Source organism: Acuticoccus sp. I52.16.1 (genome assembly GCF_022865125.1).
Lineage (GTDB): Bacteria > Pseudomonadota > Alphaproteobacteria > Rhizobiales > Amorphaceae > Acuticoccus.
In genome coordinates this window covers 3015690-3128135 of the sequence record NZ_CP094828.1, presented here as the reverse complement: position 1 = coordinate 3128135, position 112446 = coordinate 3015690, and the positions used below count along the sequence as shown (strand labels likewise).

Here is a 112446-nt window from a genome sequence, read left to right as displayed (position 1 = left end):
ACCGCGTGTTCATGCTCGCCGTGTCGCTGACGATGCTGGTCTCCCTCTTCGTCCTGCTGAAGAAGACCCGCGCCGGCCTCATCATCCAGGCGGCGCTGACCCACCCGGCGATGGTCGGCCACCTCGGTCACAACGTGCCGAAGATCTTCATGACCGTGTTCGGCATCGGCTGCGGGCTCGCCGGCCTCGCGGGCGTCATCGGCGGCAACTACCTCGTCACCGACCCGGCGATGGCCTTCTCCATGGGGCCGATCGTCTTCGTCGTGGTCGTCATCGGCGGCATGGGCTCGCTCGCCGGCGCCTTCGTCGCATCGCTGCTGATCGGCCTGATCCAGACCTTCGCCGTCGCCGTCGACGCCACCTTCTACGACATGTTCGGCTGGGCCGGCCTCGGCCAATGGACGGAGGTCGGGCGCATCTCGGTCTCCTCGCTGGCGCCGATGCTGCCCTTCCTGCTCCTGGTGCTGATCCTGATGATCCGTCCGCGTGGCCTGATGGGAGACCGCGAGTTTTGACCGATACCGCCGTCCCCGTCGCCCTCGGGCCGACGCGCCGCGCCCAGTTTCAGGGTCGCGTGCTGCCCTTCCTGGTGTTTGCCGCGGTGCTGGTGACGATCCCCGCGCTGGGCCCGTCACGCACCTGGTACACGCTGCTCAACTCCATGGGCATCAACATCGTCTTCGCGCTCTCCTACAACATGCTCCTGGGGCGCGCGGGGCTCCTGTCGTTCGGGCACGCCGTCTACTTCGGCCTCGGCGGCTACCTCGCCATGCACGCGATGAGCTGGATCCCCGAGGGCGTGTGGGGCGTGGCGGGCGTCGTCGGACTGCCGATCATCGGCTTCGTCGGCGGTGCGCTGGCGGGCGCGATCATCGGCTGGCCCTCGTGCCGGCGGGCGGGCATCCCGTTCGCGATGATCTCGCTCGGGATCGCCGAGCTGGTCGCCTCGGCCGCGTTCATCTTCGTCTCCGTCTTCGGGGGCGAGGAGGGGATCTCCGGCGACCGGATGAAGTGGTTCGACCCGATCTCTTTCCTCGGCCTCGAGGTCGACTTCACGATGGGACCGATCGGCGACGTCTACTGGTTCATCGCCTTCTGGACGCTGGCGGCCACCATCGCGATGTACGCCTTCACCCGCACGCCGCTCGGCCGCATGTCCGAGGCGGTGCGCGACAACCCGGAGCGCGCCGCGTTCGTCGGCTACAACCCGCAGCAGGTGCGCTACCTCGTCTTCATCGCGTCGGGCGGGTTCGCGGGCGTGGGCGGCGGCATGGCGGCGGTCAACTTCGAGATCTTCACGCCCGAGAACCTGTCGCTGCTGCCGTCCGGCTTCGTGCTGTTGATGGCCTATATCGGCGGCATCCGCTATTTCGCCGGCCCGATCCTCGGCGCGGTCCTCCTGACCTTCATGCAGTCGAGCTTCTCCGGCTACACCGAGGCGTGGCTGCTCTATCTCGGCCTTCTCTTCATCACCATCGTCATGTTCGCGCCGAACGGGCTCGCCGGCATCGTCGTCGCCCTGTGGAACGGCGTGCGTGAGCCGGGGGCCGGCCCGCGACTGGCCCGCTGGGCGCAGATGGCGGCCGCGGCGCTGATCGCCCTCGCCGGGCTCGTGGTGGTGATCGAGGTGGCCGTGCGCTGGTCGAGCGGCTACGGCGAGACCTACCACCCCTTCGGCATCCCGCTGCCGCACGACGCGCTCATCACCTACGTCGTCGCGCTGGTGCCGATCGCGCTGGGGCTCACCCTCATGCACCTCGTCGCGAAGGAGGCCGCCGAATGACCGCCGCGCTCGAGATCGTCGCCCTGAAGAAGAACTTCGGCCCGGCGGAGATCATCCGCGGCGTGACGCTGACCATCGAACAGGGCGAGAGGCACGCCATCATCGGCCCCAACGGCGCCGGCAAGTCGACCCTCTTCAACCTCGTCTCGGGCATGTTCAAGCCGACGTCGGGCGAGGTGCGGCTCAATGGGGAGCGCATCTCCGGCCTGGCGCCGCACGCGGTGAACCGGCGCGGCCTGTCGCGCTCGTTCCAGGTCTCCTCGGTCTTCACCAACATGACGGTGCGCGAGAACGTGCGCTGCGCGGTGCTGTGGTCGATGGGCCAGCGCTACGCGTTCTGGAAGAGCGTGCGCGCCTCCAAGCCGGTGCAGGAGAAGACGGCCGCGATCCTCGCCCAGGTCGGCCTGACGGACAAGGCCAACCTCCCCGCCGCCCTCCTCCCCTACGCCGACCAGCGCACGCTGGAGATCGCCATCACCATCGCCGGCGGCGCCGACGTCATCATGCTGGACGAGCCGACCGCGGGGATGAGCCACTCGGAGACCGAGCGCGCCGTCGCCCTGATCGAGAAGGCGACGCGCGGCAAGACCCTCCTCATCGTCGAGCATGACATGGGCGTCGTCTTCGGCCTCGCCGACCGCATCTCGGTGCTGTGCTACGGGGAGATCATCGCCACCGGCCGCCCGGACGAGATCCGCGGCGATCCCAGGGTGCGCGAGGCCTATCTCGGCGACGAGAGCGACCTGGAGGCCGCCCAATGAGCGCCGCCGACGTCCTCGACCGCCCCGAGGCGGCCACCACCGCCCCGATCCTCACCGTACGCGGCCTCAATGCCTACTACGGCAAGAGCCACGTGTTGCAGGGCGTCGACCTCGACGTCTATCCCGGGGAAGTGGTGGCGCTGCTGGGCCGCAACGGGGTGGGACGCTCCACCACGGTCAAGGCGATCATGGGCGAGGTCGCCCCGGTCGGCGAGGTGCGCTTCAAAGGCGAGGTCATCTCCGGCCGGCCCAGTCATGAGATCGCCCGCGCCGGCCTCGGCTACGTGCCGGAAAACCGCGACATCTTCCCGATGATGACGGTGCGCCAGAACCTCCTCCTCGGCATCAAGAACGTGCGCCGCCCCGGCCGCTGGCGCGTGGAGCAGATGCTCGACATGTTCCCCAACCTCGCCGCGCGGGCCGATACCGCGGCCGGCGTCCTCTCCGGCGGCGAGAAGCAGATGCTCACCATCTGCCGCACCTTGATGGGCGATCCGCAGCTCATCATGATCGACGAGCCGACCGAGGGGCTGGCCCCGAAGATCGTGCAGCAGGTGGGCGGCCTGATCGCCGAGATCGCCAAGGCCGGCGTCGCGATCCTCCTGGTGGAGCAGAAGCTGTCGATCGCGCTTAAGATCGCGGCCCGGGTCTACGTCATGGGTCACGGCGAGATCGTCTACTCCGGCACTCCGACCGACTTCGCCGGCCGTGACGACGTGCGGCGCGAGTGGCTGGAGGTCTGAGGCGCGCCCGCACGGCGCCACCGCTGGACGCCGCCCGCTCCGCTTGGCACAGCTGGAGCCGTACCGCTCGCGACAGGATCGACCCCCATGCAGACTTGGCTCCTCATACACGGTGCGTGGCACGGTAGCTGGTGCTGGGAAACGGTGCGCCACCTGCTGGAGGCCGAGGGCGACACCGTCTGGACCCCGACGTTGACGGGGCTGGGCGACCGGGCCGGGCTGATGTCGACCGAGATCACGCTTCGGTCGTGGGTCGACGAGGTGGAGCGGTTCATGATCGAGAACGCCGTCGCCGAGGCGGTCGTGGTGGGTCACAGCTTCGCCGGGTCGGTGGTGTCCGGGCTGGCGGAGGCCGCGCCGGGCCGGATCGACCGGCTGATCTACCTCGACGCGATGCTGCTGGAGGGGGGAGAGACGGTGTTCGGCTCGATCGACCCGAAAATCGTCGCCGAGCGGCGCGCCAAGTCGGAGGCGTTCAGCGGCGGACTGTCGATGCCGCCGCCGCCGGCCGCCGCCTTCGGCATCCGCGATCCGGAAGCGGCCGCCTATCTGGAGGCGCGGCTGACCCCGCACCCCTATTCCACCTACGTGTCGCCGCTGGCGCTGGAGCGACCGCCCGGCGACGGCTTCGCCTGCACCTACGTCGCCTGCACCGATCCGCCGTACGGCCCCCTCTCCGGATCGCGCGAGCGGGCCCGCGCCTACGGCTGGGACTATCGCGAGATGGCGACCGGGCACGACATGATGTTGACGGACCCGGCCGGTACGGTGCGTCTGCTGAAGGAGATCGCCGGGCGATGACGCGGCGCGAACCGGGCCGGTGTCGCTGACGCGGCGGCACCTGATGGCGGCGCTGCCGCGTGTCGCCGCCGTCGCGGGCACGGCGTCCCGCCTGCGCTTCGCACCGCGCGGCTTCGCCCTGGCGGCGGCGCCCGCCGGCGCGGCGTCGGCACGAACGGAAGCGGAGAACGGCATGGAGACGCTCGGGGACCGGATCGACCACGCCCACACCTCCGGTGTTCTGGCGGATGTGCACGCCATCCTGGTGCGGCGCGGCGCGCGGACGGTGGCGCGCTACTTCAGCGGGGCGGACAACGCCTGGGGCCGCGATCTCGGCACGGTGACGTTCGGCCCGCAGGTCCTGCACGACCTGCGCTCGATCACCAAGAGCGTCGTGTCGCTGCTCTATGCGGTCGCGCTGGAGCGGGGCGAGGTGCCGCCGCCGGACGCCCCGCTGCTGGCGCAGTTCCCCGCCTATGCCGACCTCGCCGCCGAGCCGCCGCGCGCGGCCTGGACCGTCGCCCACGCACTCGACATGACGATGGGCACGCACTGGAACGAGGATCTTCCATATTCCGACCCGAACAACAGCGAAATCGCGATGGAGCGGGCGCCGGACCGGTTTCGCTTCGTCCTCGACCGACCGCTCGCCGCAGCTCCGGGGACCGAGTGGCGCTACAACGGCGGTGCCACGGCGCTGATCGGCCACCTGATCGAGCGCGGCATGGAGATGGACCTGCCGAGCGCGGCGCGGCGGCACCTGTTCGACCCGTTGGGGATCGAGACCACCGAATGGGTCCGCGGGGCGGACGGAACGGCGTCGGCTGCATCGGGCCTGCGGATGACGGCGCCGGACCTGGCGAAGATCGGCCGACTGGTGCTGGACGGCGGCGTGTGGGACGGTCGCCGGGTGGTGCCGGCCGACTGGATCGCCTCGCTGGCGACCCCGGCGGCACACACCCCGTTCGGCCTCGGCTACGCGCGGCAGTGGTACACCTCCGAGCAGCCGGTCGACGGCGGCGCCGCGGTCGCGCCCATGCTCTCCGGCATGGGCAACGGCGGCCAGCGTCTCTTCGTGTTGCCCGGCCTGGACCTGGTGGCGGTGCTGTTCTGCGGCCGCTACGACCAGCCCGACCAATGGCTGAACCCGGTGATCGTCCTCCAACGCCTGATCCTGGCGGACGTTTAGACCGCCTCCGCTCAGCTCGCCGCGGCCTTCTCGCCCGGCAGCTCATAGTCCTTGAAGTTCTGACGCAATGTCAGCTTGGAGACCTTGCCGGTCGCCGTCAGCGGCAACTCGGTCACGAAGACCACGTCGTCCGGGAGCTGCCACTTGGCGAGGTGCTGCGACAGCAAGTCGATCAGTTCGGCCTTGGTCGGCGGGTCGCCGGCGGGGGTCACCACCAGCAGCGGCCGCTCGTCCCACTTGGGGTGCGGCACGGCCACGACCGCGCAATTGGCGACCTTCGGGTGACCCATGACGATGTTCTCGAGGTCCAGCGAGGAGATCCACTCGCCGCCGGACTTGATGAGATCCTTGGCGCGGTCGGTGATCGTCAACACGCCGTCGGGCGAGATGTGGGCGACGTCGCCGGTGCCGAACCATCCCTCCGCGTCCATCGCCTTGGCGGTGGCGTCCGCGTTCTTGTAGTAGCCGGCGACGACGGTGTTGCCGCGCACGTGAAGCTCGCCGACCGTCTTGCCGTCGTGCGGCAGGCGCTTGCCGTCCTCGTCGACGATCTTGAAGTCCACGCCGTAGACGCGGCGGCCCTGACGCGACTTCCAGTCGAGCAACTTGTCCTTCGGCCAATCGTCCATCGAGGCGATCTGCGTTCCGGTGGTCCCGATCGGGCTCATCTCGGTCATGCCCCAGGCGTGGCACACGTCGACGCCGAGGTTCTCGAACTTCTCCACCATGGGCCGCGGCGCCGCCGACCCGCCGACGACGAGGTGGCCGAACCCCTCCGGCTTCCTGCCTCGCTTGTCGATCTCGTTCAGCAAGCCGAGCCATACGGTCGGCACGCCCCAGGCGGAGCGGACCTTCTCGGCGTCCATCAGCTCGTAGACGCTGGGCCCGTCGAGCTTCGGGCCCGGGAAGATCAGCGAGCAGCCGGTGATCGGCGCGGTATAGGGCGTCCCCCAGGCATTGACGTGGAAGAGCGGCACGACCGGCATCAGCCGATGTCCCGGCGCGAAGACGCCCGGCATGGAGATCGGCACGATCAGGGTGTGCATCACCATGGACCGGTGGGTATAGAGCGCACCCTTGGGGTCGCCCGTGGTGCCGGAGGTGTAGCACAGGCCCGCGGCGGTGTTCTCGTCGAACTCGGGCCAGTCGATGCTGGTCGGCTGCCCCTCCAGCAGTTCCTCGTAGCATAGCGCGCCGAGGGAATTCTCGGGCATGTGCGCCCGGTCGGTCATGATGACGTAGGTGAGGCTCGCCGGCAGCTGGTTCTTCAGCTTCTCCAGGATCGGCACGAAGGTGAGGTCGACGAAGAGCACCTTATCCTGCGCGTGGTCGACGATGTACGTCATCTGCTCGGCGGGCAGGCGCGGGTTGATGGTGTGGCAGATCGATCCGATGCCGGAGATGGCGTAGTAAAGCTCGAAATGGCGGTAGCCGTTCCAGGCGAGGGTGGCGACGCGATCGCCGAACTCCACGCCCAGGCCCTGGAGCGCGTGCGCCAGCTGGGCGACGCGGCCGGTCGTCTGCGCGTAGGTCGTGCGGTGGACGTCCCCCTCGCAACGGACCGAGACGATCTCGCTGTCCGGATAGACCTCGGCGGCGAAGGTCAGAATGTCCGCGATCCGGAGCGGACGGTTCATCATCATACCCTTCATCGGGTGCTCTCCCTACAATTCTTGTTGCCGGCGGCCCGCCGGGTCCGAACCTGTCTGTGCTTGATAGCACATTGAACGCAAAGGTCCTTCCGTCCAACCTTCGTCCGCCGACACAGGCGTCGGCCGACTTGTCGCACGTGGTGGCGTGGCCTACCCATTCTGCCGCGCCGGCGCGAGGCGAGCCATGCACATCGGACTGATCGGCGGCGTCGGCGTCGCGGCGACGGTGGTCTATTATCAGCGACGGACGGCCGCGGTCGACGCCAGCGGCCGGCGGCATCGGCTGAGCGCGTGATGCCGCTTGCCGGCACCCGAGGCGAAACTTAGTTTCGCATGCAATGAAACAGAAACGCCTGGAGGCTCCTGTGCCCACACCCATGGAGCGGATCGTGCTCGCCGGCCGACCGCAGGGCTCGCCGACCGAAGCCGACTTCCGCCACGAACACACCGAGCTGCGCGACCCGGCCGAGAAGGAAGTCGCGGTCGAAACGCTGTATCTCTCGCTCGACCCCTACATGCGCGGGCGGATGGACGACGCGAAGTCCTACGCCAAGCCGGTCGACATCGGCGCGACGATGGAGGGCGGCACCGTCGGCCGGGTGATCGCCACCGGCTCGGACCGGTTCGCGGTGGGCGACCTCGTCGTCGGCCAGTTCGGCTGGGCGACGCACGGCGTGTTGCCGGCCAACCAGGTCCGCAAGGCGGCGACCGACTATGCGCCGCCGTCCGCCTCGCTCGGTGTCCTCGGCATGCCGGGCTTCACCGGCTGGTACGGCCTCACCGAGCTGGGCCGGCCGAAGAAGGGCGAGACGCTGGTCGTCGGCGCGGCGACGGGCCCGGTGGGGCAGATGGTCGGCCAACTCGGCAAGGCGCTCGGGATGTACGTCGTCGGCGTCGCCGGCGGGGCCGACAAGTGCCGCTTCGCGGTCGAGGAGCTGGGGTTCGACATGTGCGTCGACCACCGCGCGCAGGCCGATACGCAAGCGATGCGCGTCGCCCTCGCCGAGGCCTGCCCGGACGGGATCGACGTCTACTACGAGAACGTCGGCGGCAAGGTGCTGGAGGCGGTGATGGGGCTGATGAACCCCTTCGGCCGCATCCCGGTGTGCGGCATGGTCGCCTACTACAATCTCGGCGGGCTCGGCATGGGCGACGCGCCCGGACCCAACCTGTTGCCGCGCATGTGGCGCACCATCCTCGTCAACAAGCTGAACGTGCACGGCTTCATCATCATGGATCACTGGGAGCGCTACGGCGACTTCCTGGCCGAGGTCGGGCCGATGGTGAAGGACGGGCGCATCAAGTACCGCGAGGACATCACCGAGGGTCTCGCCAACGCGCCGGCCGCGTTCATGGCGATGCTGAAGGGCGAGAACTTCGGCAAGACGGTCGTCCAGGTAGCGGAGGACGCCGCATGAGGCTGTTCGACCTCTCGGGCAAGACCGCCCTGATCACGGGGTCCACCAAGGGGATCGGCAAGGCGATCGCGGTGGCGATGGCCGAGGCGGGCGCCAGGGTCGTCGTCTCCAGCCGCAAGGCGGACGCTTGCGAGCGGGTGGCGGGCGAGATCCGCGCCGCCGGCGGCACCGCGGTGCCGATTCCGGCCAACGTCTCCAACGACGACGAGATCGACGCGCTGGTGGAGAAGACCACCGCGGAGCTGGGCGCGCCGGACATCCTCGTGTGCAACGCGGCGGTGAACCCCTACTACGGCCCCTTCCTCGACACCCCCGACGACGCGTTCGAGAAGACGATTCGCGTCAACGTCCGCTCCAACATGCGGCTGTGCAAGCTGTGCGTACCGGCGATGCAGGCGAAGAAGGACGGGGCGATCGTCGTCGTCTCGTCGATCGCCGCGTTCAAGGGCTCGGACTATCTCGGCATCTATGCGCTGACGAAGGCGGCCGACGCGCAGCTGGTGCGCAACCTCGCCGTCACCTACGGCAAGGACAACATCCGCGCCAACGGCATCGCACCGGCGCTGGTGAAGACCGACTTCGCGCGGGCGCTCTGGGAAGACCCGGCGCGGGCGCAGAAGGTGGCCGAGAGCTATGCGATGCAGCGACTGGGCGAGCCGGACGACATCGCGGGCGCGGCGGTCTTCTTCGCCTCTCCGGCCGGCGCGTGGACCACGGGCCAGATTCTGCTCGTCGACGGTGGCCGCTCGGTGATGGACTGACGCGCGGCGCGTACGTGACGGGCTCGTGGCGGGCGCGCTATGAGCCGGGGTGCGGGGCGGGCGCTTGTCGCCCGGTCCGCGATCGGCCAAGCGTAGGGCCGCCGCCCGCGCGCCGCACCTTAGCCACGAAGGACACAACCATGCCTCCCCGCCTCGGCCCCTTCCCCGTCAGCGTCCGCCCGGCGGGGCCCGCGTGAGCGCGCCCTCGGTCCTGCCGCACGAGGTGTGGCAGACGCTCTACCCTCCGGGGACGTTCGCCGTCGGCGCCGGCGTGGAGTTCGACACGGTCTACCCCGCGACGCTGCCGGACGGGCGGCAGATCGCGCTGCCCATCCGCGCCCTGCCGGACAGCGGCGGCAGCCGGGCCGTCGCCTCGCTGATCATCCACCAGGCCGCCTTCGCGGTGGAGGACGCGCTCGCCGACGTGATGGCCGAGCGGCTCGCCCCTTTCGCGCCGGACGTCGTCGTCTCGGTCCCGTCGCTGGGGCTGACGCTGGGGCAGGCGGTGGCACGGCGGCTCGGCCACTCGCGCCTGGTCGCGCTCGGGACCACGCGCAAGTTCTGGTACGACATGGAGCTGTCCGAGCCCTCGTCGTCGATCTCCAGCGCCCGCGCGCCCAAGATGCTCTACCTCGACCCGCGCATGCGCCCGCTGCTGGAAGGCCGCCGGATCGCGCTGGTGGACGACGTGGTGAGCACCGGATCGTCGCTCGGCTCGGTGCTGCGGCTCCTGGCCAAGGCGGAGGTGACACCCTGCGCCCTGGCCGTGGCGATGACCCAGACGGACCGCTGGCGCGCCCTGCCGGAGCTGGCGGCGGCCGGACTGGGCGATCGCGTCGTCTCCGCCTTCGCGACGCCGCCGCTGGTGCGCACCCCCTCCGGTCTCTGGCGCGCCGAGACGTCCGTGCACGGGCAGGACGCCCTCCCCGCGGCGCCGGCGGGCTAGCTCAGCCGGCGGCGCGGCGCGTGCGGTAACCGGGCACTCCGCCGAGGTCGTCCGCCGCATATACGCCGCGCGCGGCCGCGCGCGTCACCGTATCGGCCGCCATTGCGCCCAGGCGCAGCAGCGTGACCAGGCGATCCGTCTCCGGGATCGCGACCTTCCCGGTGGAGACGACGAAGATCGTGTCCCCGTCGACGTGGGAGTGGATCGGACGCAGCGCACGGGCGAGGCCGTCCTGGGCCATGATGGCGATGCGCCGTGCCTCCGACGCGGTGAGGACGAGATTGGTGGCGAGGATGCCGAGCGTGGTGTTGGCGCCGGCCGCCGTCCCCTCGACGCCCGGCCGGCAACCGGCGAACGGGCTCTGCGCGGCGGCACCGTTCGCCGGCAGCGCGTCCTGATGGCCCAGTTCGTCCGCCAGCTCGTAGGGTGCGGCCCACAATGTGGTGGTGCCGGGCGCGACGGCCGAGCCGAAGGCGTTCACCGCCACCATCGCGCCGACCTGCATCTCGCCGAAGATCGCGCTCGCCGAGCCGAGGCCGCCTTTGAGGTCGCCCACCAGCGCGCCCATGCCGGCGCCGACGTTGCCGAGTGCGAAGTCCGCCGCCGCGTTCTCGCACGCTTCGATACCCCAGGCGCGATAGGGCGGGATTTCCCCCCACGCCTTGTCGCCGCCGTTGGCGAGATCGAACAGCACCGCGCCCGGCACGATGGGCGACACGCGCGGCGTCGCGCCCAGGCGGAAGCCGCGGTCCCGCGCGCCGAGCCACGCCACGGCACCCGACGCCGCGTCGAGCCCGTAGGACGAGCCGCCGCTGAGGACGACGGCGTCGATGGTGTCGACGAGGCAGGAGGGATCGAGAAGGTCGGTTTCGCGGGTGCCGGGGGCGCCGCCGCGCACGTCCGCCGCCGCGACGGCGCGCGTGTCGGTCAGGAGTACGGTGGTGCCGCTGCGGACCGCGGTGCTGCCGGCGTGGCCGACGGTGATACCGTCGACGTCGGTGATCAGGTTGCGGGGGCCGGGGGCGATCACGGGCGCGGGTCCCGGATCGTGCGGCATGGGCCTCGCCGAGAATGGATCATGGCTCGGCCTCCCCGCCGCTCATATCGTCGTCGCGGCAATATGAGCGGGCCGGTCGGGCGCTGTAAAGCGGCCGCGCCGGGGGCCGGCGGCGGTGGGTCAGGCCGCGAAGGTGAGGTGCACCTTGACCGCCTGCGTGCGGTCGCCGGCCTTGGCGAAGGCGGCGGTGGCCTCCTCCAGCGGAACGCTGGGGGAGATCATCGGCGTCAGGTCGATCCGGCGGGAGGAGATCATCACCACCGCCTGGGCGAACTCGGCGTGGAAGCGCTGCGTGCCCTGGTAGCGGATTTCCTTGCTCACAAGGAGGTTGATCGGCACCGGAAGATCGCCGGTCACGCCGACCTGCACGATGGTCCCGCGCGGGCGGACCGAGGCGATGGCGGTGCGAATCGCGGGCGCGGCGGCCGAGCACTCGAACGCGGTGTCGAAGTACCCCTTGTCGGCGGCGTAGGCCTCCATCGCGGCGGCGTCGCGCGCGACGTTGACGGTACGCGTCGCGCCCATCCCGGCGGCGGCGGCGAGCGGCACGTCCTGAAGGTCGGTGACGACGACCTCGGCCGCGCCGCCTTCCAGCGCCACCGCAGCGCACAGGACGCCGATCGGCCCGGCGCCGGTCACCAGCACGCGCTTGCCGGCGACGTCGCCGGCCTGGTTGCGGGCGTGCAGACAGACGGCGAGCGGCTCGGAGCAGGCCGCTTCTTTCATGGTCACGTCGCCGGCCACCGGGACGCACTGCGCGGCGTCCACCACGATGCGGTCGCGAAAGAGGCCTTGCTCGTGCGGCAAACGCATCGCCGAGCCGCTGAAGCGCATGGCGAGGCAGTGCGTCGGCATCCCCTCGGCGCAGTAGGCGCAGCGGCCGCAGGGCCGGCTGGGGTTGATGGCGACCCGGTCACCGGCGGCGAGCCCCGTAACACCGGGGCCGACGTCGACGACGACGCCCGACGCCTCGTGGCCGAGGATGATCGGCTCGCGCACCCGGACCGGCCCGAAGCCGCCGTCCTGGAAGTAGTGCAGGTCCGAGCCGCAGATGCCGCCGGCGGCGATCGCCACCAGCGCCCCGCCGGCGCCGGGTGCGGCGACGCTCTCGGTCTCGATGCGGATGTCGTTCCGCCCGTAGAGCCGGCACACGCGCGTTTCCATGACAGCCGCTCCTATGGCGTGAGGACGGACGGCAGCCAGGTCGCCAGCGGCGCGAAGTAGGACACCGCGAAGAGGACCAGGATGTTCGTCACCAGGAAGGGTACGATCGCCACCACCACCGGCGCCAGGGGCAGCCGCGCGATTCCGGCGCAAACGAAGAGGCACACGCCCACCGGCGGGGTGGTGAGGCCGATCATCAGGTTGAGGACCGCGAAGGTGGCGAAGTGCAGCGGGTCGATGCCGACGGCGGTCGCCAGCGACAGGAGCGGCACGAAGAGGATGATGAGCGCCGCGATGGTCTCCATGAACATGCCCACGAAGAGGAGAAGCAGGTTGATGAGGAGGATCACGACGAACTTGTTGTCGGTGATCGACAGCACCCCGTCGGCGATCATCTGCGGGATGCGCTCGGAGACGAGGATCCAGCCGAAGACGTTGGCGAACCCGACCAGCGCCAGGATGCCGGCGGCGGACACCGCGCTGTCGACCAGGATCTTCGGCAGTTCGCGCAACGGCAGCTCGCGGTAGATGAAGGCGCCGACGACGAAGGCGTAGACCGAGGCGATGATGGCGGTCTCGGTCGGCGTCGAGAGGCCGGAGAGGAGGCCGTAGATGATGAGGAAGGTCATCGCCAGCGCCCACACCGCGCCGCCGAAGGAGCGCACCACCTCGCCCCCGCCCTGCCAGGGCTGGTGCGGGAACTTCTTGCGCACGGAGATGATGTAGCACGTCACCATCATGGCGAGGCCCATGAGGATGCCCGGCACGGCGCCCGCCAGGAACATCTTGCCGACCGAGATGCCCGACAGCGCGCCGACGATGATCATCGGCACCGAGGGCGGAATGATCGGCCCGACGGTGGACGACGCGGCGGTGACGGCGGCGGAGAAGTCGCCCGGGTAGCCGGCTTTCTTCATGCCGGGGATCATCACGCCGCCGATGGAGGCCGCGTCCGCGACCGCGGTGCCGGTGATGCCGCCGAACAGCATCGAGGCGGCGATGTTGGTGAGGCCGAGGCCGCCGCGGATCCACCCGACCAGCGCGTTGGCGAAGCGGATGATGCGCTGCGTGATGCCGCCGCGGTTCATCAGATTGCCGGCGAGGATGAAGCCGGGGATCGACAGGAGGACGAAAACGTCCATCCCCGCATACATCTTCTGCGGCATCACCACCGGCGGGATCCCGGCGACGAGGAGGTAGGCGAGCGAGGACAGACCCAGCGTGATCGCCACCGGGATGCCCGCGATCAGGCCGCCGATGAAGACCAGGAAGAGGATGGCGACGTCCATCAGGAGAGGTCCTCGGAGGCGTTGCGGGGGGCGCCGTCCTCGGTGCCGGCGAGCATGCCGACGATGCGCAGCACCGCGAAGAGGGCGAGCAGCGCCAGGAGCAGCCAGACGGTGAAGTGGACGTAGTGCATGCGGATGCCGAGGGCGGGCGAGGTCTGCATGCTGCCGATCGACGTGAAGCGCCATGCGCCGGCGAGGAGGTAGAGGGCGAGGCCCGCCGTCGCGACGGCGGCGACCAGGCGCAGCACCCAGGGAATCCTGCCCGGCAGCGACTCGCAGACGACGTCGACGTTGACGAGGTCGCCGGAGCGGAAGGCGAGGCCGGCGCCGAACGCGACGAGGTAGAGGAGCGCGTAACGCGTCAGCTCCTCGGTCCACACCGGGCCGGCACCGGTGAAGCGGCCGACCACCTGGATCATCACCGTGGCGATCAGGACCGCGAACGCGAGACCGACGCCGATGCGGGCCAGCACGACGAACGCGCCGATGATATGGCCGATGACCTTCATGTCCCCTCCCCGAGCGGGCCGGCCGGAGCCGACCCGTCGTTGTTGCCTCATGCCGCGCCGCTTACTGCGCGAACAGCTCCTCGACGATCGGCTTGATCTCGTCGTTGACGTTGGCGAGCACGGCGTCCTTGGCCGCCGCCTGGAAGGCCGGACCGTCGACCTCGACGAAGGTCATGCCGTTCTCTTCCAGGTACTCGCGGTCGGCCGCCAGCGACTCCTCGAAGAGACCGCGCTCGTACTCCTGCGCGCGGGCGGCCGCTTCCATCACCGCGTCCTTGTCCGCGTCGGAGAGCTGGCTCCAGGTCAGCTCGGAGATGGTGAGGTAGATCCACGAGCGGACGTGCTCGGTCATGTTCACGTGGCTCTGCACCTCGTTGAAGGAGGCCGAGCGGATGAGGGCGAGCGGGTTCTCCTGCGCCTCGATGGTGCCGTTCTGCAGCGAGGTGAAGACCTCGGAGAAGGCCATCGGGCCGGGCTGCGCGCCGAGGGCCGACCACACGTCGACGAAGAGCGGCACGTTGGGGACGCGCATCTTCAGGCCGTCGAGGTCGGCCGGGGTCTTGATCGGGCGGTTGGAGGTGAGGTCGCGCGGGCCGCGGGCGAAGTAGGCGATCGGGCGGATCTGCGCCTTCTCGACGATCTGCGCCTCGATCTGGTCGCCGATCTCGCCGCTCGCCACTTCGTCCATGTGCTCGATGGACTTGTAGGCGTAGGGGACCGCCAGGAGGGCCGCCATCGGCGCCCAGTTCTGCAGGCTCTCACCGGTGATCGTCATGTCGACGGTGCCGAGCTGCATGCCGTTGATGAGGTCGATTTCCTTGCCGAGCGACTCGTTGGGGAACACCTCGACGGTGATGCGCCCGTCGGTCAGCGCCTCGAGCTCCTCGGCGAACTTCACCGAGGCCTTGTGCCAGGGGTTGTCCTCGTTGGCGAGGTGGCCAAGCTTGAGCGTCTTGTCCTGGGCCATGGCGGGCGCCGCCAGGATGCCGGCGGCGACGAGCGCCGCGGCGAAGCCTTTCAGTCGGTTGCTGAAGGTCATGAGTTTCCTCCTCCGTGGAATGGTGCGTTGACCGGTTCGGGGAGATCCCCCTCCGGCATCTGGTCGAACAGCTCCGGATGGCTGCGCAGGATCTGCGGCAGGTCGCGGAGAACTTCGCGCAGGTGGACGCGGATCGCGCCCTCCGCGCCGCCGACGTCGCCGGCCTCGATCCGGTCGACGACGGCGATGTGCTGGGTCAGCAGGCGGTTGAGCGGGAACTGGCCGAGCGCGAGGTAGCGCACCCGGTCCATCTGCGCCTTGAGGCCCTGGATGACGCGCCAGGCGCCGGCCTTCCCCGCCCCCTCGGCGAGGGTGCGATGAAACGTCTCGTCGAGGTGGATGAAGCCGGCGGGATTGGTCGAGGCGACGTCGCGTTGCAGCGCGATCTGCCGGCGCAGCTCGCGCACCAGCGCAGGGTCGGCGAGCGAGGCGACCAGGCGCACGATGTCGGACTCCACCGCTTCGCGCAGGAAGCGGGCGTCGTGCACGGCGTTGTAGGCGATCTTGGTGACGATCGAGCCGCGCTGCGGGCGGATCGCCATCAGCCCTTCCTCGGCGAGCTTGATGAAGGCCTCGCGGACCGGCTGACGGCTGATGTCGTAGCTGAGCGCGATCTCGGTCTCGGAGATCTTATGTCCGGGCGTGAGGTCGCCGAGGATCACCCGCTCGCGCAGGATCCGGTGGATCTGCGGGGCGATCGGCTGGGAGGGATCCAGCGCCCATTGGGGTTGCACGTCCGCGAACATCGCCTCTCCTGAAGACGGGCGCTGCGTTACCATACTTCCATACTAGTCAGCAACGCGGCAAAATGCTGATACAAGGCGCGACGTGCCGAAAGGGGATCTCACGATGCAGCAGACATGGCGCTGGTTCGGGCCGCGCGACCGCGTGTCCATCGACGACGTACTTCAGGCCGGCGTCGAGGGCGTCGTGTCGGCCCTCCATCACGTGCCGACCGGCGCCGTCTGGACCCCCGAGGAGATCGCCCAGCGCCAGCGCGAGATCGGCACCATGGCCGACGGCGCCCCATCGGGCCTCGCGTGGGCCGTGGTGGAGAGCCTGCCCGTCTCGGAGGACATCAAGAAGCAGCAGGGCGACTGGCGGGCGCATCTGGACGCCTACCGGCAGTCGCTGCGGCACCTCGCGGCCGCGGGTATCGAGGTCGTCTGCTACAACTTCATGCCGGTGCTGGACTGGACCCGGACCGACCTCGCCTTCCGGCTGCCGACCGGCGCCACCTGCATGCGGTTCGACCTGATCGACTTCGCCGCGTTCGACCTCCACATCCTTCAGCGCCCCGGCGCCAAGGAGGACTTCGACGATGCGCTCCAGGCCGCCGCCGCGAAACGCTTCGCCGGTATGAACGAGGCGGCGCGCGAGGCTCTGACGGGCAATGTCGTCTTCGGCCTGCCCGGCGCGGCGGAGACGATGTCACTGGAGGACGTGCGCGGCCACCTCGCGCAGTACGCGACGATGCCGGAGGAGACGCTGCGCGCCCACCTCGTCGACTTCCTGGCCGAGGTGGTGCCGACGGCCGAAGAGCTGGGCCTGCGTCTGTGCTGCCACCCCGACGATCCGCCCTTCCCGTTGCTCGGCCTGCCGCGGGTGATGTCGACCGAGGCACACTACGAGACGGTGATGGACGCGGTGCCGAGTGCGGCGAACGGGATCACGCTGTGCTCCGGCTCGCTGGGCGCGCGGCCGGACAACGATCTGCCGGGCATGATGGAGCGGCTCGGAGACCGGGTGCACTTCCTGCACCTGCGCAACGTCACGCGCGAGACGGCCGACATCCGCGGCTCGTTCTACGAGGCCGAGCACCTCGGCGGCGACACCGACATGGTCGCCCTCGTGGAGGCGGTGCTGAAGGAGGAGGCGCGCCGGCGGGCGGCCGGGCGGGCGGACGCTTCCATCCCCTTCCGCCCCGACCACGGACAGGACATCCTCGACGATCTCGGCCGCCGGGCACAGCCGGGCTATCCGTCGATCGGCCGCCTCAAGGGTCTGGCGGAGCTGCGCGGCGTGATGCGCGCGCTCGAGCCGCGGATCACCGCGTGAGCCCGCGCCTCACCGCCACCGACGACCTGCCGAGCGCCGTCGCGCGGCCCGCCTACCGGCGAGAGGCGCACGGGGTCGGCATCGTGCACCTCGGCCTCGGCGCGTTCCACAAGGCGCACCAGGCGGTGGCGACGGACGACGCGCTGGCGGCGGCGGGCGGCGACTGGCGCATCGCCGGCGTCAGCCTGCGCAGCACCGCCCCGTCCGAGGAGCTGACGCCGCAGGGCGGGCTCTACACGCTGATCGAGCGTGACGCGGACGGCACGCGCGCCCGCGTCGTGGGCGCGATCGCCGAGGCGCTGGCGCTCACGACCGACCGGCAACGGGTGCTGGACGTCCTGTGCGCACCGCAGACGCGGATCGTGACGCTCACCGTGACCGAGAAGGGCTACGGGGTCGACCGCGAGGCGGGGGGCGTCGACCTCTCCCATCCGGCGATCGCCGCCGACCTCGCCGGCCCGGACGCGCCGGTCGGCGTTGCGGGTCTCCTGGTGTGGGCGCTCGGCCGGCGGCGCGCTGCAGGGGTGGCGCCGTTCACGGTGCTGACGTGCGACAATCTTCCGGAGAATGGCCGTGTGGTGCGCGGGCTCCTGGTGGACTTCGCCCGCCGCACCGCGCCGGACCTCGCGGACTACATCGCCGCCGAGGTCGCCTTCCCCGCCACCATGGTCGACCGGATCACCCCCGCCCGCGGCCCAGAGACGCTGGCGCTCGCCGAGACGCTGACCGGCCACGAGGACGCCGCTGCGGTGGAGACCGAGGCGTTCACGCAGTGGGTGATCGAAGATCGCTTCCCCTCCGGGCGCCCGGCGTGGGAGGCGAGCGGCGCGATCTTCGTCGACGACGTGCGCCCCTACGAGGACATGAAGCTGCGCATGCTCAACGGCGCGCATTCGATGCTCGCCTATGCCGGCTTCGTCGCCGGCCACGCCCATGTGCGCGACGTGATGCAGGATGCACCGCTGGTCGCACTCATCCGCCGCCATCTCACCGCCGCGGCCGCGACGCTGGAGCCGGTGCCTGGGGTCGACCTGGAGCGCTACGCGGACGACCTCCTGGCGCGCTTCGCCAACCCGCACCTCGCACATCAGACCTACCAGATCGCGATGGACGGCTCGCAGAAGATGCCGCAACGCATCTTCGCGCCGGCGCTGGAGGCGATGCGGCGCAACCAGTCGCTCGCCCCGTTCGCCTTCGCCGCCGCGGCGTGGCTGCGCTACACGCGCGGTCGCGGCGAGGACGGCACGCGCTACGCCCTGCGCGACCCGCGTGAAGCGGCGCTCGCCACCGACGCGGCCGACGCGGAGGCGATCGTCGCCCACGTCGAGGCGATCGCCGGCCTCGTCCCGCCGGCGCTGGCGGCGAGCGCGGCGTGGCACGGCGCTGTCGTCGAGCGGCTCGGGCGCATGCTGGCACAGGGCATGACGGCGGCGATCCGGCACGAGGCGGACGGCGCGGCGGCCCGCTGAGCGCCAGTGTCAAAAATCGCACACCGGGCGGCGGGGCGCGCCGCGTCATTGCGCGCCGCCGACACAGGGTGAATACTGCGCCGCGACGGTTCCTCAGCGAGGATCAAAAGGGAACGCAGTGACGGCTCCGGCCCGAAGCTGCGGCTGCCCCCGCAACTGTGAGCGGTGACGTCGGCGTCGATCATGCCACTGGGCCAGTCCGGCCTGGGAAGGCGACGCCGGACGGACGACCCGTGAGCCAGGAGACCTGCCGTCACATCGCGGTCACACGCGGGATCGTCGGACGGGGTGTGTCGACGGGAGATGATCGAATCGAACGTGCCCGAGGTGGTGCGCGCGGGTCGGCCTTCGTTCGCGGTGACGTTCCGATACGTGCCGCATGAGGTCCCAATGCGCGATCCGTCCCTCGGCTCCACGAGCCGAATTGCCTTCTTTTGCGCCGCTGCGCTCCTGCCTCTCTCCCGCCCCGCGACGGCGCAGACCGCCCCGCCCATCCAGCTCGACGAGGTCGTCGTCACGCCCAACCTGACACCGACCGAGACCCGCGCCGTCGGCAGCGCCGTCACCGTGATCGACAGCACCGAGCTGGACGAACGGCAGGTCCGTGTCGTCTCGGACGTGTTGCGCACGGTGCCCGGCGTCACCGTCGGCCGCAGCGGTCCGACCGGCGGGTTGACGCAACTGCGCCTGCGCGGCGCCGAGGCCAACCAGACGCTTGTCCTCATCGACGGCATCGAGGTCAACGACCCGGCGAGCGGCTCGGAGTTCGACTTCGCGCACCTCCTCGCCCAAGGCGTCGAGCGGATCGAGGTGCTGCGTGGGCCGCAGAGCGCGCTCTACGGGTCGGACGCGATCGGCGGCGTGGTCAACATCGTCACCAAGCGGGGGACGGGCGCGCCGACGGTGGCCGGCTTCGCCGAGGGGGGCTCGCAGGGGTTCGCCTCGGGGGCGATGTCGGCCGGCGGCGCGGTCGGCAAGTTCGACTACTATGCGAGCGCCGGCGGACTGCGGACCGACGGCGTCTCCAGCGCCGCGGCGTGGAACGGGAACGACGAGGCGGATGGCTACCGCAACCTCACGGCGTTCGGCAAACTGGGTTTCCAGCCGCTCGACATCCTGCGCTTGGACGCGGTCGGCCGGGTGACCGACTACCGCGCCGAGAGCGACGACTTCCTCGGCGGGGTCGGTCCGGTGGACGGGGACGGCGGGTCGGAGGGGCTTCAGCTCTTCGGCCGGGTCGACGGGCGGCTGGCGCTGTTCGACGGCCGCTGGCGCCAGCGCGTCGGGATCGCCCGCTCCCACTTCGACAACGACTATCTCGCCGGCGACGTCGTCACCAGCACCAGCATCGGCGACCGCACCAAGATCGACTACCAGTCGGACCTGGGGCTGACGTCCGCGTTCCTGGTCCCCGCGCGCCACGACCTCACGCTTCTCGTGGAGCACCAGCGCGATGCGGCGGACACCGCGTCGAGCTATTCGGCGTTCGATCGCTCGGTCGAGCAGACGAGCCTCGCCGGCCAATACCGGCTCGGCCTGTGGGACGACCTCTTCCTCACCGGCAGCGTCCGGCACGACTGGAACGACCGCTTCGCCGACGACACCACCTTCCGCCTCACCGCCGCCTACACGTTCGACGCGACCGGCACGAAGCTGCGCGCCAGCTACGGCACAGGGGTGAAGAACCCCACTCTCTTCGAGCTGTACGGCTATACCGACACCTACCGCGGCAACCCGGATCTGACGCCGGAGTCGGCGCAGGGCTGGGACGTCGGCGTCGATCAATGGGTCTGGCGCGAGCGACTGCTGCTGCAGGCGACCTACTTCAACCAACGCATCAGCGATCTGATCCAGGGGACCGGGCAGACGTCGATCAACGTCGCCGGCACCTCGACGATCCAGGGTGTGGAGCTGGGGTTGATGGCGACCCCGCTCGCCGACCTCACCCTGCGCGGCAGCTACACCTACACCCCTGGCGAGGATGCCACGGGCCGGCGCCTGGTGCGCCAGCCGGCGCATCAGGCGAGCCTCGACGTCGACTATCGCTTCTGGCACGACCGGGCGTCCATCAACCTGGGCGTGACCTATACCGGCGAGCAACAGGACCTTTTCTACAATGCCGACTACACGACCCGGCGCGTGACCTTGGACGATTTCGTGCTGATCGACGTGGCCGCCACCTACGACATCGGCCCGAACGCGCAAGTCTATGGCCGCGTGGAGAACCTCCTCGACACACGCTACGAGGAGGTCGCCGGCTACGGCAGCAAGGGGATCGGCATCGTGGCCGGCCTGAAGCTCGCCTTCTGATGCGCGGGCGGGGGCCGTCCCCTCGGCGGGGCGAGCGGCTGGGCGCGGTGCTCGCGGCGTCGTTCGTGCTCGCGGGAGCGGCCGCCGCCCAAGCGCCGCAACGGATCGTCTCGATGAACCTGTGCGCCGACGAGTTGCTGCTGCGCCTCGCGCCGGAGCGGGTCGTCTCGGTGACGTGGCTGTCGCAGGATCCGGCGGTGTCGACCCTCGCGGCGGCGGCGCGGCGGCGCGTCGCCAACCACGGTCAGGCCGAAGAGGTCGTCGCACTGGCGCCGGACCTCGTGGTCGCGGGCCGGTACACCACGGCGACCGCCACCGCCTTCCTGCGGCGCCTCGGCGTGGAGGTCGCGCTCGTCGACCCGCCGGCCACGCTCGCGGCGGCGCGCGCCACGATCACGCGCCTCGCCGACCGGATCGGCGCATCGGAGCGGGGGGCGGCCCTGGTCGCGCAGTTGGATCGCGGCGTGGCGGCGGTGGCGGCCGACGGTGCGCCGCCGCGCGCGATCGTCCTCGACCCCAACGGCTTCACGGTCGGCGCCGGGTCGCTGGTGGCGGAGCTGATGGCACGGGCCGGCCTCGCCAACGTCGCGCCGGAACTGGGGATCGAGAATTATGGCCGGCTCCCCCTGGAGGCGATCGTGACGGCAGGGATCGAGGTGCTGATCGTCGACGCGGAGGCCGGCGAGGTCCCCGCGCTCGCGACCGAACTCCTGGCGCACCCGGCGCTGCGGCGATTGGGGCGGCGGATCGTGACCGCATCGGTGCCCTCGCGGCTGTGGACCTGCGCGGGCCCGCAACTGGGCGAGGCGGTGCGGATCCTGGCCGATGCCGCGCATGCCGCGCGTGTCGCGCGCCGCGGCGAGGCCGGGCGGTGAGCGCGGCGCCCGGCCGTCTGCGCGCCCTCACCGCGGGCCTCGCGGCGCTGACCATCGCGCTCTTCGCCGCCTCCACCGCCATCGGCTATGCCCCGCTCGACCTCGTCGCGGCGTTCGGCGACTGGGCGGCCGGGCGGGAGAGCGTGGCACGGATCGTCCTCGTCGAGCTGCGGCTGCCACGGGCGCTCGTGGGGGCTCTGGTGGGGTTCAGCCTCGGCATCGTCGGCGCGGCGATGCAGGGGCTCCTGCGCAATCCGCTGGCGGACCCCGGCATCATCGGCATCTCCGCAGCTGCCGCGCTCGGCGCGGTTCTGTCGTTCTACTCCGGCCTCGCGGGCGCCTTCGCGCTGGCCCTGCCGCTGGGGGGGATCGGCGGCGCCTTCCTCGCCACGTTCGCCGTCTACGCGCTCGCCGGACGCGGGACGGGGACGATGGGGCTGATCCTCGCCGGGGTCGCGCTGTCGAGCCTGTGCGGAGCGCTGACGGCGCTGGCCCTCAACCTCGCCCCCAACCCCTACGCCGCGCTCGAGATCGTCTTCTGGCTGATGGGCTCGCTGGCGGACCGGAGTTGGGAGCACGTCGCGCTCGCCGCGCCGCTGATGGCGCTCGGATGGGCTGTCACCCTCGGCGCCGCACCGGCGCTCGACGCGCTGACGCTGGGCGAAGAGACCGCCGAGAGCCTCGGCTTCCGCCTCTCCGCGTTGCGGCTGAAGATCGTCGCCGGAGCGGCGCTGGCGGTCGGGAGCGCGGTGGCGGTCTCCGGTTCGATCGGCTTCGTCGGCCTCGTCGCGCCGCACCTGATGCGCCCGCTGGTGGGGCACCGTCCGGGGCGGCTCCTGGTGGTGAGCGGCCTCGCCGGCGCGGCGCTGGTGCTGGCGGCCGACACCGCGGTCCGCCTCCTCCCAATACGGCCGGAGCTGAAACTCGGCGTCGTCACCGCGCTGCTCGGCGCGCCGTTCCTGTTGCTCTTGATCCTGCGACTGAGGCGCTCGGCATGACGCGGCTGATGGCGAGCGCGGTGAGCGTGGCGCGGGGCGGGCGGACGGTCCTCTCCGGCGTGGACCTCGCGCTGGCGCCGGGCGAGATCGTCGGCCTGATCGGGCCGAACGGCGCCGGTAAATCGAGCCTCCTGCGGGTGCTGGCGGGCCTCGCGCGGCCGGCGGGCGGGACGGTGCTGGCCGGCGACCGGCCGGTGGCGACGCTCGCCCCGCGGATCCGGGCCCGCACCATCGCCTACCTCGCCCAGGGCGCCTCGATCGACTGGCCGATCCGGGTCGACGAAGTCGTCGCGCTCGGGCGCCTGCCCTATGCCTCGCGCTTCGGTGCCGGTGCCGATGCGGCGCACGCGGTCGCCGCGGCGATGGACGCCGCCGGGGTCGCCGCGCTGGCCGGGCGGCGGGCGGACACGCTGTCGGGCGGTGAGCGGATGCGCGTCCTGCTGGCACGGGCGTTGGCGGTGGGCGCGCCGTTCCTACTGGCGGACGAACCCCTGACGGCGCTCGACCCGCACCACCAGTTGCAGGCGATGGAGCTGCTGCGCCGGACCGCCCGCGCCGGCACCGCCGTCACCATCGTGCTCCACGACCTGACGCTCGCCTCCCGCTTCTGCGACCGGTTGGTGCTGCTCGCGGAGGGCCGGGCACTGTGCGCCGGTTCCCCGGAGCAGGTGCTGACCGACGCACGGATCGCCCGCGCGTTCGGCGTGTCGCTGGTCCGCGGCGAGGTGGCGGGCGAGCGGTACGTCCTGCCGTGGGAGAGAACCCCGGCCACGCCCTGACCGTGTCGGCGCGCCCGGGCGATCGCTTGCGCCACCGACCGTCGACTTCTAATGTTATATTATAACACATGGAGGTCGCGATGATCGCAGAGGCAATGGACTTGGGAACGAGGCGCGGAGCGGGCGGGCGGCTGCCGGTGACCGTGCTGTCCGGCTTCCTCGGCGCGGGGAAGACGACGCTCCTCAATCACATCCTGAACACCCGCGACGGGCGACGAATCGCGGTCATCGTCAACGACATGAGCGAGGTGAACATCGACGCCGACCTCGTGCGCGCGGGCGGCGGCGACCTGTCGCGGACGGACGAGACCCTCGTGGAGCTGACCAACGGCTGCATCTGCTGCACCCTGCGCGACGACCTGCTGGCCGAGGTTCGCCGCCTTGCCGAGGCCGGCCGGTTCGACCATCTCGTCATCGAGGGGACCGGCATCGCCGAGCCGCTCCCGGTCGCAACGACCTTCGAGTACCGCGACGAGCACGGCGCCTCTCTCTCCGACGTCGCACGGCTCGACACGATGGTGACCGTCGTCGACGCCGCGAACCTCCTGCGCGACTATGCCAGCCACGACTTCCTCCGGGACCGGGGCGAGGTCGCCGGTGCCCTCGACGCGCGCACGCTGGTCGACCTCCTCGTCGACCAGATCGAGTTCGCCGACGTCATCGTCCTCAACAAGATCGGCATGGTGGATGCGGAGGCTCGCGCGGCAGTCCGCGCGGTGATCGGCGCGCTCAACGCCGACGCGCACGTGATCGAGACCGACTTCGGCCACGTCGCCCTCGGCGACGTCCTCGACACGCACGCCTTCGATTTCGCGCGCGCCCGGGCACACCCGCGCTGGTACAAGGAGCTGCACGACTTCGCCGACCATGTGCCGGAAAGCGAGGAATATGGCGTGTCGAGTTTCGTCTACCGTGCGCGGCGGCCGTTCCATCCGCAGAAATTCGCCGCCTTCACCGCGCGCGCCTTCCCCGGCCTGATCCGCGCGAAGGGGCTCTTCTGGCTGGCGACGCGACCGGCCTGGGTCGCCGAGTTCAGCCTCGCGGGGGCCATGTGCCGGACCGGGGCGATGGGCCTGTGGTGGGCGTCGGTCCCGCGCGAGCGCTGGCCGGAGAGTTCCGAATGGCGAGCGATGATGCGGCGGCATTGGGCGCTCGGCTGGGGCGACCGGCGCCAGGAGCTGGTCTTCATCGGCCGCGCGATGGACGAGGCCGCGATCCGCGCCGCGCTGGACGACTGCCTCCATGGCGCCACGGACGGGACCGAGTTCGATCCCGACGCCTATCGCCACCTGCCCGACCCCTTCCCCCGCTGGGGCCGAGCCGATGTGGCCTGACGCGCGCCGTCCTCCAACCTTGTGACATCGCCGTGCCCTCCCTCCACCGGAGCGACCGGGCGGGACGCGCTACGCCGGAGGAGGAGGCGAGAGCGCTGTTGCTCGGCGATGCCGGGAGGCGACATTATATGGTCCTCGTGGCTGCGGCCGTGTGTGTGGAGGATTGGGTATGAAACGCTCTCGCCCGGCGGGACGGAACGTCGAGCAGATCTACGCGGCGCTGCGCACCTGCGGCCGGCCGATGAGCGCCTATCAGGTGCTCGACAGCGTGCGCCCGCACGGGATTTCCGCCCCGCCGACGGTGTATCGGGCGCTGGAGCAACTGGTCGACAAGGGGCAGGTGCACCGGCTCGAATCGATGAACGCCTACATCGCCTGCACCGACCCGCACCACCAGCACGACGTTCCGGTCTTCGCCATCTGCACCGAGTGCAAGGGCACCGAGGAGTTGAACGGCGCCGTGGTGCGCGCGGTGCTCGCCGACCAGGCGGAGCGGGCCGGCTTCACGATGGAGCATGCGACGGTCGAGCTGAAGGGCCGGTGCGCCAACTGCGCCACGACCGAGGGGGACACGGTCACAGTGTCATGAATGTTATATTGTACAACCGAACGGAGTGCGTTAGGAGTCACCGCGAGCACACGGCCACACGTGCCCTTGCGACCGGAGACCCTCCCATGCCGACCAAGTCCCTCATCGCCGCCGCCGCGCTCGCCGGCCTGACCGTCACCGCCGCCGCGCAGGAGCATCGCGAGCTGGGGGCCCACGTCCACGGCGTCAGCACGCTCGACGTCGCCCTGGAAGACGGGACCCTCACCCTCGACCTGCACGCCCCCGGTATGGACATCGTCGGCTTCGAGCACGCGGCGAGCAGCGCGGCCGACAAGGACGCCGTCGCGAGCGCGATCGGCCAGTTCACGCGGCCGGGCGAGCTCTTCCTCCTCGACGATGCCGCGCATTGCCGCCTCGCCGAAGTGGTCGCCCATCTCCACACCGGCGAGCACGACGACGACCACAACCACGCGGGCGAGGAGCACCACGACCACGCCGCGGAGGACCACGCCGAAGACCACGAGGCGCATGCCGAGGACGAGCCTGCGCAGGGCAAGGATGCCCACGCGTCTCGGGAGCACGGCGGTCACAGCGAGTTCCACGCCCGCTACGCCTTCGCCTGCGACGCCCCGGACCACCTCGCGGCCGTCGGCCTCCTCTTCTTCGACGTCTTCGCCAATGCCCAGGAGGTGGAGGCGACGGTCGTGACCGACGCCGGCGCCGCGAAGGCCGAAGTCCGCCGCGACGATCCCACCCTGCCGCTGCGCTGACCCGTGGCCGACCTCGCGCTCGCGCTGCGGGACGTCGTCTTCGCCTATCCGGGCCGGGACGGGTTCGCGCTCACCTGCCCGGCGCTGACCGTCGAGGCGGGCGAGCGGGTCCTCCTCCTCGGCCCGTCCGGCGCCGGCAAGTCGACGCTTCTGGGCCTTATCTGCGGCATCCTCGCCCCGTCCGCCGGGCAGGTCGAGGTGGCCGGCACCGACCTCTCCCGCCTCTCCGCCGGCGCGCGCGATCGCTTCCGCGCCGAGCGCATCGGCATCGTCTTCCAGATGTTCAACCTCCTCCCCTACGCCACCGCACTGGACAATATCCGCCTCGCGCTCGCCTTCGCGCCCGAGCGGCGCAGGCGGGTCGAGGGGCGCGACCGTGCCGAGGCGTTGCGCCTCGCCGCCGCGCTGGGGCTCGACGAGGCGGTCGTCGCGGCGCCGGCCGGCCGGCTCAGCGTCGGCCAGCAGCAGCGCGTCGCGGTCGCCCGCGCGTTGATCGGCTCGCCCCGCCTCGTCGTCGCCGACGAGCCGACCTCCGCCCTCGACGCCTCCGCTCAGGCCGCCTTCCTCGACGTTCTCGCCGCACAGACCAGCGCCGCGCACGCCGGCCTCCTCATGGTCAGCCACGACGCGCGCCTCGCCCCCCAATTCGACCGGGTCGTCGCCCTGACCGACATCGTGCGGACGGAGCGGGCAGGGGCGCGGGCGGCATGATGCTCCTGCGCCTCGCGGCCGCCTCGCTTCTCAATCGCCGGCTGACCGCGCTGCTCACGATCTTCGCCGTGGCGCTCTCGGTCGCCCTCTTCCTCGGCACCGAGAAGATCCGCACCAGCGCAAGAGCCAGCTTCGCCGACACCATCTCCGGCACCGACCTCGTCATGGGTGCGCGCTCGGGCGGGGTGCAGCTCCTGCTCTACGCCGTCTTCCGCATCGGCAACGCCACCAACAACGTCACCTGGGAGAGCTTCGAGGAGATCGCCTCGCGACCCGAGGTCGACTGGGCGGTGCCTCTCTCGCTGGGGGACAGCCATCGCGGCTTCCGTGTCCTGGGCACCACCGACGGCTATTTCGAGCACTACCGCACCCGCGGCGACCGCGCGCTGGAACTCGCCGCCGGCACCCGCTTCGACGACCTGTTCGACACGGTGCTGGGCGCCGACGTCGCCGCCGAGCTCGGCTACGCCGTGGGCGACGAGATCGTCGTCGCCCACGGTCTCGCCTCCTTCACCGCGCATGACGACAAGCCGTTCCGCGTCGCCGGCATCCTGAAGAAGACCGGCACCCCGGTGGACCGCACCGTGCACGTCGGTCTCGCCGCGATCGAGGCGATCCACGTCGACTGGCAGAGCGGGGCGCGGATGCCGGGCGCGGCCGTCTCGGCCGACGCCGTTCGCGGGATGGACCTGCGACCGCGGGCGATCACCGCGGCGCTGATCGGCGTGAAGTCCCGCCTTCAGATCTTCACCCTGCAACGCGCGATCAACGAATATCGCGCGGAGCCGCTGCTGGCCGTCCTCCCCGGCATCGCGCTGCAGGAGCTTTGGGGCATCGTCGGCGTCGCGGAGACGGCACTGACGGTGGTGTCGGCGATGGTGGTGGCGACCGCGCTCCTCGGCCTCGCGACGATGATCCTCGCCTCGCTCAACGAGCGGCGGCGCGAGATGGCGATCCTGCGCGCGCTCGGCGCCCGCCCCCGCACGATCCTCACGCTGCTGGTGACCGAGGCAGGGTTGATCTGCCTCGCCGGCGTCGCGGCGGGCGCTGGGCTCCTCTATGCCGGCCTCTTCGCGCTGCGGCCGATGATCGACAGCGCGTTCGGCCTCTACCTCGCCATTGCCCCGCCGACCGGTGCCGAATGGCTGATGCTCGCGGCCGTCGTCGGCGCCGGCGTCCTGATCAGCCTCGTTCCGGCGGTGCGGGCTTACCGCATGTCGCTGGCCGATGGCATGAGCGTCAAAACCTGAGGGAGCCACCGATGCGCACCATCCTCGCCACCGTCCTCGCCGCATTCGTCGGCCTCGCCGGGCCTGGGGCCGCCGGCGCCGAGCCGATCGCGATCGATTGGGGCGACCTCATCCCGCCGGCGGCCGCCGCCGCGCCGGATCCCGTCGACGAGATGGAGCGGCGGCTCGGCCTCACGCCGCAGGACCGCCGGTTGACGACGCCGCGCGGCCTCGTCCAGCACGGCCAGCTCGGCGACGTGCCGGGCGGCGTCGACGTGGTGCACACCTATGACGGTCGGACGGTCAGCCTCTCCGGCTTCGTCATCCCGCTCGACTATACCGCCGAGGGGGTCACGAGTTTCATGCTGGTCCCGTTCGTGGGCGCCTGCATCCATGTGCCGCCCCCGCCGCCCAACCAGCTGGTGTTCGTCACCAGCGACCGGCCGGTCGGCATCCGCGGCCTCTTCTCGGCCTACACCGTCACCGGAACCTTCGGCACGATGACGACCGAGACCGACCTCGCGCGCGTCGGCTACGTCATGACGGCCGACGCGGTGACGCCCTACGACTGACCCCGTTCCTCGCGGATCAGGTCGACGAACGCGCGCAGCGGGCTCGGCATGAAGCGGCTCGGATAATAGAGCTTCGGCCCGTCGAAGGCAGGCCACCAGGACTGGAGCACCGGGACGAGCCGACCGTCCGCGAAACTCGGCTCCAACCAGTTGCGGAAGGTGCCGATCAGTCCGGCCCCGGCGATCGCGTGGCCGATCCCGGCCGCGACGGCGGTGGTGCTGAGGATCAGCCGCGCGCGGGGCTGCGCCTCGAACACCCGGTCTCCCTGCTCCAGCTCCCAGCGCGTCAGCGCGCCGCTGCCGAATCGGAAGAGAATGCCGTCGTGCGCCGGCAGCTCGCACGGGTGCCGTGGCACGCCGCGCCGCTCCAGGTAGCCCGGCGCCGCGGCCACCGCGAACTGCTGCCGCCGCGGGCCGAACGGCACGGCGATCATGTCCTGCTCCAGCGCCTCGTCGTAGCGCACGCCCGCGTGACAGCCCGCGGCGATCGCATCGACGAAACGGTCGTCGACGACCAGCTCCACCTCGACATCCGGGTGACGGGCGAGGAAGCGGTCGACGACGGGCGGCAGGATGTCGATCATGACGGCGCCGGGCACGTTGAGGCGGAGCGGCCCGCGCACGACCGTCCCGTCGGTCCGCGCCATCTCCAGCGCCTGCCGGGCCTCCGAGACCAGCGGCCGCACCCGCTCCTCGAGTGCCAACCCCACCTCGGTCGGCCGGACGCTGCGGGTGGTGCGGGCGAACAGCGGCGAGCCGATCTGCGCCTCCAGCCGGGTCACGGTGGCGCTGACGGTCGAGGGGGCGCGGCCCAGCCGCTTGGCGGCGGCGCGAAAGCCGCCATGCTCGGCGACGGCGAGGAACACCGTGAGGTCGTCCAGCGGGAAGGCGTCATTGTTCGCCATACCGAACAACCTATTCGGTTGCGCCTCGATACTCCAGCCAGACCGATCGCCTACCTGCATCGTCATCCAACGAGGTGACCATGAGCGACCAGATCCAAGCATCCGCCGCCGGGCGGTTTCAGTTCCCCGGCACCGACATCGTCGTCAACCGCATGGGCTACGGGGCGATGCAGCTCGCCGGCCCGCACGTCTTCGGCCCGCCCGCGGATCCGGACGAGGCCCGCGCCGTGCTGCGCGAGGCGATCGCCCTCGGCGTCGACCATATCGACACCAGCGACTTCTACGGCCCGCACGTCACCAACACGCTGATCCGCGAGGCGCTCGCCCCCTACCCGGACGACCTCACGCTCGTCACCAAAGTCGGCGCCTGGCGCGACGATGCCGGCAACTGGAACCTCAGGCGCGACGCGGATTTCCTGCGCCGGTCCGTGGAGGACAACCTGCGGCGGCTGGGCCTGGCGGCGATGGACGTCGTCAACCTGCGCATGGGCGGCCCCGAGGACGACATCGCCGCGCCGATGCGGGCGATGAAGGCGTTGCAGGACGACGGACTGGTGCGCCACATCGGCGTGAGCACGGTGACGGCGGACCAGCTGCGGGCGGCGCGCGACATCGCGCCCATCGTGTGCGTGCAGAACCACTACAACCTGGTTCAGCGCGAGGACGACGCACTGATCGACACGCTGGCCGAGGCCGGCATCGCCTATGTCCCCTACTTCCCGCTCGGCGGCTTCTGGCCGATCCAGATGGAAGGCCTGACGCGCATCGCCGAACGGCTCGGCCGATCCAAGCAGCAGGTCGCCCTCGCCTGGCTGCTGCAACGCAGCCCCAACATCCTCGTCATCCCCGGCACGTCGACGCGCGCGCACCTGCGCGACAACGTCGCCGCCGCGGCCCTGACGCTGGACGACGCGACGATGGCGGAGCTGAACGGCCTTCACGCGGCGCGCTGACGGCGCCCTCTCGCCTCCCGCGGGGCCGTCGGCGCCCCCGCGGGAGGACCCCGCACCACGGCCTCGGAGAACGACGCCGTGCGATGCGCGAAGCCCCGCGTGATTCCCGGCGGGGCCCAAACGCAGCTTTTTCCTGCGCGCTGATATGAAATTTCCTTCTTTCCTCATCGCGCCGCTGCACGCAATTTGTGCGGGCCTAAAGAAACGCCACATCCGCCCTGGCAAGGCTCCCCGTCGGCGCTGCGCCGGAGGGAGGTCCGACCATGCGGGGCCGTGCGGCGATCTCAATCCGGGAAGTGAATATGACCGCCGAAAAAACGGACACGCTCATCGTCGGAGGAGGTCAGTCCGGAATTGCGATGAGCGAGCACCTGACGGCGATGGGGATCCCGCACATCGTCCTCGAGCGGGGCCGGGTCGCCGAGCGCTGGCGCTCCCAGCGGTGGGACTCTCTCGTCGCCAACGGCCCTGCCTGGCACGACCGCTTCCCGAATCTCGAGTTCGACGACGTCGGTCCCGACGTCTTCCCGCCGAAGGAGCGCATGGCGCGGTACTTCGACGACTACGCCCGGATGATCGACGCACCGATCCGCACCGAGGTCGAGGTCACGCGGGTGACACGGTGCCCGGGGCGGCCGGGCTTCATCGCCGAGACCTCGCAGGGTGCCATCGAGGCGCAGCGCGTCGTCGCCGCCACCGGGCCGTTCCAGGTGCCCGCCTTCCCGAAGATCGTCCCCGAGGGCGCGGGCGTGGCGCAGATCCACTCGTCGGACTATCGCAACCCCGACCAGCTGGCGCCGGGCGCGGTGCTCGTCGTCGGCGGCGGCGCGTCGGGTTGCCAGATCGCCGAGGAGCTGCGGCGCGCGGGCCGCGAGGTGTACCTGTCGATCGGCGAGCACTATCGCCCGCCCCGGTCGTACCGCAACCGCGACTATGTCTGGTGGCTCGGCGTCCTGGGCAAGTGGGACGAGATCAAGACGACCGCCAAGAAGAAGCACGTCGCCTTCGCGGTCAGCGGCTACGACGGCGGGCGGACCGTCGATTTCCGCCGCCTCGGCCACATGGGCATCACCGTGCTGGGCATGACCACGGCCTACCACGACGGCGTGATCGAGATCGCGGACGACCTCGCCGCGAACATCAAGGAAGGCGACGCCGCCTACCTCGACGTGCTGCGCGAGGCGGACGCCTACGTCGAGCGGAACGGCATCGGCCTGCCGCCGGAGCCGGAAGCGTGGACGATCGACGCCGACCCGGACTGTATCGCCGACCCGGTCCTCCGGCTGGACCTCGCCGAGGCCGGCGTCGCCACCATCATCTGGGCGACCGGCTACAAGTTCGACTTCGGCTGGCTCCAGGTCGACGCCTTCCACCCGGATGGGACACCGTTTCACAAGCGCGGAATCTCGGCGGAGACCGGGATATACTTCCTCGGCCTGCCCGAACTGACGAACCGCGCCTCCTCGTTCATCTACGGCTGCTGGTACGACGCGAAGTATATCGCGACCCACATCGGCGTTCAGCGCAACTATGTCGCCTACGAAAAGGCCTGACCCGGCCTCGGCTGGCCCCCACAGCGACGCACCCTGAAGCAATAAGGATCGCCGCATGAAGCGTGTCATGTTCCTCAACGGCCCCAATGCCAATCTCTACGGGCTCGACCGAAGTGGCACCTACGGGAGCGACAGCTTCCCCCAGATCGAGGCCGCGTGCCTCGCCCGTGCCGGCGAACTGGGGTTCGCGCTCGACTTCCGCCAGTCGAACCACGAGGGCGTCCTGATCGACTGGATCCAGGAGGCGCGGCAGAGCTGCGCCGGGCTGCTGATCAACGCCGCCGGGCTCACCTACACCTCGATCGCGATCCTCGACGCGCTCCTGTCATTCGAGGGGCCGATCATCGAGTGCCACATGAGCAATATCTGGAAGCGCGAGCCGTTCCGCCACCACTCGTACATCTCCAAGGCGGCGACGGGGGTGATCGCCGGCCTCGGCCTTAAGGGCTATCTCCTCGGCCTGGCGGCGATGGGCGAGCTGATCGCCGAGCCCGCGGCATGACCGATACGCTCGTCTTCCACAGCGGTCTCGACCCGTTCGACGTCTGGCGCGACGCGCTCGCCCCGCACCTGGACGGGCACGTCCGGATCGAGGAGGCTCACGCCGTCACCGATCCCGAGACCGTTCGTTTCGCGCTGGTATGGATGCCGCCGGCCGGCTTCTTCGCGCGCTTCCCCAACCTCGAACTCGTCATCAATCTCGGCGCCGGGGTCGACCGGCTGGTGGCACGGGACGACCTGCCGGACGTGCCGATCACGCGCCTCTCCGACCCCCAGATGGGGCGGATGATGGCCGGGTTCGTGCTCTTCGCGGTGCTGCGTCACGCGCGCGACATCCCTCACTTCGAAGCCGCGCAGGCCCGCTCCGAATGGGCCTACAAGCACCCGCGGGCCGCGAGCGAGACGACCGTCGCCGTGCTCGGCCTGGGGGAGCTCGGCGCGCTGGCGGCGACCGAGATCGCCCGGCAAGGCTACGACACGCACGGCTGGGCGACCCGCCCGAAGGACCTCGCCGGCGTCACGGTGCATTGCGGCGACGACGCGCTCGGCGCGCTGCTGGCGAAGGCCGACATCGTCGTATGCATGCTCCCGCTGACGCCGGAGACGCGCGAGCGGCTGGACGCGGCCGCCTTCGCCGCGATGAAGCCGGGGGCGGCGTTCATCAACGTGTCGCGCGGGGCGGTGGTCGACGAGGCGGCCCTCGTCGAGGCGCTCCGCTCGGGCCACCTCTCGGGCGCCACGCTGGACGTCTTCACCTCCGAGCCGCTCGCCCCCGATCACCCGCTGTGGACGCTTCCGGGCGTCCTGATCACGCCGCATCTGGCCTCGGTCGCGCTGCCCGACAGCGCCGCGCCGCAGATCGCCGCCAACATTCGCGCCGTCCAGACCGGAGGCGCGCTGATCAACGAGGTCTCCCGATCGCGCGGGTACTAGGCCGCGCCCCGAGTCCCCGTGAGCGGCGCCGACGGCCACCGCCTCACGACCCGAGCGCAGGCAAGCCTTGGCCCTGCGGATGAAACCGACGGCGGAGCGATCCGCCGGGTCGGCCACCAGGCGGCAGGCCGCTGAATTGCCGCGCCACTCTCGTCAACCAACAGGACAGTCCAGATGAAACGTCTCCTACTGACCGCCGCGGCACTGAGCCTCCTCGCTCAGGCCGCCTCCGCCGAGACCCTCGTCGTGTCGAGCTGGGGCGGCAGCTTTCGCGACCTGATCGCCGACACCATCGGCAAGAAGTTCACCGAAGAGACCGGCGTCGAGGTCGAATTCATCACCGGCGGCACGATCGACCGGCTGAACCAGGCCAAGCTGAGCCGCGACAACCCGGAAAGCGACGTCACCTTCACGACCTCGCACATCGGCTGGCTCTACGCCAACGACGGGCTGTTCGAAGAGCTGGACCTGTCGAAGATTCCGAATGCGGAACATCTCGTCGAGCAGGCGAAGATCAGCCCGTTCCACATCGGCGCCTGGGCCTACGTCTACACCATCGGCTACCTGCCCGACATGGTGCCCGACGGCATCACCTTCGACAGCTGGAACGACCTGTGGTCGCCGGAACTGGAAGGCATGATCGCCGCGCCCGACTTCGACCCCTCCCACATCATCGCCGTCTCCGCCAAGCTCGAGGGCGTCGACATCGAGAACTGGCAGGACGCGACCGAGAAGCTCCTGGCGCTGAAGCCGAACTTCAAGGCCTTCTACACCAACGACGCCAACTCGCAGCAGCTGCTGGCCACCGGCGAAACCCCGGTGCAGATCCTGCTGTCGATGAACGCCTATCACATGAAGTCGCAGGGTCTCGACGTGGCGCTGGCGATCCCCGAGGAGGGCGCGGTCCTCGGCGTCGACACGATGGGCATCACCGCCGGAACGGAGAAGGTCGACCTCGCCTACGAGTTCCTCAACGCCGCGCTCGACCCTGAGGTGCAGGCGCAGATCGCCGAGATCAAGAAGGGCAGCCCGGTCGTGTCAAACGTGGAGCTTCCCGAGGAGCTGGCGTCGCTCCCCGGCATCTTCACCACGCCCGAGCAGTGGGAGAGCCAGACCCTGATCATCCCGCACGAGCTGCGCGCCGAGAAGACCGCGGAATGGCGCAAGTGGTTCTCGGAAAACATGATCGCCGGCAACTGAGTCCGACCCGTCCCGGCGGCCCCCTCGCCGGGACACTCTCGCGCAGGAGCAGACGACGCCGATGTCGAAGCGCCCTTTCCTTGGCTGGTTTGCCTCGCCGTCGATCCTGATCGCCGTGGCGATCGCGGCGTCTTTCCTCGCCATCGTGCAGTACAGTTTGCGCGCCCATGTGCCGGGCTCGCTCGACCCCGGCGGCTTCACGCTGGACAACTTCACGACGCTCTGGAAGGCCGTCTACGGGCAGGCCTTCGTCACCACGGTCTCGCTGTGTTTCTACACCGCGTTCTTTACCCTCCTCATCGGTTATCCGCTCGCCTACGCGATGGTGCGGGCCCGCTCCGCGAGCCTGCGGAGCGCCATCCTGCTGATCTCGCTGACACCGCTCTTCCTGGGCGAGATCGTGCGCACCTACTCGTGGATGATCGTGCTGGGGAACCGGGGCTTCGTGAACGCGATGCTGATGCGGGCCGGGATCATCGACCGGCCGATCGACTTCATGTTCACGATCACCGGCGTGGTGATCGCGCTGGTCCATTTCACGCTGCCGATCGTGGTGGTGATGCTGGCCGCCGCGCTCTCGCACATCGACCGCAACCTGGAGCGCGCCGCGACCTCGCTCGGCGCCGGGCGGATCCGCACCTTCCTCTCCGTCACGCTGCCGCTGTCGATCCCCGGCATCGTCGCGGCGACGTCCACCGCGTTCGCCTGGACCTTCTCGGCGTTCGCGACGCCGCAGATGATCGGCGGCGGCAAGGTGCAGACGATCTCGACCCTGGTCTACCAGGTCGGATTCGCGTCGTTCAATTTCCCGCTGGCGGCGTCGCTGTCGCTCGTCGGCCTCTTGTTCACCATCGCCGTGCTCGCCCTCTTCAACACCGGCATCCGCCGCCTCGAGCAGATCGGAGCGCACTGACGTGAAGAAGACCCTCCTCGACCACGCGCTCGACTGGAGCGGACGGATCGTGCTCGCCGCGATCCTCGGCTTCGTGCTCCTGCCGTTCGTGGTGGTCGCCATCGCCTCGTTCAACGACGGCGCGATCCTCTCCTTCCCGCCCAAGGCCTGGTCGCTGCGCTGGTACGCCAACGTGTTCGAGTACCGCGACTTCGCCGAGGGTCTCGTCAACTCGCTGAAGGTCGCCGCCATCGGCGCGACGGTCGCCCTCGTCGCCGGCGCAGGGTTCGCCTACGTGCTCGACCGCTACGACTTCGCCCTCAAGGGCCTCCTCAACGGCGTGCTGATGTCGCCGCTGATCATCCCGAACTTCACCATCGGGCTCGGCCTCCTGATCCTCTCGGCCGCGGCATCCCTGCCGCGCTCGATCGGATTGGTGGTGACCGTCCACGTCATCATCGTGCTGCCGTTCGTGGTCCGCTCGGTCTACGTCTCGCTGCGCAACTTCGAGCGTCGCTACGAGCAGGCCGCCGAGAGCCTCGGCGGAACGCCCCGGCGCGTGCTCTTCACCATCACCTTGCCGCTGCTGCTGCCGGGTATCGTCTCGGGCGGGCTGTTCGCGGCGATCCTGTCGTTCAACGAGTTCACCGCCTCGCTCTTCGTGGTGAACCAGAGCACGCAGACGCTTCCCGTCGCGATGTACAACTACGTTCGCGAATACGCCGACCCGACACTCGCCGCCGTGTCCGTCCTCTACGTCGCGGTGGTCGCCATGGCGCTGCTCGTCGTCCACAAAATCTTCCGCCTCGAAAAGGTCCTCAATGTCGAGTGAGATCGCGCCCCAGATGTCGCAGGACGCGACGGACCCGCCCGCCGTCAAGATCGACGGCGTCGCCAAGTCCTTCTCCGGCACCGTCGCGCTCGAGCCGGTGTGGCTGAAGATCCGGCGTGGTGAATTCCTCACGCTGCTCGGCCCCTCCGGCTGCGGGAAGACGACGCTGCTCAACCTCATCGCCGGCTTCCTCGAAGCGGACGGCGGCGAGCTCTTCATCGGTGACGATCTCGTCACCCAGGTGCCGCCGCACCGCCGCGAGATCGGCATCGTCTTCCAGAACTACGCGCTCTTCCCGCACATGAGCGTGGCGCAGAACGTCGCCTACGGGCTGAGGACGCGCCGCGTCTCGCGCGCGGAGACCGCCCGGCGGGTGCGGGAGGCGCTGGCGCTGGTGAAGCTGCAGGACTTCGCCGACCGGCGCCCCCGCCAGCTCTCCGGCGGCCAGCAGCAGCGCGTGGCACTCGCCCGCGCGTTGGTGATCCGCCCGCGGGTGCTGCTGCTGGACGAGCCGTTCTCCGCACTCGACCGAAACCTGCGCACCGCCATGCAGGTGGAGCTGAAGGAGATCCAGGCACGCCTCGGACTGACCACCGTGTTCGTGACCCACGACCAGAGCGAGGCGCTCTCGATGTCGGATCGGATCGCCGTGATGTCGCGCGGGCGCATCCGCCAGATCGGCACGCCGAGCGAGATCTACGACCAGCCGCAGAGCCATTTCGTCTCGACCTTCGTGGGGGACGCCAACCTGTTCCTGGCCGATCGGCTTCCCGGCGACGGTGTGACGCTCGACGTCGGCGGCACACGCACCGACCTCGCCACCTACCAGGACGAGCTGCCGGCGCCGGGGCCGGTCACACTCTTCGTTCGCCCCGAGCAATGCCGCCTTGCACCGTCCGGCGACCCCGGCACCATTCCCGCCACGGTGGCGCTGTCGGTCTACCAGGGTAGCTATGCCGAGCTGCACCTCGACTGCGCGGCGGCCGAAAGCGGGCGGGTCATGCTGCGCGTTCCGGCCAGCGAGGCCCTGCGCGCCGGCACCCCGGTCGGCATCGGCCTGCCCGAAAGCGGCCCCGCCATCTTCGCACGCGAAGGGGCCGCGGCATGAGCGGGACGATGCAGGCAGTGGTCGCCGCCGCGGCCGGCGGCCCCGAGGTGCTGGGCCTCGTCGAGCGCCCGGTCCCCGCGCCCGGCGCCGGCGAAGTGCTGATCCGCGTGGCCGCCGCCGGGGTCAACCGGCCGGACATCATGCAGCGCACCGGCGCCCTCCCCGCCCCACCCGGCGCCTCCGACATCCTCGGCCTCGAAGTCGCCGGGCACGTCGCCGCCGTCGGCCCCGGCGTCGCTTCGCCGGCGGTCGGCGAGGCGGTGATGGCGCTGGTGAAGTCCGGCGGCTATGCCGAGGCGGTCGTCGCGAAGGCCGACCAGTGCCTGCCGGTGCCGGACGGGCTCTCCCTGCGCGAGGCCGCGGTCCTGCCCGAGGGCCTCTTCACCATCTGGCACAATCTGTTCGACCGCGGCGGCCTCGGCCCCGGCGAGATCGCCCTCGTCGAAGGCGGCGCCGGTGGCATCGGGACGTTGGCGTTGCAGCTCGTCCAGGCGTGGGGCGCACAGGTGATCGTCACGGCGGGCGGGCCGGAGAAATGCGCCGCGCTGGAGGCCATGGGCGCCCGCGCGATCGACTACCGCACCGCCGATCTCGCCGCCGACGTCCTGCGCCTGACCGGCGGCCGCGGTGTCGACGTCGTGCTCGACATCCTCGGCGGGGACGCGATCAACACCCACCTCGCCTGCATGGCGCCGGGGGGCCGGCACATCGGGCTCTCGTTCATGACGGGGATGGTCGCGCCGGTCGACCTCGGCCTGCTGATGCGCAAGGGCCTCTGGCTCAGCTCCTCGACCTTGCGGCCCAAGAGCGACACCGAGAAGGCGGCGATCGCGCGTGACGTGCGCACGCACCTGCTGCCGCTGATCGGACCCGGCAAGGTGCGCCCCGTCATGTCCCAGGCCTTCCCCCTCGCCGCCGCGGGCGACGCGCACGCCGCCCTGGAGAGCGGCCGCAACATCGGCAAGATCGCCCTGACCGTCGTGCAGGACGCGCCATGACACACGCGCCCCGCGCCCGCCTCCCCCGCTGACCGGCCGCCTCGCCGCCCATTTTTGCAACGAAAGTCCACCTCATGGCGCACTACCGTCACCGCAAGTTCAACACCAAGGACACCTACCCCGAGCAGAAGCTCGACAACGATCTGGCCCAGGCCGTCGTCGCCAAGGGGGGCACGACGATCTTCCTGCGCGGCCAGTGCCCGCAAGATCTCGACACCGCCGAGACCATCAAGACCAACGACCCGGTGGAGCAGACGCACAAGGTGATGAGCAACATCCGCCAGCTCGTCGAGGAATGCGGCGGGCAGATGGCGCACGTCACCAAGCTCGTCGTCTACCTGACCGACGTGCGCCATCGCGAGGCGGTCTACCGGACCATGGGCGAATACATCAAAGGTGTGCACCCGGTCTGCACCGGGCTCGTCGTCGTGGCGCTGGCGCGGCCGGAATGGCTCGTCGAGATCGACGCGACGGCGGTGATCCCCGACTGACCGGCACGAGCCGACCGCACATTGCGTACGAAGCGGGGGCGGCACCCGCCCCGGGAGGTAGTAACATGACGTTTTCCATCATCGGCCACTGCACCGACACCGGCATGTTCGGCGTCGCCATCTCGTCCTCGTCGCCGGCGGTCGCGGCGCGTTGCGCCTTCGCCCGTGCCGGCGTGGGTGCGGTCGCGACGCAGAACGTGACCGACCCGCGCCTCGGCCCGCACGCGCTGGACCTGATGGAACGCGGCGCCAGCCCATCCGAGGCGCTCGCGATTCTGGAGCGCAGCGGCGCCCACATGGCCTATCGGCAGGTGCTGGCGGTCGGCCGGACGGGCGAGAGCGCGATCTATTCCGGCACCAACGTGCTCGGCCTCTGGTCCGAGGCGGAGGGGCGTGACTGTGCCGCCGCCGGCAATCTGCTGGCCGACGCCGCGGTGCCGGAGGTGATGGTTCGGCACTTCGGCGCGTCGACGGGGCACCTCGGCGCGCGCCTGGTCGGCACCCTGCGGGCCGGGCTCGAGGCGGGCGGCGAGGCGGGCCCAGTCCACTCGGCGGGCCTCCTCCTCGTGGACCGGCAGAGCTGGCCCCTCGCCGAACTGCGCATCGACTGGACCGAGGACTGTCCGATCGCCGCGCTCGAGGCGGCCTGGGCGGTGTACGAGCCGCAGATGGACGCCTACGTCACCCGCGCGCTCGACCCGCGCGAGGCCCCCTCCTATGGCGTTCCGGGCGACGAGTGAGTAATCCGTGGGGGCGCCCGCCGGCCCCGCCCGCACGGATCAAGGAAGGTCGACTCTTCCCATGCCCCTCAGGTTCACCCTGCGACAGCTGGAATATTTCATCGCCGTCGGAGAGGCCGGCAGCATCGCGCTCGCGGCCGACAAGGTGAACGTCACCGCGCCGTCGATGTCCTCGGCCATCGCCCAGCTCGAGGCCGGCTTCGGTGTCCAGCTCTTCACCCGGCGCCACTCCCAGGGGTCGGTGCTGACCCCCACCGGCGAACGCTTCCTGGAGCAGGCCCGCATCGTGTTGGAAGCGGCCGACAAGCTCAACGACATGGCGAACATCTACACCGGCAGCGTGCGCGGCTCGCTGCGGGTCGGCTGCATGCGGACCTTCGTGCAGCTCATGGTGCCGCAACTGCGCCGCAGCTTCGAAGACAAGTACGAGAACGTCGACTTCACGCAGGTCGAGCTCGACCAGGCGCAGATCTTCGAGGCGCTCGGTTCGGCGCGGATCGACGTCGCCCTCACCTACGACCTCTCCCTCACCAGCGACATCGATTTCCAACCGCTCCTGACGCTGCCGCCCTTCGTGATGGTCGACGTCGACCATCCGCTGGCCGGCCGGCGCGAGGTGACGGTCGACGATCTCGCCGGCCACGACATGGTGCTGCTCGACCTGCCGCACAGCTCGGACTATTTCCTGTCGCTGTTTCGCACCCTCGGCCGCCGCCCGCGGATCGCCGAGCGCACCTCCGAGATCTCGATCCAGCGCAGCCTCGTCGCCAACGGCTTCGGCTTCGCCATCTCGAACATGCGCACGGTGTCCGAATCGTCGATGGACGGCAAACCGCTGAAGTTCATCCCGCTCGAGACCGAGGTGCCGCCGCTGCAACTCGGCATCGCCATGTCGCGCGCGGCCCACGTGTCGCGCACCATCCAGGCCTTCATCGATCACTGCCACGAAGCGGCCGACGCCGGTACGCTGCCCGGCCTCGCAACCTGAGCCATGACCCAAGACATCTCCCCGATACCCTCCCCCGCCGCCATCCTCGCCCGCCTCGTCGCCTTCCCGACGGTGTCGCGCCGGTCCAACCTCGCATTGCTCGACTATGTGGAGGACCTGCTGCGCCCCGCCGGGGTCCGGCTCGAACGATTTGAGAGTGACGACGGCACCCGCGCCAACCTCTGGGCCAGCCTCGGCCCGGCGGGATCCGGCGGTGTCGTGCTGTCCGGGCACTGCGACGTCGTCCCGGTGGAGGGGCAAAACTGGTCGAGCGACCCGTTCGAACTGCGGACCGAGGCGGGCAGACTCTACGGCCGCGGCACCGCCGACATGAAGGGCTTCCTGGCCGCGTCCATCCACGCGATGCTGCAGGCGGCGCCCCGCTCGCTCGCGCTGCCGCTGCACCTCGCGATATCTTATGACGAGGAAGTCGGCTGCCTGGGCGTCCGAGGCATGCTGGATGCGCTGAGCACACGACCCGAGCGGCCGGCGCTTTGCATCATCGGCGAGCCGACCGGCATGCGCATCGCCAACGGTCACAAGGGCAAGCGGGGCCTGCGCGCCTGCTGCCACGGGCAGGAGGGCCACTCCGCCCTGGCGCCCGACGCCTTGAACGCGCTGCACCTGGGCGCGGCCTTCATCACGCGACTGCAGGCCCGCCAGGAGCAGCTCAAGGCGACCGGCGCCCAGGACACGGCCTACGACATCCCCTACTCCACGGTTCACGTCGGTGTCATGCATGGTGGGACGGCGCTCAACATCGTGCCGAACCGCTGCGATCTAGACTTCGAGATCCGCAACGTCGCCGACGACGATCCGGACGCGATCCTCGCCGGCATCGCCGAGGACGCCGAGGAGATCGCCGCCCCCTACCGCAACCGCTTCCCGGACGCGCGCATCGAGATCGAGGAGATCTCGGGCTATCCCGGCCTCGAGACGCCGGCCGGTACGCCGGCGGTGGCGCTCCTCAAGTCGCTCCTCGGGCGCGACGACCCGCTGATCAAAGTGGCGTTCGGCACAGAGGGCGGACTGTTTCAGGGTACGCTGGGCGTTCCGACGCTGGTGTGCGGGCCGGGCCACATGGCGCAGGGGCACAAGCCCGACGAGTTCGTCAGCGAGGAACAACTCGCCGAGTGTACGCGGCTGCTGGCCGCGATCACCGACGTCCTGGGCGAAGGCGAGGCGGCCGCCCTCGCCCCCTGATCCGGCGGATCACTCGCCCGGCGCCGGCGCCTCGATCGCGGCCGGCGCCGCAGCTTCGGCCGTCAGCCCCACGTAACCGTGCCAACCCACGTAGAGGCCGACGGCGATGATGAGGACACCCGACACGTAGGGCGCCTTGCGCGCGATCGTGGAGAACCAGCCCACACGCCGGCCGACGTGGCGCACGCTGATCGCCGCGGCGGCGCCGACCGTCACCAGCGTGATCGCGAGGCCGACGGAGAAGCACAGCACGAGCACGAACCCGAGCGAGATCCGCTCGAGCTGAAGACAGAGCAACAGGACGGTGATCGCCGCCGGGCACGGGATGAGCCCGCCGGTCAGGCCGAACAGGACGATCTGCCACGTCGTCACGTCGCGGCCGGCGAAGTTGCGGCGAATGTCGTTGGCGTGGGCGAGTTCGTGCGCGTCCTGATAACCGTCGGTCGCGACCTCCAGACCGTGGGCCTCCTCGTGCAGGGGGTCGTGCCCCTCGCCCTCGAGGAACGACACGTCGTAGTCGTGCGTGTGGTCGCCATGGCCGAGGCTGACGCGGGCCATGAAGTCGTGCGGGGCGGCGAGCGCGCCGACCGCCTCCAGCACGCCGCCCCGCTCGGCGAAATCGAAGCGCTGCGTGGTCCCGTCCGGCCGCTCGGTCGTCACGGTGACGTCGCCGGGGCGCCAAGCGTGGCCGCGTACGGTGCGGATGCGCAGATGCGGCAACGCCCCCTCCGAGACGACTTCGAGCGCGATCACGCCGTGGCCGGTGTCGATGCGGCGCTCGCCGCCGTGATCGTGCCCGTGCGAGCCGTGCTCGTGATGATGATTGTCGTGATGGTCGTGGCCATGCGGGTGGGCGGCGGCGGCCTTGGCGCGCTGCTGGTCTTCGTAGGTGCGCCACAGCATCCACAGCGCGATCGATATGATCACCGCGGCGGACGCGAGCTGGAAATACGGCTCGAACGTCTCCGCGTCGACACCCCGCCACAGGTACATCCCGCCGAGCGCGATGCCCCAGACGACCATCGTGTGCGAGATCGTCGCCGCGAGGCCGAGGAGCACCGCCTGGCCGACGGTGCCGCGGATCGCGACGATGAAGGCCGCCATCATCGTCTTGGAATGCCCCGGCTCGAGGCCGTGCAGTGCACCGAGGAGGACGGCACTCGGCACGAAGAGCCAGGCGTGCCCGGCCCCCTGGGCCATCAGGTCGGCGAAGGAACCCATATCGAACTCACAGGTACTTGGTGATTGCCTTGAACTCTTCGATCGTCCCGCGCTGGTCGCGATCGAGAGGGCCGACGACATCGTCGAGACAGTGGTCGAGGTGATCTTGGATCAGCGTCCGCTTGGCCTGGCAGATCGCCTTTTCGACCGCGTGCATCTGCTGCGCGATGTCGAGGCAGGGGCGCTCGGACTCGATCATGTTGATGACGCTGCGCAGGTGCCCCTCGGCCCGCTTCAACCGCTTCACCAGCTCGGGATGCGTGCGGTGGAGGTGCGCGTCCGCCGTGGGAGGGGCGGCGTCGGTCGGGTCTGCGGTCGTGTCTGTCATGGGCATGCTTCCTATCCCCCTGGAGGGGATACTACAATGCCTGATTCGACCGACAGTTGGAAGATGTTGCCAGGGGCATCGGCGAGCGTGCACGGTTGCCCGGCAACACGTTCCTCTGGAGATGACCTCATGAAGATCGCCGACGTCTCGGTCAGCGTGCACCGCTTCGAGACCACGCTGCCGGTGGTGGACCGGCCCGGCCCCGCCGAGGCGCGCGTCATCTGCACGATCACCACCGACGATGGCCTGACCGGCACCGGGATGACGGCCCGCTTCCTCACGGCGGCCGTCGAGGCGGCGATCGGGCGCCACCTCGGCCCCGCGATCCTGGGCCTCGACCCGCGCCGCCCGGCCCTGGTGATCGACCGTCTGATGCCGCTGGTGTCGGAGCGCGGGATCGCCAACGGGGTGAACCGCGCGGCGCTCTCGTGCATCGACCTCGCGCTGTGGGACATCGCCGGCAAGGCGCGGGGCGCGCGCGTGTCCGATCTTCTCGGCGGTCTCGCCGACGACGCGCCCGCCTACGTCACCTGCGGCTTCCCGAACCTCGACCGCGACGAGCAGGCCGCCCTGTGCCGGGCGATGGCGGCCGAGGGGTTCGGCACCGTCAAGATGGTGGTGGGACACAAGGGCGGGCTCGCCGAGGATGTCGCCCGCATCAAGGCGATCCGCGCGGCGGTGGGCGACGACGTCGGCATCGCGATCGACGCCAACGAGCGCTTCTCGTACGACATGGCGCTGCGGCTGTGCCAGATGCTCGCCGGCGAGCCCATCGCCTGGTTCGAGGATCCGGTCTTCAACAACGACGCGCGCGATCTCGCCCGGCTGCGTGCGGCGACGGGCATCCCCCTCGGCGCCGGGCAGATGGACGGTCACGCCCGCCGGTTCCGCGAGTTCGCCGAGCACGACGCGCTCGACCTCTTCATGCCCAACAGCATGTACAACGGCGGCATGAGCGAGACGGCGCGGGTGGCCGCGCTCGCCAACGCCAACGAGCGCCCGCTGTCGGACGCGGGCGGCGGCGGCATCTACTGCCTCCACCACATGACGGCCTTTCCCGGCGCGACCCTCGCCGAGGTCCACCTCGGGACGCTCCATTTGGAGCGCCGGCTTTTTGCCGAGGCGCCCCGCGTCGCCGCCGGCCGCTCCGCGTTGCCGGACGGCCCGGGCTTCGGCGTCACGCTCGACGCCGACGTCCTGCGCGAGACGAGGGTCTAGCGCGCGATCAGTCGAGCACCCGGGGCAGCCACAGCGCCAGCCCCGGCACCGCGGCGAGAACCAGAAGGAGGGCGATCGTCGCGACCAGGAAGGGCGTGTTGGCCCGCAGCGCCGCCATCACGTCCACCTTGGCGATCTTGGCGGCGACCACCAGCGAGAGCGCGACCGGCGGCGTCACCTGACCGATCACCACCGTGACGACGATCAGGATGCCGAAGTGGAGGAGGTCCACCTTCAGCGCGATCAGGGTCGGCAGCAGGATCGGCACGATGACCGGGATCAGCGGATCGAGGAACATGCCGGCGATGAGCGCCACCAGAAGCAGCGCGCACAGCGTGAGGAACGCGCTGTCGGCGACGTTCGCCGCGTCGATCAGCGCGGTCAGCTCGGCCGGCACCTTGGCCAGCGACAGCGCCCAGCCCAGCGCCGCCGAGATCCCCACCACGAGCATGATCTCGCCCGTCAGGATGACGGTGTCGACGCATGCCTTGTAGAGCCGGGCGAAACTGAGCTGCCGGTAGAGCGGCCCGGCCAGCACAATCCCGTACGCGACCGCGAACGCCCCCGCCTCCGACGGCGTGAAGACCCCCAGAACCAGGCCCGCCAGGATGATCGCCGGCATCCCCATGGGCAGGATCGCGGCCCGAGCGGCCCGCAGCGCGATGCGGACGTCGAACGGTGAGCCACGCTCGAAGCGGCCGCCGCGCGCCATCACCGCGACCACGCCCATGAAGATCCCGCCCAGCAGCAGCCCCGGCACCACTCCGGCGAGGAAGAGCGAGGAGAGCGAGACCCCGGTCACCGCCGAATAGAGGATCATCGGCGAGCTGGGCGGCAGCAGCGGCCCGATGCCCGACGAGGACGCCGACAGCGCCGCCGCGAAGGGCGCCGGATAGCCACGCTCCTTCATCGACGGGATGATGACCGAGCCGGTGCCCGCCAGGTCGGCGACCGAGGTGCCGATCATGCCGCCGAACAGCACGCTGGTCGCCACGTTGACGTGGGCGAGGCCACCGCGGAAGTGGCCCACCAGGGCCGCCGCGAAGGTGAAGAGCCGGGCCGTGATCCCGCCGACGTTCATGATCGCCCCGGCGAGGACGAACAGCGGCAGCGAGAGGAGCACGAAGTCGTCGATCGCCTGGATCGTCTGCTGCGCGAGGGCGAGCTGCCAGGCGCCGGTCACCAGGAAGTAGCCGATGGTGACCGAGGCGAGCGAGACCACCAGCGGAACGCCGACGATCACGAGAAGGCACAGGAGTGCCATGAAAACCGCGGCGAGGATCATCGCAGCCTGCGGATCTTGTAGACGGTGACGCCGACGGCGACGAGCGCCATCGCGGCCGCCGCGAGCGGCAATGCGGCGATATAGACCCCCTTGGGGAAGCCGAAATAGGGCGTCTTGTCGGAGCCGAAGAGGCCGAAATATTGCCAGCCCACATGGGCGATGAACGCGAAGGTGACGGCCGCCAGCGCGTTGGCGACGACGACGATCGCCTTGCGCACCGGCAGGGCGAACCGGTCGAGGATCGCGGTCGAGGCGATCATCTGCCCGCGCTCCAGCGCCAGGTAGGCGCCGATCATCACCACCCAGATGAGGAGCGTGGCGACGATCTCCTCGGTCCACACCAGCGGGCGCGAGAAGAGGTAGCGCCCGCCCGCGTTGACGATCACGAGGACGACGATGGTGCCGAGCGCCAGGACGCCCGCCACCTCGACCACCTTGTCGAGCAGGGCCAGCGGCCCCGGCAGGGCGGGGCGCTCGACGTGCTCGTCCTCGCCCACGTGGGAGACCTCGTGGGCGATGTCGTCGTAGGAGGTCCCGGCCGGCGGCGGATGATCGCCCGTCACCGGGTGAACTCCGTCGCCGGCACCTCGAGCGGCATGTCGGCCTCGACGTCGGCCATCAGGCGGCCGTAGCCGGGCCGCGCGCCGGCGACGCCCATCACCTTGAGCGCCCCCCACATCGAGGCCTGGATCGCCGACACGACCGGCTTGCCGAGATCCTCCTCCAGGGCCCGGATGAGGGCGATGGAGCGGAAGTTGGTGCAGGAGATGAAGATCGCGTCGGCGTCCGGCGTGTCGACCGATTTGCACAGGTCGTAGATGTCGGCGAGCGGCACCTCGGCCAACGCCTGGTCCTCCGAGATCGACAGGTAGCGCCCGTTCGTCACCGGGTGGCCGTTGGCGGCGAGCCAGGACGAGCAGCGCTCGTGCACCTCCTCCACGTAAGGGGTCGCCAGCGCGACCTTACCGATGCCGAGCGTCTCCAGCGCCCGCACGCAGGCGGTCGCCGTGGTCAGCGCCGGGGTGCCGCCGGACCAGCTCTGCATGCGCTTGGTGGTGTCCTCGTCCCAGGCGTTGCCGTGCAGGAAGGAGGCGCTGGTGCCGCCGAAGAGGACGACGTCGACCGGGGCTTCCGCCACCAGCCGCACGCTCGTCTCGAACTCGGGCGACTCCACCATGGCGCCGATGTCGCGCACGTTGATCTTGCCGATGCGAATGCGGGAGGTGTGGACCGACACGCCCGGCGCCGCCATCGCCCACATTTCGTTTTCCATGACCACGGACGAATGGAGGTAGACGAGGCCGATGCGGCCTTTGAACCCCCATCCGTCGGGCATGAGGCGCGTGGAAAGCGCGCCTCGCTCGATCGCCATGTCGGTTACTTCCCCTCGACGACGGTGGTCGCCTTGTCCATGAACTCCGGCCCGACGATGGCGCCGATCTCCTCGTAGATCGGCGGCACGGCCTCCTTGAAGGCGGCGAGGTCGATCTCGTTGACCTCCATGCCGGCGGCCTCGAACTCGGACAGCAGCGAGGCGGTGTTCTCGTCCGACTGCGCGCGAGAGGCGGCCTTGGCGGCCGCGGCGGCGGCCATCACGGCCTCCTGCTCCTCGGCGCTGAGCCCGTCCCAGGTCTTGGCGTTCATGACGAGGGTGATCGGCGTGTAGACGTGCCTGGAGAGCGACAGGTACTTCTGCACCTCGTGGAACGACATCTCGCGGATGGTGCCGAAGGGGTTTTCCTGCCCGTCGAGCACGCCCTGCTGCATGGCGAGATAGGCCTCGCCGAGGTTCATCGGCGTCGGCGCGGCACCCAGCGTCTCGAACGCCATGATGCGGGTCGAGGAGCCGGGTGTGCGCAGCTTCAGCCCGTCGAGGTCGGCCGGGACGACGACCGGGCGGACGTTGTTGGTGATCATGCGGAAGCCCAGTTCGCCGAACGCCAGCAACTTGAGCCCGGTGCGCTCCAGGAGGCTGGCGGCGTACATCTCACCCAGCTCACCGTCGAGGGCGGTGCGGGCGGTCTCGGCGTCCGGGAAGAAGAAGGGCGCGTCGAACAGGGCGAAGTGGTCGTCGATCTCGACCACGTCCGAGCCCATCGGCACGACGTCGACCTGGCCGGCGCGCACCAGCTCCATCTGGGCGATCTCGTCGCCGAGGACGCCACCGTCGAAGATCTCGACCTCGAAGGCGTCCGGCGCCTCGGTTTCGAGCGCGGCGGCGAACTGGCGCAGCATGTAGTTGAGCGGCTCGCCCTCGGGCGTTTCCACCGAGAGGCGCAGCGGTGTTTGCGCCATCGCGCCAGTCATGCCGAGGGCACCGGCCAGGATGGCCGCCGCGGTGAAGGTCGCAAACTTGCGCATGAATGTTGCTCCATCGTTGGGTTGCATCGGCTCGCCCTGCCACCGGGGCACGGGGGTCGATCAAGAAGCGCTCGCCGAATGCCGCGCATACTAGCGACGCCCCCTCAGCTTCCACAAGAACGAAACACAGAATTTTTAAGTTCAGAACGTCATCGAGATCGATTTTCCTTCCAACGAACTCAGTATTATTTTTTCCGATCAAGAGAATCAGCCTGAGACGCCCAACGACTACTCATAAGATGCCGAAAATGCGGGCAAGGATTTGCCTCCACGATGCGGCAGGTCTTGAAACGGCGCCCGGACGGCCGCGAAGCGCGGATGGCATGCGATTTGCAACGCTCGATCGGATTTGCTGATGGCAAGTCGCAACTGGATTGGCGAGGCTGATGAACGCGTCCCTGCGCGGGCTCTCCTACATCGTCGCGGCTGCCGAGTGCGAGAACGTGTCCGAAGCGGCTCGGCGGCTGAAAGTGTCGCAGCCGTCGATCTCGGCCGCCATCTCGCAGTTCGAGGACGAATTCGCCGTGCAGATCTTCATCCGCCGGCACGCCCGCGGGGTGACGCTGACACCGGCCGGCGAACGTGTCGTGCGCGAGGCACGGATGCTGCTGACGCACGCGCAGGACTTTCACCAGATGGTGCGCGAGCTGGGCGAGGGGCTGACCGGCGAGGTGGTGATCGGCGCCTTCCCGACCCTCGCCATCCGCTACATGCCGCACCTCCTCGGCTCGCTGGCGAAGCTGCACCCCGGTATCGCCGTGGCGATGCACGAGGGCGATCAGGACGAGATCCTGGCCGGGCTCGCCGAGGGCCGAATCGAGGTCGCCCTCTCCTATACGTTCGCGATCCCCGGCGACATCTCGGTCGAGCGGCTCCAGCGCCTGCACCCGCACGCCGTGCTGCCGGCGGATCACCCGCTCGCCGCGGAGCCCGCGATCGACCTCGCGGCACTGGCGCCGGAGCCGTTCCTGCTCCTGGACCTGCCGCATTCGCGCGACTACTTCCTGCGCCTCTTCTCCACCGAGGGCGTGCAGCCGAACATCGTCCACCGGTCGCGCTCGCCCGAGCTGTTGCGCGGGCTGGTGGCACGCGGCCGCGGCTACACCCTGCACAACGCCCTGCCCGACACGCCCTACACCTACGACGGCGGCCGTGTTGCGATGGTCCCGCTGCGCGGCGAGCGCGAACCCACGGAGGTGGCGATCCTCACCTCCCGCCGCACGCGCCCCCGCCCCGCCGTCTCGGCCCTGCTCGACCACGTCCGCCATTACTTCGAGGCCGACGGCACGCCCGCGCACGCACGCCACCCAGAACCCGCCGACGCCACCTGACAGCCCCGACGGCGCCAGCTCGCCTGCCGCACGACCCCCGCGGGCCGGGATCAGTATCCGGCGACGCCCAGCCTGCCGGAGCAACTCGCGACGCCGCTGATCTTATTGGCACCGACCGAGGGCAGCGATAGTAGATCTCGGAACATTCAAGGACGTGTCGGGTCGACCAAACCCCAACCGCGCTAAAGCTCGATCGGATCTCCATGACGCTCCATGGCGTTCCACGATGAATTGCAGTCGCGGTGTGGGCCGTGGGAAGACCATGCAAACCGAACCGCCTTCTGAAGGCGCCCCGCGGTGGGGTCTCTCAGGGACGTGGGGTCGCTCAGGGAAAAGGGCCCGCCTTGCCGAGCGCGCCCGGAACCGGGTGGCCGACCGTCTCGGCGAGCCACGGGTCCAGCGCGCTGACGAGCGCCAGATCGACACCCGACGAGATCCCCAGGCCGTCGAGCATGTAGACGAGATCCTCCGTCGCGATGTTGCCCGTCGCGCGCGGCGCGAACGGGCAGCCGCCGAGACCGCCGGCGCTGGCATCGAAGATCGAGACGCCCGCCTGAAGCGCCGCGTAGACATTCGCGAACCCGGTGTTGCGCGTGTTGTGGAAGTGCGCGCGGCGCGGCAGGGACGGCGCCGCCTCGGCCAGCCGGCCGAACAGGTCCGTCACCTGCGAGGGGACGCCGACACCGATGGTGTCGGCCAGCCCGATTTCGTCCGGTCCATGCTCCAGAACACGGGCGATGATGTCCGACACCGCCCGGCCGGAGACGCGCCCCTCGAACGGGCAGCCGAACGCGACGGCGATCGTGACGCTGAGGACGCGCCCCGCCTCGCGCGTCGCCACCGCGACGTCGCCGAGATCGGCGAGGATCTGGTCGACCCCGCGCCCCTGGTTGCGCACGCCCATAGTCTCGCTCGCGACGGCCACATAGGTGATCTCGTCGCAGCCGGCCGCGATGGCGCGGTCCGCTCCGCGCCGGTTGAGTACGAGGCCGGAATAGGAGATGCCGGCGCCGCGATCGACGCGCGCCATCACCTCCTCGGCGTCGGCCATCTGCGGGACGCGCTTCGGGTTGACGAAGCTCGTCGCCTCGATGCGCTTCAACCCGGCCCTGATCGCCGTCTCGATCAGCGCGACCTTGGCGTCGGTGCCGACGAGTTGCTTCTCGTTCTGCAACCCGTCCCGCGGCGAGACCTCGACGATCTCGACCAGGCCGGGAAGCGCGCCGCTCACGCCATGACCTCGGCGACGCGGCCGATGACGCCGGCTTCGGCGTAGGCCTGCAGCGTCGCGTCGTCGAGCGCCAGGCGCCCCTTTAGGATCTCGGCGTTGTGCTCGCCGAGTTCCGGCCCCACGGCGCGCACCGATCCCGGCGTCTCGGACAGGCGCGGCGCCACGTTCTGCATCTTCATCTCCCCCAGCTTCGGGTGGAGAACGGAGACGATGGCATCGCGCGCCTTGAAGTGCGCATCCGCCAGCATCTCGGGCGCGCGGTAGATGTCGCCGCACGGCACACCGTGCTCGTCGAGCAGCGCGCCGAGGTCCGTACTGTCGAGGGTGCGCGTCCATTCGGAGACCATCTCGTCGAGTTCCACCTGACGCTCGCCGCGGGAGGTGTGGTCGGCATAGCGCGGATCGGTGCCGAGCTCGGGCCGGCCCATGGCGGCGCACAGCCGGCGGAACACGCCGTCCTGGTTCGCCGCGATCAGGCTGAACTTGCCGTCCTTCGTCGGGTAGACGTTGGAGGGGGCGATCTTCGGCAGGATCGCGCCGGTGCGCTCGCGCACGTAGCCGATCTGGTCGTAGTCGGTGACGAGACTCTCCATCACGGCGAGAACGGCCTCGTAGATGGCGCTGTCGACCATCTGGCCGCGCCCGGTGGAGGTGCGCACGTGGAGCGCCATCATCGCGCCGAGGCAGGCGAAGGTCGCCGCCAGCGTGTCGCCGATGGAGATGCCCATGCGGCTCGGTGCCGTCGTCGGATCGCCCACGACGTAGCGCAAGCCCCCCATCGCCTCGCCGATCGAGCCGTAGCCGGCCTTCTTCGAATAGGGCCCGCTCTGGCCGTAGCCGGACACTCGCACCATGATGAGACGGGGATTGATCTTGGAAAGCTCGTCGTAGCCGAGGCCCCACTTCTCCATGGTGCCGGGGCGGAAGTTCTCGATCAGGATGTCCGTCTCGGCCACCAGCTTGCGGATGATGTCGCGGCCCTCGGTCTGGCGCGCGTCCACCTCGATGGACTTCTTGCCGCGAGCCACCACCGACCACCACAGCGACACGCCCTGCGGTTTCTCCGTGCCCCACTGGCGCATCGGATCGCCCATGCCGGGCGCCTCGATCTTCACCACCTCGGCGCCGAAATCGGCCAGGAGCTGGCCGCAGAACGGACCGGCGAGAAGCTGGCCCATCTCGAGCACGCGCAGGTCCGAGAGGGGACCCTGACCGGTCCGGCTCGGTGAGGGGGGGGATGCCGTCATGTCGTTCTCCTCGACGCCTCGTCGGGCGGACGTGTTCACCGGTTCAGTGCTTGGACAGGAAGTCGCACAGGACCCGGCCGAATTCGAGCTTCTGCGCCTTGCCTGCGATGACGTGGGCGGCGTCGGGCATGTGGTAGCCGACCGCGTTCGGGATCGCGTCCTCGATCGGCTGCGTGGTGCGCGGGCCGGTCACCTGGTCCTGATGCGCGTGCAGCACGAAGGTCGGTGCCTCGATGGCCTTCGCGCGGTCGGTCATGTCGTGCGTCAGGCAGGCGTTGACGAAGCGCTCGTGGGTCTCCATCCGCCCGTTGATGTGGTGCCATACCCCGTTCGGGCCGATCAGCCGGTCGATGTTCTTGGCGTAGTAGTCGGGCGCGAAGGACATCACCGTCACCAGACGCTGGAACGCCATGAAGCCGAGGTCGCGGTGGACCTCCGTCATCACGTTGAGCTGGTCGGCGAGGAAACGGTCCGCCTTCAGCCACGCGCCGGTGTTGACCAGCGAGCGGACCCGGTCCGGCCAATTCGCGGCGATCTCCTGGCCGATGCACGCCCCCATGCCGATGAGGCCGACCATGTGGAAGCGCTCGAACCCGAGGTGGTCCATCAGCGCGACCGCGTCCTCGGCGTAGAGCTTCGTCGAGGAGGGGATCGACACGTCGTCCTCGGACTCGCCGATGCCGCGGTAGTCGAGGATCACGACCGTGTGGTTGTCGGTGAGGCCGATCGGAAGGTGCATCTCCTCGCCGTGGCAGAAGCTGCCCCAGCCGCCCATCAGGATGACGGGATCGCCCTGACCGTGTGTCTCGTAGTACATCGCGTGGTTGTTGATATCGGCGATCGGCATCGACTCAGCGGTCCCGTACGGTGTGGAAGGTCGGCATGTGTCAGTCCTCGTTGAGCGCCGCCGGGATGCGGTCGGCATAGATCGTCTGGTGTTCGCCGAGGGCGGGAACGGTGAGGGTGGGGCGCGCCGGTTCGTCGGCGAAGCGGCCGGCGGTGCCGATGTGGATCTCACCGGCGAGGTCCGTCAGCACCATCTCGCGCGCCAAAGCCTGCGGTTCGCCGAGGGCCTCGCCGATCCCTTTGACGGGTGAGAAACAGACGTCGCGGCCCTCGAACCAGGCGTCCCACTCGGCGAGCGTCCGGGTGCGGAAGGTCTGCGCGAGGAAGTCCATCAGCGGCTGTTGATGGCGGCCCGGTCCCGCCTCGGTGAGCGCGGCGAGGTCCGGCCGCTCCAGCGCCGTGAGGAGGTTGCGGATGAACTTCGGCTCCTGACCGCCCAGGACCACGTGGCGCGCGTCGGCCGTCTCGTAGATCTTGTAGAACGCGGCGCCGCCGAGGCTGCGCTCCTCGGCGTGGACCGGCTCGCGCTTCAGCCCCAGCGCCGCGCCGAGCTGGTTGGGGTAGGCCGAGAGCAGCGCGTCGAACATCGCGATGTCGACCCGGTCGCCTTTGCCGGTGGTCTCGCGGCGGTAGAGTGCCGTCATCACCGCGCCGAAGGCGTGGAGGCTCGCCAGCATGTCGGCGGCGGCGACGCCGGGGATCGCCGGGGCTCCGTCGGCGCCGCGGTTCAAGGTCAGCGCGCCGGAGCGGGCCTCGACGGCCAGATCGTGGGCCGGCGCATCGCGCAGCGGCCCGTCCTGGCCGAAGGCGCTGATCGAGCAATAGACCAGCCGCGGGTTCATCGCCCGCAGTCGCGCGGGCCCGAATCCGAGCCGGTCCATGACGCCGGGGCGGAAGCTCTCCACGAAGACGTCCGCGTCGGCGACCAGCGCGTCGAGTGCCCTCTTGCCGTTCTCGCTCTTCAGGTCGAGGACGATGCTCTTCTTGCCGCGGTTCATGGCCCGGAAGAACACGGTCTCTCCGCCGATCTCCGGGCCGATCTCGCGGCCCGGATCGCCGCCCGGCGGCTCCACCTTGACGACTTCGGCCCCGTGGTCGGCCATCATCAGGGTCATGTAGGGCCCCGGCAGGAACACCGAGAGGTCGACGACCTTCAGTCCCTCGAGCTTCATCGCACTTCCTCCGCCGCCGGGCGCGTCAGTGCGGCGAGCGTCTCCGGGTCGACGCCGGCTTCTCTCAGCACCGCCTCGGTGTCGGCGCCGAGGCCGCTGGCGGGATGGGCGGTCGCGCGCACGCCGTTCACCTTGATCGGGCTCGACAGGACCGAGAAGTCGCTCTTCGCCGGATGCCGGATCGTCTGGCGCATTCCCACCGTATCGAGCCAGGGGTTCGCGAAGGCGCTCGGTACGTCGTAGACCGGCGCCACCGGCAGCGAACCGGAGAGGACGGCCAGCCACTCCTCGGTGGTCCGGGTGCGGAAGGTCTCATCCAAGGTGTCGGCCAGCGCCTCGCGGTTGGTGCGCCGCGCCGCCATGTCGACGAACAGCGGGTTGTCCGCCAGATCCATGCGGTCCATCCCGGCGACGAGGTTCAGCCAGAATTTCTGCGTCATGCACATGACGAAGATCCAGCCGTCGGCCGTTGGGAAGGTCTGCACCGGTACGCCCGAGGGGTGCGCGCTGCGAGGCAGGCGCCGGGGCGCGTCGCCTTCGTTCATGTACCAGGTGGCGGGGTAGGACATCTGGTGCAGCGCGACGTCGAAGAGGCAGGTGTCGACGTCGCAGCCTTTGCCGCTGGTCCTGGCCTTCAGGATCGCCGAGACCAGACCCAGCGCGCCGGTGATCCCGGTCATGAAGTCGATCATCGAGAGACCGAGGCGCGTCGGCGGTCCGTCCGGCTCACCGGTCATGCTCATGAGGCCCGCCTCGGCCTGCATGAGGTAGTCGTAGCCCGGCCAGCCCTTGCGCTCGTTGTCGCGGCCGTAGGCGGAGATGTGGAGACAGACGATGTCGGGCTTCACGTCCCGGAGGCTCGCATAGTCGATGCCGAGTTTCTCGGGCTGGTCGCCGCGCATGTTGTTGACGACGGCGTCGGCGGTCGCGGCGAGCGTGCGGAAGGCGGCGCGCCCGGCCTCGGTCTTGAGGTCCAGCGCGACGCTTTTCTTGTTGAGGTTGAAGGTCTGGAAATACTGGCTGTCGCCCTCACCCAGCATGTGCGGGCCGACGTGGCGGGAGGCGTCGCCCCCCGTTGCCGCGTTCTCCACCTTGATGACCTCGGCGCCGAGGTCGGCCAGCGCCATGGAACCGTAAGGCCCGGCGCCGAACTGCTCCAGCGTGAGGATGCGGATCCCTTCGAGCGGCCTCATCGAACGGGGGCTCGCTTGGCGTACTGCTTGCCGATGATGAGGCGCTGCATCTCGTTGGTGCCTTCGCCGATGCACATCAGCGGGGCGTCGCGGTAGAGGCGCTCTATGTCGTATTCCTTGGAGTAGCCGTAACCGCCGTGGATGCGCATCGCCTCGGTGGCGTTCTCGAGTCCGGCCTCGGAGGCGAAGAACTTCGCCATGCCGGCCTCCATGTCGCACCGCTCGCCGCGGTCGTAGGTGGCGGCGGCGTCCAGCACCAGAAGCCGGGCCGCTCTGGCGCGGGTCGCCATCTCGCCGATCTTCGCGGCGATCAACTGGTGGTGAATGATCTCCTTGCCGAAGGTCTTGCGGATCTGCGCATAGTCGCTCGCCCGCTGCAGGGCGCCCTCGGCGAGGCCGGCCCCGCGCGCGGCGACGTTGATGCGGCCCAGCTCCAGCCCGCCCGCGACCTGGGCGAAGCCCCTGCCCTCTTCGCCGCCGACGAGATGATCGGCCGGGACGCGGTAGTCCTCATAGACCAGCTCGGCGGAATCGATCGACTTGTAGCCGAGCTTTTCCAGCTTGCGGCCGACGCGGAAGCCCGGCCCCTTCGGCGTCAGGAAGAGGCTCATGCCCTTGTGGCGCGGCTCGGCGGCCGGGTCCGTCTTGACGAGGAGCGCGACGCAGGAGCCTTCGATGCCGTTGCTGATCCAGGTCTTCGTGCCGTTGATGACGTAGTGGTCGCCATCGCGCCGGGCCACCGTGCGCACGGCCTGGAGGTCGGTGCCGCAGTCGGGCTCGGTGAGGGCGAGGCCGCCGCGGATCTCTCCGCTCGCGAACTTCGGCAGCCATTCGACCTTCTGCGCCTCGGTGCCGAAGCGCTGCACGGCGGCGGCCATCATCAGGTGCGAGTTGAAAATGCCGGTGGGCGACATCCACGTCGCCGCCATGCGCATGACGATCTTGGCGTAGGTGGTGGCCGGCAGGCCGAGGCCGCCATACTCCTGCGGGATCGTCGCGCCGAAGAGACCGAAGTCCTTCATCTGCTCGACGATGTCGTGCGGATACTCGTCGGCGTGATCGTATTTCATCGCGACGGGCTTCAGCTCGCCCTCGACCCATTTGTCGATGGCGTCGAGGAGTTGGGCTTCGTCGTCGTCGGACAGCGTCGCCTCGGCGGGGGAAAGTGCAATGTTCATCGGTCGACCTCAATAATTCGCGGCGTCGTCGAAATCGGCACCCGCCTTCGGGATCAGCATCACGCGTTCGAATTCGCACACGACCGTTCCGTCCTGCTTGGTGCCGACCGACTTGATCGTCACGATCCCGTCGCCGGGGCGGGACTTCGATTCGCGTTTGTCGAGAACCTCGGACCACGCATAGATCGTATCGCCGACGAACACCGGCGCCGGCATCCGGATCTCCTTCCAGCCGAGGTTCGCCTTGGCCTTCTGCGAGACGTCGGTGACACTCATGCCGACGATTACCGCGACCGTGAAGGGGCTCGCCACGATGATCTGTCCGAATTCGGAGTGCTTGGCGTACTCCTTGTCGAAGTGCATCGGATGCGTGTTCATCGACAGCAGCGTGAACCACGTGTTGTCGGTCTCGGTGATCGTGCGGCCCGGACGGTGCTCGTAGACGTCTCCGATCTTGAAGTCATCGTAGTAGCGACCGAAGGTCTCGCGGTACCGCTGGGGGCCGATTTCTTTGACGGCTTGGCGCATGTTGGATCCTCAGAGAGAGTGATCGACGAGCGTCAGAATGCGCTCGTATCGGCGGACGATGGGACCTTCGACGAATTCGCCATCCAGTTGGGCGACGCCGGAGGTGCGGAAGGTCTCGACCACGGCGCGGGCGCGCTCCACCTCGGCGGCGGTCGGGGTGAAGGCGGTATTGATCGGCGCCACCTGGGTCGGGTGGATCGCAGCCTTGCCGGAGAAGCCCAGCGCTGCGACCCGCGTGGCCTCGGCGGCGAGCCCGTCGAGGTCCTTGAGCTGCACGTGCGGCACGTCGATCACCGGCTTCTGTGCGTGGGCGGCGGCCATCACCAGGGACTGGCGGGCGGCCAGCAGCGGCTCGAACGCGAGGGTCACGCCGATTTCCGCGGCGAAGTCCGCTCCGCCGAACATGATCGCCGCGGTGCCGGGACAGGCGGCGATGGAGTGCGCCGCGCGGATCCCGCGTACGGTTTCGATGAGCGGCACGATCGCCACGTCGCCGCCGAGCGCGGCGGCGACGATCTCGACATCGCGCGCGCTTTCCACCTTGGGGACGAGGACGGTCCGCGGTGCGCGCCCGGCGAGGGCGACGAGATCGGTGAGCCCGGCGAGGGTGGTCGTGCCGTTGATGCGCACGGCGATGCGGCGCCGGTCGGCCGCCTCGTCCGCCAAGACCTCGCAGACCGCCTGCCGCGCCGTCTCCTTCTGGTCCGCCAGCACCGCGTCCTCGAGGTCGATGGCGACGAGATCGGCCTGGGTGGCGAGCGCCTTGGGGATGCGATCCGGGCGCGATCCCGGCACGAACAGCAGGCTGCGGCAGGCGAAAGTCTGGTGAGTCACGGTGCCTCTTTCAGGGGCCGCCGGCCGGGGACGCGGGGGCTCGCCGAGGTGTCGTCGGAGAAACGGACGCCGCGGGACGACCGCGGCGCCGAGGTAGGCGCCGAAAACGGCGCCGGGGAGGAGCGGAAGCCGGGGTCAGTCCCCGTATTTCGCCTGGAACGCCTTGGCGCTCTCGTAAACTTCCGGGTACGCGTCGATGAAGGACTGCTTGGCCTCCTCGGCGAGCGTGCGGAACGCGTCCATGGCCGGCCCGTCCTCGACGATGTGGAGGCTTCCGCCTTCGGCGATCATCTTCTCGCGAGTCGACCGGTCGCCCTCGATGCCGCGCTGCCACTGAGAGGCGAGCATCTCGTCGGTGGTGTCCTCGACGATCTGGCGCAGGTCGTCCGGCAGGCCCTCGAGCCACGCCTTGTCGACGACAACGGTGTAGGTCACGAGCGAGAGACCCGGCACCAGGCTAGCCTTCTGCGCGCCGGACACGCCGACCATCTCCCAGCCGCCATAGGAGGTGAAGATACCGTCGATGGCGCCCTGCATCAGCCCGGTGGCCATTTCGGTGGCGGGCATCGTCACGGGGCTCGCGCCATACATGTTCATCAGCTCCTGCAGCACCTTGCCGCCGGTGACGCGGATCTTGGCGCCGGCCAAATCCTCGTGGCTCTCGATGAACTTGTCGGGGAACAGGAAGACCAGGTCGCCGGCGCGCATCAGACCCATGACCTGCATACCGCGACCGGACACCATGGCGGACAAGGTGTCCGCCAGCTCCGGCGCGGCGCCTTCCTTGCTCATCAGCTCGTCGGTGATGGTGAAGGGCAGGCTGACGACGCCGTATTCCGGGGCGATGCTCTCGAGCTGGACGCTGACCGGCCAGACCATCTGGACCGCGCCGGTGCCGATGGAGGCGAGCGCCTCCTTGTCCTTGAAGAGAGCGCCGGAATTGTAGACCTGGACGTCGATCCGGCCGCCGGACTTCTCTTCAATCGTCGCGGCATACTCGTCCATGAGCTTGGAGGCCCAGTGGTTGGGGGCGATCTGGTTGGTCAGCACCATCTCGACATCGGCGGCCGCGGCGGGGCCTGCGGCGAGCGCGACGGACGACAGCAGCATGAGGGCGAGCGAAGGTCCTCGAAGCATTCTATTTCCTCCCGTTTTATATTTGTACGGAGAAATTCCCCTCAAGTTCGCGCGCTGTCAACCGATTTGTCCGTATAAATTTTGCGTGGAGGCACTGGCCCCGAATGATGCGCCGGCCCAACCAAGGCCCGCAGCGATGCGACATCGCGCGCAAAAGTGCACCAAACAATGCAGAATCTCGCAGAAATTGCGCAACATTTCCTCTTCAGGACCGATAACGAAGCACCGAGAGGCAGGGAGGCATGCCTTCGTCGCTTGACAGCGCCGCGCTTCTCAGCAAAATTTGTTCATACAAATAAAGTGCCATGTCCGCCGCCGGTTCCGGTCGGGGTCCAGACCGCGATGGAGCTCATCTTCCCCCATGGAAACCACCGTCGCTCCGACAGAAACCCCGGCGAAGCCGCGGTATCAGACGATCTCCGCCACCCTGAAGGACGAAATCCTCGCCGGCCGGTGCCCGCTCGGCTCGAACCTGCCGACCGAACACGCCCTCAGCGAACGGTTCGGCGCCAGTCGGCACACCGTGCGCGAGGCGCTGCGCCAGCTCCAGACCGACGGCCTGATCGAGCGGCGCCAGGGCGCCGGCTCGCGCGTCATCGCCACCGCACCGGCAGCGCACTTCAGCAACACGATCAGCTCGCTCGCCGAATTGATGCAATACGCCAGCAGCACCTTCCTCGAGGTGCTGACCAAGGAGCGCATCCTCATCGGCGCGGCCGAGGCCGCCCGCGTCGGTTGCAAGGCCGATACGCTCTGGGCGCGGGTGGCGCTGCTGCGCCGAGAAAGCATCGACGCGCCGCCCGTGTGCTACACGCTGTGCTACCTGCCCACTCGGTTCGAGGGCGTCGTCGACACCATCGGCACCGTGCCGACCGCCGTCTACCGCATCGTGGAGGACCGCTATGCGACGACGCTCCACCAGGTCCATCAGATCGTCGAGGCGACGCTCGCCGACGCCGATGTCGCCTCCCGCCTCGGCGTCGCCCCCGGATCGCCCATCCTCACTGTCACCCGCCGCTACGAGACGGAGCGGGACGGGCTGATGGAGGTCACCGTCAATCACCACCCCGCCGCGACCTTCCGCCACGAGATGACCCTCACCAACGTCTCCCGCAAAGCGGACGAGCCGGCACAGACCGAACCCCTCGGGGAGGCCAGGACATGACCGCGACCGCGACACCCGATCACGACGCGCACCGATGAGCGAATCGTCCTTGTTTGCCCGGGCCGCACGGTTCGGAGAGGCGATGTTCCTGACCGTCGCAACCTTCTTCATGGCGGTCGCGATGGTCGTCATGGTCTATGAGGCCGTGTCGCGCTACGGCTTTTCCACCAGCCATTGGTGGGCCGAGGAGCTGGTGCGCTTCTGCGTCATCTGGAGCGTTCTCCTCGCCATCGGCGTCGCCAACCGGCGCGGCCATTTCATCCGCATGGATGTCGTCGTGAACCTCTTCGGCCCCGTCGGACGCAAGGTTTGCGGCTTCGTCGCGGTGATCGTCGGGCTGATCTTCTGCGGTGCGCTGTTTTATGCGTCGGTGATCTCCATCGAGCATCTCCACCGCATCGGCATGCGCACCGATTCCAACCTCGATCTCCCGCTCTGGATCGTCCGCCTCGCACTGCCGCTCGGCGCCGTTCTCTACGGTCTCTATTTCGTCTGGGCCGCCTTCAGGCTGATCGCCGGAGAGGACCCCTTCGAGGCCAGTGCGGACGACCAGCTCCTGCACGACAACACGCCCGGCGAGGCCCGATGACCGTTGCTGTCTCCATTGTCGCGCTGCTCGCCCTGTTGGCGCTCGGCGTCCATGTCTCGATCGCGCTCGGCGCCGTCGCCGTCGCCCTCTCGTTCCTGTCGCTGAACATTCCGCCGGTCATCTTGGCGCAGACCGCATGGAGCTCGATCGACTCCTACGCGCTCGTCGCGATCCCGTTCTTCATCTTCGCCGGCAATGTCATGTCGCGCGGCAACATCGCGGTGGAGCTGCTCGAACTCATCGGCACCCTCGTGCGCTGGTTCCGCGGCGGCATCGCCCTCGCGCTCGCCACCGCCTCGGTCTTCTTCGCCGCGGTCAACGGCTCCAGCGTGGCCTGCGCCGTCGCGCTCGGCCCGGCCGCGGTGAAGCTGATGCCGAACGAGGGCTATTCGCCGCGCTTCGCCGCCGCGCTCGTCGCCGTATGCGGCACGCTCGGCCTGATGATCCCGCCCTCGCTGACCTTCATCCTGATCGGCGCCACCACCGGCCTGCCGATCACCGATCTCTTCATCGCCGGACTGCTTCCCGGGCTGATGGAGGCGGTCATGCTCGCCATCACCACGATCTGGATCAGCCGCGCCAACGGCTTCGGCTTCGTCGCCGACCGGCCCGACTGGAAGGGATTCGCCAAACGCCTGCCTCGGGCGTCGGGCGCACTCCTGATGCCGGTCCTCATCATCGGGTCGATCTACGCCGGCGCCTTCACTCCGACCGAAGTGTCCGGTCTCGCCGCCGCCTACGCCGTCGTCCTGGTGCTCTTCGTCTACCGCACGGCGACGCCCCGCGCCGTCTGGAGTGTGGCGCAAGAGTCCGTGATGCAGACAGTGATGATCTACGCCGTCATCATCGGCGCCGGGCTTCTGACGGCGCTGCTCACGCGTCTCGGTCTCGCCAACGAGTTGTCGACGCTGATCGCGGCGGCCAACGTCTCGCCCTGGATGTTCCTGCTGGCGGTGAACCTCATGCTTCTCGTCGTCGGCATGTTCCTCGATGGCGTCTCGATGATCGTCCTCTTGGCACCGATCCTCTTCCCGATCGCCCACACCGTCGGCATCGATCTCATTCACTTCGCCGTCATCATGACCGCGTTGATCGAGATCGCCACGCTGACGCCGCCGATCGGACTCAACCTCTTCGTGATGAGCCGGATCACCAAGCTTCCGGTGCAGGAAGTGATCCGCGGGGTCCTGCCCTTCTACTTCACGCGGATCATCGGCCTGATCATCATCAACGCGGTCCCGGCCGTGTCGACCATTCTGGTCCGCTGAGAGGCCTGCACCCGAGAGCCTCTTTCCATCGGGAAGTTGGCGCTGGATCGGCGCTCCCCGACGTACCCCGCCGGTGAGTAGCCTTTTCCGGCTCTCATCGGCACACCGGGCTCGGTTCGGGTGCCGCTTTCACGAGCGCGGCCGGGACCTTGTTCCCGATCGCGCCGTGCGGCCGTCCCAGCTTTTCGGCCACGCCGGCCAGACTGAGGAACCAATTCGCGTTCAAGCACTTCGCCCTGAGCCGGGCGTCGAACGCTTCGACGTACGCGGTGTCCTCGGGTCATCCCCCCGTGCAATCGACGCCGAACTCGGCGAGCGGCAGCGCCTCGACGCGATCGACAACGAGCCCATGAGCCCCCCGACCGACTGAGCCGCCCTGTCGAGGATCGTATTGACATTCTCCATATCTCCATCTTTATCGAGATATGGAGAATAAAGACGCCCTCGCGGCACTGTCCGCCCTCGCTCAGGAGACACGGCTCGCGATCTTCCGCCTGCTCGTCGAGGCCGGCGCGGAGGGACGAGCCGTCGGCTCTATCGGCGAGGCCCTCGGTCTTCCCTCGGCGACGCTGTCCTTCCACCTCAAGGAATTGAAGAACGCACGCCTCGTCGCCGTGCGGCGCGAAAGTCGCTCGCTGATTTACAGCGCCAGCTTCGCCACCATGAACGACCTCATCGGCTTCCTCACCCGCAACTGTTGCGGGGGCGACATGACGGCGTGCGATCTCACCGGGATCCCCGCCCGCAGAGAGACGACATGACCATCACGATCTATCACAACCCCGCCTGCGGGACGTCCCGCAACGTGCTCGCGCTGATCCGCAACAGCGGCGAGGAGCCGCAGATCATCGAGTATCTCAAGACGCCGCCGAGCCGGGAGCGGCTGGTGGCGCTGATCGGCGCAATGGGCATTCCCGTGCGCGATCTCCTTCGCCGCAAGGGAACGCCGTACGATGCGCTCGGGCTCGACGACCCCAAGTTCTCCGACGAAGCACTGATCGACCTGATGCTCGAGCATCCGATCCTGATCAACCGGCCGATCGTGGAGACGGAGGTCGGCACGCGCCTCTGCCGGCCATCAGAGACGGTGCTCGACATTCTGCAGAGCCCGCAACGCGGGGCCTTCACGAAGGAAGACGGGGAGCCGGTCGTCGATGCCGAGGGGCATCGCATCACGCCGGCGGAGGCTGCCCGATGAGCGCCTCCGAGACGACGGCCCAGGCGCTCGGCGAGGCGCCCGGCGGCATCGGCATCTTCGAGAAATGGCTCTCCATCTGGGTCGCGTTGGCGATCGCCGCCGGGCTGATCCTCGGCAATACATTGCCCGGCCTGTTCCAGATCCTCGCCGGATTCGAGGTCGCGTCGGTCAACCTCGTCGTCGCGGTGCTGATCTGGGCGATGGTCTACCCGATGATGGTGGCCGTCGACTTCGCCAGCCTCTCCCACATCGGCGACCGGCCGAAGGGGCTCGTGCTGACGATCGTCGTCAACTGGCTGATCAAGCCCTTCACCATGGCCGGCCTCGCCGTCCTCTTCTTCGAGGTGCTGTTCGCGGACTGGATCGCACCGGCCGACGCGCAGCAATATATCGCCGGCCTCATCCTGCTCGGCGCGGCGCCGTGCACGGCGATGGTGTTCGTCTGGTCGCAGCTCACCCGCGGCGATGCCACCTACACGCTGGTCCAGGTGTCGGTGAACGACATCATCATGATCTTCGCCTTTGCGCCGATCGTGGCGCTGCTGCTGGGCGTCACCGACCTTTCGGTGCCATGGGAAACGCTGCTCCTCTCGGTCGGCCTCTACATCCTGATCCCGCTCGCGGCCGGCGCGCTGACACGGCGCTGGCTGGCGCGGGGAAGCCGTGACCCGGAGGCTGCCGTTACGCGCTTCACGGCCGCCGTGAAGCCTTTCTCGGTGATCGGCCTCCTCGCCACCGTGGTGCTCCTCTTCGGCTTTCAGGGTCAGGTGATCCTTGATGAGCCCGTGCTGATCGCGCTGATCGCCATACCCCTCCTCATCCAGTCCTACGGCATCTTCGCCATCGCCTATGCCGCGGCCTGGGCCTGGCGGGTACCGTTCAACGTCGCCGCTCCCTGCGCCCTGATCGGCACCTCGAACTTCTTCGAGCTCGCGGTCGCGGTCGCGATCAGCCTGTTCGGCCTCTCCTCGGGTGCGGCCCTCGCGACGGTCGTCGGTGTCCTCGTCGAGGTGCCGGTGATGCTCTCGCTCGTCGCCTTCGCCAATCGCACGCGCCACCACTTCCCGGCCGGCGCATGACGGACCACGCCGTGCCGATCGAGGATCTGCCGAACATCGACCCGGACGCGCTGCAGCCGATCGACATCGCCGCGCTCGCGGGCGACGGGGCGCCGGCCCATCCGCCCCGCATCCTCCTCCTCTACGGCTCGCTGCGGGAGCGCTCCTTCTCGCGCTTCGCCGCCGAGGAGGCGGGGCGGCTGCTCCGCTGGTTCGGGGCCGAGACGCGCACGTTCGACCCTCGTGGGCTGCCGCTTCCCGACGCCGACGAGCCTGACCACCCGAAGGTCCGGGAGCTGCGCGAGCTCGCCATGTGGTCGGAAGGAATGGTCTGGTCCTCGCCGGAACGGCACGGGGCGATGACCGGACTGATGAAGGCGCAGATCGACTGGCTGCCGCTGTCCCTGGGCGGGATTCGGCCCACCCAGGGCAAGACGCTCGCGGTGATGCAGGTCTGCGGCGGCTCCCAGAGCTTCAACGCCGTCAACCAGATGCGCATCCTCGGCCGCTGGATGCGCATGGTGACGATCCCGAACCAGTCCTCCGTCGCCAAGGCGTTCAACGAGTTCGACGAGGCGGGCCGGATGCGAGCCTCACCCTACTACAACCGGATCGTCGACGTGATGGAGGAGCTGATGAAGTTCACCGTCCTGACCCGCGGCCGCTCGGCCACCCTTACCGACCGCTATTCGGAGCGGGTCGAGAGCGCGGAAGCACTGTCGAACCGGGTGAACCAACGCTCGATCTGACCCGGCTCGCCAACGCTGTTCGCTGACACGGCTTCTGGCGGCGCACTGACAGTGTGCTGCCAGGGAAACCAGCGGTCACGCTTCGACGGCCGCAAGCTACGGGTATTGGTGCCGGCTGAGGGACTCGAACCCCCGACCCCCTGATTACAAATCAGGTGCTCTACCAACTGAGCTAAGCCGGCCCGCGTGTGGCTCGGGGGTCACGTTATCGGGCCGCGGTCGGGGCTCGTCAACGTGAACGTTGATCTTCCAGGCCAACTCGGTCACGGTGAATCTCGATGACTGGGGGATCTATGCGCGCGCTGTCTTTGCTCTTTGCCATGGGAACCAGCTTCGTCGTGGCAGTGTCCGGCGCGTCGGCAGCCGACCTCAATCACTATAACGGCTACTACAACGGCCAGCCCCGCTATTACGGGGCCGACGAGCCCTGGTCCGTCACAACCGAGCGTCCGCCCCGCAAAGGCCGCTGGTACTTCACCGACCCGACCACGCCGACCGTGAACTTCCTCGTCCCCATGTCCAGCTACGGCCGCACCATCACGCCGTGGACGCCGGAATGGGAGGCCTATTGCGCCGCCCGCTGGGCCTCGTTCAATCCCCGCACCGGCACCGTCGTCACGCCCGACGGCGTGAGGATGTGCTTCTAACCGGCCTCCCGCCGCACCGGCCTCCCACCGCACCGACCATCCGAGCATCGTTCGCGACCTCGCCGCATGCAGCGCATGCGGGCGATCACGCGCGCATGGCCACGTCGAGCCGTCGCCCGCCGCATTAGCCCGCAGCGGCTGCGGCGTCACCGCGCATGCCGCATCGCGTCGCCGCGAAGCATTGACGCGGCGCCGACCGCGATCCCCGCCGACCGCCGGCCCATATCATCTGTGGACGCAAGCGACGAAACCGGGGACATGCCTCGCTCCGAATCACGCGTTAACCCAACATTCACCGCGTTCAGATTGATTGTTCGTCAAGCGGAACCGGGTTTACGTTCGTGCAACAAACAACACCTCCACAACGATCGATTCGGTTCACCGGGCGCTCCTTCATGGCGTTCGTGCTGACACCGGTCCCCCCTATCGAAGAATGGTTGGCGGACTTCGATACGTTCGCCAAGCGCTCCCCCGGGTTCTTCGCCGGACGCCCGGTCGTGGTCGACATCTCGCAGATGCCGGCGAGCCGGCCCGAGCTCGTCCACATGGTCACCGAGCTGAAGCGGCGCAACGTGACCATCATGGGACTCGACGGGCGCACGCCCGGCGAGTTGGGCGCCGATGCCCGTGGGCTGCCGCCGATCCTGAGCGGCGGCAAGGAGATCGCCGCCCTCTCGCAGCTCGCCGACACGATCCAGGCGAGCGATATCGCCAAGCTCGCCGAGAACGCGGTCGCCGCGGTCCAGGGCGGCGACGCCTCCACCGAGGCGCCGGATCCCGAGACGCCGGCTCCCGAGACGCGGGGCACCGACGACGGGGCCGCCCCCGCCGATGCCGAGGCCGCGCCCCCGGCGCAAGGCGCGGCCGCCACCGCGGTGTCCGCCGTCACCGAGGCTGCCCTCGCGGCGGTCGAGAAAGCGATCGACGCCCCGGACGCCGACACGCTCATCATCGATCACCCGGTGCGTTCGGGCCAGTCGGTGGTCCACCTCACCGGCGACGTGGTGGTGATCGGGTCCGTGGCCTCGGGCTCGGAGGTGGTCGCCTCCGGATCGATCCACATCTACGGCGCCCTGCGCGGCCGAGCGATCGCAGGATCCGCCGGCAATCGCACCGCCCGCATCTTCACGACCCAGCTCAATGCCGAGTTGGTCGCGATCAATGGTCTCTACAAAACCGCGGACGATCTGGACACCAAGTGTGTCGGTCGGGCCGTCCAGGCGTGGCTGGACGGTGAGTCGCTCAAGATGTCCGCGTTCTGATGGAAAGGGATAGCACCATGTCGAAGGTCCTCGTCGTCACGTCGGGCAAGGGGGGCGTCGGCAAGACCACGTCGACCGCGGCCCTCGGTGCCGCACTCGCCAAAGCCGGCAAAAACGTCGCCATCGTCGACTTCGACGTCGGCCTGCGTAACCTCGACCTCGTGATGGGGGCGGAGCGCCGGGTGGTGTTCGACCTCATCAACGTCATCAACGGTGACGCCAAGCTGAACCAGGCGCTGATCCGCGACAAGCGCGTCGATACGCTGTTCCTGCTGCCCGCCTCGCAGACGCGCGACAAGGACGCGCTGACCGAGGAAGGCGTCGCGGCGGTGATCGCCGAGATGCGCGAGCGGTTCGACTATATCCTGTGCGACTCGCCCGCAGGCATCGAGCGCGGCGCGACGCTGGCGATGCGCCACGCCGACGTCGCCATCGTCGCCACCAATCCCGAGGTCTCCTCGGTGCGCGACTCGGACCGCATCATCGGCCTCCTCGACTCCAAGACGATGAAGGCCGAGAACGACGAGCGCGTCGAGAAGTACCTGCTGCTGACCCGGTACGACCCGGTCCGGGCCGAGCGCGGCGAGATGCTGAAGGTCGACGACGTGCTCGAGATCCTCTCCATCCCGCTGCTGGCGGTGGTGCCGGAGAGCCAGGAGGTGCTGAAGGCCTCCAACCTCGGCATGCCGGTCACGCTCGGCGCCCCGGCGTCCAACCCGGCCCGCGCCTATACCGACGCCGCGCGTCGCCTCATGGGCGAAGAGGTCGAGATCGAGATCCCGACCGACAAGCGCGGCCTGTTCGGCAAATTCTTCGCGAGGAAGGCTGCATGAGCATACTCGAGATGTTTCGACGCAAGAAGACGTCCGCGCCGGTGGCGCGCGAGCGTCTTCAGATCATCCTGGCGCACGAGCGCTCGGCGACCTCCACGTCCGACATCCTCGTCACGCTGCGCGAGGAGATCCTGCAGGTGATCGCCAAGCACATGACGATCGACCGCGACAAGGTGCGCGTCTCGATGGACCGGGGCGACGACGTCTCGCTGCTGGAGGTCGACGTCGAGCTGCCGCTGAAGGACGACAACGGCGAGGCGGTCAAGCTGGCGATGTCGGCGTGAGTGGATTTTGTCGAGCGCCGGTGCCTGAGATGGGCTCCGGCGCTTGACAGCGACCCCGGTCGATCCCTAATAGACACAGTCTCGGCGCGGGCCATCCCGCGCCGTATTTTATTGGGCGGTGGGTCGATTGTCGGCTGCCGCGAGGGATCCGCGCGGGTGTCCGCGCCGTGGTTCAGTCCGGAGCGTGACATGAAGATCAAGAACTCGCTGAAGGCTCTGATGCAGCGGGACCGCAACAACAAGCTGGTCCGCCGCAAAGGCCGTGTCTACATCATCAACAAGAAGGCCCCGCGCTACAAGGCGCGCCAGGGCTGACCCGCCCGGCCCGCCGCGCCGCGGGCCGCCTTCTTTCAGAACGACGAAACGCCGGCCGCATCCCGTATGCGGCCGGCGTTTCGTGCTTTGCGCGTCGCTCCGGCGCCTTCGGCCGGCCGCGCCTGTCCCGCGTCAGGTCTCGATGCCGTCGACTTCGAGCTTGAAGCGGTCGCGGCGGTCGCGCGTATCCTCCAGGAACGGGTGGATCTCGAGCGCGCGGGTCATCACCTCCACCGCCTTCTCCTTCTGCTCCATCGACACCAGGATCACCGAGAGACCCACCAGCGCGCCCCAGTGCCGCGGCTCGCGCTTGAGCGTCTGCTCGATGTCGGCGATGGAACGGCCGTAGTTGCCGGCGAGGAAATTCACCGTTGCGCGGCGGTTCCAACCCTCGGCGAAGTCGGGCTTGAGGCGGACCACCGCGTCCAGCAGGTCCAGTGCGAGGCCATAGTCTTTGCGCTGAATGGCGACGGCGGAGCGGTTCATCAGAAGGTCCACCGTGTCGCTCCCGGAGCGCGTCAGGCGGCGCATGATGTGCCCGGCGATCCGGTCGGCCCGGTCCTTCGTGGTCGCCATGGCCAGCTCGTCGAACATGCGGTCGAGGCGCCTGTGGCGCCGCTCGTCGGCGGTCGACGTGCGGGGGGCGGGGCGGTCGGCCCGGTCGCCCTTTTGGCTCGAGGCGCCCGCGGAATCCGATCCGTCGGCGCCGAGGCCGGGGAGCGGGGGCGCGGAACGCCCGAACGGCTGATCTTGAGCGCGGGCCGGCGCACATGCGCACACCGCCAACGCAACTGCCAGAAGTACGTGTGCTGTCCTGATCATCGCGTGAGTGTGCGGCCGAACCGCCGTGCAGTCAAAAGGACGCGCGGTCGCGGGCGCTATTGTGCAGTCCGGCTCCGGCAGCGCGCGCCAACGGCCCGTCTCGTGATGTCCGTCACTCGGGAATCGGCGGCTCGGCCCGATCTCCATCGTGTCGGAGGGATCCTCCGCCTCACACATTTCGGAGACATATCATGAAGACCATTATCACCGCCTTCACCGCCGTCGCGATCGGGTTTGCCGCGCTCGCCGCTCCCGCACAGGCCGCGCCGCTGGGCGCCCCGGCCCAGACCGTCCAGGTCAGCGCGGACGGGATCGCCGAGGTCGGCCATCGTCACCGCCATCGCCGCCGTGCCGCGGGCACCGCCGCGGGGATCGCCATCGGCCTGGGCGCGCTCGCCATCGGCTCGGCCATCGCCGCTCAGCCGCGCCGCTGCTACGTCGAGGCCGTGCGCGTGTGGAGCCCTCGCCGTCAGGGCTACGTCTACCGCGAGCGCAAAGTCTGCCGCTAAACATCCGTCACACCGAGCCGGAGCAGCCGTCCGCACCGCGGGCGGCTGCCGCCGTCGTTTCCGGCCTGCGCCGCCGCCTACTCGCGCGCCATCACCGCCAGCAGCGCGTCCGCGAGGCGGTTCGTCTTCACCCGCTTGGGCAGCGCGTCGGGGTCGTAGACCGTGTCCACCCATTCGGCGAAGGTGAGGCCGGCGGCCTCCCCGGTCTGCGCCCAGGCTTCGAGAAATGCGTCCAGGACGCCGGTGCGCGCGTGCTTGATATGGCCGAACCGCAGCGAGAGCTGGCGCTGTGCCTCGGCCGCCGTCGCCCCCTCCACGATGATCAGCCACAGCGCCGAGCCGAGCCCGGCCCGGTCCGCGCCGGACTTGCAGTGCAGCAGCACCGGGGTCTGCAGCGTCGGGAAGACCTCCATCGCCTGCCGCAGCACGGCCTTGGGGGGGGCCATGCGCGACTGCAGCACGACCCGCGCGAAGCCGATCCCGTTGCGCACGCACGCCTCCCGCTCCAGCGGGTCGCCGCCGAACCCGTCGGCCCGCAGCGAGACCACCGTGCGGACGCCGGCGCGCGCGGCCGAGGCGACGTCCGACGGGCTCGGCTGGGCCGAGCGCCACAGCAGCGCCGTCACCCTGTGGCGGTTGCGATAGACGAGCCGCAGGAAGCCATGGTCGGAGAAGAGCAGGCTCTGCCATGCCTCGCGGCGGTCGCGCGGCGTCTCCAGCGGGCGCCGCCAGCGCTCCGCCCGGGCCCGCCGACGCGCCTTGCGCGCGCGGGGCCCCCCACGCGCGATCTGACGCAGGGCCGCCAAATCGATCATCCCGCAGGTCTCTCGCGTCGCATCGCCGGTCTCCGTGCTGGCCTCGTCACCGCCAGTCGTCTGGCCGATCCGTTCGCATATAAGGATGGATCGGACGTTGTGCCCGGCCCACCGCTCGCCACCTGACGGATGCGGGCGCGGCGCGGGAAAATCAACCCGCCTCGCCTGCCATTTGCCCGCGGCCGCCCGTACTCCGCCTGCGCTCAGGCGCTCCGTCGCTAAGGCGCTCAGTCGCCGACCGCGGCGCCGCCCGGCCGGCGCGGGTCGCTGGCACCGTAGAGCGCGCCCTCCGGCCCCACTTGGATCGACTGCGCCGACCCCATCGCCGACATGATGCGCACGTCGTGGCCCTTCTCCTCCAGCAGGCGGATCGTGTCGTGGTTGATCCCCTCCTCGATGCGGATGTAGTCCGGCAGCCACTGGTGGTGCACACGCGGCGCGTTGGTGGCAGTGGCGATGTTGCGCTCGTGGACCGTCGCGTTGAGGATCACCTGGAGCACCGTGGTGATGATGCGACTCCCCCCCGGCGATCCCGTCACGAGAGAAACGTCGCCGTCCTTCAGCAGGATTGTGGGCGTCATGGACGACAGCGGGCGTTTCACCGGCCCCACCGCGTTCGCCTCACCGCCGACGAGGCCGTAGGCGTTCGGCACCCCCGGCTTGGCGGAGAAGTCGTCCAGCTCGTTGTTGAGCAGGAACCCGCCGCGCGTGCCGAAGCCGACGCCGAAGGAGAAGTTCAACGTCGTCGTCATGGAGACGGCATTGCCGTCCTCGTCGATCACCGAGAAATGCGTCGTCTCGTTGCTCTCGCGCGGGAGCGCGCCCGGATCGGCAGCGATCTGTTCGGACGGCGTCGCGACATCGAGGTCGATCTTCGCCTCGATCTGCCGCGCGTACTCTTTCGACGTGAGCGCCGCCACCGGGACGTCGACGAAGTCCGGATCGCCGAGATAGACCGCGCGATCGGCATAGGCGTACTTCGCGGCCTCGGCCATCACGTGGATCATGTCGGCGCTGTTGAGCCCGTAGGTGCCGAAAGGCTGCCGCTCCAGGGTGTTGAGCATCTGGACGAGGTGAACCCCTCCCGAACTCGGCGGCGGCATCGACAGCACCTCGTAGTCCTTGAAGGTGCCGCGCACCGGCTCGCGCACCTTGGCCTCGTAGCCGGCGAGGTCCTCCAGCGTCATCCGCCCGCCCCGTGCGCCCACGGCGTCGACGATGCCCTGGGCGATCTCGCCGCCATAGAACGCCTCGGGCCCGCCGTCGGCGATCGCCTCGAGGGTGTCGGCGAGGGCGGGAAGCGTCAACCTGTCGCCGCCGGAGGGGGCGGCGCCGCCCGGATAATAGGCCGCCGCCATCTGCGGATCGGCGAGGAGGCGCTCGGTGGTCGACGGGTGGGCGAGCGCGGCGGCGGTGTCGGAGCCGACCTCGAAGCCCTCGCGCGCCAGCGTCACCGCCGGGGCGACCAGCTCGGCGAAGGTCAGTGCACCGGAGCCGTAACGCTCATGCGCCAGCGCCAGCCCCGCGACCGTGCCCGGGACGCCGACGGCGAGTCCGGACCGGCGCGACAGCTCCGGGTCCGCCTCCCCTCGCGCGTCGAGGAACATGTCAGGGGTCGCGGCGGCCGGGGCGGTCTCGCGCGAGTCGATCGCCACCGTCTCGCCGGAGGCGGCCATGTGGACGATCATGAAGCCGCCGCCGCCGATATTGCCGGCCCGCGGCAGCGTCACCGCCAGCGCGAAGGCCGTGGCGACCGCCGCGTCCACCGCGTTGCCACCTCGGCGCATGATCTCGCGGCCGACCTCGCTCGCCTGCCGCTCCTGGCTCACCACCATGTGCGTCTCGGCGCGCACGGGGACGAAGCGCTGCCCGTCCATCGCGTCCTGCGCGCCCGCGGGCGCCAGCGTCAGAACGACGGCCGCGGCGCCGGCCAGAACGCGCAGAGGAGCCCCGCGGGCCAGCCTGTCGAGGCGACGGATGCGACTCATTCCGCGATCCTTTCATTTGGTTAAATGATGAGGAATTCGATATTTCGTATCAGATTTCGGAACCCGTTGCGGCCTGTGTGCGATCGATTGACTGCATGATGCACGGTTCTTATGTCGCGCTGCGGGCCTCCGGTCCGTCACACTGCTGCGCGATTCGGTGCGTGTCGGTGGAGCTATGGGTCGATGGAAAGAAAGGATCGCCGGATGTCGGACGGGTTCGCGATGCACAAGCTTGCATTGGAGCGGGTCCCATTCGCCATTGTCATCACGAACCCGCACATCGAGGACAACCCGATCGTCTTCGTGAACGCGGCGTTCGCGCGGCTGACAGGGTATTCCGCGGAGGTGTCGATCGGTCGCAACTGTCGCTTCCTCCAGGGCGAGGATACCGACCCGGCCGCCGTGCAGCAGATCCGCGACGGGCTCGCCAAGCGGGCCGAGTTCGGCGTCGAGCTGATGAACTACAAGGCGGACGGCACGCCCTTCCGCAACCGCCTCTACATCACCCCACTGCATGATACCGACGGGGAGCTGCAATATTTCGTCGGCCTCCAGCGGGCACTGGGCGACGACAGCGACCAGGTGACGGGCGGCGTCGACGAGGCGCTGCGCGAGATCCACCACCGGGTGAAGAACCACCTCTCGATGGTGGTCGGCATGATCCGCATGCAGGCCCGCTCGCAGAATCCGACGTCGCTCGAGAACTACGCCGCCCTCGCCCGCCGCATCGAGACGCTGCAACTCCTCTATCACGAGATGACCGGCGGCTCTCACAAGGACGAGAACGGCACCATCGCGCTGGGCGCCTACGTGTCGCGGATCGCCTCGGCCATCGCCTACCTCGACGGGCGCGAGAGCCTCCAGCTCAACCTCGACCTCGGGCCGATCAAGGCTCCGGTGGACACCGCAGCGCGCGTCGGCCTCCTCGTGTCGGAGCTTCTCACCAACGCCTACCAGCACGCCTTCGAGGGCCGCGCCGAAGGGTTGATCGAGGTGCATCTGCACGTCGAGGAAGACGTCATCCGCCTGACCGTGAGCGACGACGGGATCGGCATCGACCCGGCCTCGGGGTGGCCCGATCGCGGCAACCTCGGCGGCAAGATCGTGCGCTCGCTGGTGACGGGGCTGCAGGCGGATCTGGCGATCGCACCGAACGGCACGGGCACGAGGGTCGACGTATCGATCCCGCTCGGCATCTCCGGCGAGGCCGAGGCCCCGCAGGACATCTCCCCCGCCGCCTGAGCCTCGGTCTGGGCTCATATCCGGACCGAACCCGCCTCTCAGGCGGGGCCGCGCGGCCGGGGCGCCAGCTCCACCGCCGGTCCCTCGCGGCGGCGCTTGGTCTGCGAGATTTCCTCCATCACCTGCACGTAGGCGAGTGTCGCGAACAGCACCGTTCCGCCCAGTACGTTGCCCACGAATGCCGGGACGATCAGCCCGAACACCACCCAGCCAAGGCTGGCCTGCCCCTCCAGGAACAGCAGAATCCCCTCGCCCGCGCCGGCGATGACGTGCGTGAAGTCGCCCAGCGCGATGATGTAGGTCATCGTGAAGACGAGGAAGAACTGCCCGCCCCCCGCCGTCGGCAAGCACCACACGATCGCCGCTATCAGGAAGCCCGCGATGATGCCGTAGCGCAGCGTCTCGAACGGCGTGTGCTCGGCGACCTTGCCGGCGACCTCGAGAATGGCGCCGTATTGCACGTCGGTGACGATGTCGCCCCAGGCGAGCAGCACCGCCGCCAGCGCCACGCCGACGAGGTTGGCGGCGAAGACCGTCAGCCAGAGCCGCCCGGTGCGGTAGAAGGCGCGCCGCTTCGGGTTGGCCAGCAGCGGCAACACGGGGGTAATGGTGTTCTCGGTGAAGAGCTGGAGGCGGCCGAGGATCACGATCAGGAAGCCGAAGGTGTAGCCGATGTCGCCGATCAACGTCGCGCCCTCCATCTCGGGCAGCGCCAGCATGATGAGCGCCTCGGAGATGACCGACATCATGAGGACGAGGCCGGCCGCCACACCCGAGCCGAACAGCGAGATCGCCGGCCGGTTCAGCTCCTCCAGCCCACGCGCGCTGATCGAGGCGTAGACGACCTGGGGCCGCGGGCCGGCGCGCTTGATCGCATCGCGCTCCTCGCCCGTGGAGAGGCTGTCTATCGCAGGGTCGTGATCGTCGCTGCGCTCGGCGGTCTCGTGGTCGTGCCGGTCCGGCTTGGCGGTGGCATGGTCGCGGTGGATCTCGTCGGTCTCTGCTTTGTCCATGTCCCCATCCTGAAGGCGTCTCTGCCGCACGCGGCGGCATGGGCCGCATCTTCATGAATGGTGAGCGTGGAGGACCGTTCCCTGCCGTCCAGCGGCCGCGGGGCCGGATCAGGCGCCGACATGCGGGTCGGACACGATGCCTCAGGCGGCCGTTTCCGGCGGGCCCAGCGCGTCGCCGATGACGCGCAGCACCAGCTCTGGCACCTCCAGGTGCGGCATGTGGCCGACACCGCGGACGAGGTGGCGGGCGATTTCCGGCGGCGCGTCGATCGCCTGCGCGACCGGGAGCACCCGGTCCTCGTGCCCCCACACCAGCGTCACCGGTACGCCGCCCGCCATCAGCTCGGCGAGCGGCAACGTCCCCTGCCCGTCGCCGCGCGCGATGGCCTCGACGATCGCGCCGAGCTTCTCGGCGACACCCGGCTTGGCACGCTGCTCGGCCGTCTGCCGCGGCAAGGCGGCCGGCATCTGCGAGGCGGTGCCGAAGAACTCCGCGAGCACCGCGCGCGCCTCGTCCTCGCGGGTGATGGCGGCGTAGCGGCGCAGGAGCGCGGCGTTCATCTCCCGCCCGAAGCCGCCCGGCGCCAGCAGGATCAGCCGTTCCACCCGCTGCGGCGCGCGCAGGGCGACCAGCGAGGCGACCGCCCCGCCCAGCGAGTGCCCCACCAGCACCGCCCGCTCGATGCCCAGCGTGTCGAGGCTCGCCAGCACCGCCTTGGCGCACACCCCCGCGTCCGGCGTCCCCTCCCAGTCGACCGCCGCACCGTGGCCGGGGAGATCGAGCGCGATCACCTCGCGGTCGGCGGCCAGGGCCTTGGCAAGGCTCGACCACGTCAGCCGGTCGGCGCCGAAGCCGTGGATCAGAACGAGCGGCGTTCCCCCTTTGCCATAGCGGCGATGGGGCAGAGGGTCGGGGTTCGGCATCGATCGGCTCCGGATGGTTAACGCGCCGCTAACTATTTTTGGTCACGGTTCGTCAACCAACGGGAGACGCGCCATGATGATTGGTCCTCGGCGATTGGGGCTCGCGCTCGCCATGCTGGCGGCGACCGCGGTGCCTGCGTTCGGCAATATGGTGGAACTCGTCAATCCGAACACCGGGGAGACGATCAAGTACCGCCCCTCCTTCGCCAAGGAGGTGAAGCCGCAGCGCCCGCAATACAAGTTCTTCGACCCCGGCACGCAGAGCTGGGTGACCTACCAGGCCTCGCGCGAGGAGATGCGCGAGCGGCACCGCATGCAGTTCGCCCGCGCGCATGTCCGCTTCTCGTCCGGCGAGGCGGCGGGGACCATCGTCATCGACACCGCGTCGCGCTACCTCTACCGCGTAAACGGCGACGGCACCGCGATCCGCTACGGCATCGGCGTCGGGCGCGAGGGGTTCACCTGGGCGGGGGTGGAGCGGGTCTCCAACAAGCGCGAGTGGCCGGACTGGCGCCCGCCCGCCGAGATGATCGACCGCCAGCCGGACCTGCCGGAGTACATGCCCGGCGGCCCCCAGAACCCGCTCGGCGCCCGCGCGCTCTACCTCGGCTCGACGCTCTACCGTATCCACGGCACGCATCAGGACGAGACCATCGGCTACGCGGTGTCGTCCGGCTGCATCCGGATGCTGAACGAGGACGTGGTCGACCTCTACAATCGCACCTCCGTCGGCACCAAGGTCATCGTGCTGGGGCCGGGGAGCGACCGCTCCGGGCTGATCGCCGCGATCAGCGCCTTCTGAGGCGCCCGCTCAGCGGTACACCATGACCGGCACCAGGCAGGAGCGCAGCAGTGCCGTGGTGGACGAGCCGATCAGCAGGTGCCGCACCCGCGAGTGGCCGTGGCTGCCCATCACCAGGAGGTCCGCCGCGCCATCGTCCACCGCCGCCGACAGCACCGTCTCCGGCTCGCCCTGGACGATGTCGGCCCGCACGGAGACGTTGGAGCGCTCCAGCGTCGTCTTCGCCCACGCCAGCTTCTCGCGCAGCGCCGGCTTGTCGTCGCCCACCGTGATCAGGCGGATCGCGAGCCCCTGGAACAGCCGCTCGCGCGCCACGGCCTCGACCGCGCGGGTGCTGCTGGCGCCGCCGTCGAACGCGACGACCACCTTGTGGATCGGCCGGAAGGCGCGCGAGGCGACCAGCACCGGCTTGGCGCTGGAGCGCATGACGCGCTCGAGGTTGGATCCGAGGTGCATCGAGGCGAAGTCCGCCGCCTCACCCCGCTTGCCGATGACGAGAATGTCGAACTCGTCCTCCACCGCGCCGACTTCGCCGATCAGGTCGCCGATGCGCATCCGGTGGCTGGCGGTGACGCCGTTGGCCCGCAGGTGCTCGGTCGCCGCGTCCAGGATCGCGCGGCCACGCTCCTGCGCCAGCCGGCCGCGCTGCTCGTCCAGCGTCGCCAGCTCCGCCAGCAGCGTCGACCGTGCACCGAGCGACAGGCTGCCGGAGAGGTTGGTGGGCGCGCTCGACGTCTCGCGCCGGCCGATGACGTGCATCAGCTCCAGCGTCGCGTCGGTCCGCCCGGCGACCCACGCGGCGTGGTCGCACACGCTCGCCGTGTAGATCGATCCGTCGATCAGCGCCATGATGCGCATGAGTCCTCCCGAGTGTTCTGTTCTTCGTGGCTCACGAGCGTTCGACCCTTCGGGCCGCGACCGCAAGCGTGGGCGATGAATTCAGCCCGACGCGCGGGCGCCGGGCTCAGTGGCCCAGCATCTCCTCCAGCGCGCCCGGCTTGTCGTGCACGGCGAGACGGTCGACGATCGTCTCCGACGCCTTGTTGAGGCCGACGATCTCCACGGTCGTCCCTTCGCGTCGGAACTTCAGCACCACCATGTCGAGCGCCTGGACGGAGGAGATGTCCCAGATGTGGGCCCGCGAAACGTCGATGACGACCGTGTCGCGCGCCTCGCGGAAGTCGAACGCGGCGGAGAACTCCTCGGCCGAGGCGAAGAAGAGCTGCCCCTCGATGGTGTAGGTGCGCGTGGCCCCGTCCGCCGACAGCGCGGACGTCACCCGGAAGATCTGCGCGATCTTCCAGGCGAAGAAGAGCGCCGACAGGAGCACGCCCACCAGCACGCCGATGGCGAGGTTGTGGGTCAGGACCACCACCAGCACGGTCGACACCATGACGATCGAGGACGAGCGCGGATGCGTGCGCAGCGTCTTGATCGACGACCACGAGAAGGTGCCGATCGACACCATGATCATCACCGCGACGAGGGCCGCCATCGGGATCCGGCTGACGAGGTCGCCGGTGACGACGATGAGGAAGAGCAGGAAGACGCCGGCGCAGAAGGTCGACAGCCGCCCCCGTCCGCCGGACTTCACGTTGATCATCGACTGGCCGATCATCGCGCACCCGGCCATGCCGCCGATGAACCCGGTCGCGAAATTGGCGATGCCCTGGCCGACGCACTCCTGGTTCTTGTCGGACGGCGTGTCGGTCAGTTCGTCGACGATGGTGGCGGTCATCAGGCTCTCCAGCAGGCCCACGGCGGCGATCGCGGCCGAGTAGGGCAGGATGATGAAGAGCGTCTCCAGCGTGAACGGGATCTGCGGGATCAGGAAGACGGGGAGCGTGGACGGCAGCTCGCCCATGTCGCCCACCGTCCGCACGTCGAGGCCGAAGGCGATGGTGATCGCGGTCAGCACGACGATGGCGACCAGCGGCGACGGGATCACCGTGGTCAGATGCGGGAAGAGGTAGATGATCGCGAGCGCGGCGGCGACCATCGGATAAGTGAGCCACGGCACACCCACCAGCTCCGGGATCTGCGCCATGAAGATCAGGATCGCCAGCGCGTTGACGAAGCCGGTCAGCACCGAGCGCGAGACGAAGCGCATCACCTGACCGAGCTTCAAGAGCCCGGCGACGATCTGCAGGACGCCGGCGAGCACGGTGGCGGCGAAGAGGTATTGCAGCCCATGGTCGGCGACGAGGGTCACCATGAGGACCGCGGTGGCCGCCGTGGCGGCGGAGATCATGCCGGGGCGCCCGCCGGTGATCGCGGTGATGACGGCGATCGAGAACGAGGCGTAGAGGCCGACCTTGGGGTCGACGCCGGCGATGATGGAGAAGGCGATCGCCTCGGGGATGAGAGCCAGGGCGACGACCAGGCCGGAGAGCAGGTCGCGGCGTACGTTGCCGAACCACTGGGCGCGGTAGGTGTCGATGGAGGGCATCATCTCTCGCTGCGGGTGCGCAGGCGCGGATTGCGCTTTGCGGGTGCGCACCGTGGCGCTGGGCGAGCCGGCGGCGATGCGCGGTTGAAGTTCGGCGGTTCGGCGGCCGAGGGCACACCGGGTGGTCCGCCGGCGGGTCCGGGATCCCTTTGGCTAGCTCCACCTATGGTGCAGAGCAACACGGGTGGAGCGGGAATCCGCTATGCGCGCCCACACTCGCCGCGCCTGCGGTGCGCGAGTACCACACCCGGGCGACCAAGGCAGCGGCGGCTCGGCGGCGGAACCGCATGGCCGAGCGCGGCGAAGGCGAGCGAGGATCGAAGGCGGGTCAGTCGAAAGCGCGGCCGCCGACGGCGCGGCGTGGCTTGCCGATGCTCTCCGGCAGCGGGATGAACTCCGCCTCGTCGCCCGGCACCGTGTCGAACCGGCCCTTCGCCCATTCCTCTTTCGCGGCCTCGATCCGCTCGCGCCGGGAGGAGACGAAGTTCCACCAGATATAACGCGGCCCCTCCATCGGCTCGCCGCCGAAGAGCATGAGGCGCGTGTCGCCGCACGCCGTCACCGGCACGGGGTCGCCCGGCCGCAGGACCAGGAGCGTGCCGCCCTCGTGCCGCGCCCCGTCCACCTCGAGCGCGCCCGTCAATACGTAGATGGCACGCTCCTCGTGGCCCGCCTCGGCCTGGAAGCGGGCGCCGTCCGCGAGCGCGACGTCGGCATAGAGCGTCTCGGACGCCGTCTGGAGCGGCGAGGCGAGGCCGTGCGTGGCACCGGCGACGAGGCGCATCGCCATGCCCGCGTCCTGCACGAAGGGCAGTTCCTCGCGGCCGTGGTGGATGAAGGCGGGGTCGCTCTCCTCCAGGGCCTGCGGCAGCGCCACCCACGTCTGCAGGCCGAAGAGGCGTTGGCCGGCGCGCTTGCGCGCCTCGCCGGTGCGCTCGGAATGGACGATGCCCCGGCCGGCGCGCATCCAGTTCACGTCGCCGGGCCGGATCGTCATCGCGGTGCCGAGGCTGTCGCGATGGAGGATCTCGCCCTCCAGCAAGTAGGTGACGGTGGCGAGGTTGATGTGCGGGTGGGGCCGAACATCGATCCCGGTGTCGGTCAGGAATTCGGCCGGGCCCATCTGATCGAAGAAGATGAACGGGCCGACCATCTGCCGCGCCACGCTGGGGAGCGCGCGGCGCACCGTCATCTCACCGAGGTCGACGGCGCGGGGGACGATGATCATCTCGACCGCGGCGGCGGAGGCCCGATCACCGAGGACGGGGTCGGGACAGGGGCTGAAGCTCATGGGACGATCCTCACCGCCGCGCGGGGCTGACCGGCCGATCCTATACCGCTTCCAAACCGCTGGCGACGGGGGCTGCGCGCCTCAGGCGACGGACCGGCGGCGGATCCTGAAATCCCGTCGGCGCGTTTTCGCCGCCTTGCCGAAGCGCTTGTTCAGATTGATGGCGATCTCCTCCGGCTCGGCGGAGCCGTTGATCCTGCCGTCGCCCGGTCGCACGCGGCGGAGGTGGGGCAGCACCAGCGCCACCTGCGGCACCTCGTCGGCCTGCCCGTCCCACACCTTCACGCGGTTGCGCCCCAGCGCCTTGGCCCGGTAGAGCGCGACGTCGGCACGCTTGAACGCGGCGGTGATGTCCGGCTCGACGCTGCGCGGGAGGATCTCGGCGAGGCCGGCGCTCGCGGTGACCCGCCGCTCCGTCCCCGCGATCAGCCGCAGGTCTTGCAGGTCGAGACGGAAGCGCTCCATGGCCGCGGCCGCCGCTTCGATCGTGAGGCCCGGCAGCAGCACCCCGAACTCCTCGCCGCCGAGGCGCCCGGCATGGACCTCGGTCCCCAGCGAGCGCCCGATCTGTGCCGCGGCACCTCGCAGCACCGCGTCGCCGACCGGATGGCCGAACGTGTCGTTGATCGACTTGAAGTGGTCGAGATCGAGGATGGCGAGGCTGATCGGCAGGCCGCCCTCGCCGACCTTGCCGCGGACCGTCTCGACGAGGTCCATGAACGAAGTGCGGCTCAGAAGGCGGGTGAGACCGTCGAGCGCGGCGCTCATCTTCAGCTCGAGCTCGTTCTCGACGCACTGGGCGAGCTGCTCGAGAAGCTCGACCTGGTTGGGCAGGAAGGTGCGCGGGCGGAAATCCATGCCGCACAGCGAGCCGACCTGGTAGCCGTCCATCGTCACCAGCGGCACGCCGACATAGCTGCGGATGAACGGCTCGCCCTGGACGTACTCGTTCGTGTCGAACGGCACCTCCTCCAGGGCATTCTCCACCACCAGCGTGCCCCGATCCTCGATCGTCACGTTGCAGAACGCGGACGAGCGGGACGTGCGGGTGATGTCCATCCCCTGGGCGGATTTGATCCATTGCGTATCGGCGCCGATCAGCGTGACGGCGGCGATGGGAAGGTCGAGGGCTGTCCGGACGACGCGGGTGATGTGCGAAAACGCATCATCGTTCGTGCCGAGGACGGCGAGCCGCGAGAGGCAGGCCTGCCGTCCGGTTTCGTCCATCAGCTTCTTGTCGATCACCCGGTCCCCCAGAATTGTCGAGGACGCCTTGCGTTTGCACTGTCGCAGCATACGCCCCGCGCCTTGGCGCTGGCTGAACTTTAACGTGAATTCATGATATCTTACAGGAAAAGTTTGTAGGATTCTTGTGCAGATGCACAGTCCGCGCGGCCTTTTCCGGCCGAATCGCCAGCTCCGCACACATATGCGCCTTGCGCATTTGAAGGGCGAGGCGTATTTGCGGCGGTGGGACACCCCTCCCCAACGAGGGGCGCCTATCTGAAAGGATAGCTACAACATGACCACCGCTGCAATGCCTGGCGCCAAGCCGGGCAATCCATGCTTTTCGTCCGGTCCCTGCGCCAAGCGCCCCGGTTGGACCGTCGACGCTCTGGCCGACGCCGCGCTCGGCCGCTCGCACCGCTCCAAAATCGGCAAGGCCAAACTCGGCGAAGTCCTCGACCGGACGCGCGCGCTCCTCGGCCTGCCCGCCGACTACCGCATCGGCATCGTCCCCGCGTCCGACACCGGCGCCGTCGAGATGGCGATGTGGTCGATGCTCGGCGCCCGTCCGGCGACGATGCTCGCCTGGGAATCCTTCGGCGAAGGCTGGGTGACGGACGTCGTCAAGCAACTCAAGCTCGACGCCACGGTCGTCAAGGCGCCGTACGGCGCGCTGCCGGACCTTTCCGCCGTCGACTGGAACACCGACGTCGTCTTCACCTGGAACGGCACCACCTCCGGCGTGCGCGTGCCGAACGGCGACGTGATCCCCGCCGACCGGGAAGGCCTCACCATCTGCGACGCGACGTCCGCGGCGTTCGCGCAGCCGCTCCCCTGGGACAAGCTCGACGTCGTCACCTTCTCCTGGCAGAAGGCGCTCGGCGGCGAGGCGGCGCACGGCATTCTCATCCTCTCGCCGCGCGCGGTGGAGCGGCTCGAGACCTACACCCCCGCCTGGCCGCTGCCCAAGCTCTTCCGCATGACCAAGGGCGGCAAGCTCAACGAGGGCATCTTCAAGGGCGAGACCATCAACACGCCCTCGATGCTCGCCGTGGAGGATTGCCTCGACGCGCTGAAGTGGGCCGAAAGCCTGCCCGACACGCTCGCCCAGCGCTCCGACCGCAACCTCGCCGCGCTGGCCGAGTGGGTGGAGGCGACCGACTGGGTGGACTTCCTCGCCGTCGACCCGGCGACGCGCTCCAACACCTCGGTGTGCCTCAAGATCGTCGACCCGGCCGTCGCCGGCGCACCGGAGGAGGCGCAGGCCGCCTTCGCCAAGGCGCTCGCCGCCAAGCTCGAGAAGGAAGGCGTCGCGCTCGACATCGGCGCCTACCGCGACGCGCCTCCGGGCCTTCGCATCTGGGCCGGCGGCACGGTGGAGACCGCCGACCTCGAGGTCCTGACCCAGTGGCTCGACTGGGCCTTCGCGACGACCGACAAGCCGGTCAAGCAAGCCGCCGAATAAGCGGTCCGGGCCGCGCCCGACGCGGCCCGCCTTCTCCTATTCCCATTGAACCGACGCAGCGCGGCCGTCCGCCGCTGCGCGAAGGATTTCCAATGCAGCAGAGCGTTGCCAACACCACCACCTCCACCGCGGCGAAGACCAAGCCGGTGGTCCTCATCTCGGACAAGCTGTCGGAAGCGGCCGTGCAGATCTTCAAGGATCGCGGCGTCGAGGTGATCTTCGAGCCGGACCTCGGCAAGGACAAAGAGGCGCTTCTGGAGCGCATCGCCACCGTCGACGGGCTGGCCATCCGCTCCGCCACCAAGGTCACCGACAAGGTGCTGGAGGCGGCCAAGAACCTCAAGGTGATCGGCCGCGCCGGCATCGGCGTCGACAATGTCGACATTCCGGCCGCCAGCCGCGCCGGCGTGATCGTCATGAACACGCCCTTCGGCAACTCCATCACCACCGCCGAGCACGCGATCGCGATGATGTTCGCCGTCGCCCGCCAGATCCCCGCCGCCAACTCCTCCACCCAGGCCGGCAAGTGGGAGAAGAACGCCTTCATGGGCACCGAGCTGACGGGCAAGACGCTGGGCATCATCGGCTGCGGCAACATCGGCTCGATCGTCGCGGCCCGCGGCATTGGCCTCAAGATGCGCGTCATCGCCTTCGACCCGTTCCTGACCGCCGAGCGCGCGGCCGAGATCGGCGTCGAGAAGGTGGAACTCGACGAGCTGTTCAAGCGGGCCGAGGTGCTCACCTTGCACACCCCGCTCACCGAGAAGACCAAGAACGTCGTGTCGCGCGAGCGCATCTTCTCCATGAAGAAGGGCGCGATCATCATCAACTGTGCCCGCGGCGGCCTCGTCGACGAGGCGGCGCTGCGCGAGGCGCTCGACCAGGGCCACCTCGCCGGCGCGGGCGTCGACGTCTTCTCCGAGGAGCCGGCGAAGGAGAACGTGCTGTTCGGCGCGCCCAACCTCGTCTGCACCCCGCACCTGGGCGCCGCGACGACCGAGGCGCAGGAGAACGTCGCCCTTCAGGTCGCCGAGCAGATGTCGGACTATCTCCTGCGCGGTGCGGTCTCCAACGCGCTCAACATGCCCTCGATCACCGCCGAAGAGGCGCCGATCCTGACCCCGTTCGTGACGCTCGCCGAGCGGCTGGGCTCGTTCGCCGGCCAGCTCACCGAGACCGGCATCAAGGGCGTGCGGATCGAGTACGAGGGCGACGTCGCCGAGCTGAACCTCAAGGCGCTGACCGCGGCGGCGGTGACCGGGCTGATGCGCCCGCTGCTGCAGGACGTGAACATGGTTTCCGCGCCGACCATCGCGCGCGACCGCGGCATCCAGGTGGAAGAGGTGCGGCGCGAGCAGCAGGGCGCGTACGAGAACTACATCCGCCTCACCGTGATCTCCGAGCGGCAGGAGCGTTCGGTGGCCGGCACGGTGTTCTCGGACGGCAAGCCGCGCATCATCCAGGTGAAGGGCATCAACCTCGACGCCGACTTCGCGCCGCACATGATCTACGTCACCAACCAGGACAAGCCGGGCTTCATCGGCTCGATCGGCATGGCGCTGGGCGAAGCCGGCGTGAACATCGCCAACTTCACGCTGGGTCGCAAGGACGCCGGCGGCGAGGCGATCTGCCTGATCGAGGTGGACGGCGAGCCCGCCGCGGAGGTTCTGAAGAAGGTCGAGACGCTGCCGCTGGTGAACCAGGCCAAGGCGCTCAACTTCGCCTGACCGCGGCCCATAGCGCGGACGACATCGAAAGCGCGGGGTCGTCCCCCGCGCTTTTTTCGTGCGGAGCGGCGCCCGGAGCGTCGGGCCTTGAGCGGCGCCGCCTCTACTGGCGCTCCAGCGCCTGTCCGTTCAGCACCGCACAGGAGCCCTGATAGGCCGACAGGATCAGCGTCTTCTCCTCCAGGTCGACGCGGCAGGTCATCGGGAAGATCGCCGCCGCCTCGCCCTCGACGCCCGAGAGGCGCAGGCGCGTGCCGTCGAAGCTGAAGTCGCCGGCGACGGTGATGCCGTCGGTGATGGCCAGCTCGAACTTCTCGTCGGCGAAGCTCGCGGCGAGCTGGGCGTTGGCGAAGGCGCCGGACAGGTCCTCTTCGGCGGCGGCGGAGGGCGTGACCTCCGGCGCGGCGGCGACGTCCGTGGCGGCGGTCTCGTCCATCGCGCCGTCGTCGGCATCCGCTTCGGCGGTCTCGACCGTTTCGGCGAGGCCGGCGTCGGAGCGCTCCTCCTCGGCGGTGGCGTCCTCGGCATCGGGGCCGGCGGGCTCGGTCACGGCGGCGCCGCCCTCCTGCGCCGGGGCCGCCTCGGCCTCCTTCAGCTGCTGCTCCAGGGAGGCGACCTCGGCCTCCAGCTCGGCCTGACGGCTGGCGGCGGCATCGGCCGCGGCCTGGAGCGAGGTGTTACGTTCGTTGAGGCTCTCGACCTCGGTGGTCAGGTCGTCGCGACGGGCGGCGAGATCGCTCACCTCGGCCTCGAGCGCGGTGCGACGGGCGTCGGCCTCTTCGGCCGCGGCCTGCAGCTCCTCCTGCAGCGACTGGTTCTGCGCACGCAGATCCTGCACCTCGGCGTCCAGCGTGTCCCGGGTCTGAGCGAGTGCCGCGACCTCCTGTTGCAGCCGCTGCTGGCGGCCTTCGGCGGCCTGCATGTCCGCCTGCGCGGCGCTGAGGGCCTGACGCGTGGCGTCGACGTCGGCGGCGAGTGCCTCGTTCTCGGAGGTCAGCGCCTCGACCGAGGTCTCCAGCTCGCCTCGTGCGGCAGTGAGGTTCTCCACGTCGCCGCGGATCGTCTCCAGCGTCGCGCGGACGTCGTCGGCCTCGACCCGGCGGTCGGTGAGCGCGGCCTCGGCGTCGGAGATGCTCTGGCTCAGCTCGTCGTTGCGGCTGCGCAGATCGCCGACGGAGGTCTCCAGCTCGTTGCGGCTGGCCTCGAGGTCGGCGAGGTTCCGGCGGGCGTCCTCGGCACGCTGCTGTGCGGCGGCGGCGGCGTCCTGCGCGGCCTGCAGCTCGGTGTTCAGCCCGTCGATCCTCCCGCGCAGCTCGTCCTCCTGCTGGGCGAGGTCGGCGATGCGGCCGCGGATCTCGTCCTCCTCGGCCCCAGCTTCAGCGGCGGCCTGCTCGGCCTGCTGCTGCTCGGCCCGCGTCGCATCGAGGTCGGCCTGGAGGTCCTCCAGGGCACCGGAGGAGGCGCTGAGCGCGTTGAACTGGTCGCGCAGCGCCGCCTGGGCGCCGGCGGCATCGTCCAGCTGGGCGCGCAGCTCGGCTTGCTGCCGGCCCTTTTGCAGATAGAAAGTGGCCGCGGTGGCGATCGCGATGATCGCAATCACCGAAACGACAATGAACAGCGGTTGGCGCAAGGCGTTCATGAAGCTCTCCGTTCCCGGCCGGCGGCCTTTTGGGTGCAAGGTAACGAATCCCATCGCGCTGTCAGCCCTTTTCGGGCCTGCGGACGAGCTTTGTCGAACGAGCGCGCGCAACCGCCGCAGAAACTGAGGAACGCGCCATGATCTTCTCCGCCAACATTGCATTTCTGTGGACGGATCGACCGTTCCTGGAACGCTTCGCCGCAGCCCGCGCGGCCGGCTTCACGGTGGTGGAGTTCCACGACCAGGCGCAGCTCGAAGGCCCGCAGGTCGTGCGCGAGGCGCTCGGCGACCTCACCGTCGCCGGGATCAACGCGCACATGGGCGAGACCGCGGGCGTCGCGGCAATCCCGGGCCGGGAGGCCGAAGCACGCGCCCAGATCGCGGAGGCGATCGCCGCCGCGCGCACGGTCGGTGCCGCGGCGGTGCACGTCGTCTCCGGCGTCACGCAGGACGCCGACCGCCACCGGCGCCTCGCCGACCGGCTGGCCGAGGCCGCAGCCGACGCGCCGGACCTGACGCTGCTGGTCGAGCCGCTGTGCGAGGCGGCGAAACCGGGCTACGCCGTGAACTCCGTGGAGGAGGCGTCGAGGGTGGTGCGCCTGTCGGGTGCGCCCAACGTGAAGATCATGTTCGACTGCTTCCATGTGCAGCGCCAGAGCGGGGACGTGCTGACCCGCTTCCGCGATCATTTCGACGAGATCGGCCATGTGCAGATCGCCGGCGGACTGACGCGCCAGGAGCCGGACCGCGGCGAACTCGACTACGCCTTCCTGCTGCCGGCCTTCGTGGAGGCCGGGTACACCGGCGCGTTCGGCTGCGAATATACCCCGGCGACGACGGTGGAGGCCGGGCTCGGCTGGCGCGACGTCTTCACCCGGCCTACTGGGTCGGCGGCTGGGTAGCGGCGGGGCGCGCGGCGCGGCGGCCGAACTGCGCCGCCACGATCCCAGCGATGATGATCACCCAGCCGACGACGTGATACATCTCGATCCGCTCCCCGAGGACGACCACCGCCATCAGCGAGGCGAACACCGGAATGAGATGGAAGAACGGCCCCGCCCGGTTGGGGCCGATCAGCGCCACCGCCCGGTTGAAGCACAGGTAGGCCACCACCGCGGCGAAGACCGCGACATAGACCGTGGCGCCGATCGCTCCCGGCGTCAGCGCGATCGACCCGCCGAGCGCCAGCTCCAATGCCGCCGCCGGCAGCAGCGGGACCAACCCCACGCCCACGGTGCAGATCAGGAACGACATCGGGTGCACCGCGGGACGCTCGCGCAGGAAGGTCGTATACAGCGACCAGATCACCTGCGACAGCAGGACCCAGAGGTCGCCCGTGTTGAAGTGGAACGAGGCGAGAAGCCTCAGGTCGCCGCGCGTCATCACCACCAGCGCGCCGCAGGTGGCGACGAGGATGCCGACCGCCTGCGGTCCGGTCAGCCGGTCGCGGTAGACGACGTAGGCGGTGATGGCGATGGTGATCGGGAACGTGGCCGACAGCAGCGTGGCGTTGATGACCGTCGTCATCGACAGGCCGACATAGACGCAAATGTTATAGGCGCCGATCGACAGGACGCCGAGAAGCATCATGATCCGCCAGCGCGTCTTGATGACGGGCAGGTCCGCGCGCACATGCTTCCAGCCGATCGCGACGAGAATGACGAATGCCAGGAGCCAGCGCATGGCGGTGAACGCCACCGGGGAGATCTCTCCCGCGACATATCGGCCGGCGATCCAGTTGCCCGACCACAACAACATCGTCAGCGTCATCAGGACGTAGGGCTGGTTGGCGATGGCGAGCGAGCGCCCCGAATTCGCATCCTGATTCACGTTGAAGGTGATCCCGTACCGTATAGTGTTGTAAAGCGCGTTTAAGGGAAGTCGCGAACCCGGCTTGCCCACACGCGGCCTTCTGGGCCACAAGCCCTAGGCCGCGCGTCGCAACGTGTCTGTGGCATGGCAGATCGCGCACCGCCAGTGCGGCACCTCCAGGCCACAGGCGAAAGGATGAATGAGATCGATGGGTAGCGTCGTGGTTGTCGGCTCCCAGTGGGGCGACGAAGGCAAGGGCAAGATCGTCGACTGGCTCTCCGAGCGAGCCGAGGTCATCGTACGGTACCAGGGCGGCCACAATGCCGGCCACACGCTGGTGATCGACGGGGTGACGTACAAGCTCTCGCTGCTGCCGTCGGGCGTGGTGCGCTCGGGCAAGCTTTCCATCATCGGCAACGGTGTGGTGCTGGACCCGCAGGCGCTGCTCGGCGAGATCGAAGCGATGCGCGCCAAGGGCGTGACGGTCACGCCCGAAACGCTGCAGATCGCCGAGAACGTGCCGCTGATCCTGTCGGTCCACCGCGACCTCGACGGATTGCGCGAGAAGGCGGCTGGCGCGGCGGCGATCGGCACGACCGGCCGCGGCATCGGCCCCACCTACGAGGACAAGGTCGGCCGCCGCGCGGTCCGCCTCGCCGACCTCAACGACCGCGACACCATCGCCGGGCGGATCGACCGCATGCTCGCCCATCACAACGCGCTGCGCGTCGGCCTGGGCGCCGAGCCGGTCACGGCCGAGACGATCTGGCAGGAGCTGGAGGCCGCGCGTCCGGTCCTCGAATATGCCGCACCGACCTGGCGCACCTTGCGCGAGGCGCGCGGCGCGGGTCGCAACATTCTCTTCGAGGGGGCGCAGGGGGCGATGCTCGACATCGACCACGGCACCTTCCCGTTCGTCACGTCCTCCAACACGGTGGCGGGCGCGGCGGCGGCGGGGTCCGGCGTCGGCCCGTCCGCACTCGACATGACATTGGGGATCACGAAGGCGTATACCACGCGTGTCGGCAACGGCCCCTTCCCGACCGAGCAGCAGAACGAGATCGGCCAGCTCCTGGGCGAGCGGGGCGCCGAGTTCGGCACCGTGACGGGGCGCAAGCGCCGCTGCGGCTGGTTCGACGCGGTGATGGTCCGCCAGGCGGTGCAGACTGGCGGCATCGACCGGCTGGCCCTCACCAAGCTCGACGTGCTGGACGGCCTCGACGAGCTGAAGATCTGCGTCGCCTACGACGTGGACGGCGAGCGGATGGACCGGCTACCTGTGGAAACAGCACGTCAATCTCGTGTTCAGCCGGTGTACGAGACGATCAAGGGCTGGTCCGGTTCGACCCGCGGTGCGCGGTCTTGGGGCGAGTTGCCGGCCGAAGCGGTCAAGTATGTGCGGCATGTGGAAGAGTTGGTGGGAGCGCCCGTGGCGATGTTGTCGACGAGCCCAGAACGAGACGATACAATACTTGTTGAAGATCCCTTTCATATTTAATTCCAGGCCCATGGGCAGGAAGGGCGTGTGGTCGCGATGACCGACTTCTACTCTGTGCTGCAGCGAGCGGTTCAGTCGCTCCCGGACGGGAGCGGACCGCAGCGGCGTCAGGTGTATGAGAAGGCGCGAAAGGCGCTCATCAAGCAGCTGCAGAGCTTCGATCCGCCGCTGTCGTCGGCGGACGTGACGGCGCAGCGCTTGGCCCTGGAAGACGCGATTCGCAAGATCGAGAACGAGATCGCGCGGCAGAACCGCACCCGCCGCGCGGTGCAAGGTGCGCTGCCGGCCGGTGGTCGCACCGGCGACGCCGCCGCGCGTGAGAGCGAGGCCGAGCGTGAGGCACGCCGTCGCGCCGAGGCCGAGCGCACCCGTGCCGAGCGGGCCGAAATGCTGCGCAGCGCCGTGTCCGACGCGATGCTCTCGCCCGATCCCGATTCCGCCCCGGCGCCGACACCGCAGGCCGGCCCGCAGCCGGCCCAGCTCCCCGCGCCGATGGAACTCAGCCCCGAGCCGATCGAGACGGCCGAGGCCGAGGTCGTCGGCGACGACTTCCTCGAACAGGAGTACGAGGAGCCGGTTCCGATCGTGCCCGCCCGGCGGCGCGGCCAGCGGGCCGACCCGGCGATGGCGGCCGACCACATCGACGAGGCCGAATACGAGGCCGTCGAAGAGGTCGAGGAGATCGACGCATACGCCGACGAGGACGACGAAGACGAGGTCGACCCGAAGGAAGAGAAGCGACGTCGCCGCGAAGAGGAACGCCAACTGCGGGCCGAGCGCCGCGCGGAGCGTTCCAGCCGCGGCAAGCGCAAGGCCAAGGCCGCCAAGGAAAAGAAGAGCCGCAAGGCGCGCCCCGCCCCGGTGACGGGCGAGGAAGGGACCACGCCGCCGCGCCGCTCGATCGTCGCGCGGATCGTGCTGCCGCTGGTCGTGTTCGGATTGCTGATCGGGGCCTCCTACGCGGTGGTGACGCAGCACGAGCGGCTCCTCGCCGTCATCCAGCAGCTGAGCCCGGACAACGGCTCGGGCGGCAACCGGCCGCCGGAGCGTGCCCCGGTGCAGGCCGCGTCCGAGCCGGTGACCTCCAAGAGCCAGGCCCGGCTCAACGGGATCGGCGAGGACGAGCCCCGCGCGGTCGAGACCGAGACGTTCACCATCGGCGGCGACAGCGAGGCCGACGGAGCCGAGGGCGGGTCCGCGGACGAGCCCGCGCCCGCCTCCGAGGCGCGCACGCCGGATGGCGCGCCGCAATTCGCCGCCGATCCGCAGCCGAGCGCCGCCGAAGCGCAGGTCAACGACGTCGACAGCCCCGAGGAGGTCGACGTCAGCGCCCTCGCCGCAGCGGGCGAGGAGACCCCGGCGACGAGCGCCGAGACCTCCTCCGACACCGCATCGCCCGCCGATCCCGGCAAGCAGCAGGCCGTCCTCTACGAGGAGGCGGCCACCGGCGGTTCCACCGGATCGGCCGTCGCCGGCACGGTGAACTGGGAGATGGTGCGCCAGTCGTTCGGCGGCGGTGACGAGGAGGCGGTGATCCGTGCCGCCGCCGTCATCGGCGAACGCGGCCTGTCGATGACCGTCACCATCCGCGAGAACAAGGACGCGCAGCTGCCGGCGAGCCATCTCATCGAGATCAAGTTCGACGTGCCGGACTCCTTCGAGGGCGGCGGCGTGAAGAACGTGCCGGGGATCATCATGAAGGCGCAGGAGTCGGCGCGGGGCGATGCCCTTCGCGGGCAGGCGGCGCGGGTATCCTCGGGCCTCTTCTGGGTGGCGCTGAACGAGGACGACAGCGACCGCACGTACAACCTCGACCTCTTGGAAAGCCGCGACTGGATCGACATTCCGATCCTCTACGAGTCGGGCCGCCGCGCGATCCTGACGCTGCGCAAGGGCGCCGAGGGCGTCGACGCCGTCGAATCGGCGATGCAGCAGTGGTCGGCCGACTGACGCGCCAGCCGCGCGTCGCCCCCCGGCCGTCCCACGCCCGGCGCCCCGGCGCCTCTCCGTCCGCCCCGGCACGGCATGCAGAAGGCCGGCACGCGGCGATCCAGCGGCACGGCGCGGGCACGGCTTCCTCCGATTGCCGGCGCCCACTTGATGGCCGTCACGCGCCGGGCAGGCGTGCGGGCCGACGCGAAGCCGTGGTCTGCTGCTCGGGTGGGTGCGGTGCGGCGGTGTGCCGGCGTCGCTTCGCCGTGGCGGCATGACGGCGCCGGCCTCCCAGCCGGAAGCGCGCAGGCGGGGCGGCGGCGGACGGCAGGCCGCGGCGCGGGTCGCACGCGCGGCGCTGAAGAGCGCGGTGGCGGCGGCGGTCCTCGTCGGGCTTTGGTGGGGCCTCGTCTACCTCCTTCAACCGCCGCGCTACGTCTTTCCAGCCCCGGCCGACGTGTGGGAGGCGTACGTCACCCGTGGAGCGATGTTGGCGCGCAACACCGCGATCACCGCGGCGGAGATCGTCATCGGCCTCGGCGCGGGGCTGGCGGCGGGAGCGGCGACGGCGCTCACGATCGCCGCCACGCCGCTCGCGCGGCGCCTCGTGCTGCCGGTGGTGGTGGCGACGCAGGCGCTGCCCGTCTTCGCCATCGCGCCGCTGCTGGTGGTCTGGCTGGGCTACGGCATGGCCTCCAAGATCGCCATGGCCGGACTGATCATCTACTTCCCCGTCGCAACCGCCTATGCCGAGGCGATGTCCCGCGTCGACCCGCGCCTCGTCGACCTGGCGCGCATCGCCGGGGCGACCCGCTGGCAGGTGCTGTGGACCATCCGCGCGCCCGGCGGTCTGCCGGGCCTCGCCGCCGGGGCCAAGGTGGCCGCCACGGTGGCCCCCATCGGCGCGGTGGTGGGCGAATGGGTCGGCGCGTCGGCAGGCCTCGGGTTCGTCATGGTCAACGCCAACGCCCGCTCGCAGACGGGGGTGATGTTCGCCGCGCTGGGGTTGCTCGCCGTGCTCGCCCTGTTGACGCGTGCCCTTGCGGACTGGCTGATCGAGCGTCTTTTATGGCGCCCAGACGCCTGAGCCGGCCCACGGCCCCACCGGCGCAGACCTTAGGGAGACCTCCATGTTCCGATACGCCCTTGCGGCCGCGCTCGCGCTCGCGGCCGGCCCCGCCCTCGCGCAGGACCACCTGCGCGTCCTCGCCGACTGGTACATCAACCCCGACCACGCGCCGATCATCCTCGCCGAGGCGAGGGGCGAGTTCGGCAAGCGCGACCTCGAGGTGGAGCTGATCGCCCCGGCCGATCCCGCCGCGCCGCCCCGCCTCGTCGCCGCCGGCGAGGGCGACATCGCCATCACCTATCAGCCCAGCCTCTACCAGCAGGCGGCCGAGGGGCTGCCGGTGATGCGCATCGGCACCCTCGTCGGCTCGCCGCTCAACGCCCTGGTGGCGCTCGAGGACGGGCCGGTGAAGTCGCTGAAGGACCTCAAGGGGCTGACGGTGGGCTACTCGGTCGGCGGGTTCGAGGACGCACTGCTCGGCCGCATGCTCCACAGCGAGGGCATGTCGCTCGACGACGTGACGCTGGTGAACGTCAACTTCGCGCTGACGCAGGCGCTCCTGTCGGGCCGGGTGGCGGCGGTGATCGGCGCCTTCCGCAACTTCGAGCTGACGCAGATCGCCATCGAGGGGAAGACCGGCAAGGCGTTCCTGCCCGAGGAGCACGGCGTGCCGTCCTACGAGGAGCTGATCTTCATCACCCACCGCGACAAGGCGGACGATCCGGTGATGCGCCGCTTCCTGGAGGCGATCGGCGCGGCCACCCAGTGGGCCAAGGAGAACCCGGACAAGGCCAAGACCCTCTTCTTCGCCGAGGAGCCGGACCTCGACGACCGTCTCAACAACGCCGCTTTCGAGGACACGCTCCCCCTCTTCGTGTCCGACCCGCTGGTGCTCGACCGAGAGGCCTACACCGCGTTCGCCGAGTTCATGACCGACGCCGGCCTGGTGAAGGACCTCCCCGCCCTCGACACCTACGCGACATCGCTCCAATAGGCTCCGGCGCCCCGGGGGCCGGCGGCGCCCCCGCGCGGCGCCCGGGGGTCAGTCATAATAGAATTACAGCAATTCTAGTTTAGATCTGTTCCAGCTCTGTATTCACTGGCGGTTTGACACGGACTGTCCCTGGCCTGTACTTCGATCTCGCAGATCAGCACCAATAAAACAGGACGGCGCGCGATGAGGCTCCCAATCTCGACGCCGCCGGCGAAAGGACATTCGATGACGAGATGGCTCGCCGTCGCAGGCGCCCTGGTCGCCTCGGCCAGCATCATGCCTGCCGCGCTCGCCGCGGACGCCCCCACCCCCGAGGACGTCCTCGCCACCTATGCCGACATCGCCCACGCCGGCTACGAGGATTCGCTCAAGACCGCGAAGGCCCTCGACGCGGCGATCGGAAGCCTCCTCGCCGCGCCCAGCGACGAGACGCTGCTGGCCGCCCGCGCCGCCTGGGTCGCCGCCCGCGCCCCCTACCAGCAGACCGAGGTCTACCGCTTCGGCAACGCCATCGTGGACGACTGGGAAGGCCGCGTGAACGCCTGGCCGCTCGACGAGGGCCTCATCGACTACGTGGACGCCGGCTACGGCACCGATTCCGACGAGAATCGCCTCTACACCTCCAACGTGATCGCCAATCCCGAGATCACGGTGAACGGCGAGACGGTCGACGCCTCGGTGATCGACGCCGCACTGCTGCAGGACACGCTGCAGGAGGCCGAGGGCGTGGAGGCGAACGTCGCCACCGGCTACCACGCGATCGAGTTCCTCCTCTGGGGCCAGGACCTCAACGGCACCGACGCCGGCGCCGGCACCCGCCCCGCCAGCGACTTCGACACCGCCGACTGCACCGGCGGCAGCTGCGAGCGCCGCGGCGAGTATCTGAAGGCCGCCTCCACGCTCCTCATCGCCGACCTCGAAGAGATGGTCGCGGCGTGGGGCGAGGGGGGCGAGGCGCGCACCGGCCTCTCCGGCGCCGAGGGCCTGACCGCGATCCTCACCGGCATGGGCTCGCTCTCCTACGGTGAGCTGGCCGGCGAGCGCATGAAGCTCGGCCTGCTGCTGCACGATCCGGAGGAAGAGCACGACTGCTTCTCCGACAACACGCACAACTCGCACTACTTCGACCAGATCGGCATCCGCAACGTCTACACCGGCCACTACCGCCGGATCGACGGATCGGTCGTCGAGGGGCCGTCGGTGGCCGACCTCGTCGCCGCCAAGGACGCCGCGCTCGCCGAGGAGATCGCCGGCAAGCTCGACGCCACCGTCACCGCGATGGCCGTCATGAAGGCGCGCGCCGAGAGCATCGAGGCGTACGACCAGATGATCGGCGAGGGCAACGAAGAGGGCAACGCCGTGGTCCAGGCCGCGATCGACGGTCTCGTCGACCAGACCCGCTCGATCGAGCGCGCCGTCGCCACGCTGGACCTCGGCGCCATCGAGATCGAAGGCTCCGACAGCCTCGACTCTCCGGACGCGGTGTTCCAGTAACAAGCCGTGCGTCGACGCTCCGGCGCATGCCGGAGCGTTCCGCCCATGTTGTCAGCGTTATCCCGCCTCGCCCTTCCCCTGGTCTTCCTCGCGGGCCTCGGCCTCGCGGGCGGGGCGGCCGTCCTCGCCGGGTCGGGGCGGGCCGATCTCACCGCCGCGGACCAGGCGCGCGTCGCCAAGGTCACCCGCCCGGCGACCCGGTTCGCCGAGGCCGAGCGCTTCGAGCGGATGTCCGCCGGCGCCGCGACGACAACCCGCACGATCGACACCAACATCTTCTCCCACGCCTCGGCCAATCTCCCGTTCGAGGGTGAGCAAGAGTTCAAGGTCGGCAACGGCCTCTTCAAGAAGGTGTGGGTCTCGTCCCCGTCGTCGACCCAGGCGTCGGACGGGCTGGGGCCGCTCTACAACCAGCGTTCCTGCCAGCGTTGCCACCTGAAGGACGGCCGCGGCCGCCCGCCGCTGGCGACGGGCGAGCCCACCGGCGGGCTCCTGCTGCGCCTCTCCGTGCCGCCGCGCACCGCCGAGGAGCGGGCCGCCCTCGCCGCCAAGGACACCCTGCGCATCCCCGAGCCGACCTACGGCGGGCAGCTCCAGACCCTCGCCGTGCCGGGCCTCGCGGCCGAGGGGCACATCACCGTCGACCACGAGACGCACGAGGTGACGCTCGCCGGCGGCGAGACGGTGACGCTGACGCGGCCCGTCTACGGCATCACCGACCTCGGCTTCGGGCCGATGGACCCGGAGACGATGGTCTCGCCGCGCCTCGCCAACCCGATGATCGGCCTCGGCCTCCTGGAGGCGATCGAGCCGGCCGACATCCTCGCCAACGCCGACCCGGACGATGCCGACGGCGACGGCGTCTCCGGCCGCCCGTCCATGGTGCGCGACCCGGAGACCGGCGAACTGGTCCTCGGCCGCTTCGGCTGGAAGGCGACGACCCCCTCTATCCGCGTGCAGAGCGCCGAGGCGTTCGGCGGCGACATCGGCATCTCCACCCCGCTCGTCACCGACGCGTTCGGCGAGTGCTCGCTCGCCCAGTCGATCTGCCGCGACATGCCGAGCGGCGTGCAGCCGCAACTGGGCGACGTCGAGGCCCCGGACCCGGTGCTGCCGCTGGTGACGTTCTACGCGCAGAACCTCGCCGTCCCCGCCCGCCGCGACGTCGACGACCCGGCCGTGCTCGCCGGCAAGGCACTGTTCTACGGCGCCGGCTGCGCGTCCTGCCATGTGCCCAAATACGTCACCAGCCGTGACGCCGCCCAGCCGGAGCTGCGCTTCCAGCTCATCTGGCCCTATACGGACCTGCTGCTGCACGACATGGGCGAAGGCCTCGCCGACGGCCGCCCCGTGGGCGACGCCACGGGCACCGAGTGGCGCACCCCGCCGCTCTGGGGCATCGGCCTGACAGAGGTCGTCAACGGCAACACCTTCTACCTCCACGACGGTCGCGCCCGCACCCTCCTGGAGGCGATCCTGTGGCACGGCGGCGAGGCGCGAGCCGCGCGCGACGCGGTCGCCGCCATGACCCCCGACGAGCGCGCCGCGCTCCTCGCGTTCCTGAACTCCCTATGATGCGGCCCGGTATGTCACGCCTGATCCTCTCCCTGCTCGCCGCCCTCGCGCTGACCGCCCCCGCGGCCGCGCAGGTCGCCTTCCGCCCCGCCGTCGAGCGGGCGATCGACGATGTGATCGTCCCCGCCTACGCCGCCCTCGTCGACGCCGCGGCCGCCGAGGCCGAGGCGATGGAGGCGCTCTGCCGCGCGCCCTCCCCGCCCGAGGCGCTCATGGCCGCGCGCGCCCGCTTCGCCGACCTCGTGGCCGCGTTCGGCCGGGTCGAGCTCTACCGCTTCGGCCCCGCGCGCGAGGACAACCGGTTCGAGCGGATCTTCTTCTGGCCCGACCGGCGGGGCCGCGGCCTGCGGCAGGTCCAGTCCCTCCTCGCCGATGAGGACGAGACCGCGACCGACCCCGAGACGCTCTACCGGAAGAGCGTCGCCGTGCAGGGCCTCCTGGCGCTCGACTTCGTCCTCTCCGGCGAGGGCAACGAGACACTGATGGACGCGCAGAGCTTCCGCTGCCGCTACGGTGCCGCCATCGCCGCCACGATCGAGCGGAACGCCGCCGCGATCCTCGACGGCTGGCAGGGCGCGGGCGGCTACGCGGCGCTGATGCGCGCCGCGGACGGCAACATCTACCGCAGCCACGGCGAGGTGGCGCAGGATCTCGTCAAGGCCGCCGCGGAAGAGGTGCAGATCGTGCGCGATTTCAAGCTCGGCAACGTCCTGGGCGACGCGCCGGCCGATGCGCGCCCCCGCCTCGCCCCGTTCTGGCGCTCCAACCTGGCGCTCACCTCGATCGACGCCAACATCGACGGGATCGCCGCCCTCGGCGCCGCCGTCGCCACCGTGCTGCCGGCCGGCGAGCGCGAGATGCGCGGCGCCCTCGCCTTCGAGCTGTCACGCGCGAAGGGCGCCATCGCGCCGCTGGCGGACGATCCGCGCCCGCTCGCCGAGATCGTCGCCGATCCCGAGGCGCACCGGCGCCTCGCCTATGCCCGCTCGCCGCTGGGCGGTACCTTCCGCATCCTCGACCAGCGCATGCCCGCCGCGCTCGGCCTGACACTCGGCTTCAACTCGCTCGACGGAGATTGAACATGCAGAGCCGCCGCCAAGTCCTCGCCATGATCGGCGCGGCCGGTCTGACGCCGCTCGCCACGCTCGCCCGCGCCGGGACGGACCCGGCCTACATCGCGTCGCGCCAGAACGCCGACGGCAGCTTCTCGGCGGTGGTGCTGGACGGCGCCGGCCACGACCTCTTCACCGAGGAGCTATCCGCCCGCGGTCATGACGCCGCCGTCTCGCCGGACGGGCGCACTGTGGTGATGTTCGCCCGCCGCCCCGGCCGCTTCGCCATCGTCTTGGACCTCAGTCGCGGCCGCCGCGTCGCGGCCTTCGCCTCCCCCGACGACCGCCATTTCTACGGTCACGGCTTCTTCGGCGCCGACGGGCGGCTGCTCTACGCGACCGAGAACGACTTCGAGGAGGAGCGCGGCCTGCTCGGCGTCTACGACAGCGCCAACTGGCAGCGTATCGGCGAGATCGAGACCGGCGCCATCGGTCCGCACGAGGCGGTTCTGCTGGCCGACGGGCGGACGGTCGCCTGCGCCAACGGCGGCGTCGCCACCCATCCCGACTATCCGCGCCAGAAGCTCAACCTCCCCTTCATGAAGCCGTCCGTGTCCTACGTGGACATCGAGACCGGCGACCTACTCGCCAGCGCCGAACTCCCCGCCTTCCACCAGCTTTCGATCCGCCACGTGTCCCAGGCGGGCGACGGCTCTGTCTGGTTCGGCGGGCAGTACGAGGGGCCCGAGACCGATACGGTGCCGCTGGTCGGGCGCCATCGCCCCGGCGAGGCGCTGGAGATGATCGAGGTGCCGGACGCCTATGCCTCGATGGCGCATTATATCGGCGCGGTGGAGACCAGCGCCGACGGCACCCGCATCGCCGCCTCCAGCCCGCGCGGCGGCAAGGTCATGGTGTTCGACGCCGCCTCGCGAGACATCGTCGCGACGCTGACCGCGCCGGACGTATGCGCCGTCGCGCCCGCGGCCGGGCACGACTTCCTCGCCGCCGACGGGGCCGGCACGATCTGGACCGGCGACGCGCCGCTCGCCCACGTGAACGGGAGGTGGGACAACCACGCCGTCGCGCTCGGCGGCCGCGGCAAAGGCTGAACCGGGATCCGGCGCGGGCGCGCTGCCCGATCAGACGAGACGCAGCACGAGAAGGCTCTCGCGGGCGCCGTCCTTCAGGGGCTGGCGCCCGATCCACGTCCGTCCCACCGCCTCGCCCATCTCCGCCAGCACGAAGGCCGAGGCCCAGACCAGCTCCGCCCGCCCCTGCAGCAGCGGCGCGACGGCGTTCTGCTCGTTGTAGGCGGTGAAGGGCCAAGCGTCCGGGTAGGCGCGCGGCAGGAAGATGTCGTGGAAGGCGACGAAGACGCCCGCCGGCAGCATCGGCAAGACGTGATTGAGGATCAGGTCGACGTCGGTCCCCGGCATCATCACATGGCTGGAATCGACGAAGAGCACGTCCCCCGCCGTGAGGGCGGCGAACGGCGCCGGGTCGGCCGCCTGCACCACCGTTCGCACCAACGTGATCGGCAGTCCCGCGAGGTCGGCCCGCGGCTCCGGGTCGATGGCGGTGAGGTGCGTGTCGAGCCCGCCGTCGCGGATCGCGCGCGCGAGGAAGCGGGTGGAGTGGCCCGAGCCGACCTCGACGATGCGCCGCGGCCGATGGGTGCGCACCAGCGCGTAGAGGACCGCCGCGTCGAGGCGGGGGCACCAGATCTGACCGAAACGGGGCTCGGGCGGCGGCCCGTCGAGCGCGGCCAGCGCCGCCTGCTGCGCCTCGATGGCCGCAAGATGCGCGGCAAACGCCGGCCGGGCGGCCTCGAACGCCGGGCGCAGCGCGTCGAACTCGCGGCCGGCTCCGGCAACGGCCGCGGCCGCCCCCCGCATCGGGATGAAATACCCCTTCCGGCGAAGGCCGAGGACGGTCTGCAGGCCGAACGAGAGCGTGCGGCGGCGCGCGCGGGACATCATGGGCGGGACTCCTTCCCGCCGATGTCGCCCAACCCACCGCCCGACGCAAGCCACCCGCCCCGTTGGCGCACCCGCCGGTCGCCCGACGCAACAAAAAAGCCGGGCACGCGGCCCGGCTTTTGTTCGTCGTGACGTGGCGCGTCGTGGGATGGCGCGTCGCGGGAAGGGCGCAGTCAGGCCGGGGAGGCGAGCTGCTCGGGCGTGCGCTCCATCTCGCGGGCGGCGCGTACGACCGCTTTCTGCACCTTCTCGAAGGCGCGGACTTCGATCTGGCGGACACGCTCGCGCGATACGCCGAACTCTTCGGAGAGCGCCTCGAGGGTCATCGGTTCCTCGGCGAGGCGCCGCTGCTGGAAGATGCGCTTCTCGCGCTCGTTGAGGACGCCCAGCGCGTCCTTCAGCAGGGCACGGCGGGTGTCGAGTTCCTCGCTTTCGGCCAGCGTCTCCTCGGCGGTGACCGACTCGTCGACGAGCCAGTCCTGCCATTCGCCGGAGTCGGCCTCCTGGCGGATCGGCGCGTTGAGCGACGAATCCCCCGACAGGCGGCGGTTCATCGAGATCACGTCCGATTCCGGCACGTTCAGCTTGGTGGCGATCTGCGTCACCTGGTCGGGCCGCAGGTCGCCGTCGTCCAGCGCCTGGATGGAGCTCTTCACCTTGCGCAGATTGAAGAACAGGCGCTTCTGGTTGGCCGTGGTGCCGAGTTTCACGAGGCTCCACGAGCGCAGGATATATTCCTGAATCGCCGCCTTGATCCACCACATGGCGTAGGTGGCGAGGCGGAAGCCCTTTTCCGGGTCGAACCGCTTGACCGCCTGCATCAGGCCCACGTTGCCTTCCGAGATGACCTCGGAGATCGGCAGGCCGTAGCCGCGGTAGCCCATGGCGATCTTCGCCACGAGGCGCAAATGGCTGGTGACGAGCTTGTGCGCCGCGTCCGAATCGTCATGCTCGAGGTAGGCTTTGGCGAGCATGTACTCCTGCTGGGGTTCCAGCATCGGGAACTTGCGGATCTCGTCGAGGTAGCGCGATAGTCCGGCCTCGCCGGATGCGATCGCGGGTAGCGATTGGGCCATCATGTCCCCCTTTTCACAGAGCCACCCGCGCACGCGGCATGGCCTCCGCGGTCCGAAGCACCGCGGGACCGCCTGATGTGGGTCTCCGCCGGGTCGATTGCAAGGGTCTCGCACCGGCCCCGCAAACTCAAGTGACTATTCGTTCACCTCACCCTATCCCGAGGGTTGGCTCGGCGCCGGGCACAGGCAGCCGCGAAAGCCGCGCGTCAGCGCCGCGGCGAGGCCTCGACGCACGAGGCCGCGTGATATATCGCCGAGGCAAAACAGGGTGTCCGCGCAAGATCGGGCACCGCCCGAGGGTGCCATGGACGTCGACACCGAACATCTCAAGACATGGATCGGGCGCACCGAAGAGGTCAGCGACCACCTCTCGGTCCGCCTCGCCGACGCCTTCGCCGCGACGCTCGATCAGGAGCGGACCTACGCGCTGGGCGACGAGGCACCGCTGTGCCTCCACTGGTGCCTCGCCCCGCCGACGGTGCCGCAACGCGCGACCGGGCCCGACGGCCATCCCGCCCGCGGCGGCTTCCTGCCGCCGGTGCCGCTGCCGCGCCGCATGTGGGCCGGCGGGGCGCTGACCTTCCGCGCCCCGCTCGCGATCGGCGACGTGGTGACCCGCCGCTCGACCATCACCGACGTGGCGCTGAAGGTGGGGCGCACAGGGCCGTTGTGCTTCGTCACCGTCGACCACGAGATCGTCACCGCGCGCGGCACCGCGATCGAGGAGCGGCAGGACATCGTCTACCGCGAGATGGCGCCGACTCCGCTGCCGCCGGCCCCGACCGAGCCCGGCCCGGCCGCCGACGCGAGCGAGACCGTCGCCGCGACGCCGCTTCTGCTGTTTCGCTATTCCGCGCTCACCTTCAACGGCCACCGGATCCACTACGACCGGCCCTACGCGACCGAGGAGGAAGGCTACCCCGGCCTCGTCGTCCACGGCCCGCTGCAGGCGACCTTGCTGGCCCAGCTCGCCGCGCGCACCCTGGGCGGCATCACGCAGATGGACTATCGCGGCGTCGGCCCCCTGTTCGACGGCGACCGCTTCACCGTCAACGTCGCGCGGACCGAGGCCGGCCTGGACGCCTGGACCGCGGCCGAGAACGGGCGCGCCACCATGAAGGCGACGGTGCGCTGACGGCCGCGAGACGGGCGCAGCGCGAAGGCATATGATCGCACGGACAAGAGCTTCGGAGGGAACGTGGGCGAGGAGTTGATCGGCCGGCTGATCGCGCGGCTGGGTGAGGCGCAGGTGCGCGTCGGCGCGGACATCCCGCCGAACAACTGCGTGGATGCGTCGAACCTGACGCCGGTGACGCCCAAGGCGCTGCTGCTGCCGCGCACCACGGAGGAGGTCGCCGCCGCCTTGGCGCTGTGCAACGAGGCCGGGCAGCCGGTGGTGACCCAGGGCGGCATGACGGGGCTGGCCGCCGGCGCGCAGCCGGGCGAGGGCGAAGTGGCCATCTCACTGCAACGCATGCGCGGGATCGAGGAGATCGACCCCGTCGCCGGCACGCTCACCGTTCTCGCCGGCACCCCGCTCGCCGAGGTGCAGGCGGCCGCCGAGGAGGCGGGCTTCTTCTGCGGCATCGACCTGGGCGCACGCGGCACCGCCACGATCGGCGGAAACGTCGCCACCAACGCCGGCGGCAACCAGGTCGTGCGCTACGGCATGACGCGCCGCAACGTCCTCGGCCTCGAAGCCGTCCAGGCCGACGGCACGGTGCTGACGTCCCTCAACAAGATGATGAAGAACAACACCGGCTACGACTGGACGCAGCTCTTCATCGGCAGCGAGGGGACGCTCGGCATCGTCACCCGCGTCGTGCTGGGCCTGCATCCCAAGCCGCCGGCGGTGGAGACGGCGCTCGTGGCGGCCCCCTCGGCGGAGGCGATGCTCACCTTGCTGGCGCGCATCCAATCCCGCTTCGGCCACGACCTCCTCACCTTCGAGGCGATGTGGCGCGAATTCATGGACGTCGCGATCGACGGGCTGAAGCTCGCCCAGCCCTTCGCCGAACGCCATGAGGTGACGTTGCTGATCGAGCTCGGCTGCCCGGACGCGGATCGCGTCACCGAGGCGCTGGGCGAATGGATGGAGGAGGGGCTCGTCGCGGACGCGCTGATCGCCCAGTCGGGCGCGGACGCGCAGCGCATGTGGGCTTTCCGCGAGAGCGTCTACGAGTACGGGCATTTCCACAAGAACCGCGTCAACCTCGACATCAGCCTGCCGCGCGGAAGCATCGGCCCGGCGGTCGCGGCCCTGCGCGAGGTGGCGGCGGCCCGGTGGCCCCAGGCGATCCACGTGATCTTCGGCCACGTCGCCGACAGCAACCTGCATGTGGTCGTGGGTCCGCTCGACGGCGGGACGGGCTCGGTGACCGCCGAGGAGAAGCACACGGTCGACGAGGGGGTGTACGAAGTGGTGCGCCGCTTCCAGGGTTCGGTCTCGGCCGAGCACGGCATCGGACGGCTGAAGCGGCCGTACCTCGGCTATAGCCGCACGCCGGCGGAACTGAAGCTGATGCACACCCTGAAGGCCGCTCTCGATCCGAAGGGGATCCTCAACCCCGGCCGCGTGCTCGACCCGGCCTGACGGCGGCGCGCCGGCCGCCTCCCGGTGGCTGGCGCCTCAGGCCGGCTGCGTGTCGCTCACGAGGCGCGGGCCGACGGTGCGCGCCACCACGCGCAAGAGATCCTGCGGATCCCACGGCTTGGAGATGTGGTGCACGTCCGGGTAGCGCTGCAAGATCTCGCTGCCGGCGAACGTGTAGCCGGAGACGAACATGAACGGCGTCCCGGTCGCGGCCAGACGCTGTGCGACGGGATCGCTCGTCTGCCCGTCGCCGAGGTCGACGTCGAGGATCGCGAGGTTGAGCTGCGCGTCGGCCATCGCCTCCAGCGCCTCGGAGGCGGTCGCATGCGGGCCGTTGACCTGATACCCGGCCGTCTGCAGCAGGTCGGCGAGATCGAAGCTGATCATGGCTTCGTCTTCGACGATCATGATCTCGACTTGCGCCATCGTCCGCCGTCCCTCCTGAAATGCTCGTGCCGGCGACGGAACGGCCGCCGCGCGGGCACCGTCCCACTGCCTCGAAACGAATTCGTGCCGTCCGGGCAGGGGGATGGGTATGCCATCCCGATGCCTTTTCACTCTGGCTGGGAGCATATTCCTTGGCCCGCACCCTGGCAACAACATTTTGTGAGAATGAGACAGAATGTCTATCCAATCTCACGACCGAACCAGAAGCATTCAGTTCCTCATGCGCAATTTGAACGGAAGCTGAACGTGGTTGCCTCGAACGACATCCGAGGCGGCTCGGCGGAGCGGACGGCCGGCCTGTCAGCCGATCGGCCAGAGCAGGCTGCCACCCAATGCAAGTGCGGCGAAAATAAGGCCGATCGCCAGGATCGCGAGGGTTCCGTCGCGCGCCAGGGCCGCCAGCGCCAGCACCGCGATCAGGAAGGCCGTGATGGAGCTGGTCAGCGGCAGGACCTCCATCGGCGGCATCAAGGCAGCGAGGCAACACGACACGATCGCGATCAACGTGAAGGTTGTCCGGGTAAATAGGAAGGTCATCCGCGGACGGACGACCCGATCCGCCGCTCGGGCCAATGGCCTGAGCCCCGCCAACGCCCGGCACAGCAACGAGCGCCGGACCGTAATCCTCTGAATCCGACCCGGCAGCCAAAGCGACCGGGCGCCCGACAGATATTGCAGGCAGATGAGGATGATGATCGCCGCGGCCACCGTCGGCACGCCTGGGATGCCGCTGAGCGGCGAGACCACCACGAGGCTCGGCACCAGGAGAAGCGCGGCAAAGGAGGACCGCCCCACGCTTTCCATGATCTGCGCCACCGACACTTTGCCGCCGCTGGCGCCCCCGCCGTCCCGGTCGGCCGCGGCGGGCTCGCCGTCCTCGCAGCCGCGTCCCGCCGGCGCGCCCACGCGGCCCAGTTCGTCGAGGATCGCCTGCAGTCGGCCCGTCGGTGCGCTGTCGACCATGGTGCCCTCCCGCCTTTCGCCCACGAAATCCGCCTGACGAACATTTCGCCCGAAAGATGGGTTCCCAGCCCCGCCGTCGCACCGATATGAAGAATGCGCATGGAATGAGGGGCCTGAGCATGAAGACCTCGATCGCGACGGTGTCCATCGCCGGCGAGCTGCCGGAGAAGCTGGCCGCCATCGCCAGCGCCGGATTCAACGGCATCGAGATCTTCGAGCAGGACTTCATCGCCTTCGACGGTTCGCCCCGCGACGTCGGCGCCATGGTGCGCGACCACGGGCTCGACATCACCCTCTTCCAGCCCTTCCGCGACTTCGAGGGCCTGCCCGAGCCGCTGCGCACCCGCGCGTTCGACCGTGCCGAGCGCAAGTTCGACCTCATGAACGAACTCGGCTGCGAGCTGATGCTGATCTGCTCCTCGCTCCACCCGCAGGCGATCGGCGGCATCGACCGCGCGGCGGACGACCTTCGCCAGCTGGGCGAGCGCGCCGCCGCCCGCGGTCTCAAGCTCGGCTACGAGGCGCTCGCCTGGGGCCGTCACGTCAACGACCACCGCGATGCGTGGGAGATCGTGCGCCGTGCCGACCACCCGAACGTCGGCGTCATCCTGGACAGTTTCCACACACTGGCCCGCCAGATCGACCCCGATACGATCCGCTCCATCCCCGGCGACCGCATCGCCTTCGTCCAGCTCGCCGACGCGCCGCTGATCGAGATGGACCTCTTCTACTGGTCGCGCCACTTCCGCGTGATGCCGGGCGAAGGGGACCTTCCCGTGGTCGACTTCATGCGTGCCGTGATGGCGACGGGGTATGCCGGCCCGCTCTCGCTGGAGATCTTCAACGACCAGTTCCGCGGCGGCAGCCCGCGCGCCATCGCCGTCGACGGGCACCGCTCCCTCCTCTACCTCGCCGATCAGGTGCGCCGCGCCGAGCCCGCCGTCGCCCCACACGTGCCGGCGATGCCGCCGCGCGTCCCGGTCGAGGGCGTCGAGTTCATCGAGTTCGCGGCCGACGATACCGAGGCCGCCTCGCTCGGGCGCATCCTCGCCAGCATGGGCTTCCGCCGGATCGCCCGGCACATCGCCCGTGACGTCACGCTCTGGCGTCAGGGCGGCATCAACATCGTCATCAACACCGAGCTGGAGGGCTTCGCCCACTCCGCCTACCTCACGCACGGCGTCTCGGTGTGCGATATCGGCCTCAAGGTGGCGGACGCGGCGACGACCGTGGAGCGCGCCCGTGCGCTCGGCGCCACCTCGTTCAGCCAACCCCGCGTCGAGGGCGAGCTCGACATTCCGGCGATTCGCGGCGTCGGCGGCGGGGTGATGCACTTCGTCGACGGGGCGAGCGAGCTGTCGCGCGTGTGGGAGATCGAGTTTCAGCCGATCGAAGGCGCGCCGGGCGCCGGCACCGAGGCCGGCCTCACCCGCGTCGACCACATCGCCCAGACGATGAACTACGAAGAGATGCTCACCTGGACGCTCTTCTACACCTCCATCTTCGACGTGGCGAAGGCGCCGATGGTGGATGTCGTCGACCCCGGCGGCCTGGTCCGCAGCCAGGCGATCGAAAGCCCGGACCGCACGCTGCGGCTGACGCTGAACGGGGCCGAATCGCACCGCACGCTCGCCGGCCGCTTCATCGCCGAAAGCTTCGGCTCTTCGGTGCAGCACCTGGCGTTCGCCTGCGACGACATCTTCGCCACCGCCGCCGCCCTCCTCGCCAGCGGGTTCGAGGTGCTGCCGATCTCTCCCAACTATTACGACGACCTCGCCGCCCGGTTCGAGCTGGAGGGTGAGCTGCTCGGCCGGCTGCGCGCCGCCAACATCCTGTTCGACGCGGACGAGCGCGGGGAGTTCTTCCAGTTCTACAGCCGCACCTACGGCGAGGGCATGTTCTTCGAGATCGTCGAGCGGCGTGGCGACTACCAGGGCTACGGCGCCGCCAACGCCCCTCACCGCATCGCCGCGCAGAAGCGGATGATGCGCAACACGTCCCACTCGCGCTGGTCGCAGCAGACCCGCACCTAGCGGGACGCGGCACGACCACGAGCCAACCGACTGTCACGGCAGGGCTTTTGACAACGCCCTCCGCCCGGGGGACGCCGGCCGAGCGCCGCATTGCACCCTTGAGGTGTGTTAATCGGCGGCCCGCCGCGCTAGGTTCCGGCAGACCCCGAGTGCCCCGTGGCGTGCGCACCGAGCGGGGGCCGGCGGCATGTCCGTCCGGTCTGCGCCCGCCTGCGCCTCCGGGACGGCCGCGCCCCATGCGGCCCCGCCGATCGCGGTGCTCGGCTGTGACGGCACTCGCCTCGTGCGGGCGGGTGCGCCGCGCGGGGCGTGACCCCACACGGCGAGCCGTCCTTTCACCCAGCCGGCCGCCCGGCCGCGGCGTCTGCTCGCGCAGGCGCGATCCTGAACTCGCGACGAGGACCCCGCATGAACATTCACCAACCCGGCGCCGACCTGACCCCCGCGGACGACACCGATCGCCCCTACTGGGACCCCCGGCTCGAGACGCAGAGCCGGGCCGAATGGGATGCGATGAAGCTGGGCCTGCTGAAGCAGCATATGCGGCACGCCTACGACAACTCGCCCTACTACCGGCAGAGCTTCGATGCCGCCGGCGTCGGCCCGGACGACGTGACGTCGCTCTCCGACCTCGCCAAATTTCCGACGATCCAGAAGTCCATCCTGCGCGAACGCCAAGAGGCCGCACCGCTGCTGGGCGACCTCGCCGCCGTGCCGGAGGAGAAGGTCGTCTACGTCTCCGCCTCGTCGGGCTCGACCGGCGTCCCGACCATCTCCCCGTTCACCGCCGAGGACTTCGACGAGTGGATGGACTTCGAGGCGCGGCTCTTCTGGTCGTCGGGCCTGCGCCCCAAAGACCGCTACGCCCACTCGCTGAACTTCTCGCTCTTCGTGGGCGGCCCGTGCGTCCTCGGCGCGCAGAAGATCGGCGCCCTGTCGATCCACGCCGGCACCGTCCCGTCGGACCGGCTCCTGTCGATCCTGAAGACCTTCCAGGCGACGGCGATGTGGACCACGCCGTCCTACGCCTGGTACCTCGGCGAGACGGCCCTCAAGGAAGGAATCGATCCCAGGACCGACCTCGCGATCGACAAGATCTTCGTCGCCGGTGAGCCGGGCGGCTCGATCCCCGAGACGCGCAAGCGCATCGAGGACCTGTGGGGCGCCGAGGTGTTCGACTACTACGGCCTCTCGGACGTGTTCGGCGCCTGCGCGGGCATGTGCGAGGCCAAGGATGGCCTGCACTGGGCCGAGGACCACATCCACGTCGAGGTGATCGACCCGGAGACCGGCGAGCCCGTCCCCCCCGGCGGCCGCGGCGAGATGGTGCTCACCACGCTGAAGAAGCGCGCCCGTCCGCTGATCCGCTTCCGCACCGGCGACATCGTCTCCTTCACGGAGGAGACGTGTTCCTGCGGGCGAACCAGCCAGCGCCTGATGGGCGTGCACGGCCGGCTCGACGACATGCTGGTGATCCGCGGCGTCAACATCTTCCCGTCCGACGTGGAGGCGATCATCCGCAAGGACCACGACTTCACCGGCGAGTACCGCCTGGTGGTGGAGCGGGTGAACCACCTCGACACGCTGACCGTCGAGGCCGAGAAGATCCACGGCTTCAACGGCACCGACGACGACCTCGCCAAGCGCCTGAAGGACCAGATCAAGGCGATCACCGGCGTCGGCGTGCAGGTGGCGATCCTGGAGGCGGACGCCCTCCCCCGCGCCACCCACAAGGCCAAGCGCGTGGAAGACCGCCGCGATCAGGTCTGGACCGCCTGAGCCCGACCAGGCGGGCGCGGCGGCCAGTGACCGCCGCGCCCGCGCCGGCCTCGCGACCTCAGATCGTTTCTTCGAAGAGCCGGCGGACATTCTCGGCGGTCAGCGTCACGGGGTTCCCCCCGGCGCTGGGGTCCGCCAGTGCCGCGTCCACCATCGCGCCCAGCTGCGCGGTGTCGACGCCGAGCGCGCCGAGCCGCTCCGGGATGCCGAGCGAGGCCCGCAGGTCGTCCACCTGCTTGGCGAACCCGTCGAACCCGCCGGGAATGCCGAGGTAGGCGGCCGCCTTCTCGATCCGCGCCTCGATCGCCGGCCGGTTGAACTTCAGCACCGCCGCCATGACGACCGCGTTGGTAGTGCCGTGGTGGGTGTGGTAGCGCGCGCCGACCGGGTGCGACAGGGCATGGATCGCGCCGAGCCCCTTCTGGAAGGCGATGGCGCCCATCGCGGCCGCGCTCATCATGTGGCTGCGCGCCTCGATATCGTCCGGCACGCTGTAGGCGCGATAGAGGTTCTCGAAGACGAGGCGCATCCCCTCCAGCGCGATCCCCTGGCTGAACGGGTGGTAGAACGGCGAGGAGTAGGCCTCCAGGCAATGCGCCAGCGCGTCCATGCCGGTGCCGGCGGTGATCGCGGGCGGCATGCCCACCGTCAGCTCCGGATCGGCGATGACGACCTTCGGGAGCACCAGCGGGTGGAAGATGATCTTCTTCTCGTGCGTCGCGGTGTTGGTCAGGACGCTGGCGCGGCCGACCTCCGAGCCGGTGCCGGCCGTCGTCGGCACCGCGACGGAGGGGGCGATGCCGGCGGGGTCGGCGCGGGTCCACCAGTCGCCGATATCCTCGAAGTCCCACACCGGCCGCGTCTGGCCCGACATGAACGCGACCATTTTCGCAAGGTCCAGCCCCGACCCGCCGCCGAAGGCGACGACGCCGTCATGCCCGCCGGCGCGGAACACCTCGAGCCCGACCTCGAGGTTCTCGCCGGTCGGGTTGGGGTCCACCTCGGCGAACAGCGCGGCGCCGAGGCCGCCGGCCTCCATGAGCTCCAGCGCGCGGCGGGTGATGGGGAGGTCCTTCATGCCGCGGTCGGTGACGAGCAGCGGGCGCGTCATGCCGGCGGCCTCGCAGGCCTCGGCGAGTTCGGCGATGCGCCCGGCGCCGAAGCGGATGGCGGTGGGGTACGACCAGTTGCCGGTCAGGTTCATCGTGGGTCCTCTGGCGAACGCGGCGGGGCGGGCGCCTTCGGCCCGGCCCCTGTCTTCGAGATGGGTCTTCGAGATGGCGTGGTTCGGGGGCCGAGCTCAGGCGAGCTCGAAGCCGCGCAACCGATCCCAGTCGGTCACGGCGCGGTCGAGCGCCTCGATCTCCCACCGGGCGGCGCGGGCGTAGTGGTCGACGACGTCGTCGCCCAGTGCGGCGCGCAGCATGGCCGAGCCTTCGAGGTTGGCGGCGGCGGCGCGCAGGGTCTTGGGCACCTCCGGCACGTTGCCGGCCTGGTAAACGTCGCCGCTCATCTCCGGCTCCAGGGTCATCCCCTTCTCGATCCCGTCGAGCCCGGCGGCGAGCTGCGCGGCGAACGCCAAATGCGGGTTGAGGTCGGCCCCGCCGATGCGGCACTCGATGCGCACGCCCTTCGTCCCCGCGCCGCAGACGCGGAAGCCGGCGGTGCGGTTGTCGGTCGACCAGACGGACTTGGTGGGCGCGAACAGCCCCTCGGTGAACCGCTTGTAGGAGTTGACGTAAGGCGCCAGGAAATAGGTGATCTCGGCCGAATGAGCGAGCAGCCCGGCGACGTAGGCGCGCATCGTGTCCGACATCCCGTGCTCGCCCGCCGGGTCGAAGAATGCCGGCCCGTCCGCCCCCATCAGCGACTGATGGACGTGGGCGGAGGACCCGGCCTTGTCGGTCGCGTACTTCGCCATGAAGGTGATCGACCGGCCGTAGTCGTGGGCGATCTCCTTGCAGGCGTTCTTGACGATGGCGTGGTTGTCCGCGGCGAGCAGCGCTTCGGCGTAGCGCACGTTGATCTCTTCCTGGCCGACCTCGGCCTCGCCCTTGGTGCACTCCACCGGAACGCCCGCACCGTAGAGCCCGTTGCGGATCGCCCGCATCACGTCCTCTTCCTTGGTGGTGCCGAAGATCGAGTAGTCGATGTTGTAGCGATTGAGCGTCTGGAGCTCGGTGTAGCGGGTGTCGCGCAGGGTCTCGTAGGCCTCCTCGAAGAGGAAGAATTCGAGCTCGCTCGCCATCATCGGCGTGAAGCCGGCCGCCTCGGCGCGGGCGATCTGCCGCTTGAGGATGGCGCGGGGCGAATGGGGCACCGCCTCGTGCGTGTGGTGGTCGAGCACATCGCAGATCACCATGGCGGTGGCGGGGAGCCACGGCACGCGCCGCAGGGTCGAAAGGTCCGGCTTGTGGACATAGTCGCCGTAGCCCTTCTGCCAGGACGAGAAGGTGTAGCCGGGGACGGTGTACATCTCGAGGTCGGTGGCGAGGAGGTAGTCGCAGCCGTGCGTCTCACCCTCGGCGACCGAATCCACGAAGTGGGCGGCGTGGAAGCGCTTGCCCATGAGGCGGCCCTGCATGTCGACCACGCAGGTGAGCACGGTGTCGATGGTGCCCGCGGCGACATCGTCTTTGAGGGTTTCGAAGGTCAGGTCTGCGGGCATGGGTCGGGTCCGGTGGGCGGTGGCTCGATGATCGGCGATGTTGCGCGAGAGGAGCCCAAGCCTTCAAGGACCGGTTTGTCAAACCGCGGCGACCATTCCTTCCGCGGGAAATATTTCCCTTCCGCCACGGGGACCGCCTCGGAGGGGAGCGGCGGGGTCAAGTGCCCGCCCGGAGCCACGCGCAGCCCGCAGGGCGAGCATGGCGAGGACGGGCGCTTGACGCCGTCGCCCCCCTCCTCCCAGGCTGGATCCGGTCGTCAGGCCAGACGGCTTCTTCAGCCGGCTGACCTGACGGCCTGCCCGTCGGCGAGACGGAGGGAGCGCGAGGGGGGAACTCCCCTCGCTGGGCGGCCCCGCTCGCTCAGGCGCGGGGGTCAGCGGTAGGCGGCTCAGCGGTAGGGATAGCCCGCCGCTTCCTGCACGCCGGCGTACTTCTTGAAGATCTCGACCACGCGGGCGTTGCGCTCGGAGGTCTCGGCGATCTCGTCCCAGAAGCTCTCGGCGTCCTTGACGACCTGGTTCCACTCTTCGGCGGGGATGGACGTCAGCTCCATCTTCTCGCCCTCGACGCGCAGCTTCGCCTCGCCGCCCCAGTACCACACGTTGCGGTAGTAGTGCGACTGGTCGATGGTGGACTTGAAGAGCTGCTGCAGGTGCGGCGGCACCTTGTTCCAGCTTTCCGTGTTGGCGAAGTACGACCCGAACCACGCGCCGGTCACGGAGTTGGTGAGCGCGTAGTTGCACACGTCCGCCCAGCCGACCTCGTAGGCCTCGGTAAAGCCGCACCAGGCGACGCCGTCGAGCTCGCCGGTCCGCATCGCGACCTCGACGTCGTCCCACGGCACGGTCACGGGGATGAGGCCGTAGCGGGAGAGGAAGCGCCCGGCGGTCGGCACGCCGAAGACGCGCTTGCCGCGCATGTCTTCCAGCGAGCGGATCGGCTCGTTGACGGTGAAGATGTGGAGCGGGTCCCAGGCGCCGGTGGAGAGCCAGGTGACGTTGTCGACCTCGCCGTAGGCCTCGGCCCAGATCTCGTCGAGGCCGT

General features: G+C 69.8%; 107 protein-coding genes, 1 tRNA gene, 1 pseudogene and 1 riboswitch (2 of these 110 running past the window's edge). Of the genes and pseudogenes, 66 read left to right on the top strand and 43 right to left on the bottom strand.

What is annotated here, in order from left to right:
- The 6 genes from MRB58_RS14205 to MRB58_RS14180 all read left to right on the top strand — a co-directional run.
- Nucleotides 1-515, top strand: the 3' portion of a protein-coding gene (locus MRB58_RS14205; RefSeq protein WP_244777783.1) for a branched-chain amino acid ABC transporter permease. The gene continues 418 nt to the left of window position 1, outside the view; 515 of the gene's 933 nt are visible here — the last part of the coding sequence; its start codon lies off the left edge, out of view; the stop codon is at nucleotides 513-515.
- Nucleotides 512-1783, top strand: coding sequence for a branched-chain amino acid ABC transporter permease (locus MRB58_RS14200; protein WP_244777782.1), 1272 nt, complete (start codon nucleotides 512-514; stop codon nucleotides 1781-1783). Before MRB58_RS14205 ends, MRB58_RS14200 begins: the two co-directional genes overlap by 4 nt.
- Entirely contained in the window at nucleotides 1780-2544 is a 765-nt protein-coding gene (locus MRB58_RS14195) for an ABC transporter ATP-binding protein (RefSeq protein WP_244777781.1), read from the top strand. Before MRB58_RS14200 ends, MRB58_RS14195 begins: the two co-directional genes overlap by 4 nt.
- Entirely contained in the window at nucleotides 2541-3287 is a 747-nt protein-coding gene (locus tag MRB58_RS14190; RefSeq protein ID WP_244777780.1) for an ABC transporter ATP-binding protein, read from the top strand. The genes MRB58_RS14195 and MRB58_RS14190 overlap by 4 nt, the downstream gene beginning before the upstream one ends.
- Nucleotides 3288-3374: 87 nt before the next feature.
- Nucleotides 3375-4088 carry an alpha/beta fold hydrolase gene (locus tag MRB58_RS14185; RefSeq protein WP_244777779.1) on the top strand — a complete coding sequence of 238 codons (714 nt, stop codon included), beginning with the start codon at nucleotides 3375-3377 and terminating at the stop codon, nucleotides 4086-4088.
- Nucleotides 4089-4107: 19 nt separating this feature from the next.
- The gene (locus MRB58_RS14180; protein WP_244777778.1) at nucleotides 4108-5256 is read left to right on the top strand and encodes a serine hydrolase; all 1149 of its coding nucleotides are present in this window, start codon (nucleotides 4108-4110) and stop codon (nucleotides 5254-5256) included.
- An 11-nt stretch (nucleotides 5257-5267) separates the two neighbouring features.
- Here the strand turns inward: MRB58_RS14180 and MRB58_RS14175 are convergent, their stop codons facing one another.
- Nucleotides 5268-6908, bottom strand: coding sequence for a long-chain-fatty-acid--CoA ligase (locus tag MRB58_RS14175; RefSeq protein WP_244777777.1), 1641 nt, complete (start codon nucleotides 6906-6908; stop codon nucleotides 5268-5270).
- A gap of 365 nt (nucleotides 6909-7273) precedes the next feature.
- Here MRB58_RS14175 and MRB58_RS14170 point away from each other — a divergent pair, with 365 nt between their 5' ends.
- The 3 genes from MRB58_RS14170 (at nucleotide 7274) to MRB58_RS14160 (ending at nucleotide 10033) form a co-directional block, all read left to right on the top strand.
- Nucleotides 7274-8326, top strand: coding sequence for an NADP-dependent oxidoreductase (locus MRB58_RS14170; RefSeq protein WP_371747179.1), 1053 nt, complete (start codon nucleotides 7274-7276; stop codon nucleotides 8324-8326).
- Nucleotides 8323-9087 (top strand): SDR family NAD(P)-dependent oxidoreductase, encoded by a 765-nt coding sequence (locus MRB58_RS14165; RefSeq protein WP_244777776.1) that lies wholly within the window; start codon nucleotides 8323-8325, stop codon nucleotides 9085-9087. The genes MRB58_RS14170 and MRB58_RS14165 overlap by 4 nt, the downstream gene beginning before the upstream one ends.
- A 193-nt stretch (nucleotides 9088-9280) precedes the next feature.
- Nucleotides 9281-10033, top strand: coding sequence for a phosphoribosyltransferase (locus MRB58_RS14160; RefSeq protein WP_244777775.1), 753 nt, complete (start codon nucleotides 9281-9283; stop codon nucleotides 10031-10033).
- A gap of 1 nt (nucleotide 10034) precedes the next feature.
- Here the strand turns inward: MRB58_RS14160 and MRB58_RS14155 are convergent, their stop codons facing one another.
- From MRB58_RS14155 to MRB58_RS14130, 6 genes are all read right to left on the bottom strand, one after another.
- The gene (locus MRB58_RS14155; protein WP_244777774.1) at nucleotides 10035-11090 is read right to left on the bottom strand and encodes a P1 family peptidase; all 1056 of its coding nucleotides are present in this window, start codon (nucleotides 11088-11090) and stop codon (nucleotides 10035-10037) included.
- 120 nt (nucleotides 11091-11210) lie between these two features.
- The gene (locus MRB58_RS14150) at nucleotides 11211-12254 is read right to left on the bottom strand and encodes an L-idonate 5-dehydrogenase (RefSeq protein ID WP_244777773.1); all 1044 of its coding nucleotides are present in this window, start codon (nucleotides 12252-12254) and stop codon (nucleotides 11211-11213) included.
- Between the two features lie 11 nt (nucleotides 12255-12265).
- The gene (locus MRB58_RS14145; RefSeq protein WP_244777772.1) at nucleotides 12266-13543 is read right to left on the bottom strand and encodes a TRAP transporter large permease; all 1278 of its coding nucleotides are present in this window, start codon (nucleotides 13541-13543) and stop codon (nucleotides 12266-12268) included.
- Entirely contained in the window at nucleotides 13543-14052 is a 510-nt protein-coding gene (locus tag MRB58_RS14140) for a TRAP transporter small permease (RefSeq protein WP_244777771.1), read from the bottom strand. The genes MRB58_RS14145 and MRB58_RS14140 overlap by 1 nt, the downstream gene beginning before the upstream one ends.
- A gap of 61 nt (nucleotides 14053-14113) precedes the next feature.
- Nucleotides 14114-15091 carry a TRAP transporter substrate-binding protein gene (locus tag MRB58_RS14135; RefSeq protein WP_244777770.1) on the bottom strand — a complete coding sequence of 326 codons (978 nt, stop codon included), beginning with the start codon at nucleotides 15089-15091 and terminating at the stop codon, nucleotides 14114-14116.
- Complete coding sequence (locus tag MRB58_RS14130; RefSeq protein ID WP_244777769.1) at nucleotides 15088-15837, bottom strand: GntR family transcriptional regulator; 750 nt, start codon at nucleotides 15835-15837, stop codon at nucleotides 15088-15090. Before MRB58_RS14130 ends, MRB58_RS14135 begins: the two co-directional genes overlap by 4 nt.
- Before the next feature lie 103 nt (nucleotides 15838-15940).
- On the opposite strand from MRB58_RS14130, the gene uxuA reads away from it, so the two are divergent.
- The 12 genes from uxuA (at nucleotide 15941) to MRB58_RS14065 (ending at nucleotide 28746) form a co-directional block, all read left to right on the top strand.
- On the top strand, nucleotides 15941-17149 hold the full coding sequence (uxuA, locus tag MRB58_RS14125; RefSeq protein ID WP_244777768.1) for a mannonate dehydratase: 1209 nt from the start codon (nucleotides 15941-15943) through the stop codon (nucleotides 17147-17149).
- On the top strand, nucleotides 17146-18618 hold the full coding sequence (locus tag MRB58_RS14120; RefSeq protein WP_244777767.1) for a mannitol dehydrogenase family protein: 1473 nt from the start codon (nucleotides 17146-17148) through the stop codon (nucleotides 18616-18618). The genes uxuA and MRB58_RS14120 overlap by 4 nt, the downstream gene beginning before the upstream one ends.
- Nucleotides 18619-18687: 69 nt before the next feature.
- Nucleotides 18688-18888, top strand: a riboswitch (cobalamin riboswitch).
- 120 nt (nucleotides 18889-19008) lie between these two features.
- Nucleotides 19009-20928 carry a TonB-dependent siderophore receptor gene (locus MRB58_RS14115; RefSeq protein WP_244777766.1) on the top strand — a complete coding sequence of 640 codons (1920 nt, stop codon included), beginning with the start codon at nucleotides 19009-19011 and terminating at the stop codon, nucleotides 20926-20928.
- Between the two features lie 47 nt (nucleotides 20929-20975).
- Nucleotides 20976-21803 (top strand): ABC transporter substrate-binding protein, encoded by an 828-nt coding sequence (locus MRB58_RS14110; RefSeq protein WP_244777765.1) that lies wholly within the window; start codon nucleotides 20976-20978, stop codon nucleotides 21801-21803.
- Entirely contained in the window at nucleotides 21800-22801 is a 1002-nt protein-coding gene (locus MRB58_RS14105; RefSeq protein ID WP_244777764.1) for an iron ABC transporter permease, read from the top strand. The genes MRB58_RS14110 and MRB58_RS14105 overlap by 4 nt, the downstream gene beginning before the upstream one ends.
- Entirely contained in the window at nucleotides 22798-23580 is a 783-nt protein-coding gene (locus tag MRB58_RS14100) for an ABC transporter ATP-binding protein (RefSeq protein ID WP_244777763.1), read from the top strand. Before MRB58_RS14105 ends, MRB58_RS14100 begins: the two co-directional genes overlap by 4 nt.
- A gap of 80 nt (nucleotides 23581-23660) precedes the next feature.
- Nucleotides 23661-24914: a GTP-binding protein gene (locus MRB58_RS14095; RefSeq protein WP_244777762.1), complete on the top strand. Its 1254-nt coding sequence runs from the start codon at nucleotides 23661-23663 to the stop codon at nucleotides 24912-24914.
- 169 nt (nucleotides 24915-25083) lie between these two features.
- The gene (locus MRB58_RS14085) at nucleotides 25084-25503 is read left to right on the top strand and encodes a Fur family transcriptional regulator (protein WP_305853203.1); all 420 of its coding nucleotides are present in this window, start codon (nucleotides 25084-25086) and stop codon (nucleotides 25501-25503) included.
- 86 nt (nucleotides 25504-25589) lie between these two features.
- A complete protein-coding gene (locus tag MRB58_RS14080; RefSeq protein ID WP_244777761.1) occupies nucleotides 25590-26234 on the top strand; it encodes a DUF2796 domain-containing protein in 645 nt (214 codons plus the stop codon).
- Nucleotides 26235-26237: 3 nt separating this feature from the next.
- Entirely contained in the window at nucleotides 26238-26945 is a 708-nt protein-coding gene (locus MRB58_RS14075; RefSeq protein ID WP_244777760.1) for an ABC transporter ATP-binding protein, read from the top strand.
- Nucleotides 26942-28195: an ABC transporter permease gene (locus MRB58_RS14070; RefSeq protein WP_244777759.1), complete on the top strand. Its 1254-nt coding sequence runs from the start codon at nucleotides 26942-26944 to the stop codon at nucleotides 28193-28195. The genes MRB58_RS14075 and MRB58_RS14070 overlap by 4 nt, the downstream gene beginning before the upstream one ends.
- Before the next feature lie 11 nt (nucleotides 28196-28206).
- On the top strand, nucleotides 28207-28746 hold the full coding sequence (locus MRB58_RS14065) for a DUF3299 domain-containing protein (protein WP_244777758.1): 540 nt from the start codon (nucleotides 28207-28209) through the stop codon (nucleotides 28744-28746).
- Here MRB58_RS14065 and MRB58_RS14060 read toward each other — a convergent pair.
- On the bottom strand, nucleotides 28737-29651 hold the full coding sequence (locus MRB58_RS14060) for a LysR family transcriptional regulator (RefSeq protein WP_244777757.1): 915 nt from the start codon (nucleotides 29649-29651) through the stop codon (nucleotides 28737-28739). The genes MRB58_RS14065 and MRB58_RS14060 overlap by 10 nt on opposite strands.
- An 80-nt stretch (nucleotides 29652-29731) precedes the next feature.
- Here MRB58_RS14060 and MRB58_RS14055 point away from each other — a divergent pair, with 80 nt between their 5' ends.
- The 13 genes from MRB58_RS14055 to argE all read left to right on the top strand — a co-directional run bounded on the left by MRB58_RS14055 (nucleotide 29732) and on the right by argE (nucleotide 42043).
- A complete protein-coding gene (locus tag MRB58_RS14055) occupies nucleotides 29732-30604 on the top strand; it encodes an oxidoreductase (protein ID WP_256461672.1) in 873 nt (290 codons plus the stop codon).
- A gap of 302 nt (nucleotides 30605-30906) precedes the next feature.
- A complete protein-coding gene (locus tag MRB58_RS14050) occupies nucleotides 30907-32157 on the top strand; it encodes an NAD(P)/FAD-dependent oxidoreductase (protein ID WP_244777756.1) in 1251 nt (416 codons plus the stop codon).
- Between the two features lie 55 nt (nucleotides 32158-32212).
- Nucleotides 32213-32659, top strand: a complete 447-nt coding sequence (locus MRB58_RS14045; protein WP_244777755.1) for a type II 3-dehydroquinate dehydratase — start codon at nucleotides 32213-32215, stop codon at nucleotides 32657-32659.
- Nucleotides 32656-33591 carry a glyoxylate/hydroxypyruvate reductase A gene (locus MRB58_RS14040; protein WP_244777754.1) on the top strand — a complete coding sequence of 312 codons (936 nt, stop codon included), beginning with the start codon at nucleotides 32656-32658 and terminating at the stop codon, nucleotides 33589-33591. The genes MRB58_RS14045 and MRB58_RS14040 overlap by 4 nt, the downstream gene beginning before the upstream one ends.
- A gap of 174 nt (nucleotides 33592-33765) precedes the next feature.
- Nucleotides 33766-34791, top strand: coding sequence for an ABC transporter substrate-binding protein (locus MRB58_RS14035; RefSeq protein ID WP_244777753.1), 1026 nt, complete (start codon nucleotides 33766-33768; stop codon nucleotides 34789-34791).
- 61 nt (nucleotides 34792-34852) lie between these two features.
- The gene (locus MRB58_RS14030) at nucleotides 34853-35704 is read left to right on the top strand and encodes an ABC transporter permease (protein WP_244777752.1); all 852 of its coding nucleotides are present in this window, start codon (nucleotides 34853-34855) and stop codon (nucleotides 35702-35704) included.
- 1 nt (nucleotide 35705) lies between these two features.
- The gene (locus MRB58_RS14025) at nucleotides 35706-36515 is read left to right on the top strand and encodes an ABC transporter permease (RefSeq protein ID WP_244777751.1); all 810 of its coding nucleotides are present in this window, start codon (nucleotides 35706-35708) and stop codon (nucleotides 36513-36515) included.
- Entirely contained in the window at nucleotides 36505-37623 is a 1119-nt protein-coding gene (locus MRB58_RS14020) for an ABC transporter ATP-binding protein (RefSeq protein WP_244777750.1), read from the top strand. The genes MRB58_RS14025 and MRB58_RS14020 overlap by 11 nt, the downstream gene beginning before the upstream one ends.
- Nucleotides 37620-38621, top strand: a complete 1002-nt coding sequence (locus MRB58_RS14015) for an NAD(P)H-quinone oxidoreductase (protein ID WP_244777749.1) — start codon at nucleotides 37620-37622, stop codon at nucleotides 38619-38621. The genes MRB58_RS14020 and MRB58_RS14015 overlap by 4 nt, the downstream gene beginning before the upstream one ends.
- Before the next feature lie 74 nt (nucleotides 38622-38695).
- On the top strand, nucleotides 38696-39112 hold the full coding sequence (locus MRB58_RS14010; RefSeq protein WP_244777748.1) for a RidA family protein: 417 nt from the start codon (nucleotides 38696-38698) through the stop codon (nucleotides 39110-39112).
- 65 nt (nucleotides 39113-39177) lie between these two features.
- Nucleotides 39178-39852, top strand: coding sequence for a DUF1028 domain-containing protein (locus MRB58_RS14005; protein WP_244777747.1), 675 nt, complete (start codon nucleotides 39178-39180; stop codon nucleotides 39850-39852).
- Nucleotides 39853-39913: 61 nt separating this feature from the next.
- The gene (locus MRB58_RS14000; RefSeq protein WP_244777746.1) at nucleotides 39914-40840 is read left to right on the top strand and encodes a LysR family transcriptional regulator; all 927 of its coding nucleotides are present in this window, start codon (nucleotides 39914-39916) and stop codon (nucleotides 40838-40840) included.
- Nucleotides 40841-40843: 3 nt separating this feature from the next.
- Nucleotides 40844-42043 carry an acetylornithine deacetylase gene (argE, locus tag MRB58_RS13995; RefSeq protein ID WP_244777745.1) on the top strand — a complete coding sequence of 400 codons (1200 nt, stop codon included), beginning with the start codon at nucleotides 40844-40846 and terminating at the stop codon, nucleotides 42041-42043.
- 9 nt (nucleotides 42044-42052) lie between these two features.
- On the opposite strand, the gene MRB58_RS13990 is transcribed toward argE, so the two are convergent.
- Together MRB58_RS13990 and MRB58_RS13985 are read right to left on the bottom strand one after the other, a co-directional pair.
- Nucleotides 42053-43264: a nickel/cobalt efflux transporter gene (locus MRB58_RS13990; protein ID WP_244777744.1), complete on the bottom strand. Its 1212-nt coding sequence runs from the start codon at nucleotides 43262-43264 to the stop codon at nucleotides 42053-42055.
- A gap of 7 nt (nucleotides 43265-43271) precedes the next feature.
- Complete coding sequence (locus MRB58_RS13985; RefSeq protein WP_244777743.1) at nucleotides 43272-43592, bottom strand: metal-sensing transcriptional repressor; 321 nt, start codon at nucleotides 43590-43592, stop codon at nucleotides 43272-43274.
- 129 nt (nucleotides 43593-43721) lie between these two features.
- Here MRB58_RS13985 and MRB58_RS13980 point away from each other — a divergent pair, with 129 nt between their 5' ends.
- Nucleotides 43722-44810, top strand: coding sequence for a mandelate racemase/muconate lactonizing enzyme family protein (locus MRB58_RS13980; protein WP_244777742.1), 1089 nt, complete (start codon nucleotides 43722-43724; stop codon nucleotides 44808-44810).
- A gap of 7 nt (nucleotides 44811-44817) precedes the next feature.
- On the opposite strand, the gene MRB58_RS13975 is transcribed toward MRB58_RS13980, so the two are convergent.
- From MRB58_RS13975 to MRB58_RS13960, 4 genes are read right to left on the bottom strand one after another with little or no spacing between them, the layout of a single operon-like run.
- Complete coding sequence (locus MRB58_RS13975) at nucleotides 44818-46095, bottom strand: TRAP transporter large permease (protein WP_244777741.1); 1278 nt, start codon at nucleotides 46093-46095, stop codon at nucleotides 44818-44820.
- Nucleotides 46092-46658 carry a TRAP transporter small permease gene (locus tag MRB58_RS13970; RefSeq protein WP_244777740.1) on the bottom strand — a complete coding sequence of 189 codons (567 nt, stop codon included), beginning with the start codon at nucleotides 46656-46658 and terminating at the stop codon, nucleotides 46092-46094. The genes MRB58_RS13975 and MRB58_RS13970 overlap by 4 nt, the downstream gene beginning before the upstream one ends.
- Nucleotides 46655-47467, bottom strand: a complete 813-nt coding sequence (locus tag MRB58_RS13965) for an Asp/Glu racemase (RefSeq protein WP_244777739.1) — start codon at nucleotides 47465-47467, stop codon at nucleotides 46655-46657. Before MRB58_RS13965 ends, MRB58_RS13970 begins: the two co-directional genes overlap by 4 nt.
- Before the next feature lie 5 nt (nucleotides 47468-47472).
- A complete protein-coding gene (locus tag MRB58_RS13960) occupies nucleotides 47473-48456 on the bottom strand; it encodes a TRAP transporter substrate-binding protein (protein WP_244777738.1) in 984 nt (327 codons plus the stop codon).
- 386 nt (nucleotides 48457-48842) lie between these two features.
- On the opposite strand from MRB58_RS13960, the gene MRB58_RS13955 reads away from it, so the two are divergent.
- Nucleotides 48843-49787: a LysR family transcriptional regulator gene (locus tag MRB58_RS13955; RefSeq protein WP_244777737.1), complete on the top strand. Its 945-nt coding sequence runs from the start codon at nucleotides 48843-48845 to the stop codon at nucleotides 49785-49787.
- 325 nt (nucleotides 49788-50112) lie between these two features.
- On the opposite strand, the gene MRB58_RS13950 is transcribed toward MRB58_RS13955, so the two are convergent.
- From MRB58_RS13950 to dctP, 9 genes are all read right to left on the bottom strand, one after another.
- Nucleotides 50113-51018, bottom strand: a complete 906-nt coding sequence (locus MRB58_RS13950) for a hydroxymethylglutaryl-CoA lyase (RefSeq protein ID WP_244777736.1) — start codon at nucleotides 51016-51018, stop codon at nucleotides 50113-50115.
- Entirely contained in the window at nucleotides 51015-52265 is a 1251-nt protein-coding gene (locus MRB58_RS13945) for a CaiB/BaiF CoA-transferase family protein (protein WP_244777735.1), read from the bottom strand. Before MRB58_RS13945 ends, MRB58_RS13950 begins: the two co-directional genes overlap by 4 nt.
- A 43-nt stretch (nucleotides 52266-52308) precedes the next feature.
- A complete protein-coding gene (locus MRB58_RS13940) occupies nucleotides 52309-53112 on the bottom strand; it encodes an alpha/beta fold hydrolase (protein ID WP_244777734.1) in 804 nt (267 codons plus the stop codon).
- A gap of 40 nt (nucleotides 53113-53152) precedes the next feature.
- The gene (locus tag MRB58_RS13935; RefSeq protein ID WP_244777733.1) at nucleotides 53153-54283 is read right to left on the bottom strand and encodes a CaiB/BaiF CoA-transferase family protein; all 1131 of its coding nucleotides are present in this window, start codon (nucleotides 54281-54283) and stop codon (nucleotides 53153-53155) included.
- On the bottom strand, nucleotides 54280-55476 hold the full coding sequence (locus MRB58_RS13930) for a CaiB/BaiF CoA-transferase family protein (RefSeq protein WP_244777732.1): 1197 nt from the start codon (nucleotides 55474-55476) through the stop codon (nucleotides 54280-54282). Before MRB58_RS13930 ends, MRB58_RS13935 begins: the two co-directional genes overlap by 4 nt.
- Nucleotides 55473-56654 carry an acyl-CoA dehydrogenase family protein gene (locus tag MRB58_RS13925; RefSeq protein WP_244777731.1) on the bottom strand — a complete coding sequence of 394 codons (1182 nt, stop codon included), beginning with the start codon at nucleotides 56652-56654 and terminating at the stop codon, nucleotides 55473-55475. The genes MRB58_RS13930 and MRB58_RS13925 overlap by 4 nt, the downstream gene beginning before the upstream one ends.
- A 9-nt stretch (nucleotides 56655-56663) precedes the next feature.
- Nucleotides 56664-57182, bottom strand: a complete 519-nt coding sequence (locus MRB58_RS13920; protein ID WP_244777730.1) for a MaoC family dehydratase — start codon at nucleotides 57180-57182, stop codon at nucleotides 56664-56666.
- Nucleotides 57183-57191: 9 nt separating this feature from the next.
- Nucleotides 57192-58016, bottom strand: a complete 825-nt coding sequence (locus tag MRB58_RS13915) for a CoA ester lyase (protein ID WP_244777729.1) — start codon at nucleotides 58014-58016, stop codon at nucleotides 57192-57194.
- Between the two features lie 135 nt (nucleotides 58017-58151).
- On the bottom strand, nucleotides 58152-59153 hold the full coding sequence (gene dctP / locus MRB58_RS13910; RefSeq protein WP_244777728.1) for a TRAP transporter substrate-binding protein DctP: 1002 nt from the start codon (nucleotides 59151-59153) through the stop codon (nucleotides 58152-58154).
- Nucleotides 59154-59514: 361 nt separating this feature from the next.
- Between dctP and MRB58_RS13905 the strand changes: the two genes are divergently transcribed.
- The 3 genes from MRB58_RS13905 to MRB58_RS13895 all read left to right on the top strand — a co-directional run bounded on the left by MRB58_RS13905 (nucleotide 59515) and on the right by MRB58_RS13895 (nucleotide 62175).
- Nucleotides 59515-60318, top strand: a complete 804-nt coding sequence (locus MRB58_RS13905; RefSeq protein WP_244777727.1) for a GntR family transcriptional regulator — start codon at nucleotides 59515-59517, stop codon at nucleotides 60316-60318.
- An 82-nt stretch (nucleotides 60319-60400) separates the two neighbouring features.
- Nucleotides 60401-60907, top strand: coding sequence for a TRAP transporter small permease (locus MRB58_RS13900; protein ID WP_244777726.1), 507 nt, complete (start codon nucleotides 60401-60403; stop codon nucleotides 60905-60907).
- Entirely contained in the window at nucleotides 60904-62175 is a 1272-nt protein-coding gene (locus tag MRB58_RS13895; RefSeq protein ID WP_244777725.1) for a TRAP transporter large permease, read from the top strand. Before MRB58_RS13900 ends, MRB58_RS13895 begins: the two co-directional genes overlap by 4 nt.
- 94 nt (nucleotides 62176-62269) lie before the next feature.
- Here MRB58_RS13895 and MRB58_RS13890 read toward each other — a convergent pair.
- Nucleotides 62270-62455, bottom strand: a pseudogene (locus MRB58_RS13890) (IS3 family transposase); the annotation flags it as partial.
- 145 nt (nucleotides 62456-62600) lie between these two features.
- On the opposite strand from MRB58_RS13890, the gene MRB58_RS13885 reads away from it, so the two are divergent.
- Genes MRB58_RS13885 through arsH form a run of 4 tightly spaced genes read left to right on the top strand, consistent with a single transcriptional unit; the run spans nucleotide 62601 to nucleotide 65180 of the window.
- Nucleotides 62601-62936: a helix-turn-helix transcriptional regulator gene (locus tag MRB58_RS13885; RefSeq protein ID WP_244777724.1), complete on the top strand. Its 336-nt coding sequence runs from the start codon at nucleotides 62601-62603 to the stop codon at nucleotides 62934-62936.
- Nucleotides 62933-63373 (top strand): arsenate reductase (glutaredoxin), encoded by a 441-nt coding sequence (arsC, locus tag MRB58_RS13880; RefSeq protein WP_244777723.1) that lies wholly within the window; start codon nucleotides 62933-62935, stop codon nucleotides 63371-63373. The genes MRB58_RS13885 and arsC overlap by 4 nt, the downstream gene beginning before the upstream one ends.
- Nucleotides 63370-64452 carry an ACR3 family arsenite efflux transporter gene (gene arsB / locus MRB58_RS13875; RefSeq protein WP_244777722.1) on the top strand — a complete coding sequence of 361 codons (1083 nt, stop codon included), beginning with the start codon at nucleotides 63370-63372 and terminating at the stop codon, nucleotides 64450-64452. Before arsC ends, arsB begins: the two co-directional genes overlap by 4 nt.
- Nucleotides 64449-65180, top strand: a complete 732-nt coding sequence (gene arsH, locus MRB58_RS13870) for an arsenical resistance protein ArsH (protein WP_244777721.1) — start codon at nucleotides 64449-64451, stop codon at nucleotides 65178-65180. The genes arsB and arsH overlap by 4 nt, the downstream gene beginning before the upstream one ends.
- Before the next feature lie 106 nt (nucleotides 65181-65286).
- Here arsH and MRB58_RS13865 read toward each other — a convergent pair.
- Nucleotides 65287-65362, bottom strand: a tRNA-Thr gene (locus tag MRB58_RS13865).
- A 138-nt stretch (nucleotides 65363-65500) separates the two neighbouring features.
- Here MRB58_RS13865 and MRB58_RS13860 point away from each other — a divergent pair.
- The 5 genes from MRB58_RS13860 (at nucleotide 65501) to ykgO (ending at nucleotide 68521) form a co-directional block, all read left to right on the top strand.
- Nucleotides 65501-65827, top strand: coding sequence for a BA14K family protein (locus MRB58_RS13860; RefSeq protein ID WP_244777720.1), 327 nt, complete (start codon nucleotides 65501-65503; stop codon nucleotides 65825-65827).
- Nucleotides 65828-66264: 437 nt separating this feature from the next.
- Nucleotides 66265-67089: a septum site-determining protein MinC gene (minC, locus tag MRB58_RS13855; RefSeq protein WP_244777719.1), complete on the top strand. Its 825-nt coding sequence runs from the start codon at nucleotides 66265-66267 to the stop codon at nucleotides 67087-67089.
- A gap of 17 nt (nucleotides 67090-67106) precedes the next feature.
- Nucleotides 67107-67922 (top strand): septum site-determining protein MinD, encoded by an 816-nt coding sequence (gene minD, locus MRB58_RS13850; RefSeq protein ID WP_244777718.1) that lies wholly within the window; start codon nucleotides 67107-67109, stop codon nucleotides 67920-67922.
- On the top strand, nucleotides 67919-68206 hold the full coding sequence (gene minE / locus MRB58_RS13845; protein WP_244777717.1) for a cell division topological specificity factor MinE: 288 nt from the start codon (nucleotides 67919-67921) through the stop codon (nucleotides 68204-68206). The genes minD and minE overlap by 4 nt, the downstream gene beginning before the upstream one ends.
- A 189-nt stretch (nucleotides 68207-68395) precedes the next feature.
- Entirely contained in the window at nucleotides 68396-68521 is a 126-nt protein-coding gene (gene ykgO / locus MRB58_RS13840) for a type B 50S ribosomal protein L36 (RefSeq protein WP_075220285.1), read from the top strand.
- 132 nt (nucleotides 68522-68653) lie between these two features.
- On the opposite strand, the gene MRB58_RS13835 is transcribed toward ykgO, so the two are convergent.
- Nucleotides 68654-69097 (bottom strand): tetratricopeptide repeat protein, encoded by a 444-nt coding sequence (locus tag MRB58_RS13835; RefSeq protein ID WP_244777716.1) that lies wholly within the window; start codon nucleotides 69095-69097, stop codon nucleotides 68654-68656.
- Between the two features lie 437 nt (nucleotides 69098-69534).
- On the opposite strand from MRB58_RS13835, the gene MRB58_RS13830 reads away from it, so the two are divergent.
- Nucleotides 69535-69852, top strand: a complete 318-nt coding sequence (locus MRB58_RS13830; RefSeq protein WP_244777715.1) for a hypothetical protein — start codon at nucleotides 69535-69537, stop codon at nucleotides 69850-69852.
- A 77-nt stretch (nucleotides 69853-69929) separates the two neighbouring features.
- On the opposite strand, the gene MRB58_RS13825 is transcribed toward MRB58_RS13830, so the two are convergent.
- Nucleotides 69930-70667: a tyrosine-protein phosphatase gene (locus MRB58_RS13825; protein WP_244777714.1), complete on the bottom strand. Its 738-nt coding sequence runs from the start codon at nucleotides 70665-70667 to the stop codon at nucleotides 69930-69932.
- Nucleotides 70668-70894: 227 nt separating this feature from the next.
- The gene (gene ggt, locus MRB58_RS13820) at nucleotides 70895-72655 is read right to left on the bottom strand and encodes a gamma-glutamyltransferase (protein ID WP_244777713.1); all 1761 of its coding nucleotides are present in this window, start codon (nucleotides 72653-72655) and stop codon (nucleotides 70895-70897) included.
- A 183-nt stretch (nucleotides 72656-72838) separates the two neighbouring features.
- Between ggt and MRB58_RS13815 the strand changes: the two genes are divergently transcribed.
- On the top strand, nucleotides 72839-73897 hold the full coding sequence (locus MRB58_RS13815) for a PAS domain-containing protein (RefSeq protein ID WP_244777712.1): 1059 nt from the start codon (nucleotides 72839-72841) through the stop codon (nucleotides 73895-73897).
- Nucleotides 73898-73935: 38 nt separating this feature from the next.
- Here MRB58_RS13815 and MRB58_RS13810 read toward each other — a convergent pair whose 3' ends face one another.
- The gene (locus MRB58_RS13810) at nucleotides 73936-74910 is read right to left on the bottom strand and encodes a formate/nitrite transporter family protein (RefSeq protein ID WP_244777711.1); all 975 of its coding nucleotides are present in this window, start codon (nucleotides 74908-74910) and stop codon (nucleotides 73936-73938) included.
- 141 nt (nucleotides 74911-75051) lie between these two features.
- Nucleotides 75052-75834 (bottom strand): alpha/beta fold hydrolase, encoded by a 783-nt coding sequence (locus MRB58_RS13805; protein WP_244777710.1) that lies wholly within the window; start codon nucleotides 75832-75834, stop codon nucleotides 75052-75054.
- A 73-nt stretch (nucleotides 75835-75907) separates the two neighbouring features.
- Between MRB58_RS13805 and MRB58_RS13800 the strand changes: the two genes are divergently transcribed.
- The gene (locus tag MRB58_RS13800) at nucleotides 75908-76636 is read left to right on the top strand and encodes a L,D-transpeptidase (RefSeq protein ID WP_244777709.1); all 729 of its coding nucleotides are present in this window, start codon (nucleotides 75908-75910) and stop codon (nucleotides 76634-76636) included.
- Between the two features lie 9 nt (nucleotides 76637-76645).
- Here MRB58_RS13800 and MRB58_RS13795 read toward each other — a convergent pair whose 3' ends face one another.
- The 4 genes from MRB58_RS13795 to MRB58_RS13780 form a co-directional block, all read right to left on the bottom strand.
- Nucleotides 76646-77494 (bottom strand): universal stress protein, encoded by an 849-nt coding sequence (locus MRB58_RS13795; protein WP_244777708.1) that lies wholly within the window; start codon nucleotides 77492-77494, stop codon nucleotides 76646-76648.
- 106 nt (nucleotides 77495-77600) lie between these two features.
- A complete protein-coding gene (locus MRB58_RS13790; protein WP_244781987.1) occupies nucleotides 77601-79085 on the bottom strand; it encodes a SulP family inorganic anion transporter in 1485 nt (494 codons plus the stop codon).
- Nucleotides 79086-79413: 328 nt separating this feature from the next.
- Nucleotides 79414-80376 carry a pirin family protein gene (locus tag MRB58_RS13785; protein WP_244777707.1) on the bottom strand — a complete coding sequence of 321 codons (963 nt, stop codon included), beginning with the start codon at nucleotides 80374-80376 and terminating at the stop codon, nucleotides 79414-79416.
- An 81-nt stretch (nucleotides 80377-80457) separates the two neighbouring features.
- Nucleotides 80458-81672 carry a sensor domain-containing diguanylate cyclase gene (locus MRB58_RS13780; RefSeq protein WP_244777706.1) on the bottom strand — a complete coding sequence of 405 codons (1215 nt, stop codon included), beginning with the start codon at nucleotides 81670-81672 and terminating at the stop codon, nucleotides 80458-80460.
- A gap of 226 nt (nucleotides 81673-81898) precedes the next feature.
- On the opposite strand from MRB58_RS13780, the gene MRB58_RS13775 reads away from it, so the two are divergent.
- Nucleotides 81899-83068, top strand: coding sequence for a phosphoserine transaminase (locus MRB58_RS13775; RefSeq protein ID WP_244777705.1), 1170 nt, complete (start codon nucleotides 81899-81901; stop codon nucleotides 83066-83068).
- 92 nt (nucleotides 83069-83160) lie between these two features.
- Nucleotides 83161-84795 carry a phosphoglycerate dehydrogenase gene (gene serA / locus MRB58_RS13770; RefSeq protein ID WP_244777704.1) on the top strand — a complete coding sequence of 545 codons (1635 nt, stop codon included), beginning with the start codon at nucleotides 83161-83163 and terminating at the stop codon, nucleotides 84793-84795.
- 103 nt (nucleotides 84796-84898) lie between these two features.
- On the opposite strand, the gene MRB58_RS13765 is transcribed toward serA, so the two are convergent.
- A complete protein-coding gene (locus tag MRB58_RS13765; RefSeq protein WP_244777703.1) occupies nucleotides 84899-86434 on the bottom strand; it encodes a hypothetical protein in 1536 nt (511 codons plus the stop codon).
- Between the two features lie 137 nt (nucleotides 86435-86571).
- Here MRB58_RS13765 and MRB58_RS13760 point away from each other — a divergent pair, with 137 nt between their 5' ends.
- The gene (locus tag MRB58_RS13760) at nucleotides 86572-87336 is read left to right on the top strand and encodes a TIM barrel protein (RefSeq protein WP_244777702.1); all 765 of its coding nucleotides are present in this window, start codon (nucleotides 86572-86574) and stop codon (nucleotides 87334-87336) included.
- Here MRB58_RS13760 and MRB58_RS13755 read toward each other — a convergent pair.
- Nucleotides 87314-88264, bottom strand: coding sequence for a DMT family transporter (locus tag MRB58_RS13755; protein ID WP_244777701.1), 951 nt, complete (start codon nucleotides 88262-88264; stop codon nucleotides 87314-87316). The two genes, MRB58_RS13760 and MRB58_RS13755, sit on opposite strands and share 23 nt — an antisense overlap.
- 190 nt (nucleotides 88265-88454) lie before the next feature.
- Here MRB58_RS13755 and MRB58_RS13750 point away from each other — a divergent pair, with 190 nt between their 5' ends.
- The 8 genes from MRB58_RS13750 to MRB58_RS13715 all read left to right on the top strand — a co-directional run bounded on the left by MRB58_RS13750 (nucleotide 88455) and on the right by MRB58_RS13715 (nucleotide 98972).
- The gene (locus MRB58_RS13750; protein WP_244777700.1) at nucleotides 88455-89744 is read left to right on the top strand and encodes an adenylosuccinate synthase; all 1290 of its coding nucleotides are present in this window, start codon (nucleotides 88455-88457) and stop codon (nucleotides 89742-89744) included.
- A 27-nt stretch (nucleotides 89745-89771) separates the two neighbouring features.
- Nucleotides 89772-91694: a hypothetical protein gene (locus tag MRB58_RS13745; RefSeq protein WP_244777699.1), complete on the top strand. Its 1923-nt coding sequence runs from the start codon at nucleotides 89772-89774 to the stop codon at nucleotides 91692-91694.
- A 256-nt stretch (nucleotides 91695-91950) separates the two neighbouring features.
- On the top strand, nucleotides 91951-92763 hold the full coding sequence (locus tag MRB58_RS13740; protein WP_244777698.1) for an ABC transporter permease: 813 nt from the start codon (nucleotides 91951-91953) through the stop codon (nucleotides 92761-92763).
- A 43-nt stretch (nucleotides 92764-92806) separates the two neighbouring features.
- Nucleotides 92807-93739 carry an ABC transporter substrate-binding protein gene (locus MRB58_RS13735; protein WP_244777697.1) on the top strand — a complete coding sequence of 311 codons (933 nt, stop codon included), beginning with the start codon at nucleotides 92807-92809 and terminating at the stop codon, nucleotides 93737-93739.
- 225 nt (nucleotides 93740-93964) lie between these two features.
- Nucleotides 93965-95233 carry an imelysin family protein gene (locus MRB58_RS13730; protein ID WP_244777696.1) on the top strand — a complete coding sequence of 423 codons (1269 nt, stop codon included), beginning with the start codon at nucleotides 93965-93967 and terminating at the stop codon, nucleotides 95231-95233.
- Nucleotides 95234-95278: 45 nt separating this feature from the next.
- A complete protein-coding gene (locus MRB58_RS13725; protein WP_244777695.1) occupies nucleotides 95279-96808 on the top strand; it encodes a di-heme oxidoredictase family protein in 1530 nt (509 codons plus the stop codon).
- Between the two features lie 11 nt (nucleotides 96809-96819).
- A complete protein-coding gene (locus MRB58_RS13720) occupies nucleotides 96820-97887 on the top strand; it encodes an imelysin family protein (protein WP_244777694.1) in 1068 nt (355 codons plus the stop codon).
- A gap of 2 nt (nucleotides 97888-97889) precedes the next feature.
- The gene (locus MRB58_RS13715; RefSeq protein ID WP_244777693.1) at nucleotides 97890-98972 is read left to right on the top strand and encodes a DUF1513 domain-containing protein; all 1083 of its coding nucleotides are present in this window, start codon (nucleotides 97890-97892) and stop codon (nucleotides 98970-98972) included.
- 30 nt (nucleotides 98973-99002) lie between these two features.
- Here MRB58_RS13715 and MRB58_RS13710 read toward each other — a convergent pair whose 3' ends face one another.
- Nucleotides 99003-99842 carry a class I SAM-dependent methyltransferase gene (locus tag MRB58_RS13710; RefSeq protein WP_244777692.1) on the bottom strand — a complete coding sequence of 280 codons (840 nt, stop codon included), beginning with the start codon at nucleotides 99840-99842 and terminating at the stop codon, nucleotides 99003-99005.
- A gap of 173 nt (nucleotides 99843-100015) precedes the next feature.
- Complete coding sequence (gene rpoH / locus MRB58_RS13705; RefSeq protein ID WP_244781986.1) at nucleotides 100016-100918, bottom strand: RNA polymerase sigma factor RpoH; 903 nt, start codon at nucleotides 100916-100918, stop codon at nucleotides 100016-100018.
- Nucleotides 100919-101222: 304 nt separating this feature from the next.
- Here rpoH and MRB58_RS13700 point away from each other — a divergent pair, with 304 nt between their 5' ends.
- Together MRB58_RS13700 and MRB58_RS13695 are read left to right on the top strand one after the other, a co-directional pair.
- The gene (locus MRB58_RS13700; RefSeq protein ID WP_244777691.1) at nucleotides 101223-102053 is read left to right on the top strand and encodes a MaoC family dehydratase N-terminal domain-containing protein; all 831 of its coding nucleotides are present in this window, start codon (nucleotides 101223-101225) and stop codon (nucleotides 102051-102053) included.
- 63 nt (nucleotides 102054-102116) lie between these two features.
- Nucleotides 102117-103511 carry an FAD-binding oxidoreductase gene (locus MRB58_RS13695; RefSeq protein WP_244777690.1) on the top strand — a complete coding sequence of 465 codons (1395 nt, stop codon included), beginning with the start codon at nucleotides 102117-102119 and terminating at the stop codon, nucleotides 103509-103511.
- A gap of 36 nt (nucleotides 103512-103547) precedes the next feature.
- On the opposite strand, the gene MRB58_RS13690 is transcribed toward MRB58_RS13695, so the two are convergent.
- A complete protein-coding gene (locus tag MRB58_RS13690; protein WP_244777689.1) occupies nucleotides 103548-103937 on the bottom strand; it encodes a response regulator in 390 nt (129 codons plus the stop codon).
- A gap of 321 nt (nucleotides 103938-104258) precedes the next feature.
- Complete coding sequence (locus MRB58_RS13685) at nucleotides 104259-104921, bottom strand: exopolysaccharide biosynthesis protein (protein WP_244777688.1); 663 nt, start codon at nucleotides 104919-104921, stop codon at nucleotides 104259-104261.
- A 119-nt stretch (nucleotides 104922-105040) separates the two neighbouring features.
- On the opposite strand from MRB58_RS13685, the gene MRB58_RS13680 reads away from it, so the two are divergent.
- Complete coding sequence (locus MRB58_RS13680) at nucleotides 105041-106954, top strand: bifunctional sugar phosphate isomerase/epimerase/4-hydroxyphenylpyruvate dioxygenase family protein (RefSeq protein ID WP_244777687.1); 1914 nt, start codon at nucleotides 105041-105043, stop codon at nucleotides 106952-106954.
- A gap of 408 nt (nucleotides 106955-107362) precedes the next feature.
- The gene (locus tag MRB58_RS13675; RefSeq protein ID WP_244777686.1) at nucleotides 107363-108733 is read left to right on the top strand and encodes a phenylacetate--CoA ligase family protein; all 1371 of its coding nucleotides are present in this window, start codon (nucleotides 107363-107365) and stop codon (nucleotides 108731-108733) included.
- Between the two features lie 58 nt (nucleotides 108734-108791).
- Here MRB58_RS13675 and MRB58_RS13670 read toward each other — a convergent pair whose 3' ends face one another.
- From MRB58_RS13670 to MRB58_RS13660, 3 genes are all read right to left on the bottom strand, one after another.
- Complete coding sequence (locus MRB58_RS13670) at nucleotides 108792-109937, bottom strand: iron-containing alcohol dehydrogenase (protein ID WP_244777685.1); 1146 nt, start codon at nucleotides 109935-109937, stop codon at nucleotides 108792-108794.
- Nucleotides 109938-110033: 96 nt separating this feature from the next.
- Entirely contained in the window at nucleotides 110034-111401 is a 1368-nt protein-coding gene (locus tag MRB58_RS13665) for a glutamine synthetase family protein (RefSeq protein WP_244777684.1), read from the bottom strand.
- A gap of 389 nt (nucleotides 111402-111790) precedes the next feature.
- Nucleotides 111791-112446, bottom strand: partial view of a twin-arginine translocation signal domain-containing protein gene (locus tag MRB58_RS13660; protein WP_244777683.1) — the 3' portion only. Its footprint extends 430 nt past the window's final position; 656 of the gene's 1086 nt are visible here — the last part of the coding sequence; the start codon falls outside the window, past its right edge; it ends in the stop codon at nucleotides 111791-111793.

Bases quoted from the DNA above. Each gene is read 5' to 3' on its own strand.
- MRB58_RS14195 (WP_244777781.1), top strand. From the start codon at position 1,780: ATGACCGCCGCGCTCGAGATCGTCGCCCTGAAGAAGAACTTCGGCCCG.
- MRB58_RS14190 (WP_244777780.1), top strand. From the start codon at position 2,541: ATGAGCGCCGCCGACGTCCTCGACCGCCCCGAGGCGGCCACCACCGCC.
- MRB58_RS14185 (WP_244777779.1), top strand. From the start codon at position 3,375: ATGCAGACTTGGCTCCTCATACACGGTGCGTGGCACGGTAGCTGGTGC.
- MRB58_RS14175 (WP_244777777.1), bottom strand. From the start codon at position 6,908: ATGAAGGGTATGATGATGAACCGTCCGCTCCGGATCGCGGACATTCTG.
- MRB58_RS14165 (WP_244777776.1), top strand. From the start codon at position 8,323: ATGAGGCTGTTCGACCTCTCGGGCAAGACCGCCCTGATCACGGGGTCC.
- MRB58_RS14155 (WP_244777774.1), bottom strand. From the start codon at position 11,090: ATGCCGCACGATCCGGGACCCGCGCCCGTGATCGCCCCCGGCCCCCGC.
- MRB58_RS14150 (WP_244777773.1), bottom strand. From the start codon at position 12,254: ATGGAAACGCGCGTGTGCCGGCTCTACGGGCGGAACGACATCCGCATC.
- MRB58_RS14145 (WP_244777772.1), bottom strand. From the start codon at position 13,543: ATGGACGTCGCCATCCTCTTCCTGGTCTTCATCGGCGGCCTGATCGCG.
- MRB58_RS14140 (WP_244777771.1), bottom strand. From the start codon at position 14,052: ATGAAGGTCATCGGCCATATCATCGGCGCGTTCGTCGTGCTGGCCCGC.
- MRB58_RS14135 (WP_244777770.1), bottom strand. From the start codon at position 15,091: ATGACCTTCAGCAACCGACTGAAAGGCTTCGCCGCGGCGCTCGTCGCC.
- MRB58_RS14130 (WP_244777769.1), bottom strand. From the start codon at position 15,837: ATGTTCGCGGACGTGCAACCCCAATGGGCGCTGGATCCCTCCCAGCCG.
- uxuA (WP_244777768.1), top strand. From the start codon at position 15,941: ATGCAGCAGACATGGCGCTGGTTCGGGCCGCGCGACCGCGTGTCCATC.
- MRB58_RS14115 (WP_244777766.1), top strand. From the start codon at position 19,009: ATGCGCGATCCGTCCCTCGGCTCCACGAGCCGAATTGCCTTCTTTTGC.
- MRB58_RS14100 (WP_244777763.1), top strand. From the start codon at position 22,798: ATGACGCGGCTGATGGCGAGCGCGGTGAGCGTGGCGCGGGGCGGGCGG.
- MRB58_RS14095 (WP_244777762.1), top strand. From the start codon at position 23,661: ATGATCGCAGAGGCAATGGACTTGGGAACGAGGCGCGGAGCGGGCGGG.
- MRB58_RS14085 (WP_305853203.1), top strand. From the start codon at position 25,084: ATGAAACGCTCTCGCCCGGCGGGACGGAACGTCGAGCAGATCTACGCG.
- MRB58_RS14080 (WP_244777761.1), top strand. From the start codon at position 25,590: ATGCCGACCAAGTCCCTCATCGCCGCCGCCGCGCTCGCCGGCCTGACC.
- MRB58_RS14070 (WP_244777759.1), top strand. From the start codon at position 26,942: ATGATGCTCCTGCGCCTCGCGGCCGCCTCGCTTCTCAATCGCCGGCTG.
- MRB58_RS14065 (WP_244777758.1), top strand. From the start codon at position 28,207: ATGCGCACCATCCTCGCCACCGTCCTCGCCGCATTCGTCGGCCTCGCC.
- MRB58_RS14060 (WP_244777757.1), bottom strand. From the start codon at position 29,651: ATGGCGAACAATGACGCCTTCCCGCTGGACGACCTCACGGTGTTCCTC.
- MRB58_RS14055 (WP_256461672.1), top strand. From the start codon at position 29,732: ATGAGCGACCAGATCCAAGCATCCGCCGCCGGGCGGTTTCAGTTCCCC.
- MRB58_RS14050 (WP_244777756.1), top strand. From the start codon at position 30,907: ATGACCGCCGAAAAAACGGACACGCTCATCGTCGGAGGAGGTCAGTCC.
- MRB58_RS14045 (WP_244777755.1), top strand. From the start codon at position 32,213: ATGAAGCGTGTCATGTTCCTCAACGGCCCCAATGCCAATCTCTACGGG.
- MRB58_RS14040 (WP_244777754.1), top strand. From the start codon at position 32,656: ATGACCGATACGCTCGTCTTCCACAGCGGTCTCGACCCGTTCGACGTC.
- MRB58_RS14035 (WP_244777753.1), top strand. From the start codon at position 33,766: ATGAAACGTCTCCTACTGACCGCCGCGGCACTGAGCCTCCTCGCTCAG.
- MRB58_RS14030 (WP_244777752.1), top strand. From the start codon at position 34,853: ATGTCGAAGCGCCCTTTCCTTGGCTGGTTTGCCTCGCCGTCGATCCTG.
- MRB58_RS14020 (WP_244777750.1), top strand. From the start codon at position 36,505: ATGTCGAGTGAGATCGCGCCCCAGATGTCGCAGGACGCGACGGACCCG.
- MRB58_RS14015 (WP_244777749.1), top strand. From the start codon at position 37,620: ATGAGCGGGACGATGCAGGCAGTGGTCGCCGCCGCGGCCGGCGGCCCC.
- MRB58_RS14010 (WP_244777748.1), top strand. From the start codon at position 38,696: ATGGCGCACTACCGTCACCGCAAGTTCAACACCAAGGACACCTACCCC.
- MRB58_RS14005 (WP_244777747.1), top strand. From the start codon at position 39,178: ATGACGTTTTCCATCATCGGCCACTGCACCGACACCGGCATGTTCGGC.
- MRB58_RS14000 (WP_244777746.1), top strand. From the start codon at position 39,914: ATGCCCCTCAGGTTCACCCTGCGACAGCTGGAATATTTCATCGCCGTC.
- argE (WP_244777745.1), top strand. From the start codon at position 40,844: ATGACCCAAGACATCTCCCCGATACCCTCCCCCGCCGCCATCCTCGCC.
- MRB58_RS13990 (WP_244777744.1), bottom strand. From the start codon at position 43,264: ATGGGTTCCTTCGCCGACCTGATGGCCCAGGGGGCCGGGCACGCCTGG.
- MRB58_RS13985 (WP_244777743.1), bottom strand. From the start codon at position 43,592: ATGACAGACACGACCGCAGACCCGACCGACGCCGCCCCTCCCACGGCG.
- MRB58_RS13980 (WP_244777742.1), top strand. From the start codon at position 43,722: ATGAAGATCGCCGACGTCTCGGTCAGCGTGCACCGCTTCGAGACCACG.
- MRB58_RS13975 (WP_244777741.1), bottom strand. From the start codon at position 46,095: ATGATCCTCGCCGCGGTTTTCATGGCACTCCTGTGCCTTCTCGTGATC.
- MRB58_RS13965 (WP_244777739.1), bottom strand. From the start codon at position 47,467: ATGGCGATCGAGCGAGGCGCGCTTTCCACGCGCCTCATGCCCGACGGA.
- MRB58_RS13960 (WP_244777738.1), bottom strand. From the start codon at position 48,456: ATGCGCAAGTTTGCGACCTTCACCGCGGCGGCCATCCTGGCCGGTGCC.
- MRB58_RS13955 (WP_244777737.1), top strand. From the start codon at position 48,843: ATGAACGCGTCCCTGCGCGGGCTCTCCTACATCGTCGCGGCTGCCGAG.
- MRB58_RS13945 (WP_244777735.1), bottom strand. From the start codon at position 52,265: ATGACGGCATCCCCCCCCTCACCGAGCCGGACCGGTCAGGGTCCCCTC.
- MRB58_RS13940 (WP_244777734.1), bottom strand. From the start codon at position 53,112: ATGCCGATCGCCGATATCAACAACCACGCGATGTACTACGAGACACAC.
- MRB58_RS13935 (WP_244777733.1), bottom strand. From the start codon at position 54,283: ATGAAGCTCGAGGGACTGAAGGTCGTCGACCTCTCGGTGTTCCTGCCG.
- MRB58_RS13930 (WP_244777732.1), bottom strand. From the start codon at position 55,476: ATGAGGCCGCTCGAAGGGATCCGCATCCTCACGCTGGAGCAGTTCGGC.
- MRB58_RS13925 (WP_244777731.1), bottom strand. From the start codon at position 56,654: ATGAACATTGCACTTTCCCCCGCCGAGGCGACGCTGTCCGACGACGAC.
- MRB58_RS13920 (WP_244777730.1), bottom strand. From the start codon at position 57,182: ATGCGCCAAGCCGTCAAAGAAATCGGCCCCCAGCGGTACCGCGAGACC.
- dctP (WP_244777728.1), bottom strand. From the start codon at position 59,153: ATGCTTCGAGGACCTTCGCTCGCCCTCATGCTGCTGTCGTCCGTCGCG.
- MRB58_RS13905 (WP_244777727.1), top strand. From the start codon at position 59,515: ATGGAAACCACCGTCGCTCCGACAGAAACCCCGGCGAAGCCGCGGTAT.
- MRB58_RS13900 (WP_244777726.1), top strand. From the start codon at position 60,401: ATGTTCCTGACCGTCGCAACCTTCTTCATGGCGGTCGCGATGGTCGTC.
- MRB58_RS13895 (WP_244777725.1), top strand. From the start codon at position 60,904: ATGACCGTTGCTGTCTCCATTGTCGCGCTGCTCGCCCTGTTGGCGCTC.
- MRB58_RS13885 (WP_244777724.1), top strand. From the start codon at position 62,601: ATGGAGAATAAAGACGCCCTCGCGGCACTGTCCGCCCTCGCTCAGGAG.
- arsC (WP_244777723.1), top strand. From the start codon at position 62,933: ATGACCATCACGATCTATCACAACCCCGCCTGCGGGACGTCCCGCAAC.
- arsB (WP_244777722.1), top strand. From the start codon at position 63,370: ATGAGCGCCTCCGAGACGACGGCCCAGGCGCTCGGCGAGGCGCCCGGC.
- arsH (WP_244777721.1), top strand. From the start codon at position 64,449: ATGACGGACCACGCCGTGCCGATCGAGGATCTGCCGAACATCGACCCG.
- MRB58_RS13860 (WP_244777720.1), top strand. From the start codon at position 65,501: ATGGGAACCAGCTTCGTCGTGGCAGTGTCCGGCGCGTCGGCAGCCGAC.
- minD (WP_244777718.1), top strand. From the start codon at position 67,107: ATGTCGAAGGTCCTCGTCGTCACGTCGGGCAAGGGGGGCGTCGGCAAG.
- minE (WP_244777717.1), top strand. From the start codon at position 67,919: ATGAGCATACTCGAGATGTTTCGACGCAAGAAGACGTCCGCGCCGGTG.
- ykgO (WP_075220285.1), top strand. From the start codon at position 68,396: ATGAAGATCAAGAACTCGCTGAAGGCTCTGATGCAGCGGGACCGCAAC.
- MRB58_RS13835 (WP_244777716.1), bottom strand. From the start codon at position 69,097: ATGGCGACCACGAAGGACCGGGCCGACCGGATCGCCGGGCACATCATG.
- MRB58_RS13830 (WP_244777715.1), top strand. From the start codon at position 69,535: ATGAAGACCATTATCACCGCCTTCACCGCCGTCGCGATCGGGTTTGCC.
- MRB58_RS13825 (WP_244777714.1), bottom strand. From the start codon at position 70,667: ATGATCGATTTGGCGGCCCTGCGTCAGATCGCGCGTGGGGGGCCCCGC.
- ggt (WP_244777713.1), bottom strand. From the start codon at position 72,655: ATGAGTCGCATCCGTCGCCTCGACAGGCTGGCCCGCGGGGCTCCTCTG.
- MRB58_RS13815 (WP_244777712.1), top strand. From the start codon at position 72,839: ATGGAAAGAAAGGATCGCCGGATGTCGGACGGGTTCGCGATGCACAAG.
- MRB58_RS13810 (WP_244777711.1), bottom strand. From the start codon at position 74,910: ATGGACAAAGCAGAGACCGACGAGATCCACCGCGACCATGCCACCGCC.
- MRB58_RS13805 (WP_244777710.1), bottom strand. From the start codon at position 75,834: ATGCCGAACCCCGACCCTCTGCCCCATCGCCGCTATGGCAAAGGGGGA.
- MRB58_RS13800 (WP_244777709.1), top strand. From the start codon at position 75,908: ATGATGATTGGTCCTCGGCGATTGGGGCTCGCGCTCGCCATGCTGGCG.
- MRB58_RS13795 (WP_244777708.1), bottom strand. From the start codon at position 77,494: ATGCGCATCATGGCGCTGATCGACGGATCGATCTACACGGCGAGCGTG.
- MRB58_RS13790 (WP_244781987.1), bottom strand. From the start codon at position 79,085: ATGCCCTCCATCGACACCTACCGCGCCCAGTGGTTCGGCAACGTACGC.
- MRB58_RS13785 (WP_244777707.1), bottom strand. From the start codon at position 80,376: ATGAGCTTCAGCCCCTGTCCCGACCCCGTCCTCGGTGATCGGGCCTCC.
- MRB58_RS13780 (WP_244777706.1), bottom strand. From the start codon at position 81,672: ATGCTGCGACAGTGCAAACGCAAGGCGTCCTCGACAATTCTGGGGGAC.
- MRB58_RS13775 (WP_244777705.1), top strand. From the start codon at position 81,899: ATGACCACCGCTGCAATGCCTGGCGCCAAGCCGGGCAATCCATGCTTT.
- serA (WP_244777704.1), top strand. From the start codon at position 83,161: ATGCAGCAGAGCGTTGCCAACACCACCACCTCCACCGCGGCGAAGACC.
- MRB58_RS13765 (WP_244777703.1), bottom strand. From the start codon at position 86,434: ATGAACGCCTTGCGCCAACCGCTGTTCATTGTCGTTTCGGTGATTGCG.
- MRB58_RS13760 (WP_244777702.1), top strand. From the start codon at position 86,572: ATGATCTTCTCCGCCAACATTGCATTTCTGTGGACGGATCGACCGTTC.
- MRB58_RS13750 (WP_244777700.1), top strand. From the start codon at position 88,455: ATGGGTAGCGTCGTGGTTGTCGGCTCCCAGTGGGGCGACGAAGGCAAG.
- MRB58_RS13740 (WP_244777698.1), top strand. From the start codon at position 91,951: ATGACGGCGCCGGCCTCCCAGCCGGAAGCGCGCAGGCGGGGCGGCGGC.
- MRB58_RS13735 (WP_244777697.1), top strand. From the start codon at position 92,807: ATGTTCCGATACGCCCTTGCGGCCGCGCTCGCGCTCGCGGCCGGCCCC.
- MRB58_RS13730 (WP_244777696.1), top strand. From the start codon at position 93,965: ATGACGAGATGGCTCGCCGTCGCAGGCGCCCTGGTCGCCTCGGCCAGC.
- MRB58_RS13725 (WP_244777695.1), top strand. From the start codon at position 95,279: ATGTTGTCAGCGTTATCCCGCCTCGCCCTTCCCCTGGTCTTCCTCGCG.
- MRB58_RS13720 (WP_244777694.1), top strand. From the start codon at position 96,820: ATGTCACGCCTGATCCTCTCCCTGCTCGCCGCCCTCGCGCTGACCGCC.
- MRB58_RS13715 (WP_244777693.1), top strand. From the start codon at position 97,890: ATGCAGAGCCGCCGCCAAGTCCTCGCCATGATCGGCGCGGCCGGTCTG.
- MRB58_RS13710 (WP_244777692.1), bottom strand. From the start codon at position 99,842: ATGATGTCCCGCGCGCGCCGCCGCACGCTCTCGTTCGGCCTGCAGACC.
- rpoH (WP_244781986.1), bottom strand. From the start codon at position 100,918: ATGGCCCAATCGCTACCCGCGATCGCATCCGGCGAGGCCGGACTATCG.
- MRB58_RS13700 (WP_244777691.1), top strand. From the start codon at position 101,223: ATGGACGTCGACACCGAACATCTCAAGACATGGATCGGGCGCACCGAA.
- MRB58_RS13690 (WP_244777689.1), bottom strand. From the start codon at position 103,937: ATGGCGCAAGTCGAGATCATGATCGTCGAAGACGAAGCCATGATCAGC.
- MRB58_RS13685 (WP_244777688.1), bottom strand. From the start codon at position 104,921: ATGGTCGACAGCGCACCGACGGGCCGACTGCAGGCGATCCTCGACGAA.
- MRB58_RS13680 (WP_244777687.1), top strand. From the start codon at position 105,041: ATGAAGACCTCGATCGCGACGGTGTCCATCGCCGGCGAGCTGCCGGAG.
- MRB58_RS13675 (WP_244777686.1), top strand. From the start codon at position 107,363: ATGAACATTCACCAACCCGGCGCCGACCTGACCCCCGCGGACGACACC.
- MRB58_RS13670 (WP_244777685.1), bottom strand. From the start codon at position 109,937: ATGAACCTGACCGGCAACTGGTCGTACCCCACCGCCATCCGCTTCGGC.
- MRB58_RS13665 (WP_244777684.1), bottom strand. From the start codon at position 111,401: ATGCCCGCAGACCTGACCTTCGAAACCCTCAAAGACGATGTCGCCGCG.